The organism is Paenibacillus sp. MMO-177 (genome assembly GCF_037147795.1).
Classification (GTDB): Bacteria; Bacillota; Bacilli; order Paenibacillales; family Paenibacillaceae; genus Pristimantibacillus.
The window spans coordinates 115343-199062 of record NZ_JBBCUR010000008.1; the positions used below are offsets into that span (position 1 = coordinate 115343).

Consider the following 83720-nt stretch of genomic DNA (forward strand, 5'->3'; position numbering starts at 1 on the left):
TCCCCTGTCAAAGGTTTTATAGATTATTGCGATATTGGGTTGGCGTCATGCCGGTATGCTTCTTGAACACCTGGAAAAAGTACTTCTCGTCCTGGTACCCGGATTCGTGGGCGATATCCGAGATCCTTAGGCTTGGATCCCTCAGCAGACCGGACGCGTACTCAATACGAGTACGGTGAAGATACTCGATAAAGCTTGTCTGCAGCTGCTGCTTGAACAAATAACTGATATAGCCCGGCGTAACGTACACCTCCCGGGCAACCGATTCCCGGCTTATATCAAGCCGGAAATGCTCGTGCACATAAGCGAGTATCGACTCGAACAGCTTGTTGCCGTTTTTGCGCGCGGACAGCTGATCCGCGATTTTGAGCGCCGTATCCGTCAGCGTTGCCATAATATGCTCCAGGCCGGAACGGGCCATCATGCGGGGGATTTCAACCAGACCTCTGCCGAATACCTCCATCACGTTGACATTCCGTTCAATGCAATCCCGGTAGAGAGCGAAATAGAGCGCATAGATCGAATTGCTGACATTCTCCTTCGAAGAGCTCTCCGGCTGCAGGGAAGCGAGGAAGTCCTGCAGGCTGCCGCGGATCAACGCTTCCTCCCCTTTTACAATCGCCTGAAGGACGGCCTTCTCTCTCTCCAGCGGATAAGAGGCATGCGTGAAATCCTCCTCCTCCGCCGCTTCGAGATAATCGGTGATCTTTGCGCTGCCCTCGTAAAATTTCGCGTTTAACGCCTTCTCCGCTTCTTGAAACGAAGGGCGGAAATGCAGGATATCCCGGTCAAAGCTGCCAATCCCCACCGAGACGGTAAACTTGAGATAGCCTTCCGCATTATGCTGAACGGCTTCCGCGTATGGCAGGAGCAGCTTTGTGTCGAGCCATTCCTCCGCGTTCATCAGCAGCACCACGTCATCGTTGTGCTCGAAGGCGGCGCAGCGGCATAACGGCGCAAACGTCTCCTCGGCAATATTTTTGAGGGCGTATTTGAACAATTCAATATCTACGCTGCCGTACCTTTGTTGAACGAGATGCAGGTTATCGATTTGCACGATTAACGCGCCGAAAAACGGAAGCGGAAAGGATATATCGCTCAGCTTCAGGTTGCTAAGCAGCCGATCGTACGGAGGATTCTCGGTCAGCGCGAGCCGGCTGAGCGCATATTCCTTGAGGAAAGGGAAGCTTTCCCGGAATCCGCTGCGGAGCCCCTCCAGCTTCTCGCTTTCCAGTCTTTCTTCCGCGATCTCCTCCGTCAGCTTGACAACCAGATCCAGAATTTCCTGCCGGCGGCTTGGCTTAAGCAGATAATGGGCCACGCCGGAAGCCATCGCCTTCTGGGCGTAGGCGAATTCGTCATGCCCGCTCATAATGATGCATTTCACAGCGGGATGCAGCTTTGAGACCTGCTGGATCAGCTCCAAGCCGTCCATTACCGGCATCCGGATATCCGTCAGCAGAATATCGACGTCCGTGCCCTCCATGATCTCAAGCGCCTCCGCGCCATCCCGCGCCTCGCCAACGATCTCGATGCGGTGAGCCGCCCAGTCAATCAGCATTTTTATGCCCGTACGGGCTCTCTCCTCATCATCCACGATAAGCAGTCGATACATGGTCGCCACTTCCCCCCATCGATAGAACCGCAGGTATAAGGAGCTGTACCCGCGTGCCTTGTCCAGGCTTGCTGTCATAGGTCAATTCGAAATCATCCTTGTAATAATGCTTCAGCCGTTCATGAACGTTGCGGACGGCATAACCGCTTGTTTCTTGCGCGACGTTGACGTCGCTTTCCTTCGGCAGCTCGGTCAGCTTGGCCAGCTCCTCTTCCCCCATGCCCGATCCGTTGTCCTCGATAACGAACTTCAGGCGGTCTCCTTCCCGGGTGCCCGTTACCCGCACAAATCCGCCGCCACGCTTCCGTTCGATGCCGTGTACAATGGCGTTCTCGACAAACGGCTGCAGCAGCAGCTTCAGAATGACATACTCGCCAAGTTCGGGAGAGATGTCGACTTCGTATTCGAGAACATCGCGGAAGCGCATTTTCTGCAAGGAAAGATAGAGCTCGAGAAGCTCGCGCTCCTTCGCCACGCTGGTGAAGCTTTTGCCGCGGTTAAGGCTTAAACGGAACAAACGAGACAGATTAATAATCATCTCGCTGATTTTCTCCTGGCCGGCGGATTCCGCCTCCCAGAATATCGTGTCCAGCATGTTGTACAGGAAATGGGGATTAATCTGCGCCTGCAGCGCTTTAAGCTCGGCTTCCTGCTCCCTGAGCCTAAGGACATACGCATCGTCAACAAGCGCCTTGATGCTCTCTACCATACTGTTGTACCCCTGAGTCAAATACCCGATCTCGTCTCCGTATTTGACGTCCACTTTCTCGTCGAATTGACCGTTCTGGAAACGGCGCATCGACAGCAGCAAATTTTTGATAGGAGCGGTCAGGAACGTCGTGAGCAGCAGCATAACCGGAATACTCATGACGAGCCACACCGCGATAAGCAGCATGACGAACTGCTTGATGGAATTCAGCTCTTTGGTAAGCGTGCTGAGCGGTACCGCATAGAGATACTGCCAGCCGTTTTCCCCTTTGCTGTACGTTAACAGCAGGCTCTCTCCGTCCAGCTTCACGACCTTTGACCCCGATTCGGGAATAGCCGTACGAATGGCGTCGAGCTCGGACTGTCCATCCTTGAAAAAAGGTTTTCCCGCCTCCAGCAGCGGCTCGCCGGTCGAATCCAGAATAACGATGCCGTGATCCTTGTCGTATAGATTCGCCAGGTACTGCGCTTTGATGGTCTCTTGGTTCACGCCTACAAATATAAAACCGATGGTATAGCCGTTATTGATGTTCCGGACAATCCGGGTCATCCCGATCTTCTCCTTGCGGTTGTTCTGTATAAACACGTTATCCGAGGTTAAAGGAAACCATAGAGGCGCTCCGCGCAAAGCAGCCGTCTCTTTATAGATCAGATTGGCCTGGATTTCCTGAATGGTGCCCGAACCGCTGCTATCGTCGGTTGCAACCTGGAACAGCGGCGGTCCTTCCTTCCCATACAAGGCGACATAATCGAAATTGCCCGTCAAAAGCATCTGATTCATTAGCGTTGTTGTTGACCCATTGTACAAGGCAGGATCCAGCGTTCCCTCTTGCGGGCGCACCTCCATCTGGAGCGTCGACTGAATATACGGGTCCATGGCAAAGACCGTCACCCAATTCGATATTGCCTTTTGCATCGACTGCATGTTATTTTCCACAACCCGGACAACCCCGAGATTCGTTGAGCTGACCTTGTTTACGATTTGAGTTTTTGAGGTTTGAATCGCATAATACCCAAGCAGAGCGGAAAAAACTGTCATGAGCAGCGCGAACGGAATAATGATTTTGAACTTCAGGCTTAAGTTGAAATAAGCGCGCAGCATGAACGATCACAAGCCTTTTCTTTGCTTTTTTGTTATTCTAATCTTCCTATGCGGCAATCACAATGACTTTGGCAAAGGTTTCGACAAACGTCTACCTTCGTCTTTTTTTCTCTACTGACCAGCCATTATTCCGCTTGTTATGATCGGTGCAGGCAATAGAGATTGCTTACATTCCTAATCACAGATCAGGGGGATTTACGATGAAGAGATATTCCAACTGGGCGCGTGCGTCCATATTGACTCTAGCGGTTGCATCCGTTGCTTCGCTTGCCGCATGCGGCAGCAACAACAGCTCGAATACGGCGGACAGCGCAAGCGGAAACGGCGGCGGCGCCAGCAAGGTAACCCTGCGCTTCTTCTCCAACCTGCCGGACCGCAAATCCGGACAAGGACTTGCGGAACAAACGGTTATCGATAACTACATGAAAGAAAATCCGAACGTCAAGATCGACGTCGAGACGCTTGCGGAAGAGCCTTTCAAGAGCAAGCTCAAGGCTTATATGTCTTCCAACGAACCGCTTGATATTACCATGGTTCACGGCGGGGCCGAGCTTAATACGCTGGTGCAAGCCGGTTACGTAAAAGAGCTGGATCCTAAAGCTTACGAAGGCGAGCAATTCAACTTCCTGCCTGGCGTGTACAAATCGTTTACGTTTGGCGACAAGCTGTACGGCCTGCCGCGCAACAGCGACTATGAAGTGATCTACTACAACAAAAAGCTGTTTGAAGACAACGGCGTAAAGGTGCCAACAACGATGACCGAGCTGCTTGATGCGGCAAAAGCTTTCCGCGACAAAGGCATCGCGCCAATGTCGATCAACGGCAAAGACCTGTGGAGCTTTGGCGAGATGTTCCAGAACGTGGTGCTTCGCTACAGCGGCAACCAGAATCTGATTCTGGACGCCATCGATAAGAAGATCAAATTCGCCGATGACGAGAGCTTCCTGAAAGCCGCTCAATACCTCGCCGACGTGCGCGATGCGAAGATGTTCCAGGATGCCTTCATGACGGCGGATTACGGCGCGTCCCAAAACCTGTTCTCCCAAGGAAAAGCGGCAATGTGGTACATGGGCTCTTGGGAAGCCGGCATGGCAACCAACGAGACATTGCCTGAAGTGTTCCGTCAAAACCTTGGCGTTGTGAAATTCCCTGTTGCCGACGGCGGCAAAGGTACAGCTGACGATCTGCTCGCTTGGAACGGCGGCGGTTATGCCCTCGTAAGCAGCTCGAAGCATCCGGAAGAAGCGAAGAAATTTTTCGACTACCTGATGAGCGCAAACCAATGGGCGAAGACGGCTTGGGATACCGGCGCGGCCGTTCCTGCCCAGAAATATGAACTGACAGGCAGCGAGAGCGAGATTCAGAAGACGTTGACAGATATTTTGGTAAACGCAGCTTCGACATCCGGCGCTTCCGCCATCGACTACGGCACGCCGAAGTTCAAGGATGATTCCCAGAACGCGTTTGGCAAGTTCTTCTCCAGCAAACAAACGCCGGAGGAACTGCTGAACGCGCTCCAGACAGCGGTGGACACCCAATAGACGCATAAAAGGAATCGGATAAGGACAGGGCGCTCCTGTCTTTATCCCTTTCTAAAGGATGGAGAGATTATCATGCATCGAGTGTTTAGAAACAAAACGGCGATTTTTCTATTCGTAGCTCCCGGTATGCTGCTGTTCGCGCTTACCTTCCTGGCCCCGATTCTGGTCAGCGGCTATTATTCCTTTACCGATACGCTCGCTCCGGGAACCAACGTAAAGATGGTTGGTTTCGACAATTACACGAATCTGCTCTTCCATGACGGGAAGTTCTGGCTCGCTCTTCGCAACGCGCTTCTTCTCGGGATCGGCTTTATCGTGCTGCAGCATCCGATTTGTATTTTCTTCGCGATCCTCCTCGACCGTCTTGGAGGCAAAGCCGAGAAGATTTTCCGCACGATCTTTTTTATCCCATGCGTCATCTCGGTTGTCGTTATTTCGAAAATGTGGCTTTCCCTTCTTGATCCAACCTTCGGCATGCTGAACAAGCTGCTGGATCTTGTTGGCCTTGATGCCTTGAAGCATGCTTGGCTTGGCGAGAGCAGCACAGCTCTTGGCTCCATGCTCTTTATTCTGATCTGGGCCGGCTTTGGCTGGGGTCTCCTGTTCTACTACGCAGGCGTTAAAGGAATTTCCGAGGACCTGTACGAGGCTGCGCAGCTCGACGGCGCTTCCGGCTTCCGAATGCATCTGAAAATTACCGTTCCGCTCCTCAAACCGGTTATTGCCGTTCAATTTACGCTTGCCATCATTACCGCATTGAAGCAGATGGAGACCGTGTTCCTGACAACAAACGGCGGACCCGGCGACTCTACGCAATTCCTTGCCGTATACCTGTATAACAAAGCTTTCTCGGCCAGCCAATACGGCTACGCCAACGCGATTTCGATTCTGTTCGTCATTGTATGTCTACTTGCAACTTATTTGAGCAACCGTCTTACTCGCAGCGATGCGACGGACTTCTAGGAGGGCGACACACATGATAGCACGCAAAAAAACGGCAATCTGGATTTTCTTCCTGATCGTCGCCGCAGGACAACTATTTCCTCTCATCTGGCTTGTCGACTTCTCCTTTAATTCGAGTGCCGACTTTTATTCCGATAGCATACTGAAATGGCCTAGCTCGCCGCAGTGGCAAAACTACGTAAATGCCTGGGTGGATGGGAAATTTTTGAAATATTTGTTCAACAGCTTGTTTATCTCCATCGTGACGATCCTGTTGACAGTCGGTTTATCACTGACGCTGTCTTACGCGTTTATCCGCATGCAATGGAAGCTCCGGACCTTGCTGTACACGATTCTGCTTCTTGGCATTATGATTCCTATTCACGCAACCCTGCTGCCAAACTTCGCGATCTTCAAAGAGCTTGGCTTAACGGATTCCTATCTCGGCCTTATTCTTCCTTATACGGCGGTATCCGTTCCTCTTGGAACGTTTATGCTCAGCGGCTTCCTGAGAAGCATCCCGAAAGAACTGGAGGAATCGGCTGTCATGGACGGCTGCAGCATTTACCGTATCGTATTCCAGATCATCGCGCCGCTGCTTAAGCCTGCGCTCGTTACGGTTATCGTTACGACCTTCCTGAACTGCTGGAATGAATTTATTATGGCTTCGACGTTCCTGAGCAAGGATGCGCTTAAGACGCTTCCGTTCTCGGTTATGAACTTTACCGGCCAGTACTCTTCCGATTACGGCTCCCAATTCGCGGTTATGGTGCTGACGTCGATCCCGGCGATTATCATCTACGCGGTGTTTAACGAGCAGATTACGAAAGGCGTAACGGCCGGCGCCGTTAAAGGCTAATAGAAGGAGAATAGTGAAATGACCATGATTCAGAATCCTATTCTGAGGGGCTTTAACCCCGATCCTTCCATTCTTCGGGTGGGAGACGACTATTATATCGCGACTTCAACGTTTGAATGGTATCCCGGCGTACAAATTCACCATTCCAAGGATCTGGTAAATTGGCGTGTCATCGGTTACGCGCTGGACCGCGAGTCGCAGCTTGATCTCAAAGGCATCGAGGCATCGGGCGGCGTATGGGCGCCATGCCTCAGCTACGACGAGGATGCCAAGCTGTTCTATTTGATCTATACCATTATGCGCAGCACAACCGGCAACTTCTTTGATCTGGACAATTACGTCGTCACGGCAAGCAGCATTACGGGTCCATGGTCGGAACGGACGTACCTGAACAGCTCCGGGTTCGATCCTTCCTTGTTCCATGACGACGACGGCCGCAAATGGCTGCTGAATCTCGAATGGGATAACCGCCTTGGTTACGAGCATCCCGGCTCTATCGTCATCCAGGAATATGCTCCGGAGAGCCGCGAGCTGATCGGCACGCCTGTCAGCATCTTCCGCGGGGCAACCGACATGGGCTGTCTGGAGGCACCGCATATCTACAAGCAGAACGGTTACTATTACATGATGGCGGCGGAAGGCGGCACAGGCTTTGGCCACGGCGTCACGATTGCCCGCTCCAAATCCCTGTTTGGCCCTTATGAATCCGATCCATGCAATCCCATCATTACGTCGGCAAAGGAGATTAACCTGAACCGGCGCGGCGTTGACGATTACTTGAAGCCTTATCAGTACAATCCCGATTCCGTTCTGCAAAAGAGCGGACACGGTTCTCTCGTGGAGACGCAGGACGGCGTGCCGTACATTGCGCATCTCACGGCAAGGCCGCTTGCTTCGAATCAGCGAAGCATGCTGGGCCGGGAAACCGCCATCCAGCGCTGCGAATGGACGAAGGACGGCTGGCTCCGCCTTGCATCCGGAGGACAACGTGCTGAGCTTACGGTTCAGCCTCCTCTGCTTGCGCCTGCTCCATGGGAGAAGGAGCCGGCAAGGGAACACTTCGACAGCGGCGAATGGAATGTGCACCTGAACTCCCTTCGTGTGCCGTTGAACGAATCGTGGATAAGCCTGAAAGCACGGCCGGGTTATATGCGGCTAAGAGGCAGAGATTCCTTGTTCTCCCTTCACGAGCAAAGCCTTATCGCCCGCCGCCTGCAATCCGTCCATGCGGTTGCCGAGACCTGCGTAGAATTCGAACCGGACAATTTCCACGAAACCGCTGGACTGACGTTATTTTACGATCAGAACATGTTCTATTACTTAAGAATTTACTATAGCGAAAGCCTGAACGGCAAATGCCTAGGTATTCTGTATGCCGACAACGGCGTTAAGGTAGAGCTGCCGGATTCCCGGATACCGATTGCCGGCTGGGACAAGGTGTATCTGCGCGCTGTAATCGAAGAGGCAGAGCTTCGCTTCTACGGCTCCCCGGACGGCGAGGAATGGACGCAGATTGGTCCCGTACTGGACGCCAGCAAATGCTCGGACGAGTATTCGAAGTTCGGCCACTTCACAGGCGCCTTTGTTGGCGTCTGCTGCCAGGATTCCTGCCGGAAACGGAAATACGCGGATTTCGATTATTTCGAGTATAGAGAAACGGATGGGGAGTAGAGAGTTTAATATAATAGAAGAAGACGCTCAGGAGAATCCTGGCGTCTTCTTCTATTTTTTATTTAGAGGGCTTTCCTTTTTTTCCGTTAGACTTTAAGACTACGTCGTAATTGTAAGGCACGCTGCTCACGGTGCCTTCAGGCGCGGCGTAAGTCGTCATCATAATGATGCGGTCGTACTTGGAGCTGTGAAGCATATCGGCAAGCTCAATTCGGGTGGACTGAGACATATTGATCAGATCCGGCACCCGGATAACCTTTACTTGGTTGCCGCGTTCTTTATCCTTCTGCTTATCGTAATTCTTCATCAAGCCGATGAACTCGACCTGATAATTCACGTATTGGCCAACCGCCTGCTCCAGGCTCTTAAAGCCGGAGGTATCTGACATCGGATCAATGATGGTCCCGTTCAGTTTCAGGTTGGACAGGTACCAGCCTGCTTCGTTGTAGCCCCAGTCCGTCAGGTAACGGAACCCAAGCAGCACCTTCTTCCCGGCATAAGCGGACAGATCAAAGGTCTCCGTCTTCCAGCCTTCGGAGCTGCCCGTGAAGCCTGGTAGATTGGCTGCCGTCTTCGGATAACCCCCTTCGACCAGATCGCTGCGCGTATCCTCGTTGGCTAGCGAGGTCCAGGTCTTTCCACCGTCCTCCGATATTTGCACAACGCCAAAATCCCATTGTTCTTCAATGTTATAGCTGGTATCGAAGCTGAGCTTAGGCGTTGCCTGACCGGTAAGATCCAGTTCCCTGATCAGGAAGTTGTCCGCCTGGTCGCCTTGGTTGCTCCATAGGACCGTCCCTCTCTCGGGATCCTCTACAGGCGTCCAGTTGGTGCGCAGGAAGTCGAGTCCCTGGAAGTACAAATGATCAATTTTCGAATCCGGCTTGAGCACCTTAAAGTCTGTTCCCCATGCAGGAGTAATATTGTCCGCCTTAACCGAAGCAGCAAAGTTGGGAGTTAGATCAATAGAGTTGAATTTGTATGTGGAGGAGTCGCCCTGATACCCGCTGTCGAGTACAACGGCCGTCATGTAGTCGGCATACAAATCGGCGAATGACTTATTAATTCCCGCCTCGGCAAGCGCATCTTCCACGCCGCTTATGCCGGTGTATGGATCATGGAACAACGTTCGGATAAACGATTCTCCGTAATGATCGTAGAGATACAGCTGGAACAGATATGCGTTGCCGTAATCGGCAAGAATCTGGAGATCGGTCTGGTCGCCCCATATAGTAAGAGAGTTGCGGAGATTGGACAAAAATTCGTTCACATGATCCGTGGAGTGGCCGTATCCGACCATGTACTGGGCGAAATCGGACAAGCCTTCATTGATGAAGCTTTCTTCCGCCGGATCGGTATCCCGGTGCAGCAAATGCTGAAACTCATGGGCAAATACGCCTTCATAGAGATAAGGCTTTGCCGCTGTCGGCCCGGTCCTGTTGAGCCAATCCAGACAATCGATCGTCATGACATTGCGGTCGGCAAAATCGCTGATCGTCGGGGAGAAGTAACCGGCGATGTAGCTCGGATAGTTCGGGTTGTAATAGCTTTGGTCCTTAATATTGTCGATCAGAATAACAACGCGGCCGCTGTCATCCTTGTACAAACCTTTATAGCCCTCTTCTCCTTTGCGCTCCGCCGGCGGCGCAAAGTATTCGATTTCTTTCGGATAAATACGGGTTTCGAACTCATTCAGCAAATATTGAACTTGCGCATCCGTAATTTGAGTGGAGCCATTGCGAGGATCACCATTGGGGAACTTAAGATTGTTCGCTACCCATACTTCACCGTTCTTTCCAACAGCACGTAGAGTAAAGTTCGTCAAGTAATATTGACCGTCCACATCGTTGTTCGTCAGCCAAGGCTTGACGGTACCCACATCGGCTTCCGTCAAACCGGCCTCCGCCGCCGACGAGGAGCCTGCATTCTCCGAAGCCGCGCTGCCCGACAGGTTCAGCCGTCCCTCGGCTTCGACGCTTTCCAGCGTGTCGGCCCTAAGCTTCGTGCCTACGTCCAAAACGCTGGGATTTGCGTTATAGCTTGTCTGTTTGGCCGGCGCTGCCGTTGCCGCAGCCGGCGCCAGAAGGCCGCCGACCAGAATAAATGACGATAACAGAGCAAATAGATTGCGCTTTACCACATACATTCCTCCTAAAAAGTTTTGCGAAGCAAAACTTGCTTCGTAAGCATATACTTGCTTACCGATAGGGCTAGCCGCATGAATGGCTATGTCAACTATCATAACAAGAAGGAATATATGCGGAAGTGCCGCAGTTACCAGACATTTCCACGCCAGGATGACCTCAGTCTCACAACCATCGCCCTAGCTTTTGTCAAATTCGGTCGTTTTCCTCTTCGATTAAGCTTTCGTAGAGCCAGCTGACAGATATCCTGCCGCTAATCTCATGTTTCCCCGGATGGATATCCCAGCCCAGCCGGTCTAGCGATTCCCATTGCCTTGAAACGTATTTACCCAGCCGCATAATACCGTCGCTTTCACCCGCTCGTCCAAAGCGGAGGTATACGCGCCGATCAAGCCGCCTCCCGAAAATCCAAACGGGATGCGTTTATTCCAGAAACTCCAACCCCGTATTTCTCAAATCAATGCGGAACTTATAACTGATCTCTGCACGCTTGAACATTTCCGGCCATTTCTCATACTCTGAAGGCTGAAGACGACTGCGGAAGTGATCACCAAAACCAAACACGTCGGCTCCGAGCCGCTGCGTTTTTTCAAACATCGATTTGGCATGAGCGTTCAAATTTGCTTCAAGCTCAGCTACAACCTCGGGGGCGTTCTGCTTCCGGGAACGGGAGCTGTCTATGAGCGTTGTGACAAGCGAGCAATCAATCCGAATGATCGGCTTGCCGTCCTTAAAGGCTGTTTTTAATCGGGTATGGTTATGTACAATTCGAACATCCGATTTGCTCATCAGCTCAACTTCGGAATCGTGAAACCGGTGCGTAAAAATTTCATATATAAGCGACTCGTCCTTGTTTAGCTCTCCTTTGATCTTGTCATGGACAAAAATCGCATTGCCGGTGAGAACAAAAGAGTTCTGCTTGCCCTCGGTTAGTAAAGGAATCAGATTGGCATGGAAAGGATTATACAGTTTGGAATATACCTCCCACAGCATCGTTTTGTTTTTTCTCGGAATCCCCCCCGCGTAATTCTCAAAATACAGCTTGGTATAAATACCCGAGAGCTCACCTGTCGGATTCATGCTCGTAAATATGCGTTCCATATTGCCTCTTATTACAGCCACAACAGCATCCAGAGGAACGGAGCGTTCTCTTATCGCAAACTCCAAATAAGGATCCAGCCCCGTCTTGGCCAAAGACTCATCCAGCAAAATCGCTCGGGTAGAGGAAGGGTCAAGCGCCTTAGGCAGCTTGTATTTTACTTTGCTCATCGCATCCGATACGGTCTGTCCATTCTGGCTAAGCGTAAAAAAATCGTTTTTCCTGTTTTCTTGCGTTGCCTTGGGCAGAGGAAACCGGAACCATACCTTAAGGGAGGAGTCGGAAGACTTTTGCAGACCTATTACGCCAACCAGAAGGCGGTTATCCACGTCTTTGGAGTCCCAGCACCCGGCGGTTATGAGTACAAGCAGGCAGAGCAGAATGATTAGCTTCCATCCAAGCCTTCTTCTCCTCCTCATATTCCTTCATCCTTTCCAGCTCTCCGGCCGTACGCCACGGCAAGCAAGCCGAGCAAAGGAAAAATAAACATGACATAGAGCCTGATTCCGATTGTTATTATGGTAATGCTCTCAATCTCCCTCCAGGAGGTGACAAGCGTTGCTGCCGCATATACGGCCAATAAAGCCCCTGCGTATATGACAGGTCTATTTGCCCGAGGCATTAAAGTGCTAAACATTTCTCCTATGACATGCATCTTCAAGGCCATAATGACCAGAATGTAGAACATCGTGACGGAGACAAAGATAGCCGTCAAATTTTCAAATAAAACCCAATAGTGGGATACCGAATCCATCTTGGAAATGACGGGGACTGTCAGACGTTTACTTAAGTCTCTTCCAAATGTCATTATCGGCAAATAGATATAGCTGGCGATTAAAGGAAGCGTGCACAGAATCGCAATGATATAACTGCCCAAGGCGACTCTTGCCGACTGCCGCGTATAGGGTCCAATAAACGAGGTGATGACGAACCCCATCCATATAAAAGATCCGGCGTAAAAGCCTTTATCATAGAAGAAATCACCGTTTGTTCTTATCCAGGGAGCGCCAAGCGTCCAATGCACATCGCTTAGACCAACAATCAGCAATACAAGCGATAACAGCAAGGTTAGCAGAAAAAAAACTCTGGCTGCTCTTACGATTGGCATCACCCCTGATAATGCCAGTGCGGCAGGAGCAAGAAGCATGCCGTTCAGAAAGGAAATCGGGGTGGTAGGAAGCATGGTCATCGTAATGACCTCAGTATAAGCCCTCAGCATTATAACGAGCGCAGCAAATAAGAACAGAAGAACGGGCAGGCAAATGATGCATGTCAAGACTACGCCTATCGAGGCATGTATGCGTTGCAACAGCTTTTCCCCCTTTAATTGAGTGAGCAGCCGGCTGTATATCCACGAACTAACAATAGCCCCGGCAGCCCAGATCGTTAGGGGAATCCAGTAGGCTCCTTCCGTACTGCGGACGATAAAGCTAGGGTAAATAAAACCAGCCGAGGCACCGGCGTATAACATTTGAATGGCAAGCAGTTCGTACCAGCCTATAGTCGATAGACGCTTCATGAGACGCTCCTTCCGGTGCGATTGGACATTGGTCTAGGGTTAGGTTGTCTTATTTCTTTTGGACCATAAGGAAGTAAGATAGGGATATCCAAACGTTTCGAGACAGCTGAGATAAAACACAAGACAAGTAAAGCAGAAGACGATACCCAGAAGTCCGGCGATCGAGGCCCCCACTACAATGAAATACTTCAAAATTCGCTGAACCAAGCCCATTTGGTAATCGACGACTATAAAGTTCGTAATAGCCGTAGCCGCTACAATAATAATGAGCAGGTTGCTGACGATATTCGCCTGAATAATCGCTTGTCCAAGCACAACGCCCCCAACCATCGTAACGGTTGAGCTAACCGTCTTGGGCAGCCGTAGTCCGGCTTCGGTAATAAAGTCAATCATAACAAGCATAAGCAGCGTCTCTATAAAAACAGGATAAGGCACGCCCTCTCGGCTAGCGGCAGCTGCCAAGCTGATCTCAAGGCGGTTGACGTCCACGTTTATTGAGGTCAACGCCACGTACAAAGCCGGGAGAAACAGATTGATGAACATGGCAAGAAACCGCAGTATAAGAAGAAAATTGGTTACAAACGGATTGACATATTTATCTTCCGGCGAATGCCAAAAATCGGTATAAACCGAAGGGACGCTTAAAGCGAACGGAGATCCGTCTACCATAATAATGGCTTTGCCCTTGAGCAGGTCCATGGAGACGCGGTCGGGCCTTTCGGTTGAGACTGCCATAGGAAATAAATGCAATCGTTTACGGGACATGAGCAGACGCAGAAATTGAACGCTGTCCTGGATAGCTTCCGTCTTCATATCGGATATTCTCTCTTTAAGCTGCGACAACAGGTCCGCGTCAATGGCATCCGTATAATAAAATAGCGCGACACGGGTAAAGCTGGCCGTTCCGACCACAGTCTCCCACAATTTCAGCTTGGAAGAATGAATTTGTTGTCGGATTAAGGCGGTATTCACGTCGAGACTTTCGATAAAAGCATTCATTGGACCTTGAAGAACATTCTCGGTTATTGGAGACCCGATGCCTCTTTGCTGATTCTCCGATAATTGCAGAATCAGGCCCTTCGAAGATCTAGGCTTGCACAGAATGGCATATCCGTTGCAAATGGCCGCCTCGCAGCGTTCGAATTCTCCCTCGGTCAGACCAATTCCGCTATAACGGGTAAGCCGGACTGTTAAATTCCCTCCGTTGCCCTCTCCCAGCAGAAAATCCAGCTTTTGCGAAGAGCATAACGATTGGAAATAGCACAGATACAATTCGTCTTTCTCCACCGTGCCTATTAGTTCCATTTGGAAATCCGTGGAATCCACAAAAGCTTCTTTTAACAGCTCCAGCAAGGGTGCTGAATCAGGGTTTTCGTTCAAACCATAGACGGAAGCAAGAATATCGGGCATAAAGTTTGACCTCCTTGTCTGCACGAGTTGGGTATCAATGTTTTATTATTTCCAATTGCACCCACTACATGTAAAAAAATCATTTAAAGTTGCGACACTTATTTTTCGCTATCCTCCAAAGAACAAAAAGCCACTTCGAGTGAAGTGGCTTAAAAGCTTCCTACCGGTGTCCTGATTATATAAACATTACAGGCCGATAAACATATTCATACTGAAAGGTCCCCAATTCTCGCCGTTAAATCCTGTCGCTCCCTCCAGATTCACAAAGCAAGGAAGAACAACATAAAGCGTGCGGGGAGGAATATTGCTCCTAAACGTCATAAGAAAATGCATACCTGAATTGTCCGCCGGCGTAATCATCGCCATATCCGGCCGGATGGCGTTCGAAGCCGTTAGGGCATCCCCCATATTTACGCTTGCGGCACTATTCGTTCCGGCATTGCTGCGAATCCAATAATTAGATAAACGCACAGCCGAATTGATGTCAGCCCGCCGATCATACGTTAACAGAATTTGATTTGCGGCTGTCTGCCTGGCACTCATTAGCACGGGATGATCGTCCTGACGTTCGAATGGATAGTTGTACACGCCATAACCCCCTTATAAAAGAGTCGATTACCTATACAACTATATGTGCCAACCTCTTAAACATAATTAAAAAAGCTTCCTTCCGCATTTCGGAAGGAAGCTTTCTGTTACATGCTTCGTTTCATCCACACAACGCACTCTACATGCGATGTCCACGGGAACATATCGACCGGCGTGACCTCCACGGTTGTATAGCCGCCGTCTTCGAGCGTGCGCAAGTCGCGCGCCAGCGTGGAAGGATTGCAGCTGACGTATACCACCCGCTCCGGCTGCATCTTCAGAATCGTATCCAGCAGCGCCGGGTCGCAGCCCTTGCGCGGCGGGTCCACGACGATAACGTCGGGGATAATTCCCTCTTCGCGCCAGCGCGGGATGACCACTTCCGCCGGACCTGCCTCGAACGATGCGTTGCCGATGCCGTTCAGCTCCGCATTACGCTTCGCGTCCTCGATCGCCTCCGGCACAATCTCTACGCCGTAGACTCGGCCCGCCTTCCGTGCGAGGAACAGAGAGATTGTTCCGATGCCGCAATAAGCGTCGATAACGGACTCCTTGCCCGTCAGCTGCGCATAATCAACGGCTGTCCGGTAGAGCTCTACCGTCTGCGCCGGGTTCACCTGATAGAAGGAACGCGCCGAGATCGCGAACCGGATACCGTCAAGCTCGTCATAGATAACCTCGCTGCCCCATAACACCCGCGTCTCGTCGCCAAAAATGACATTCGTATCGCGCGTGTTTACGTTCTGCACAATGCTTTTTACTTCCGGCAGCGCCGCGCGAATCCGTTCCACCCATTGCTCGGCTTGCGGCAGCTTGCGTCCGTTCGTCACAAGCACGACCATAATCTCGCCGCTTACAAAGCCTGTCCGCGTCATGACATGACGCAGCAGCCCTTGCCCGGTTTCCTCATTATAGGCGGAAACGCCAAGCTCGCGGCCGATCGCCTTCACAATCCGGACAACCTCATCGTTGCGGTCATGTTGAATATGGCATTCATCCGTATCGATAATGCGATGGCTGCCCTTGGCATAAAAGCCTGCCACCAGCTCGCCGTAGCCCGCCGATGCCCCTACCGGCACTTGCGCCTTATTGCGGTAGCGCCACGGGTCGTTCATCCCTACCGTCGGATGAACGGTAATCCCCCCGGACGCTGACTCTCCTTCGCCTGCAATCCGCAGCTTCCCGATCCGCTCCAGCGCATCCACGACATGCTGCCGCTTCCAGTTCAGCTGCGCAGCATAGTCCATATGCTGCAGCTGGCAACCGCCGCATTTATCGTAAATGCCGCATACCGGCACTACGCGGTCCTCGCTTGCCTCCAGCAGCTCCTGAAGGCGCGCGTAGCCGTATGCTTTTTTGACCTTCATTACTTTCGCCCGCACGCGCTCGCCTGGCAGCGCCCCCTGAATAAACAAGGTATAGCCTTCCGCCCGGCCAACCCCTTCGCCGTCATGTGTCAGACCGATAATATCGACAACAACCTCATCGTTTTTTTGCACCGGCGCATCCACGACAGCCTGTGAAGGAGCTCTTCCCGTTCCCCCGCTCTTCCGGCCGCCAGCCGCCGTTTGTGTATGGCCTTTTCTATTAGAACCCGCATTACGCGTATGATTTCTATTCATCATTGCTCTCCGCTTCCTCATGCTATTATCCCTATAGTGTAATGCATCTGCATAAAGAAATAAACCTCCGACAGCAAGCATAAAGCTTACGGCTAGAGGTTTATTCCAATGGCGATCAGCGATTGCGATAGGATGCCGCACCGTGCTCATCGGCAAAAATCTGCAGATGCGACGGCAGCACCGAGAACGTAAACGGCAGCGTACCGCCGTATTCGCCATCCAGGTTAATCTGCACGTAACTTGGCGAAGTGACCTTCATCTTATTCGTACGGAAATGAATCACATGCGAATCGTTCAGATGTTCGCCCCGGAGCGCCAACGTAGCGATCCGGATAAACTCGGCCAGGTTGCATTTCTTGAGCAGCACGACGTCAAACAGTCCGTCATCGGGCTTCGCCTCCGGCGCCAGCTTCTCGAATCCGCCAACCGAATTGCTGTTGCAGATCAGGAAAAGCATAAATTCCTCGTGGAATTTACCTACCCCTTCCGCCTCAATAACAAGCTCCGTCGGGCTTAAACGGGTCATCTTCTCCAAGCCTTTCAAATAATACGCCAGCTGCCCGATCATCGTCTTCAGCTTAATTGGCACGTCATAGGTCAGCTCGGTCAGCGAGCCGCCCCCCGCGATATTAATGAAATAACGCTCGTTCGCTTGACCGACGTCAATCGGCCGCGTGTAATTCTGGATAATGAGATCGCACGCATATTCCCAATGCTTCGGGATCCCCATCGCGCGGGCGAAGTCATTGGTCGTACCCAGAGGTAAAATGCCAAGTGGCGGCCGGTTCGGCTTATTGGCCATGCCGTTAATAACCTCATAGATGGTCCCGTCGCCGCCTGCCGCGATAATCAGATCGTAATCCCGCTCCGCCGCATCCGCTGCGGCAAGCGTTGCATCTCCCGCTCCAATCGTCGCATGGCAGCTGGTCTCGATTCCCGCTTGATCCAGCTTCTGCAGAATATCCGGGAGACGACGCTTCATCTCTTCTCTTCCCGACGTCGGGTTGTAAATCAATCTTGCACGCTTCATCGATTAACCCACCATTTCTTTCAAAAAACGGTCACTTACCTCTCCTGAAGCCAAGCCGTCATACGCCGCTCCAGCCACCGCTCAATAGCCGGATGAGGCAGCATAGCCTGCCCGTTGTACCGGTAATTCAGACCCTGCAACCGCGTTGGAATGACCGTATTCGTAAAATAACCCTTGCTCAAAAATAGAGGAACGACGATTACCGCTTCATTTGGTCTCTCCTCTTGCAAAGCTCTCAAACGATCCGCCGCCTGATCCGGCAGCAGCATCGCCGTTGCGTAGTGGGCGAAGCCGCCCAGCTTCCGCAGCCGTTCCGCGAGCTGGTTCAAACCGTGCTGCCAGCGTTCGTGGAAAACCTTTTCCTTGCTTCCATGCGCAATAAGCATAACCGTCTCTGTCTCAGGCTTAACGGACAGCGGCTTAATATTCGACAGCAGCAGCTCCGCAATATCGGGATCGTCATCAATCGGCATGCCGTAATGAACCTTGGCGTTAACCGTAAAGGTGCCAAGGTCGCCTTCGAGCTCGGCCACCGGCGGCAGGCCAAACGCCTGCCCAATCTCGTCGACATGCGTGCTGCCGGACGAAAGGAACAAAGGAAGCACGAATAAATCCGTCACTCCCTGCCCTTCTAACGCATCTATCCCATCCTGAATCAAACGGCCTTCAACAATTTCGAGAAAAGAAGAATAGACCGGCACGCCTTGCACGTGCGGAGAAGCTGCCGCGGCAGCTACCGCCTGATCGACCAGCCGAACCCATTCTGCTTCCCTCGAACCATGACTGATCACGAGAATACCTGGCTTCATGGCATTATCTGCCTAAACGCTCTAAAGTCATTTTATACCCATCGTTGCCATAATTCAAACAGCGCTTAACCCGGGAAATCGTCGCCGTGCTGGCGCCTGTCTCCGCCTCGATTTGGTTGTACGTGCTGCCCTTGCCCAGCATGCGCGCAACTTCAAGACGCTGCGACAAAGACTGAATTTCATTTACCGTGCATAGGTCGTCAAAAAAGATATAACATTCCTCAACGGATTTAAGGGTAAGAATCGCTTCGAATAATTGGTCAATTGCTTTATCGTTCAGCTTCTTAAGCTGCATGAATATCCACTCCTTGGGGGCGTGTTAACACGCGCATTTCAGGCATTGTCATTAATGTCTAATGCTCACATTGTAGCTTTTTTAGGGGGTTTTTTCAAGCATTACCGTATTCACGCTTTACAGGACGGAAGAGCAGCCCGTAGGTAAATATCCGCATTATTTATAGAATATCGGGTCATTCGTCCAATCGTCATGTTTGCCTATGCCATAGACTAATACCAAGAATACTTCCCTATACGGCATACGGGACCTGACCTGCGCGCAGGCTACAATCCCCATGTGGAAGCGGACGGAGTAGGGAAGCCATTGTTCCATAAACTTTGAAAAAAGGTTGTGATCCGCGTGACTTACCGGAACTACCCTGGCGGGGGCGGACATCCGAACCCTAACCAGTATCCGCCGCACTCGCCGCACAGCGGCCATCACCGGCGCGGCTATGTCCGTAACCAGAACAGCCAGGGATTCAACAGCTTCCAGAATCCCCTTGGCTTCGGCACGGACGGCGCCCCGATTCCACCTGCGCCTCCTGTCTTTTCGACGGAAGAGACTATTATACAACAAGAGGAAAGCCTGCCTGTGGTTGTGCCGGCTACAGCCGCAGAATTGGTGGAGACGACGGCACCGCCCAAAACCGGCGGCTTTAGCATGCCAAGCTTGACCGAGATCAAAGGCTTTGTTGACCGGATTGGCGGACTGGATGGCATTCTGACCACGGTGGGCAAGGTTCAAAAGGTCGTATCTAGTGTGTCGCAGATGGCTCCTCTCGTCAAGGTCATTCTGGGCTCCTTCAAAAAGGACTCCGGCAGCGACGCGGCGGACGAAGCTATAGAATACGTACCGAAGAAACGCAAACGCCGCAAAAAACCAACAAACTCCGCCGGCCGGCGCCGCAAGCGGAAGCGGCAGCGTTAAGCGGCAACGCCTGATCAACCACTCCGATTGCAGCTTCCGGCTGCAGGCGGGGTGGTTTTTTTATTTGCCCATTTGTCGGTTTATGCTAGATCGGTCCACGCTTCTCCGTGACCTTGGAACTAGCCGCAATGTCGAAAAACCGCTTCTGACATTGGCTGTCAAAATCATTGCCCGATTATGCACGAATAGAGCTACAATTTGAACATAAATTTCATAATTTTGGAACTTTACTCCAAAAGACTCATGAGGATTTTCTCAGCTTCAATTACAATCATTATAACCTTATAACTTTTATAACAGCATATCCGATCTAATCGCTGCAGCCATCGTACCTGACCCTTGTTTGCCCGATATAAGCTCCCCCGAGTTTATATAACCAAATTATTAGGAGGTATGAATAATGACTGTATTACGACTGTCGCGGCCTACACCATTCAAGATTATGACGATTTGCGCTCTCCTCGTGCTTGCCGCCGTCTCCATGCTGTTCACGACGGCAAAAGCGTACTCGCATGGTTATGTGGAAGGACCGGCCAGCCGGGCAGCGCTGTGCAAAAGCGGAGCCAACACCGATTGCGGAGCAATCGTGTATGAGCCGCAAAGCCTGGAAGCCCCTAAAGGTTTCCCTGCAGCAGGACCTGCCGACGGCAAAATCGCAAGCGCAAACGATGCTTTTCCCAAGCTCGATGAGCAATCCGCAACCCGCTGGGCCAAAGTGAATATCTCTTCCGGCACGAATACCTTCACCTGGAAGCTGACTGCCAACCATTCCACAGCTAGCTGGAAGTATTATATTACCAAGCCGACCTGGAACCCCAATGCCGCGCTTACCCGCGATTCCTTCGATTTGACGCCTTTCTGCTCCGTTGCTTATAACGGCGCGCAGCCGCCATTCTCCTACTCGAATACCTGCAACGTTCCCGAGCGAAGCGGCTATCATGTCATCCTTGCGGTGTGGGAGGTTGCCGATACGGCCAATGCTTTCTATAACGTCATCGACGTTAACTTTACCGGTTCGAATCCCGTCGACATAACCGCACCTTCGACCCCAACCTCTCTTACGGCAACCGCTGCGACAGCGACGAGCGTATCCTTGTCCTGGAACGCTTCGACCGATAACGTTGGCGTAACCGGCTATAAGATTTATAGAGGCACTACGCTAGCCGGAACAGCCTCGGGCACCAGCTATACCGTTACCGGCCTCACGCCAAGCACAGCCTACACGTTTACCGTTAAGGCTGTTGATGCCGCAGGCAACGAATCCGCTTCCAGCAATACCCTGAACATTACGACAGCGGCACCTCCGGCCGTTGATACATCGGCACCTACCGCACCGGGAGGACTTCATATCATGGGTACTCCAACCTCCTCCAGCATGATGCTGATGTGGAGCCCGTCTACCGATAACGTAGGAGTTACCGGCTACAAAATCTATAACGGCTCCACGCTAGTTACAACGACCTCCGGCACCGCGACATCCTATACCGTTATCGGACTTGCGGCAAGCACTACCTACAACTTCTCCGTTTATGCCATCGATGCGGCAGGCAACCAATCGTCTGCAAGCACGGTCAGCGGCACAACGGCAGCTTCGACCGGCGCACCTGCCTGGGCGCCAAATACGGCTTATGCCGTAGGAACTCTCGTTACGTATAACGGAGCTACTTATAAATGCCTGCAGGCTCATACCTCCCTCACCGGATGGGAGCCTTCCAACGTACCTGCCCTGTGGCAGCAGCAATGAATAAAATAAAAAGTGCCGGGAACCATTCCCGGCACTTTTTTTATTCTTACATAAACACCGTATCAATGACCCAATACACGCCTGCTGCAAAAAGCGCCGTGATCGGGATTGTAATAAACCATGCGATAACAATCTTCCCGGCAAGCGACCAGCGTACGCTGGAGAAGCGTTTGGCGGAGCCTACGCCGAGAATCGAGGAAGTGATAACATGCGTTGTGCTGACAGGCAGCTCGAGCATCGTTGCCGACAGGATAACGCCCGCCGAGCCTACGTCTGCGGCAAAGCCGTTAATCGGCTCGATCTTGAAGATCTTTGTCCCCATCGTCTTAATTATCTTCCATCCGCCAATGGATGTACCAAGAGCCATCGCAAGCGCGGCAGACATCTTAACCCACAGCGGAACCTCGAAGTGATCCTGGATACCGCCTGCCACGAGCGCAAACGTAATGATACCCATCGCTTTCTGGGCGTCGTTTGTACCATGGGAGAACGACTGGAATGCCGCGGTCAGAATCTGTCCGAACCGGAAGCCCTTGTTCACCTGATGCGGGCTTGTCCTCGCGAAGATGAGCTTTAAGATCCACATGATAATGAAACCGGCCGTGAAAGCAATCAGCGGCGAGAAGATAAGCGCCTTAACGATATCGACAAACCCGTGCGCGTTAATGGCATCAAATCCCGCTCCCGAAGCTACCGCGCCGGCAAGCGAGCCGATCAAGGCATGCGAGGACGACGAAGGAATGCCGAACCACCAGGTAAGCAGATTCCAGGCAATCGCCGAGATTAAGGCCGCGATAACGATCTCTACCCCATTGGACAGATCCGCCGGATTGGCAACGCCGCTGCCGATTTTTTTCGCAACGCCCGTAAACGTGATCGCACCGATAAAATTCATGCACGCCGCCATAATAATGGCAACCCTTGGTTTCAGGGCACGGGTCGATACCGTCGTAGCGATCGCGTTCGCCGTATCGTGGAAACCGTTAATAAAGTCGAAACCGAGCGCAAGTATGACAACCATCCATAATGTGATTGAATCCATTTGAATTGACTCCTACTCTCCGTGTAAGCTTAGCTGTTGCGCATAATGATCGATTCCAGCGTATTCGCTACGTCTTCGCAGTAGTCGGTCGTTTGCTCCAACATTTCGTAAATTTCTTTGCGTTTCATCAGTTCAATTGGGTCAGTCACATTCGTGAACAGGCTCTTGATGCTGACGCGGAGCAGGTCATCCGCCTGGTTCTCCAGCTCGTTAAGCGCAATGTTAGGCTCACGGATCGCCAGCAGCTTTTTGTCGGTAAGGAGATAGATCGCTTTCTTGATCTGGTTTGCAGAACGAAGCAGTATATCGCCAAACAGCGTTATGTACTCGTCTTTTTCCTTAAGATTGTACATCTCAAAGCGCGATGCGCAAGCTTCAATGCCGTCAAGCACATCGTCGAGCGAACTTGTTAAAGCCATTATATCTTCCCGCTCAATGGGGGTAATGAACGTTTTGTTCAGTTCTTTCAGAATCGTATGAACGTACTGGTCGCCTCTGCTCTCATGCTCTTTCATGGTTTTAGCGAACTGAGTGACATCCGACAGGTCCGAAACACCGTTTGCGAAATATTCGATTGCATCAACCAGTGTATCCGCCATTTCCTCAAACGTTTTAAAGAAAATATCCTTTTTCTTAAACATCTTAATCCCCTTTACCCGACTGGATGGTTAGGCGTCATTTCGAAATGAGCCCACAATATCTTAACACAGTTTACTTTATATTTGTTAAGGGAATGTAAAGGATTTATGAAAAGTTTTCGTTTTTGCAAAAAAAATATAAAAAGATGCGTTCCGCATAGGAACGCACCGCAGTTATATCCTGTTTGCGGGCACCCTCTACACCTACTTAGAGTGTGTCCGACTTGTCTTTTTTTTACCCATAAATCACATGCTCAGCGAAAATTGGCGTATTCGGAACGACCTGGAAGAACGTTTTCCCCGGTACGAAAGGCAGCTCGGCGCCGTCCTTCATCAGCCTCACCATATTGTCGCTTGCGCGAACCCATTCGCATTCGACGGCTTTCCCCTTCTGGAACAACAAGGCCGAACCTCCCGCATGCAAATCGACGGAAAGCCGTCCGTAATCATCCAGCGTCTTGTGATTGGCGCCAAGCACAACCACGTTGGCAGCGGTCAGCTGCTCGCCGTTATTCAGATCGGTATGCGGCCCGTCATTGACAAATCGCTTATACAAGCCGCTTGCCGCGTCATATTCATAGGAAACCTTGTAGTCCTTCAGCAGAAATTTGATCTGGATCGAGGACGCTGCTGCGCCCGATGCGGTAGCGCCTTCCTCCGTAAAGGTATAGGCCGGAACCGTTACATCGCTGCGGTACCCTTTCTTCTCGGCGCCTGCCCGAAGCTTATCCAGCTCCGAGTAGAGATTATGGGGAGCCTTGCGGTCCTTGCTCCGCCAGAAATAAGGACCCGCGTTCGAGATTTCGTCCAGATAAGGCTTGTCCTGATGCTGCAAAATATCATAGGCGTCATTGCTGGCCCCCGAATGAGCCAGAATAGCGCCGTAGCTTTCCCCGATATCTATCAAGTACGGACGAATGCTGCGGATCGGCCCGATCGCATCGGTACCTTTGTCCGTGCTTTGGAAGATCGCCACCAGCCGCGTAATGCCGCCCTCCGCGAGCACTTCCCATACCACATCGGCATTGGTAAGTCCGGATTGCGGGCGCGCCGGCTTCAAATTATTAATCATGACCGCAACGGGCCTTGCGGATGTCTCTGCCTCGCGTTTCAGCCCTGTAAGAGGAGCGGTGAAGGCAAGCTCCGGCGTCGGTTCAGCCGATGGCGAAGCTTCTGATTCTTCGGATGCAGTTGGAGCAGGTGTTGCTTCTCCCGTATTTTTGCTTGAACCGCTGCCGCAAGCGGACACGAAAACGAGTAGAATAATCAAGCTGATGAACCATGACTTGCGATAACGACTTCCCATAAGTTCCCCGCCTTTTAGTAGAGAATGATAGCGTTCGAAAAACGATTACTACCATTTAAACATAAAAAGCGGGACATGTCTTCCTAAATACTCCAGTTATGCCATTCCTGCTGCTTCTTATCAAGCCCTTCCAGCCACTCGGAGGTTACGCGGATCGCTTCCTCCTGGTGATGGCGGCTGGAGTAGGTATGATTCGCCTGGAAAATAATCTCCTTGTCGCATAGCCCGTCGCCGCGCGTCCAGAATACCTTCTGGTACAGGAAGCTGTAATCGACCGGAATCAGATCATCGCTCGTGCCGTGAACAAGCAATACTTCTCCGCCAAAGCGTGTCGCCGCCTGAAACGGCTGATGCTGCAGCAGCGATTCGAAGAAGACAGGCTGGAGCGTAAAGCCCGCATAATCCGTACTCCCCTTCTGCACCGCTTCGTCATAGCCTGCGCGCCCGACGATCCGCACAATGTCATTAAACGGATACGCTACCGGCGACCACATAACCAGACGCTTCACGCGTTTATCCCTTACCGCCGTCATAAGCGCAACCGCACCCCCAAGGCTATGGCCAAGGAGAACAATTCGTCTTGGATCCACGCAGTCCATGCCGGCAATATAATCAATAACCGTACGAGTCTGGTCGATCATGCTGTCAAAGCCCAGCGCCCCGTAATCCCCATTGCTCTCGCCGCAGCCGCCGTAATCAAACCGGATCACGTAAGAGCCTTGCGCGGCAAGCGCTCTTGCGGTCTTCACGAACAGCCGGTCGACTCCGACGCGGCTTCCGATAAAACCGTGGCATATAATAATGGCCTGCTTCTTGGCATTGTCCTTCGCATGATCGCTCGGATAATGAAGCGTAGCGGTAAGCTCAAGCTCTTCATGACGCAGCAATAATTGTTTCTCCATAACGATAAGTCCTCCTGCGGTTCCATTCTTATTATCTATAATTCCTACCCGGATACTATGAATTCTGTTGGCTTCATATTATCATCTGTATAAGGATGGTGTCAATACTGTTATTCTGTCCGAAAGTTCGAGCTTCACCAATGAAAAGGCCTTTCGGAGGAATAGTTGTGCGGCTCCAAGCTCAATCTATAATCAGCACACTAATGTCCAACCAAGGAGATGATGATTCCTATGCCGATGTGGATATCCTGGCTAACCGACCATTGGCTGACGGTTTTATTGCTCGCCGGCATCGTGGTTGCCGTGGTATATATCATGCTTGCACGCAGCCTGTTGTTTTATAAGGAGTAGTCAACTTTGTACGCTGCAGCCGAACAGGCCTATGCATTCTCTCATAGGCCTGTTCGCTGCCCGCTGCTTTTGATATGACCTTCCCTCGCTCGCTTTCTTTCCGATCGCATTACTCCTGTCTGCTCACCCGCTTTTCCTGTCGGCGGTTATCTTTCGCCCCTCTTTCCATTTGCTCACTCACCCCGTCTCTTCACCTACTCTCCCTTTTTCACTTTACCTTGTTCTTCGCCCACCTTCCCTTCTCTTTTCCCTTCGACCACCTCCATACGTTCGCTAGTTGCATTAATTTCTGTAATACGGAAGTTCTTTTCCTTATTCTTCGTACATTCGGACCATCTTGAACTTCTTATTTACTTTTTGCATGAACAGCGGAAATGGATTACCGTATTAGGAAAAAAAGGACTTAACGCGAGTGGGGATGACTCCTTCAACGTTGACAAGGAAACCATAGCAGGATATACAGAAATTATTTACCGAACGTTGATTATGCCGTATTTACTCCCAAACAAAAAGAAGCGGTCATGCAGGCGAAGCCTGATGACCGCTTTCTTTTGTTTATCCGACCAAGGTGAAACGCTATTGCCGTCCTTAGGCGGTGGATTGCGTTTCAATCCGGAGCCTTAGCCCTTCAACGCTTTTGCCGCAATATCGGTACGGCTGTGCATGCCGTCGAAATGAATCACGCTTACCGCTTCGTAAGCGCGGGCACGCGCCTCCGCAATGTCGCGGCCGCGGCCTACCACGCCAAGAACGCGTCCGCCGCTGGTTACGATCTTGCCGTCTTTCTCCGCCGTTCCCGCATGGAACACGAGCGCGCCTTGCGCTTCAGCCGCATCAAGGCCGGTAATTTCCCGGCCTTTCGGATACGATGCCGGATAACCTTCCGACGCTACGATAACGCATACCGCCGCTTCTTCGCTCCATTCCAGCTCCAGCTGGTCCAGACGTCCGTTCAGGGAAGCAAGCACAACGTCAACCAGCTCGGTTTTCAGGCGCGGCAGAACAACCTGTGTCTCAGGGTCGCCCATACGCGCGTTGAATTCGATGGTTTTGGGGCCGTCCTTCGTGATCATCAGACCGGCGAACAATACGCCGCGGAACGGACGTCCTTCACTCACCATGGCTTTTGCCGTTGGCTTGATGATGTTCTCGATCGATTCGTCGATGATGGCCTGGTCGATATGCGGCAGCGGCGTGTAGGTGCCCATGCCGCCCGTATTTGGGCCTTTGTCGTTATCGAATACCGGCTTATGGTCCTGCGCCGGCACCATCGCTTTAACCGTCTCACCGTCAACAAATGCAAGGATCGACATCTCTTGGCCTTCCAGGAACTCCTCGATAACGATCTGGTTGCCGGCTTCGCCAAACACCTTGTCGACCATCGCTTCCTTCAGCGCTTTCTCCGCTTCTTCCATGGAGTAAGCAACCGTTACGCCTTTACCTGCAGCAAGGCCGTCCGCCTTGATAACGATTGGAACGGATTGCTCCCGCAAATAAGCAAGAGCCGACTCGTAGTTGGTGAACGTCTCGTATTTCGCTGTAGGAATGTTGTATTTGCGCAGCAGATCCTTCATGAAAATCTTGCTGCCTTCGATTTCGGCTGCCGCTTTGTTCGGACCGTACACCGGAATGTTGTGCGCTTCGAACGCATCGACGATACCCGCCGCAAGCGGATCGTCCGGACCGATAAAGACGAGGTCGATCGCCGCATCCTTCGCAAACTTTACGAGCTCGTCGAACTGGTTAACCGCGATAGGCACGCAGTCCGCAATTTGCGCAATCCCCGCATTGCCCGGTGCGCAAAATACTTCTTTAACCTTCTCGCTTTTCTTCAGCGCCCAGACAATCGCATGCTCACGTCCGCCGCCGCCAACAACTAAAATTCTCATCGCTTCTTTTTACCCCCTGGTCGAATGGATCAAATTATGGCTAAAAGCGAAGCAATCCCGCCGCGCCTCGAAAGAGACGCGGCAAGACGCTCCGCTGTCATCAAATCTTAGTGTTTGAAATGGCGAACGCCCGTCATCACCATGGCGATGTTATGCGCATTCGCTGCCGCGATCGACTCTTCGTCCTTGATCGAACCGCCTGTTTGGATGATGGCGGTAATGCCGTGTTTTGCGGCCAGCTCAACCGTATCGCCCATTGGGAAGAACGCATCGGAAGCGAGTACCGCTCCCGCAGCTTGCTCGCCCGCTTGCTCGATGGCAATACGCGCTGCGCCAACGCGGTTCATTTGACCCGCGCCTACGCCGATGGTCATGTTGTTTTTCGCCAGCAAAATCGCGTTCGATTTCACATGCTTCACAACTTTCCAGCCGAACAGCAATTGTTTAAGCTCTTCTTCCGTCGGCTTGCGGTTCGTAACGAACTGCAGATCCGCTTCGGTCAGGCTGCGAACGTCGCTCTCTTGGACAAGCAAGCCGCCGTCAACCGTTGTCGACAGCCAGTCGGATTTGCGTTCAGCCGCGGAACCGGCCAGCTCGCCCAGCTTCAGAAGACGGATATTTTTCTTCTTCGTCAGCACTTCCAGCGCTTCAGGCGTGAAGTCCGGCGCAATGATGATTTCGAGGAAGATTTGGCTCAGCAGCTCGGCCGTCTCAACGCCGATCGTACGGTTCGCCGCAACGATACCGCCGAAGATGGAAGTAGGGTCAGCCGCGTATGCTTTTTGGTACGCTTCATGGATGTCAGCGCCGATGCCAACGCCGCATGGATTCATATGCTTCACGGCTACGCAGGCCGGCTCGTCGAATTCCTTGACGATCGCAAGTGCCGCGTTCGCGTCGTTAATGTTGTTGTAGGACAATTCTTTGCCGTGCAGCTGCTCAGCCGTTGTGATGTTGCCGACAGGAGCAAGCGGTTTGCTGTAAAACGCCGCTTTCTGATGCGGGTTCTCGCCGTAACGCAGATCCTGCACTTTCTCGTAAGTAACCGTGTAAGACTCAGGCAGCTCTTCGCCGACTTGCTTGGTCAGGTAGTCCGCAATCAGCGCATCGTAGGCAGCTGTGTGGCGGAATACTTTTGCCGTCAGGCGTTTGCGTGTTTCCAGCGTGGTGTCGCCGCCGGCTTTAATCTCTTCAATGACAGCCGCATAATCGTTAGCATCAACAACGACCGTTACGAATGCATGGTTTTTCGCAGCCGAACGAAGCATAGTAGGACCGCCGATATCGATGTTCTCGATTGCGTCCTCATATTCCACGTTAGGGTTTGCGATGGTTTGCTTGAACGGGTACAGGTTAACGACCACAAGGTCGATGTAATCCAGGCCAAGCTCCTGCATAACCTTTTGATGCTCTTCATTGTCGCGGATCGCCAGCAGTCCGCTATGAACCGCAGGGTGAAGAGTTTTAACGCGGCCGTCCAAAATTTCAGGGAAGCCTGTTACGTCGGAAATGCCGATAACCGGAATGCCTTCCTTCTCCAGCAGGTTAAACGTACCGCCCGTCGAGATGATTTGCACGCCTTGAGCTGCCAGCTCACGAGAAAATTCAACAATGCCAGTCTTGTCCGATACACTAATTAACGCTCTACGAATTGCCACGCGAAATTGCCTCCTCAAAATAGGTACTTATATTAATACTTAACCGTAACGATACGATCTTCCAGAGTTACGCGTCCCTCTGCAATGGACTGCACAACCCGGGGTAGCAGCTGCTGCTCGGCTGCGTGAATCCGCTCGCCAAGTGTGTCCTCCGTGTCGCCGTTTTGCACTTCAACAACGCTTTGCGCAATAATCGGTCCGCTGTCCATTCCCCCGTCCACGTAATGAACGGTAACTCCCGTCACCTTCACGCCGTATTCCAGCGCTTGTCCGATTCCGTTTACGCCGGGGAAAGAAGGCAGCAAAGCGGGATGGATATTAATCATGCGGCCGTAATAAGGCTCAACGAGCACGGAAGTAATAATGCGCATGTAACCCGCAAGCACAACCAGCTCAATGCCGCGGCGCTGAAGCTCCGCGAGAATTTCCGTTTCGTAAGCCTGGCGGGACGGATACTCCTTGGGAACAAACAAAAAAGTATCAATCCCTGCCTTGCGAGCCCGTTCAACAACCGGCGCCGCAGGCTTATCACAAACAAGAAGCTCGATGGTTGCATCGAGCCTTTCTTGCTGCACCGCATCGGCCAGGGCCTGGAAGTTCGTTCCTTGCCCTGACGCGAAGACGGCTATTCGGAGTGTTCCCATTAAACGTCCGCTCCCGTGAACGTAACTACGCGGCTGCCTTCCGTTACTGTTCCGATTCGGTATGCTTTTTCGCCAAGCTCAGTCGCCACTTGAAGGGCCTTCTCCGCTTGATCGGCTGGAACCACTACGACTAACCCGATGCCCATATTAAAGGTTGTGAACATATCGCGGTTCGTGATTGCGCCCTTGTCCTGCATAAGCTGGAAGACAGGCAGAATCGGCCACGAACCGTATTCGATATTCACGTTTACGCCTTCCGGTAGAACGCGCGGGATATTCTCGATAAAGCCGCCGCCCGTAATGTGCGCCATACCTTTTACATTTACTTGCTCAATCAGCTTCAAAGCCGATTTCACATAGATGCGGGTTGGCTCGATCAATACGTCGCCAAGAACCTCATCGTTCAGCTCAGGCAGGCGTTGGTCCAGCGCGTAACCGCACTCTTCGAGAAGAAGACGGCGTACCAGCGAGTAGCCGTTGCTGTGGATGCCGCTCGATGCGAATCCGAGAACAACGTCGCCGGGAGCGATTGTTGTGCCGTCGATAATTTTTTTCTTATCCACTACGCCAACCGTAAAGCCGGCAATATCGTACTCGTCGCCTTGGTACATGCCTGGCATTTCGGCCGTTTCGCCGCCGATCAAGGCGCAGCCTGCTTGCACGCAGCCATCGGAGATGCCTTTGACTACCGCTTCGATTTTTTCCGGAACGACTTTACCGCATGCCAGATAATCGAGGAAGAAGAGAGGCTCGGCGCCTTGTACGATAATATCGTTTACGCACATCGCAACCGCGTCAACGCCAATCGTGTCATGCTTATCCATCAAGAACGCCAGCTTCAGCTTCGTGCCAACGCCGTCCGTTCCCGATACGAGCACAGGCTCCTCGTATTTGTCCTTGTTAAGGCCGAACAATCCGCCAAAGCCGCCGAGATCCGTCAGTACCTCCGGGCGGAACGTTTTCTTAACATGCTTCTTCATCCGTTCGACTGCTTCATTGCCGGCCGCAATGTCGACACCGGCTTTTTTGTACGCTTCTGACACACCAGTCAACCCCTTTTTATACTATTAACAGCTGCAGCTCTTATCCGACTCTTCGTTTACCGGCGTTGGATAATCGTTATCGAAGCAAGCGAGACACATGCCGCGGTTGTACGCGCCGTCATTGCCGCCTACCGATTCGATAAAGCCTTCTTGACTAAGGAAAGATAAAGAGTCCGCATTGATCATTTCGCACATTTCCTGCACCGTTCTCGAAGAAGCAACCAGCTCCTTGCGGTCCGGCGTATCGATGCCGTAGTAGCAAGGGTTCTTGAATGGCGGCGATGTAATTCGCACATGCACTTCCGTCGCGCCCGCTTCTCGAAGCATGTTCACGATCCGGCGGGATGTCGTGCCGCGTACGATCGAGTCGTCGATCATCACGACGCGTTTGCCTTCCACGACCTTGCGCACGGCGGACAGCTTCATCTTAACGCCTTGCTCGCGAAGCTCCTGAGAAGGCTGAATAAAGGTACGGCCCGTATATTTGTTCTTGATTAATCCAAGCTCGTATGGAATACCCGTTTGCTCGGCATAACCGATTGCCGCCGAAATACTCGAATCCGGCACGCCCGTTACGATATCCGCATCCACAAAGGACTCCATCGCAAGCTGTTTACCCATCCGCTTACGTGCGGAATGGATGTTGATTGTATTAATATCGCTGTCCGGACGGGCAAAATAGATGTACTCCATTGCGCAGGTTGCCCGGCGTTCCACTTCCGCGTAACGATCCTCGCGCATGCCGTCCGCGTCAAGGTACAGCAGCTCGCCCGGTTGTACGTCGCGGACGTACTCGGCGCCGATCGATTCGAATGCGCAGGATTCGGAAGAAAAGACATATCCGTCACCCAGTTTGCCCATTACGAGCGGACGAAGACCGTTAGGGTCGGAAGCTACCAGCAGCTTGTCGTTGGTCATGATCAGGAACGCAAAGCCCCCGATAATACGCTGCAGCGCATCCTTCGCCGCTTCCTCGAAGCTCTTAGGCGAACGCGCGATCAAGTGGGCAATAACTTCGGTATCGCTGGAAGTCTGGAAGATCGAGCCTTGGCTCTCCAGCTCCTTGCGGATCTCCGGCGCATTAACGATGTTGCCGTTAGTTGCGACTGCCAGATCTCCGTCCCGATAACGGAAAATAAGCGGCTGCGCATTCGCCAGCTTGCTCTCGCCCGCGGTCGAATAACGAACGTGGCCGATAGCGCGATTGCCGGGAAGCGACTCAATCCGCTCTTTATCGAATACTTCCTTCACAAGTCCCATGCCGCGGTGGTAGGCAAAACGGCTGCCGTTCTCCGTATCCACAGCGCAGATTCCCGCGCTCTCTTCGCCGCGGTGCTGCAGGGCGTGAAGGCCGTAATAGCTGAGGGAGGACGCGTTCGGGACGTTAAAGACCCCAAACACGCCGCACTCCTCGCGCAGTTTATCAAAAATATCGTCACGGCCAATGCCTTCGTTATAATGATTTCCCGTCCACAGCTTCAGCTGTTTTATTTCATCAGACATGGAATCGCATCCTTCCAGACCTTCTCCAGTTGTTGTACCGGTGCGTTTACGCCGGATTTGCCGTTTACGTTGATGGTCAGGCTGCTGCCTTTGACAGTGCCGATTGCCGCATTCACTACGCCTTGCTCGTTCAGATGCGCTTGCAATGCCGCTGCTTTCTCAGGCGTTGCCGAAAGCAGAATACGGGATTGCGATTCGCTGAACAATAGGTGATCCGGACGAAGATCCGTTGCTACGTTTACTTCTGCGCCAATGCCGCCGCTAATTGCGGATTCAGCCAGCGCGACCGCCAGACCGCCTTCGGACAGGTCATGCGCCGAAGCAACCAGACCGCCTTGGATCGCTGTCAGAATAGCGTTCAGCGTTGTCTTCTCCGTTGCCAGATCGATTTGCGGCGGACGTCCTGCCGCCGAGCCGTTCAGAGCGTAGAGCAGCTCGCTGCCGCCAAGCTCCGCTTTCGTCTCGCCGACGAGGATAATAACGTCGCCTTCTTTTTTGAAGCCTTGAGTCGTGATGTGATCCACATCATGCACGAGACCAACCATGCCGATTACCGGAGTAGGGTAGATCGCGCCTTTTGCGTTCTCGTTGTACAAGCTGACGTTGCCGCCGATTACCGGCGTATCAAGCACGCGGCAAGCTTCGGACATGCCGTCTGCAGCTTTCTCGATCTGCCAGAATACTTCCGGCTTCTCCGGGCTGCCGAAGTTCAGGTTGTCCGTAATCGCAAGCGGTTCTGCGCCGGAGCACACGATGTTGCGGGCAGCTTCCGCTACGGCGATCTGGCCGCCTACTTCAGGATCAAGATATACGTAACGTCCGTTGCAGTCCGTCGTCATCGCAAGACCTTTGCGGGTGCCGCGAATCGTAACCACTGCCGCGTCGGAGCCTGGTTGAACGGCCGTCGACGTACGAACCATGTAGTCATATTGGTTATATACCCACTCTTTGCTTGCCACAGTCGGCGAAGCGAGTACTTTTTCAAGAGCGCCGGTAAGATCGGTAATTTCTTCGAAAGCAGCTGCATCCACGCTTGCGTTCTCGCGGTAGTAAGCAGGCTCGGAAGATGGCTTGTTGTATACCGGGCACTCGTCAACGAGAGCTTTAACCGGCATGTCGGCAACTTGCTCGCCTTGGTGGAACAGGCGGAGACGGCCGTCGTCGGTAACTTTTCCGACTTTCTTGCAGATAACGCCCCAACGGTCGAAAATTTCTTGCGCTTGAGCTTCATGCTGAGGCTCAACAACGAACAGCATGCGTTCTTGCGATTCCGACAGCATCATTTCGTAAGGCGTCATGCCTGTTTCGCGCTGCGGAACTTCATCCAGGTACAATTCCAGGCCGTTCCCGGCTTTGGAAGCCATCTCTGCGCTCGAGCAAGTGAGGCCCGCTGCGCCCATATCTTGAATACCGAGTACGATGCCGGAGTTGATCAGCTCAAGCGTAGACTCCATAACGAGCTTCTCCATGAACGGATCGCCGACTTGCACCGCGGTACGTTTTTCTTCGGATTCTTCGGACAGCTCAACCGATGCGAATGTTGCACCATGGATGCCGTCGCGGCCCGTTGCCGGACCAACGTAGAATACCGGGTTGCCAACGCCTTTTGCCACGCCGCGCTGGATTTTGTCATGATCGATAAGACCTACGCACATCGCGTTAACGAGCGGGTTGCCTTCGTAGCTCTCATCGAACATCACTTCGCCTGCAACGGTAGGAATACCGATACAGTTGCCGTAGCCGGCGATGCCGCTTACGACGTTCTCGAACAAGTATTTCACGCGGTCATTTTCCAGCTTGCCGAAACGAAGCGAGTTCAGCAGAGCTACCGGACGAGCGCCCATGGAGAAAATGTCGCGGATAATGCCGCCTACGCCTGTTGCAGCGCCTTGGTAAGGCTCAACCGCAGACGGATGGTTATGCGATTCAATTTTGAATACAACCGCTTGGTTGTCGCCGATATCCACGATACCCGCGCCTTCGCCCGGCCCCATCAGGACGCGAGGGCCGGTGATCGGGAATTTCTTCAGGATTGGCTTGGAGTTCTTGTACGCGCAATGCTCGGACCACATAACGCTGAATACGCCGATTTCCGTATAGTTGGGTGTACGGCCGAGAAAACCGCAGATAAGCTCAAATTCGTAATCCGATACACCGAATTGTTGATAGATCTTTTGCTCGACGATTTGTTCAGGCGTCGGTTCCTTAGCCGTTAATTGCTGCGCCATGTTGTTCCCTCCATGCATTCAAAATCGATGTAAACATCCGTTTGCCGTCTTCCGAGCCGAGGATTTGGTCAACCGCGCGCTCCGGGTGAGGCATCATGCCTACGACATTGCCCTTCTTGTTGCTGATGCCCGCAATGTTCTCTACCGAACCGTTCGGGTTCGTGTCGCCCGCGTAACGGAATACGATCTGGTTGTTCGCTTTCAGCTCAGCCAGCGTTGCGTCGTCGCAATAGTAGTTGCCTTCGCCGTGAGCAATCGGAATATCGATAATCTCGCCTTGCGAGTATTGGTTCGTAAACGCTGTGCCGTTGTTCACTACTTCAAGAAGCTGCTGCTGACAACGGAATTTAAGGCCTGTGTTGCGAATCAGTGCGCCTGGCAGAAGGTTAGCTTCGGTCAGGATTTGGAAACCGTTGCAGATGCCAAGGATGAACTTGCCTTGCTCTGCCGCTTTTACAACTTCGTTCATTACCGGAGCGTAACTAGCCATTGCGCCGCAGCGCAGGTAGTCGCCGTAGGAGAAGCCGCCCGGTACAAGAATCGCGTCATAACCGGAAAGGTCAGTCGCCGTATGCCATACATAATCAACCTCTTGGCCGATTGTATCTTCTACCGCTTTGAAGCAGTCAATGTCACAGTTGGAGCCGGGGAATACGAGAACCGCAAACTTCATCGATTATCCCTCCAATTCAAAACGGAAATCTTCGACTACCGTGTTTGCCAGCAGCTTTTCGCACATAACTTTCACGCGTGCTTCCGCTTCCGCGCGGTCGTTCGTGTCGAGCTGAAGCTCCAGGTATTTGCCGATGCGGACTTTATCCACTTCCGCGAAGCCCATCGTGTGCAGCGAGCCTTGAACGGCTTGACCTTGCGGGTCGAGTACATTTTCTTTAATCGTGACGTAGACTTTTGCTTTCATAGTAGGGCCTCCTGAAAATGGTTTTTCCGGTCGTGAGGTGGGACGTGCTGGCAGCCGTTAGTTCGCTCGGTCGCAAGGGTATCTCTCTACGTCGCTGTTGAAATCGGAAAATTTGATTAGAACCGCTCAGCGGTTATTTTCCGAATTTCAAAGGCGAGCGCTATCGCTCTCCGATAGATACCCTTACTCCCTTACTCCCGGCAGCCGGACTTCCAACACCCTCCCGGGTAGTCGTGTGAGCAGCATTGGGGCGTTAGCGCACTATCGTGCTCAACGCCATAAAAACATAAGAACGTACATCGATATATCAATAAACTAACTAATAAATATATTAATTAACTAATATACAGATAAATAATTGCGATCTATCCGAGCGAACGGCCGGTTAAACGGCTGTAAATGTCGAGGTAACGATTAGTTGTTTCGTTTACGACGGATTCGGGAAGAGGAGCCGGTTTGCTGTCTCTATCCCAGTCGGAGCCGAGAAGGTAAGTACGGACCGGTTCTTTGTCCATGCTGTCGATCTCGATATCGTAAGCGTAGTTGTTCTCCGCCCAGAAACGCGAGGAATCCGGGGTAAAGATCTCGTCGATCAGAATGACTTTGCCGTCGATCAGTCCGAATTCGAATTTGCAGTCGGCAAGGATAATGCCATGCTTCGCGCAATATTCGTGAGCGAATTCGTACAGCTTGATGCTGCGGTCGCGAAGCTCTTCAGCGAGCTCGGCGCCAACCATCTCCTGCATCCGCTCGAACGGAATGTCCTCGTCGTGGCCCACGTCGTTTTTCGCTGCCGGCGTAAAGATCGGCTGAGGGAAGCGCTCGTTCTTGCGCATGCCTTCGGGCAGCTCGATGCCGTTGATCGCGGACGTTTGCTGGTATTGTCTCCAGCCGCCGCCGGTGATATAGCCGCGAACGACGCATTCAATATCGATACGCTCCGCTTTTTTCGTCACCATGATCCGGTCCTTCAGAAGCTCGGGCGCCGTCACGATATCCCCAAGCTTCTCGACGTCCGTGTGTACGACATGGTTCGTCTGAATGCCGGCCGTTTGCTCGAACCAGAAAGCGGACAGGCGGTTCAGCACGTTGCCCTTTTGCGGGACAGCCGGATCCAGCACATAGTCGAATGCCGAGATGCGGTCCGTCACGACGATCAGGTAATGCTCGCCAAGATCGTAAAGCTCGCGGACCTTGCCTTTATACAGCAGCGGAGCTTTGATGTAGTCCGCCGCGGTGGATAAAGCTTGCGATTGTGCAGTCATTCTTCCTCGAATCCCCTTTGCCCTTTAATTCAAGCCAAGACGCGTAAAGATGGTATTCACATGCTTCAAGTGCCAAGCCGGATTGAAAGCATCTTCGATCTCTTCCGCCGACAGAAGGCTAGTAATTTCCGGCGTCGATTCGATAATGTCGCGGAATTGGCGCTGTTCTTCCCACGCCTGCATTGCGCGCGGCTGAACCGTATCGTAAGCTTGCTCGCGGCTGAGGCCTTTGTCGATCAGCTTCGTCATCACGCGGCCGGAGAACGGAACTCCAAACGTGCGCTGCATGTTTTTCTTCATATTTTCAGGGAACACGGTCAGGTTCTGAATGATGTTGCCCAGACGGTTCAGCATGTAGTTCAGAAGCATCGTTGCATCCGGCAAAATAACGCGTTCAGCCGAAGAGTGGCTGATGTCGCGCTCATGCCACAGCGGTACGTTCTCGTAAGCGGTCAGCATGTGGCCGCGGATGACGCGGGACAGGCCGGAGATGTTCTCGCAGCCGATTGGGTTGCGTTTGTGCGGCATTGCGGACGAGCCTTTTTGGCCTTTTGCGAAAGCTTCTTCCACTTCGCGGAATTCGCTCTTCTGCAAAGCGCGGATTTCCGTAGCGAATTTATCAAGCGATGTTGCAACAAGCGCAAGCGTCGCCATGTATTCAGCATGACGGTCACGCTGAAGGGTTTGCGTCGAGATTGGAGCCGGGCTGATGCCGAGCTTTTTGCAAACGAACTCTTCCACGAACGGATCGATGTTTGCGTAAGTACCGACAGCACCGGAAATTTTACCGAATTGAACGCCGTTTGCCGCATGCTCGAAGCGCTCGAGATTGCGTTTCATTTCTTCATGCCACAGCGCCATCTTCAGGCCAAACGTGGTTGGCTCGGCATGAACGCCGTGCGTGCGGCCCATCATAGGCGTATCTTTGTATTGGATCGCTTTCTCGCGAAGGATCGAGATGAAACGTTCGATGTCTTTTTTGAGAATCGCGTTTGCTTGAAGAAGCAGGTAGCCGTTCGCCGTATCGACAACGTCAGTCGAAGTCAGGCCGTAATGAACCCATTTACGCTCCGGACCGACCGTCTCGGATACCGCGCGCGTGAACGCGATGACGTCATGGCGGGTTTCCTGCTCGATTTCGTAAATGCGGTCGATATTGAAAGTAGCGGCTTTGCGAAGCGCTTCTACGTCTTCTCTCGGAATAACGCCAAGCTCAACCCAAGCCTCGCAGGAGCAAAGCTCAACCTCGAGCCATGCCTGGAATTTGTTCTGCTCCGTCCAAATTGCTCTCATTTCCGGTCTGCTGTAACGCTCTAACATGTACCGTTCACACCTTCCAAATAGTTGTCTCTTCTATCCAATCAAGCGCCTGCTGCACATCGCCGGCAAGCACGTTTACATGGCCCATTTTACGTTTGAATACGGCATCCTTCTTGCCATACAGATGAACCTTTGGAGCAACTTTTAATCTGGCCGCCGCTTCATCATGCTTCGCCATTCGCGCAAGCAGCGGCTCTACATGCTGTCCAAGGACGTTCACCATAACAACCGGCGTCAGCAGCCCCGTATCGCCCAGCGGCAGGTTGCATACCGCGCGAACATGCTGTTCGAACTGCGAGGTCCGGCAAGCTTCCATCGTATAGTGGCCGCTGTTATGCGGGCGCGGCGCCAGCTCGTTGACGAACAGCTCCCCATCCGCTGTCAGGAACAGCTCTACGGCAATCAGGCCAACTACGCCAAGCCCTTCCGCGATCTTCATCGCCAGCTTCTCCGCTTCCTGCTGAACGCTTTCCGCAATGCGGGCCGGAACGATCGACAGATGCAAAATATTCTCGACATGAATATTTTCCGCAGCGGGGAACGCTTTTATCTCGCCTTGAGGACTTCTTGCGGCAATAACGGATAATTCTTTGTCAAACTTAATGAATTGCTCCAGCACTAGCTCTACGCCGGCACGGCTTAACGTCTCGTACGCTTCTTCAATTTCGTCAAAGCTCCGAATCACCCATTGCCCTTTGCCGTCATATCCGCCCATTGCCGTCTTCAGCACGCATGGAAGTCCAAACTTCTCGGCCGCGGCGCGAAGCTCTTCGCTGCTCCGGATTTCGCTGTACGGGGCAACCCGTACGCCCGCCGCTTCGATCGCGCGCTTCTCGCGTAGCCGGTGCTGCGTCGTATAGAGCAGCTCGCTGCCCTGCGGCACGTACGATTCCGACATAAGCATCGCCGCCACATTGGCATCGACATTCTCGAACTCGTACGTGATGACGTCCGCCCGGCGCGCCAGCTCGCGAGCCGCTTCGCGGTCGTTGTAAGCAGCGACGATCTGTTCCGCTACTTGTCCGCAAGGCGCGTCGGCTGTCGGGTCAAGCGCTACGAAGCGGTAACCCATCGCGCTGCCTGCGAGCGCCATCATCCGGCCAAGCTGTCCGCCGCCCAGCACGCCAATGGTGCTGCCCGGCAAAAGCGTCCGTTTGTTCTCTTCCATCATCATAATGTCTCACTGCTTTCCAGCACTTCCTGCTTGATCCGCTCGCGCCGCGCTTCCACCCGGGCTTGTACTTCAGGATCAAAAGCACCAAGCATTTGAGCGGCCAGCAGTCCGGCGTTTGTGCCGCCGGCATTGCCGATTGCTACCGTCGCAACCGGAATGCCGCCAGGCATTTGCACGATCGACAGAAGCGAATCAAGGCCGCTCAGATTCGAGGATTTGACTGGCACGCCGATTACCGGCAGAATCGTCTTCGCAGCAACCATGCCCGGCAAATGCGCGGCACCGCCGGCACCCGCAATGATGACTTTAAGACCGCGTTCTGCAGCCGATTCCGCGTATTCGAACATTAAATCCGGTGTCCGGTGAGCGGAAACGACTTTTTTCTCGTAAGGAATTTGCAGCTCTTCTAACACGTCGCAGGCAAGTTTCATTGTATCCCAATCCGACTTGCTGCCCATGATGACGCCTACTTTCGCAGACATGCGTTCAAACCTTCCTTCATCTATAAATTGTGTATATCCCGCGAAACGTAAAAATCCCGCGCCGCAACCATACTTTCTATGGATGCTGCCGGGACCCGAGCAGATGGCAACAGTTGTCTTTACTTCAATCACTAGAATTTCGCAAGTGCAAAGACAGCATAAGGCTGCCCTGTTAAAGGGGCAACCTGTCTATTTGTTCCATCAACTCGTAGTCCGAAAAATATGGTTTTCGGGTAGATACTTTCGGGCCTTTTTCCCGAGGATATACGAGATCTTTCAACCTATTTACGGATCATTCGACGAATGTTCCGCCTTAACCTATTTCAGTTTATCCAATCCCCCTATGTCTGTCAATGAAAAGCGTATAAAATACGAACATTAAAATAATTTAGTTCAAATAAAGTTCGTTTTTGTCTTAAATTGCAAGGATTCCCCTTACCTTTTTCTGCCGTTATCAATTTATTTGACTTGGTTTTAAGTTGGGGGAGCTGCCGAATAGAATAGTAGAGGAAGAATCCGAATCATTAAAGGAGGCGAGAGGCGATGTTGGTCTATACCGTCAAAAGGCAGGATACCGTGCAGAGTCTGGCGCAGCTGTACAGCTTATCCCCCGAAGCTATCCTTGCCGCCAATGGCATGCAGGCAACCGAGCCTCTCGTCGCCGGACAAACGCTCATTATCCCCATTGAGGCTGACAGCCATCAGGTTATTCCGGGAGAAACCTTATGGACGATCTCGCAAAAATACGGTATCACCTTACAAGAGCTGGCCAGAGTTAACCATATCGCCAATCCCGCCCTTATTCTTCCCGGCATGCGGCTCCGCATTCCGAATCCGCGGAAGATGACTATTGAAGCGAACGGCTATGCCGAGCCTGCCGTCTCGGCTGCGGGCATTACCGCCAGCGCGGCTGCGGCGGCCCGACATCTGACCTGCCTTAGCCCCTTCAGTTATCAGGTTAGGCCCGACGGCTCGCTTAGCGCTTTGAATGATTTGCCGACTATTCAGGAAGCCTACCGCGGGCGGGCGGCACCCATGATGGTTATTACGAATTTTGACGGCTATGCGTTCAGCCCAAGCCTGGTCCATTTTATTTTGACGAACGAAGCCGTGAAGGAACGTTTGATCCATGGGATCCTATACGTCATGCGAGTGAATAAATATTGGGCTCTTAATGTAGATTTCGCTTTTATTCCGGCTGCCGACCGCAAGCTGTATCATCAGTTCCTGGAACGGCTTGCCGGCTCTCTTCATGCCATCGGATGCCTCGTCTCCTCTACCCTGCCGCCGGTCAATTCCCCTGATCAGGACGGACAGCTCTTCGAAGGACAGGATTACGCCGAGCACGGCCGGATTATGGATTTTGTTATCCTTATGACTTACGAATGGGGATGGGCGGGCGGACCGCCGATGGCGGTTGCTCCAAAGAATGAAGTGGCCAAAGTGCTGAACTACGCGATATCGCTGATCCCGTCCAGAAAAATCATGCTAGGGATGCCGCTCTACGGTTACGATTGGACACTCCCTTATATCCCGGGTCAGGATTGGGCGATGTCCATCGGTTCGGGCAATGCGGTACGAAGAGCTGCCAGGTATGGCGCGGCTATTCAGTACGATCCAATTTCGGAATCGCCTTATTACGGCTACAGGGATGAGTATGGACGCGACCATCAGGTCTGGTACGAGGATGCGAGGAGCGTGCAGGCGAAGCTTGATTTGGTCAAATGCTATCATCTGCGAGGGGTAAGCGCCTGGGTGCTTGATGTTCCGTTTCCTGCGTTCTGGCAGGTACTTGAGCACAACTTTCATGTATATAAGCCTGTGAAGTAAGTGACGGTAAATGCGTGCAAACTGCCTGATCCGCCTCAGACCCGCCCCGTCCTGGATATCCCTTAACGATGCCGCACATCGTAAAGATGGTCAAAATGCCTTATAACGGAAGCCTTAACGATGCGGCGCATCGTTAAGGCGTTCAGCGATAATGCAAAAACAAACCGGCCGTGCAGAATTAATCTGCACGGCCGCCTTTTATATTCACCTATTGGTGCGCAGCTTGGCGTTTAACCAAACCTTATTTCGATTGGGTAGCGGCAAGCTGAGCTTTCGCTTGACCTTCGGAAGATTCATTTACTACGGTAGCCGGTTCTTCATGCGGTTTTACCTTGCGGATGAAGAAGGCCAACGCGAGTGCCGCAACAGCAAACCAAGTTGCTACAACGAACGAGTGGTTGATACCCACAATCATCGCTTCTTGCGTTACATGCCCCATAGCAACCTTGTCATTAGGATCAATGCCTTGCGATACAATCATGCTCTTCGCTTCGGATGCCGTTTTGTTCGTCATCAGCGTAACGAGGAATGCCGTACCTAACGCGCCTGCTACGTTGCGAAGCGTTTGCGACATCGCCGAGCCATGGGCGTTCAGACGCTGCGGCAGCTGGTTCATGCCCGCAGTCTGAATCGGCATCATCAGCATGGACATACCGAACATCCGCAGGGTATACATCGTAATCAGGAAGCCGTAAGTCGTATGATCCGTCAGTTGACTGAATTCATAAGACGAGTAGACGGTAATAATAAGACCGGCAACCGCCAGCCAGCGCGCACCGACTTTATCGAAGATCATGCCGGTGATTGGCGACATAATCCCCATGAGGATTGCACCCGGCAGCAGAAGCAAACCGGATTTAAGCGGCGTAAAGCCCATAATATTTTGCAAATAAATTGGCAGTAGAATCATACCCGAGAACATCGCCATCGTAATGATTACGTTAATGACAGTCGTCAGGGAGTACATATTGTACTTGAACACGCGCATTTCGAGAATCGGTTTCTTAACAACAAGCTGATACCATACAAAGGAAATCAAGGCAACAACCCCGATGATCAAGCTTGTGTACACGGTTGCGTTGTTCCAGCCGTCCGTACCCGCATCGCTAAAGCCGTACAGCAGGCCGCCAAATCCGAGAGTAGACAAAACAACGGCGAGAAGATCCAGCTTGGATTTGGCTGTCTTAGTGACATTCTTCATCGAAATGGCGCCGTAAACCAGACCAAACAGCGACAGCGGCAATACAATGTAGAACAATACGCGCCAGTCATAATGCTCAACAATCCAGCCCGACAGCGTTGGACCAACAGCCGGTGCGAAGATCATCGCGATCCCCATCATGCCCATTGCCTTGCCGCGTTGCTCAATCGGGAAAATCGTCAGGAAGATGATGGACATCAGCGGCATCAGAATACCTGCGCCCGCTGCCTGAATAATACGTCCTGTAAGCAGGGTTTCAAAGTTTGGCGCCAAGGCGCTGACGATGGTACCTGCCGTAAATAAACTTGTTGCGACGACGAATAATGACCTTGTTGAAAACCGGCTGATCAAATAAGCACTAATTGGAATAAGGACGCCATTGACAAGCAAATAACCGGTGGACAGCCATTGTACCGTATTCGCGCTGACCTTCAGGTCAGTCATGATACTCGGAAGCGCAACGTTAAGGAGCGTCTGGCTCAACAGCGCTACGAAGGCTGCGATAAGCACCGATGCGACGATCGGGCCTCTTTTTAATGCCGCTACAGCATTACTCATAGGGTCTTTCTCTCCTCTTTCTATGTTTGTGTGATTCAAGCTAAATGCTATTTGTTATCCATATTCGCAAGCAGCTGGGTAAAAATTCTCCTCAGATGCTGAATATCTTCTTCAGGCAATACATTGAAAAAGGAGGAAAATGTCTCTTTCTGCGACTCGAGTATGTCGTCAACGACCTCCTTGCCCTTAGCCGTTAATTCAATGTATACGACCCTGCGGTCGTCATTTGCCCTCTCGCGGCTGATCAAATCTTCCGCCACCAGCTTATCGGCGATACCCGTAATAGCACCGGGGGTCAGTCCGAGAATATCGGCAAGTTCGGAAACCTTGAGGGAGCCCGATGTATGGAGGGTAAACAGCAGCTTGAACTGGGTATAGTTCATGCCCGTCATGGTTTTCCGGCTCCATTCGTTGTTTACGTTTTTCAGGAACGTCTTGAATTGTCCCATAAAACCAATCAGCTCTTCATTGGCATTCGTCATTGCCTCTCTCCTTTCCCGCCGATTGCTTGAACCGATAATCCATTAGCATTCAATATTTTAATACTAAATAAATTATTGGCAAAGCATTTACTAATATATATCTTTTTCATGAATCAGTCAATCCGTCCATGCAAAATTATTTTTCCAGCTTGGCTTCATCCATATTGGCCGTCAGCTTCGAGAAAATTCTTCTCAAATGCTGAATATCTTCTTCCGGAAGTCCGTCGAAAAAAGAAGAAAAAATTTCTTCGTGACACTCCATCACCCGGTTTACGAGCTGATCGCCTGCTTGAGTCAAAGCGATCATGACCACTCTCCGGTCATCCGTTGTCCGTTCGCGGCTGATCAAGCCTTCCGCCAGCAGCTTGTCGGCAATTCCTGTGATAGCGCCGGATGTCAATCCAAGCAAATCGGCAAGCTCCGATACTTTCAGGGGACCGGATGAATGAAGCGTGTATAACAGCTTGAACTGCGTCGCGTTCATGCCGACCATCGTCTTCCTGCTCCACTCGTTCGTGACATTCTTCAGAAACAACCGGAACTGGCCAATAAGATTAATCAGCTCTTCGCTGGCATTTGTCATTCCCTCACTCCTTTCAGGTTAGTGCAGTATATTGCCCAAAGCTATTTCATTAACTCTAAATATTTTATCACTAAATTAATTATAAATAAAGTATTCGCGTTGAAAAATTTGTTACGTCTTGTCCGTGTTTATATTTCCCAATTGGGCAACAAAAAAAGCGCCCTTGCGGGCGCCTTGGTTTTCTTAAGATTAAGATTCAAGCCAGGTTGTTTTTTCCGACGCCGGCGTACGCTTTGGTTCCGGCGGAGTCATATCCGGGTAACCCATGTAAACCAGCGCCACGATCTGCTCGTTCTGAGCCAGACCAAACGTATCGTTCATAAGCGGATGGTACATCGGGTCGCCGGAACGCCAGATTGCGCCCAACCCGTTCGCGTGCGCGGCAAGCAGCAAATTCTGAACTGCTGTATGCGATGCGGCAATTTCCTCTACCAGCGTGGCCCGCGGATCAGCGGACGGCGAGCAGACAACCGCAATCACAACCGGCGAACGGTAGGCTTTGACGCGCTCCTTGCGGAGACGCTCTTCCAGCTCGGGGCTTTCCCCTGCCCCAAGCGTTGCAAGCGCCACGCGCGCATAACCTTCGCCAAGCTTGGCGCGGCCGTCGCCCGTCATCACGATAAATCTCCAAGGCTGCGTATTATGGTGGCTTGGCGCCCAGGTTGCGGCTTCCAGCACCTTCTCAATTAGATTACGATCAACCGGATCTTGCTTGACGCGCCCAATGGAGCGTCTCGTTCGAATCGCTTCTTCCATATTCATGGTTTCTCCCCCAATCGTTTATTCAAGTGAAAACCGCTGCGCCGTCCTTAGGAGGAGCAGCTTACGTTTCGCGGATGAAATATAAGCATAGTATAGAGTAAACTTATACTTCCTTATATTTTAAAGTAGTTGACGTACTCGCCATACCCTTCCTTCTCCAGATCCGCTACCGGGATAAACCGGAGCGAAGCGGAGTTAATGCAGTAGCGAAGTCCGTTTGGTCCCGGACCGTCGTCAAATACATGGCCCAGATGGGAATCGCCTTCTTTGCTGCGCACCTCGGTGCGAACCATGAAGTGGCTGGTATCGAGCACCTCGGTAATCGCCGCTTCCTTCACAGGCTTGGTAAAGCTAGGCCAGCCGCATCCGGAATCGTATTTCTCGCGGGAGGTGAAGAGCGGCTCGCCCGAGACGATGTCGACATACAGGCCCTCTTCCTTGTGATCCCAAAACTCGCCCGTGAAAGGACGCTCCGTCGCATTGTTCTGCGTTACTTCATATTGCAGCGGAGTAAGGCGGGAGCGGAGCTCGCCTTCGTCTTTCTTAACCGTCCAATGCTTATTGATGAAAGCATCGCGGCCGGAGCCTTTGCGGTACATTTTATAACGGAACGGATTCGTCCGGTGATACCCTTGATGATAGTCTTCCGCCGGGTAAAACTCCTTAGCCGGCTCAATGGCTGTGACAATCGGCTTGTCGAATCTGCCGCTTGCCGCCAAAGCCGCCTTGGAAGCCTCCGCCTTCTGGCGCTGCTCTTCATTATAATAGAAGATAGCCGTCCGGTAGGATTCCCCGCGGTCATGGAATTGGCCGCCCGCATCGGTCGGATCAATCTGATGCCAGAACACGTCCAGCAGCTTCTCATAGGAATAAATCGACGGATCAAACGTAATATGAACAACTTCCGCATGTCCGGTTGTTTCGGAACACACTTCTTCGTACGTTGGATTTGCTTTATGGCCTCCGGAATAACCCGATACAACGGACAAAATACCCGGTGTTTCTTCAAACGGCGATACCATGCACCAGAAGCATCCTCCGGCGAACATGGCTTGTTCTACAGCTGCGGTCATGTTTCGATTACCTCCTAAAAAGAATTGCGAAGCAATTCTTGCTTCGTAAGCATACGCTTAATGAATTTTCACCCGAATTGCAAATTTTTAAAGCCAATTGTGATAATTCATGCTTCGAAAGCGTGAACTACGCGTAATTGTTATTATTATACCTTATCCTTCAATTCCCACAAAATGATTGGCTCTTTCCCTAGCAATCTTTGTTACAATGTAGTGACAGCCTTAACCTTGGGCATCGTTCGTTCGTCTAACATGATAGACTAGCTTAAATGCTGTTTTTGCAGTCCGTTCACTTCCCCATTAACGGAAAACGAGGTGAACGCCCATGAGCAATACCGCTTTAGAAACAAATGCTTCTTACGAAACGAAATCTCGCAAGGCTACCAAGCAGCGCGCTTTCGTCATCTTTGTATGTGTATGGGTTATTCTGATTGCCGCCGGCATTACCGGTGCGAAGCTATACAGCGAACATGTCCGGAAGCAGATTGCTGCCGACGTGGCACGCCAGACAGCCGCGCAAATTGCCGAGATGCAAAAGCAATACGATGACCGGATTGCCAAAGTGGAAACCGGCTATAAAGAAGAGCTGTCGCAATTGGAATCCAAGGTAGAGGCCCTCAACGAGCTGCTCACCTTCACGAAGGATAATGCTGATGTCAAAACCGATAACAGCAATAAGCTTTACACGCAATTAAACGAAGTGAAAAAGAAGCTGAACGAACTGCAAAAAAATCTGGATGTGCTCAAATGACGTTATCCATCCGAGCACTGAACCGAACGATGCTGCTGGCCTGCACACCGTTTGTCGCGATGCTGTTATGGCTTATGGTCACGAATATTTCCATCGTCCTTCCGGACAACCTTATCCCGGAGGCTAACACTCAGCAAGAAACTGCCGAAGACCATGCGAAATCTGTCGCCAGCGGACTCGACCAGGCCCATCAGACGGCTGCAGCGACAAGCGCCTCCATCAAAAAGCAGCTAAAGCTGTATAACCAGACAAACGCCGATATGAAACAGATCGTCAATACGGCAACCGCCCAGGCTAACCGCCCGTTAGTGATTTACGACAGGATCATTACCGGACGGCTTGGATCACCTTCGGGGACGATCAGCTCGGACAAGCTGACCGCGCAATTATTCTACATAAGAGCCGACAACTTCCAAAGCTATGCGCTGAAGATCAAGCTCAAATCAGGTGACGCGATGAAAATGGTACTCGGCAACGATAAGGTAGGCGGTGCCGAAACAACGCTGGCTGCCGTACAGCGTTACGGCGCCGTGGCCGGCGTGAATGCCGGCGGCTTTGCCGATGGCGGTGGCAAGCGGTACCCGCTCAGCACAACCATTCTGAACGGCGACTATGTAGAAGGCTTCGAGCCAACCCGTGCCGATCTGTTCTTTGTTGGCCTAAACGCCAGCAACAAGCTCGTTGGCGGCAAATTTACAAGCAAGCAGCAGCTGGATAACCTAAACGTCAAATTTGGCGCGTCGTTTGTTCCCGTGCTTCTGAAGAACGGTAATCCTACAACGATACCAAGCAAGTGGCAGAGCAGTCCAACGCGTGCGCCCCGCACCGTTATTGCAAACTACAAGGACGGGCAGCTGCTTATCCTCGTAGCGGACGGCCGCAACGAAGGCGGGAGCTCCGGCGCAACGCTGGCCGAGATGCAAATTCTGCTGCAGCGGTTCGGCGCCGTTGACGGCTACAACCTGGACGGCGGCGGCTCCTCGTCGCTGATCTGGAACGGACGCGTTATTAACAAGCCTTCCGACGGGCAGCTTAGAAAGCTCCCCACGCACTTTTTATTTTTTAAATAATTAGAGGCAAACAAAGAAGTCCGGGTTCAATAAAGCCTGGACTTCTTTGTTTGTCGGCATTTTGTTGTCGGCAACTGCCATTTAAACGCAATAAACTAGAGACCGCTCTTACAATGATGAGGGTGGTCTCTTTTTGCCCCCCCGCAGCCTAGCAAATGGATGCAATAATGAGCCTAGACTCATTATTTATGAGGCTTTCCGCTCTATAGTGCTCCGCAGCAGGACAACCGCTGGACAACAGTAAGGCCAAGCATCACTATTTATGAGGCTCACCGTGCGAATAAGGCGGAGAAGCTCATTAATCCAGCTTTCCGCCTGGGTACAGTACTTTTTACGGCAGATAGCTTCACTATTAATGAACTTTCCCGCCGCTTGCTTTATAGAGCAAGGCGTATAACGTTGCCACCCCTTGACGCCGTTTCGCTCCGGGCAGCAGAAAACAAAAAAGCAGCGCCGGTCCAGCGCTGCTTTTTTGTTTCTTCTATATATAATACTATTCGGTTCCCATGATCACGTAGCGGCCAATGATAAGAATAGCCAGGATCCACATGAGCCAGTGAACTTTGTATTTGCCTTTGTTCGATACGTTCGCGACTGTCGCCAGAACAACGTACGATACGATACCAAACGAGATACCGTTAGCGATGCTGTAAGTGAACGGCATAAGCGCCAGCGTCAGGAACGAAGGAATCGCGTATACCATATCGGAGAAGTCGATTTCCTTCACCGATTGAAGCATCAATACGCCAACGATGATCAATGCTGCGTTAGTTGCAGCCGCAGGAACCAGTGCAACGACCGGCGACAGGAAGATTGCGAGCAAGAAGCATACGCCTGTAGTGATCGAAGTCAGACCTGTACGTCCGCCTTGCGCAACGCCAGCCGAGCTTTCCACGAAAGCCGTTACCGTGCTTGTGCCAAGCAGCGCTCCGCCGCTTACGGCCACGGCGTCAACAAACATCGCTTTACCAACGCGTTTTTTGCCTTCAACCGGATCTTTCATAAAGCCTGCACGGTTCGCTGTACCAACCAGCGTTCCGAATGTATCAAACAGTTCAACGAATGTGAATGTCAGGACGACCGTTACGATACCAACTTCGAATACGCCAGGGAAGTCGAAGTGACCGATGTTCATCGTGGAGAAGTCAGGCACCCACGTTTGATTCGTAAAGGTTTTCTTGAAATCAACTTGACCAAGGATGATCGAAAGCACGGTAGTGCCGAGGATCCCCCACAGAATGGCGCCCGGTACTCGCATAACCATCAGAATACCGATAATGAACAGGGCAACTACGGTCATAATAACCGTTTCGTTTGCGAAGCTGCCGATATGGATAACCGTTTCCGAACCGGAAACATCCGTATAAGCATTTGCTTTAATATCGCCAAAGGCTGTTACGGCAACCGTCATCAGGCCGCTGCCTTTCAAGCCTACAATGGTAATAAACAAACCGATACCAACCGTAATCGCATGCTTCAAGCTGTCCGGTACGGCCGTAATCAGCATTTGACGGATTTGCGTCAGCGTCAGGATGATAAAGATAATACCCGAAATAAATACCGCTGTCAGACCCATAGCAACCGAGATTGGCTTGTCAGTAGCCTGCGAAGCAATAACGGTTGAAGCGAAGTAAGCGTTAAGGCCCATGCCAGGCGCCAAAGCGACCGGGAAGTTAACGAACAAGCCCATTGCAATCGTGAAAATGCCTGCCGCAATTGCCGTTGCCAGGAATACTGCCGTCCAGTCGAGACCCGTTGGCGTCAGGATGATCGGATTGACTGCCAGGATGTAAGCCATCGTCATGAAGGTAGTCAGACCCGCCATAATTTCCGTTCTGAAGTTTGTACCATGTTCCTTGAACTTAAAGAACCGTTCCATTTTCCCATTAACCCCCCAAAAATGTGTACAAGCAACAAAGCCTAGGAAAGATGCGCAAATACGCATTTATCTCCTAGGCTCTGCAAAAAGGGGAAAAGTATACCGCGGACCGAGTCAATGTCATTCCATTAAAATGGAATAACAATGCGCGGCAACTCTTCCACTGTTTCGTAGCCTGATCATTTACGGTGATCGAGTAGAGACTCTCAAGCCAATTCTTGAGATTATACGAAAAGTTATTATTAAATTAGTTGTTATCCGTAAATTAATATAATAAGTAACCTGCAGCTTGTCAATGAATTTTTACGAACGTTCGTCTCAATTTAAAAAGCTAACATTCGTCTTTTACCGAAATACTGGTAGTTCATTCGTCCCGGTTCTGGCATAAAGTTACATCCATGAGCGATTGATGGGGTGTGATGGACAATTGTGCAAACAAAAAAGCCGCAGGAATGCGGCTTTTGAATGATCGTTTAAGCTTTAAAAAAACTTGGCAGGTACTTCTTGTTCGCTTCCAGCATTTCGCCAAGCAGGATTTTGGCGACGGAAACGCTTGGCACCAGGGGATGATGCGCCATGGCCTGGAGCGCAACCCCGCGGTCTCCCGTAACCGCGGCTTCGATGGTAAGCGATTCGTAAGTTTTTACCGCGTGAAGCAGACCCTTGATCTGCTCCGGAACCCGCTGCAGCGGCAATGGAATCGGACCTTGCGCGGTCACCACGCAGTTCACCTCGATGCTCGCATCCTGCGGCAGGAAATCGATGATTCCGCCATTGCGGACGTTCAGCGTCTGGATGTCTCTGCGGTCCGTGTAGAGGGAGTGCATCAAATTTACAGCCGCTTCGGAATAAAAGGCTCCGCCCCGCTTCTCCAGCTGCTTCGGCTTTTCCTTCAGATTTACGTCTTTGTACAGCTCGAACAGCTCTTCCTCCACCCGGCTGACGACATCGGCACGCGTGCCGTCTTTCTCCATAGACTCCTTCATCTCGGCGTACATCGTATCGGTCATGTAGAAGTATCGCAGATAATACGTCGGAAGCGCGCCAAGCGAGCTCAGGAAATCCGGATCCCAATCAAAGGCGGTAACATTCGTAGCGGAGTAGTCTTTTCCCCCGCCAATCATCTCCGGCAGTTTGTCTTCGCCGTTCACGTAGGCGGACGTAATCCAGTGCAGATGGTTGATGCCCGCAAACTCCGGCAGCACTTCGCGCTCCGAGACGCCGTATTGCTTGGCGAGATACTTCTGGAAGTTGATCGGCGAGTTGCATAGCCCGACCGTTTTCACCTTGCTGTGCTTCAGCACCGCTTCCGTCACAATACCGGCCGGATTCGTAAAGTTCAGCATCCACGCATTAGGCGCAAGCTCCTCGATATCCCGGCAAATATCCAATATAACCGGGACCGTCCGAAGCGCCTTGAACATCCCGCCCGGACCTGTCGTCTCCTGGCCGATAACGCCATGCTTGATCGGAATATGCTCATCCCGGCGTCTTGCTTCCAGAAGACCGACGCGCATCTGCGTTGTCACAAAGTCCGCTCCGGCGATCGCTTCGCGGCGGTTCAAGGTCAAGCGCACATCAATGGGCACGCCTGCCTGCTCCACCATCCGCTGCGCCAGCTTTCCGACAATCTCCAGCTTGTGGCGCCCCTCTTCAATATCAACAAGCCACAGCTCGCGAATCGGCATTTCCTCATAGCGTTTAATAAAGCCTTCAACGAGCTCCGGCGTATAAGAGGAGCCTCCTCCAATTACGGCTACCTTTAGTCCTTGTTTGGTTATAGTCATGAGATAGTCTCCTTAAAAGAATGATCCACCCAAACGGCCGTAAAGGCTGTTCGTGATGATTCTTGCTTCGTAAGCATTGGCTCAAGGTGAAACGGCTTCGCCGTCCTTAGGCGAGGCAGCGCGTTTCAATCAGGAGAATTCTAAGAATTTAAAAAGTGATCCGGCGCAATGCCGCATCCGTCTCCGCCGAAATCGTAATGCCGCTGCTGTCCATCGCGCTCATTAACGCTCCAATGACCGGATCGATAGTGAGCTTTACGATGCTTGCATGCGGGGCCGTGGCCGCAACCGATGCTTTGATTGCGTCAACCATATGCGGGGAGCTGCCTTTGGCGAGTACGCTTCCGGTTAAGACCACATCAAAGCTGTCCTGCTCCATGCCAAGCCTTCGAATCAAGGCATTAACGGCATTCCCGTGCTCATGTCCGGCCCCTTCGAGGATCCGGATGGCCACCTTGTCGCCTAGAGAGGCCGCTTCAAACATCGTTAGCGACAGCGACTTTGCTGGACGAACTCCGTTATCGAGCGCATCCTCGTACATCTCCCGGACGGAGGAATACCCCATCTGCCGGGGTACCAGCTCCGTCAGAATGGTTGGGAGCTCCCGTCCCTCCCAGCTACGCACCGCCGAGCGAAAAGCATGAATCGCCAGATCCGTGCCGGAGCCTTGGCCGTCTCCGAACAAATAGCCGAACCCGCCGTACTGCAGCTCTTCGCCCTTGGCATTACGCGCCGCGGCGTTAAAGCCCGTGCCGCTTATAATCACCGCGCCATAGGATTGATGAGTACCCGCACGCATGCCAATCATCGTATCGCAAGCAATGTCGTAACGTGGGAAATTCAGAGATGCGATCATCGGACGGAGAATCGCGTAATCCGGTTCGCGGTCCGCTCCGGCAAGGCCGAAATAGGCAAAGTCGACTTCCTCTTTGGCAACGCCTGCCTGACGAAGCGCCTCCGAACAAGCCCGGTCAATTTCTGTTCTTGCCGCTTCAAAGGCCGTCTGATGATTGCCGTTGCCGCCGCTGCCTCTGCCTAGCACGCGGCCGTTCTCATCCGCAAGCAAAGCATGCGTCTTGCTGCCGCCGGCATCTATTCCAAGAAACAACATCGTAGCCACGCCCCTTACCGCTTTATAAAAGATATATATAGAGAATAAAAGAAAAGAACACCGCTCTTCTACTGACAAAGAACGATGTTCTGATACAATCTTACTGTTTTTGAGATTAGCGATGGGGCCGTAGCTCCGACGGAAGCTTCCCGATATGCTGCTTGAACAGCCTGTTGAAATTCGATAAATTGCGAAATCCGGTAGATTCCGCGATTTCGATAATTTTCTTGTCCGAGGACTCCAGCAGACGAACCGCCGCGGACAGCCTCAGCTGAATCAGATAGTCCATCGGCGAAGTGCCAACCGTCTGGACGAATAAGGCGCTGAAGCGAGACGGACTAAGATGCGCGGCTGTTGCCAGTTCTTTTAACGTCCAGGGGTAGGCAATATCCGCCTCTATGGTGTTTAGCGTTAAGCGTACCGTATCCATTCCCCGGATATGGGACGAACGGCGCTCCTGTTTCTTGGCGAAGTAACGATTGACAAACGCCATAAACTGCACGAGCTGCGACCGGATCACCGCTTCGTAATGCGGCTCCCTGCCGGTAAATTCGCTGCGCATTTCCTCTATCGCCGCACCTAGCCGAGGCAGCATCGGATGACCGCGGTCAAGCAGGTTATCGAATCGCATTCCGATCTCGCGGAAGGGGATCAGAAGCTCGGTATCATAACGCTGCTCCAAGGCAAAATACGCCGGGTCAAACATAATGATCGTCATGACCAGCCCTTCATTCTCGAAGGCACGATGCAGATCATTCGAGTTGATGAGGAGAATATCCCCTTCCCGGAAGTCATACCTCGCACCGTTAATCAGATAGTAGCCGCTTCCCCGGCTAATATAATTAATCTCCAGAGCCGTATGCCAATGCAGCCGCTGAAACAGCGGGCTGACGCCTTCCGACTGCGAGATGACAATGGGAAAAGCCGGCGGCAGCTCAATCAAATCGCGAGAGACGGTAGGGATCGGCTTCATGGCAGTGCCTCCTGGGAGAGTAGTTACAAGTAGTATATTTTACATTCAACTAACATAACAACTCCATCGCCTAACACCCCCTTGATGGTAGGCTTGTACACTTGATCATGCCCCTGCTTCATCTTTGGGCAACACATTTGCAGACTGGTGGTGTAATAACGTTTTGAAATTCAACAAACAAGCTCGAATCGTATTCCCTATGGTTCTCTCGGTAAGTATCCTGTCTACAGGTCTTATTGCACCCATTCCTAAAGCAGCGGCCGCCGATACGGGTGCCACGCAAGCGCAAGGCCAGTGGCTGACCGGCGAATTCCACGCCCATACCATTGAATCCGACGATGCCCAAAGCTCGCTCGAATCGGTGCTTGATCACGGCCTGACAACCTACGGCCTCGATTTTATCATGCTGGCTGATCATTTGCGCTCCTCTAAAAGAGACGATACCGGCGCCGATATTCCCGGCGGTCCGATTCCGTTATCGAAAGGGCTGCTCCAATATCAGGTTCCAAAAATAAAAGCTTTGCAGGATGCAGGCAAATATGCCGGCAAGACGATATTTTCCGGCTTCGAATGGGATATTCCTTCGCATGAACACGGCTCCGTTGGCATTCTCACGGATGAACCGGGCTCCGAAGCGGCGCTGAAAGCCGCGAATCAATTCGAATACCTGTTCACGAACCGCGATGCAGCCTGGTTTAACCCTGCCGATGTTCTGCAGTGGGAGGCCGCGGATGACCGGGCCTACAGTACGCATACGGATAGCCTGACCGCAATTAATTGGCTGAAACGCAACTACCCGGAGACCAGCTACATGATCGTCAACCACCCTTCACGCGGCGTAGGCAAATACAAGATTTCGGACTTCCGCGACTGCCGCTCCGGACATCGCGTTTGGCTTCGAGGGCATGCTCGGCAATCAAATGGAGCCGGACCGCGGCGGCTATAACTCGGCGTACGATCCCGCTAATCCAACGGCTAACAATAACTATAAGAACCGTTCCTACGGCGGTGTCGATTACATGGTAGCGAAGGTTGGAGGAGTCTGGGACTCCCTGCTTGGCGAAGGCCGCAAATTCTGGAATTTCGCGAATTCGGACTACCATTTCAAAACCATCGATACCAACTCTAGCGGCTACTGGCCGGGCGAATACGCTAAAAACTATATATGGAGCGAAGGAAAATCCACGCAGGATATTCTGAACGGCATGCGCTCGGGCAAATCGTTCTCCGTCTTTGGCGACCTGATTAACGCCTTGGACTTCCGCCTTGCGGACGGCGGCGCAAACGCAGAAATGGGCGAAACCCTGCAGGCAACCGAAGGGGATAAGCTTACGCTGACGATTAAGTTCAAAAGCCCCGAGACGAATAACTACGAGAATCCGGTCAACAGCGGACAGTCCGGCAGCATGAAGCCGGCAGTTGATCATATCGACCTGATTGCAGGCGATGTGACCGGCCCGGCGGAGAAAGGAACTCCGGCCTACGACAAGGATACGAATGATTCCACCCGAGTCGTTGCCACTTTCACCAGCGAGGACTGGACAACGGACGCAAACGGCTACAACGTCATCACTTACGACCTGCCGAAAGCAAGCAAGGATCAGTATTTCCGTCTGAGAGGCACAAATCTTGGAATGAACGTGCCGGGCGAGACGTTGGACGGCAATCCGCTGATCGATCCAAAAACAACAACCGCCGATGCTACAGCCCGATTCAACGAGATTAACAACCGTAACTATCAGGATCTGTGGTTCTATTCGAATCCAATCTTCGTGGATACGACCGCGTACAGCGATGAACAATCGGTTAAGGATACGCTCGACAAGCTGACGCTTGGCAATACGGATGCGGTTACCGGGAATATCACCCTCCCTTCCGTAGGAGAGCATGGCGCAGCCATTGCCTGGGAAGAAACGGCTGACCAAGCAAACGCAGTCGCCATAGAAAATGGCATCGCCAAAGTGAGCCGTCCTGCCGCGGGTCAGCCTGACGCGTCGGTTACGCTCAAAGCGACCGCTTCGCGCGGCTATTCGTCAGATTCCAAAACCTTTGCCATTACGATTAAAGCGATGCCTTCGACTTCGACTCCGGGAGGCGGCGGAAATCCTTCACCGGGCAACACGCCGGCAACATCCGTTTCCGTTAACATTGATCCGGCCAAAGGCGCGGAAGGCAGCTTGAAAGACGTGATCTCCTTCAAGATACCGGCTGGGGCCGTATCTGCAAGCGGAACAATCGGCGCGCAGGTTCTCTCCTCGGAGCAGCAGCCGCCGCTTGGTCAATTGAAGGCGGTGAGCCCAATCATAGAGATGATAAGCAATGCCGGTACAACGTTTGGCAAGCCGGTTGAATTGACCTTTAACTACGCGATGAATGCGGCTGCACCAAATAGCCAGCCCGCAGTGTACTACTATAACGAAAAGCTGAAGAAGTGGATTTTCCTCGGCGGCCAAGCTAACGGAACGACCATTACGGTCGACGTTAAGCATTTCACGAAATTCGGCGTATTCGGCTACGTGCCTCAAACCTTCCCGGATCTTAACGCATCGTGGTCCAAGCCTTACGCCGACCGCTTGATCGGCATGAAAGTGATCACCGGTTATGAAGACGGAACGTTTCGTCCGGACCAGCCGGTCACGCGCGCAGAATGGGTAAAGCTGCTGGTAGACTCGCTTAGTATGCCTGCCGCATCCGGTTCAACCCGCTTCGCCGATGACAGCCTGATTCCGTCTTGGGCCAAAGCGCAAGTGAAAGCGGCTGCCGATGCCGGCTATGTGACCGGCTTCGATACGAAAGACGGCTCCGTCTTTAACGCCTCGCAGCGGATCACGCGCGCGGAAATCGCGGTAATCGCCGCTCGCGTTCTGAAGGCTGGCGGCATCGCTCCGTCCGGCGCCGGCAAGGCCTTCAACGATGCAAAGGCTATCCCGGCCTGGGCTTTAGATGCCATAAGTCAAACGACAGCCGCTGGTATCGTGAGCGGTTATCCGGACGGCAGCTTCCGTCCGGATGATACCCTGACACGCGCCGAAGCGGTGAAAGTCGCTTATGCCTTGCTTGATGCTCTAAATATTTAACAAAAAAACTCCCTTCCGGCCGCGATATAGCAGCTTGAAGGGAGTTTTCTGGCTCTTATGAGCGCTTTCTAACGTACTTCCGGGTACGGTCGTCTTCGATGACGCCTTGCCAGTTCATGCCGAAGCCAAAATCATACGCATGCTGCTCGGCATCGACATGGCACACCATATCATGAGGCACATCCTCGAACTGCTCTTCTACCGTCCTCATATTCGCCGGCAGCTGTAGCGGCAGTAAGCCAGACGGCTCCGCTTGACCGGACAGCAGCTCCAGCATCGCCTTGTCGCTGGAACCGAAGTGAACAAGAATCGCATCGGCGGAACTCTCGAACTCTTCCATTACGGTTGGATTGACGAGGAACAACGTGACGATAACCGGCTTTTCTCCCATCCTGCGCTTCGTTTCCAGCACAAGATCCAGATCGGACTCGTTATGCGTCGTTACGGATTTCCCTTTGTACGAACGGTTTAGCACATCCCGTTCCCTGGCATCCCCAGCTAGACTTGTTTCGCGCGCGTGTTCCGCCGTATACGGCCGGTATTGCAGGCTGATCGGCACGTAGCCGTTGCCGCCGGCAGCCGCATCCTCCCCGCTGTAACCCAATCCCGCTCTCGCTCCGCGAATCGCCACGATGGCAACATCCGCATCGGCCGGATCCTCAACGATTTCGAAATGTTCTTCGGCGAGCGCAAGATCGATCGGAGATTCATTGCGTTCAGGAATCGTGAACCCGACGAAATGCTTCTCCGGCGCCGTATATCGGCTTGGGATATACACGCGGCTGCGGGGCTTAAGCGGCAGCACCTGATCTTTATTTTTCACCATGACTACCGATTTGAGCTGCGCTTCGTGGCCTGCGCTAACGAAAGGCTCGCTTGCGACAAGCTTCTCGCTTTGCTCCGCGTCGAGGTAAGGATTCTCGAACAGGCCAACGCGGAAAATATTCTTCAGCAGGCGTACCGCCGACTTCTCGAAGCGCTCCCGCATATACTCCTCTCCATGTTCATGAGCGCCCATCCGGTAGGCTTCCAGTACGGGCAGCGAGTCGTTATTGCCGCCGAACTGGTCGACGCCGGCCATAAGAAGCTTGTAATGGCGTTCAGCGACGGAAAGTCCTTCTACGCCCCACGATTTTCCTCCAAACATGGATTCGATAGCTGCACCCTCGTCGGCCGTAATGTTCCAGTCCGTGCAGACAACGCCGTCATAGCCGTATTTCTCGCGAAGCAGGTCGGTAATGAGATACTTATTGTACGAATTGCCTACGTTCTCGCCATATACGTCATCCCGTCCGTGTGAAATCGTATAATAAGGCATTACAGCGGATGCTTCGCCGGTCTTGCCCTCCAGCTTAAAGGCTCCGTTCACAAACGGCTCGAGATGCTCCTCAAAGTTATTGCCAGGATAGACGGCATATTTGCCAAATCCGAAATGCGCATCCCTTCCGCCTTCTCCCGAACCGCCGCCAGGCCAATGCTTCACCATCGCATTGACGCTGCCCGAACCCCAGCCGTCTGCCGTCTCGGCATCCGATGTCTGGAACCCGTCCACGTAGGCCCTTGCCATATCCGTCGACAGAAGAGGATCCTCGCCAAACGTGCCGCTGAACCGGAACCAGCGCGGATCCGTCGCAATATCGATTTGCGGCGACAATGCCGTCGTGATGCCAAGCGCGCGATACTCCCGGGAAGCAACTTCCCCGAACTGCCTGACGACGCTAGGGTCGAAGGTTGAGGCGAGCCCCAGCGTCTCCGGCCATTTCGAGATGCGGCTTCCCGCTCCGCCGGTAAACTCCGCGCCCATATCGATGCCGTGACGGGGATCCGAGCTGATGTTTACCGGGATACCCAAGCTTTCGGCTTCCGCAAACGCCTGCATCTGGTTGCTCCATAGCGCACCATCACGATTGCTGCTAATCGCCATGACGAGAACATGCCGTACGGAATCCTGCGCGAGAAAGGCTGCCTGCTGGTCGCTAAGCGTCCATGCCTTTACACCCGCTTCCTCGAATGGCTTGCCGCCGTAGGTTCCCGTAAAAAATCCGCCGCTTGGAGAAGGCACGTTCTGATGGCTGCTGTACAGCATAAGTCCGGCAATCTGCTCAATCGTCATCCTGGAGGCAAGATCCCGCGCCCGTTCTTCGGCAGGCAGCCTCCAATCCTCGTACGGATGCAATTGTCCGTCCTTGCTTAAATCCTTAAACTTAAGACCGTCCTGTTCGATGATCGTTACGCCGGAAGCCGGACAATACCCCAGCGTTGGACCGCCTTCATTGGTTACATACTGAATATTTGCCTGTTCAAGCGTTGCAGCGATCGGGTTCTTCATTCGGGTGGACCTCCTAGCCGTTTGATGCAGCCCATGCATCCAGCTGCTTTTGCTTTTCCGCGATAATTTTATCGATACCCGCTGCTTTTAACTGATCGATAAACTTCGGCAGCTGGGTCTCCGGATCAACCGTTCCCGTTTCAAGAGCGACCTTGTATTGATTCGTAACGTTGGTTACCGCTGCGATTTCCGATTTCACGGCATCGGCATTAAAGATAAAGCCCATTGCTTTTGATTTCGTAGCGTTCTTGTTGAAATCCATTAACTGATTCCACAGATCTGGGCTGTCTCCATTCCAGATATAGGAAAGCGACTGATTGCCGAACATCCATCCGAGTTGAAGATTGTAACCCGAATTCGTAGCGTCTACACCCTGCGGGAAATCGATTATGTTATCCGATACTTTCGTGTAATGCTTCCCTTCAATCCCGTAGTCAAACAGATTGATGAGATCCTTGTCCGTATACAGCAGATTAAGCAGCATCATAGCCCGCGAAGGATCTGCGGAGTTTCTTGCTACACTCCACATAATGGAGGTGATATCACTCGTCGTTGAAACCGCCGGTTTGAAGTGTATCGATACCATCTCTCTAGCCGTATTTCTGGATTCCTGCGTTTCAATACCCGGCTTCATATGGGAAATGAACGAGAATGCTTTACCCGCTTTCACCATGTTGTATTGCGTTTCCGTGCTTGTCGCCGCATCCTTCGCAATGTAGCCGGCCAAATACCATCTTCTTACCGTATTCAGCATTTCTTTATATTCCGGCGCTTCGTACATGTCAACAAGCTTCAAGTTATTGTCATGACCGGGAAGGACGCCGAACCCGTCGCTTAAGGTGTCAAACTCGCTTCGCACGTAAATGTCGATAATCGACTGGCCGTATTTTACCGTTGGAACAACGCCAGGTTCATTGTCCTTAATCGTTTTGAAAATCGCATCCAAATCGTCAAGCGATTTAATCGAAGTCGTATCGATGTTATATTTGTCTACCAAATCCTTGCGCATTGTTATGCCGAAATCCGCCGCCAAATCCCTGATGCTCGGAACGGCATAAATTTTGCCGTCGATCTTCGTTGCGTTCAGGAAGCCCGGATCAAGGTTGTCCAGCGCTTCCTTAATGCCATGGCCTTCATTCTCCAAGTAATCGTTAAGCTCCAGGAACTGGCCTTTCGCTACATCCTGGCTGTAGGTTCCGAGGCCGCTCAGGATCAAGTCTACTTGCTCTTTGCCCGACATCATTAACGTTCTTTGCTGTGTCCATGCCCCCCAGCCGATCGGAACAAGCTTAACCGTTGCGTTGATTTTCTCTTTCGTAATTTTGTTGATCTCGTCGGAGACAAGCTGCAAATCCTTAGGCTCCCCCGCGGCCGGAAAAACCATGACCAGCTTCACCGGCTTCAGCGCTTCCTTTCCGCCTCCATTCGAGCTGCTTGCTTCCGTGCCTGAACCGCCGTCAGCTGTGCCGCCGTTTCCGCCGTTGTTGCCTCCGCCGCTGCAGGCGCCGAGTGCCGTAACGGACAATGTTAGTGCTAAAGCCAAACTTACGGAACGCATCTTTTTCATCCCATTGACCTCCCAAAAATATTCATCTGTAAGCGATTACATGGATTAGGATAACGGAAACCGATGAACCGGGCTTTCATATTTCCGTCCGGCTGCTTTCAAATTTCAGGGCGAGCCGTTATCCTTTTACGGCTCCGACCGTCAGGCCTTTCGCAAAATATTTCTGGAAGAACGGATAAGCAACAAGCAGCGGAACAACTCCGATCACCGCCATTGCCATCCGCATCGAGGCGAGCGGTATTCTGGCCGACAGACTGCTGGCCTGATTGCCTGATTGCGTTGAAGATTGCAGGTATTGAATATCCAGCAGGATCCGGTTAAGCAGGTTCTGCAAGCTGTAATACTTGCTGTCCGTTAAATAAATGAGGCCGTTAAACCAGTCGTTCCAGTACAGAATGACATAGAACAGGCCAACCGTAGCCAGCACCGGAGTCGAGAGCGGCAGCACAATCCGGTAGAAGATTTTCCATTCCTTCGCCCCGTCGATATAGGCCGATTCGATAATCGCCGTTGGGATGGAGGTCGCAAAAAAGGTGCGCATCAGAATAATGAAAAAGCCGTTCATCAGCAAACCGGGGATAATCAAGGCAAGAAGCGTATTTTTAAAATCAAAGTAGTTCGTGTACAGCAGGTACGTAGGCACAAGCCCTCCGTTAAACAGCATGGTGAAAAAGACGTAAAACGCGAGAGAATTGCGGAATGGCATCTCTATTCGCGAGAGCGGGTACGCCACCATGGCGGTAAGCGACAAGCCGGCTGCCGTGCCAATTACCGTCGTAAGAATCGTAATGCCGTAAGCTCTAGCAATCTCGGAAGACGTATTCCATAAATATTGATAGGCCGAGAAGCTGATTTTATCCGGGAAAAAAGCATAACCGCTGCGGACAAGCTCCATATCGTCGGTCAAGGAGGAAGAAAACAGCAGCCAAATCGGCATCAGGCAGAACAGCGTAAAGACAAGCATGACGAGGTTGAGGAGCCATTGATAAACTCTAGCAGATGATTGCATGAAAACTTCCCCTTTCTAGAACAAAGCGTTGTCCTTGTTGAATTTGCGCACGACCGCATTGGAAACGATGACGAGGATAAAGCCAACCAGAGCCTGATAGAGACCGGCAGCCGACGACATTCCGATATCCCCCAGGTTAATCAAAGCGCGGTATACGTACGTATCGATTGTATTGGTTACCGGCATAAGCGAGCCCGTATTCAGCGGTACCTGATAGAACAAGCCGAAGTCGGAATAGAAGATCCGGCCGATGGCCAGCAGCGTCATGATCGTGATGACCGGCAGTACAAGCGGGAAGGTGATTCTAACGACTTGCTGCCATCTATTCGCTCCGTCGATCGTAGCCGCTTCGTAGTATTCCTGGTCAATGCCGATGATTGCCGCCAAATAGATAATGCACAAATTGCCGACGCCCTTCCATACGTTAACGATGGTCAGAATCCAAGGCCAATACTTCGTCTCGGAGTACCAGGAGATCGGCTCCATGCCGAGCATGGGAAGCAGGGTTTTGTTCATAAAGCCGTTCTCGACATCCAGGAAGCCAAGCACCAAGTAGCCCACGATAACCATGGAGATCAGATACGGCAGCAAAATAAGCGTCTGATACGTTCTGGATAAAAAGCGCTTGCGGATCTCGTTAAGCATAATGGCGAGAGCAAACGCGATCGTCGTGTTCAGCAGGATAAACACAATGTTGTACAGCAGCGTATTCCTTGTGATGACATAAGCGTCTTTCGTCTTGAACAGATATTCGAAGTTTTTAAATCCGATCCAATCGCTTCCCAATATTCCTTTTGCAAAGTTGATGTCTTTGAAGGCGATCACGATGCCAAACATCGGCAAATAGTTGTTAATGAACAGATACAGCAGACCTGGCAGCGCCATCAGAATGAGGGCCCGGTATTTCATAATCCTCTTCAGCTTCACTGCGAAAGCCGAACGCTTCTTTGTCCGCATCGAGACCTGCTCCACGGCAGCAATTGACGTTTTAGTATTGGCATTCACGGACTTGACCACCTCTTTTTAGGATGATTGTTCTTCATAGCTTCATAGTAGCCTAAGGAATGCTGCCCGGGCTTCCAAGAATCCGTCATCCTGTTTTCGAGTTTCCGACATGAGGCAAGTCTACTTGCAGACCTTGATTGCCGGCTGCTTCACCCTCCGATACTCCTGGGGCGTCATCAATACTTCCTTCTTGAACAGCGTGGAGAAATAAGAGAAATTGCAGAACCCTACCGCAAGGGCAACGTTGCTGATGGTCGTATCCGATTTGGCCAGCAGCTCTTTGGCAAGCTTGATCCGCTCGGTCAAAATATAATCGGATACGGATAAGCCCGTCTCCTTCTTGAACAGCTTCACGATATAATCCGGGCTTAGCCCGACATAATCGGCAATATATTGCCTCGACAGCTCCTGATCGAGATTCAGGGCAATATATCGTTTGATCTTCTCGATAATCGTCTCGCTCGCATCAACCTTGTTTATATGATCAAGAGTCGCCTCAAGCATCCCTTTCACCCAATTCTGCAAATCGTTTACGCTTCGGGTAGCGGTGAGCGCCCGCGCAGGCGTCAAATAGTCCGGGAAGATCTCATCCGCGCGCATTCCGTGCTGCTGCAGCGCATAAAACATCATCTGCAAAAAGTTTTGATAGAAGCGCTGAAGTCCCTTCACGCCTAGGTTATCGATCCGCTTCCAAGCATCCAGATAACGCTGCGCCTCATCGATGACCTGCTTCATTTTCCCTTGCTTGATGAGCTCCGACCAAACGGGGATGGGAGGCAAAGGAATCTGGTGGCATTCGTCCTTGATTTGACCGTCATAGAAGATAACGCGGTCCACGATATTGACCTGGCTTTTCTTAAAAGCCATCAATTGCTCGATCATATTCCGCACTTCATGCACCGGTACGGGCTTCCCGAAATAACAGGAAAGATGGCAGCCCAAATATTCATTGCAGCCTTTAATAAAAGCGATGCAGCGGCTATGAATTTCATTTCGGAAGCGTTCATTGTCCTCCGGCTTTTCCGAGGGGAAAACAATCATGAAATACTCCGGACTGATTCGGACGATTTGGGCATAGGGAGAGCGCAGCACGACAATCTCCTCCATGGCGTTGCGAAGCGCGTATTCCATTAGCTGCGCATCGCGGATGGACAACGGCTTCTCCCAATGCGAGATTGGAATCAAGACAGGCAGAAATTCCATCGATCCGGTATAAGGCAGCTTCTGCTTACGGATAACCTCCATCATTTTATCCCTGCTCGAGGGGATCGCCTGATTCAGCACATCCTGCCAGAACCTCTCCGCCTCTCTGCCGGCCGCTTCCCTCTCATCCCTGATTTTCTTGATCAGCCTCGACATGACAAGCTTCAATTCGTCCGGGGGCACGGGCTTTAATAAATACTCAAAACTGCCAAGCTGCAGCGCTTTTTTGGCATACCCAAAATCGGCATGGCACGTAATAAAAACACATTCCGTCTGCGGATAATGCTCTTTCACCCATTCGTAAAGCTCAAGTCCGTTCCCCTGCGGCATCTCAATATCGCAAATCATAATATCAAAGGGCTGCTCCATGAATTTCTCCTTGGCCTGCCTCGCATTGCTCGCTATCGTGACGGAGGTAACCCTGACGCTATTCCAATTCATGCTTGCTTTAATGCCATTCGCAATGATCGCTTCATCATCCACAATCAATAACCGGTACATAGCGTTTACCCCGTTTCTTTGTACAGTGGCAAAATCATATCGATAACGGCTCCCCGATCGTTCGAGAACGTGATTTCCGCCTCCGAACGATACAGAAGACGCAATCTGCGCCGGACATTCCAGATTCCGATATGCTCTCCGCCCTCATTCGTCAGATTCATTCCTTCTCTCAGCTTGCTTAAGGTTTCCTCGGAAAAGCCGCAGCCCGTGTCCCGGATCCGGATATGCAGCTTCTCTGCCTCCGTCTCTCCGGTTGTCCCGATTGCTATATCAATATGGGTCGGCTCATCCGTATTTACCGCATGTTTGATGGTATTCTCGGCAAAGCTCTGGATAATCAAAGGCGGAATAACGCAATTCTGCAATCCATCCTCGGCAGTAACGGTGTACGAAAGGCTGCCCGGGAACCGGAAACCCTGAATCTTCAGGTAATGCTCGGTCAGACTAAGCTCATCCCGCAGCAGCGCGTAATCGGTCTGGCTGCGAAACATTAACCGGAAGTAACGAATAAGCGACAGAGAAAGCTCCTGAATCAAGTCGTACTTTTTTTCCTGGGCCATATAGTAGACGACATTCAGGCTGTTCAAGAAGAAATGCGGGTTGATTTGCAGCTGAAGCTGTTTAAGCTCCGCGCGCTGGCTGTTCAATTGCTCTTCGTAAACGTCGATCTTTAATTGCTGGAGCTCACCCACCATGCTGTTGAAGGTTTTATTCATCAGCTCGAATTCATTGGAGGTTGGCCGGTCGGGTATTCTCGCCTCCAGGTAGCCTTCCTTGATTTTGCGCATCGCGGTAACAATCCGGCGAATGGGCAGCAGCACCACTCTGCGAAGGAAGTAGATCGAGGCAAGCAGGATTAGAATGGAGCCCGTAGCCATGAACCAAATAACCCGCTGCAAGTAAGGCAGCCGCTCCAGAATCGTATGATCGGGAACCACTGCCGCCAGACTGAAATCCCCGATGCTTGAATTTTTTCCAATGACCAGATATTGCTGTTTGTTGCCGGTAAGACGGTAGTCGTCCGACCGAAAGGCCAGATCGATCCCATGCCCATTAATGAAGGCCTTGTCCTGTACGGCAGCATGGTTCCCATCCACGAGCAGCGCCCTTCCCTCGTCTCCCAGATCAAGAAGATCAAGCGGGCCCATGACCTCGGAAGCGTTCACTCCGGCCCCGATATACAAGCCGCCGATTTTTTGAATGTGGAGAAGATAATCCTGCTGCTGCATAGGAAGTACAGCCCAACGATCGTAAGAAACGTTGGCGTTCTTCGAAGCCTGGGTTCCGCGCACGAGCCCGATAATCGCCTTTTGGATCGGCTCATTATTCGAATCGGCAGACCCCCCTACCTTAGGCGCGAACAGCAAATCATCGTTTACGGGCGAATAAACGAAAAAGTAATCGAGCCCTTTATAATAAATCGTGTTGTCTCTCAATTTGCTGAACAGCCAAATCCGCTCGAGATTGTACCGGTCCGCATCCGATTTGGAGGAGTTCTCGAGATGAATTAATCCGGATTCCTCGGCGGCGAATTTAAGCAGGAACTGGTCGATATCGTCCAGCTTATTGTCGATGATCCCCATATACAGATTGAGCATATTGCTATTTGACTGCGCAACCTGATTGCGGACAACATCCATCGAATAGAAATTGTTATAGATCAGAAAAGAAACCATCGGAGCAATAATAAGGAAGATTCCGGCTATAAGCTTAATGTGCAGCGAATTAAACACGGTCCGGTCGAATGGTTTCAAGCGGCATCCATCCCCTTGCGCCTCTGAAGTATAAGCATGTAATCCCTAGCAAAAAACAAAGGAACCTTCCCGTGTAATGGAAGGTTCCAGGAACGGGAGGTTGATTAGAACTCTACAACTTTTCCTGTTTCAGCCGATTTATAAATCGCTTCTAAGATTTGCGTCACCACGTAAGCCTGTTCGGGCTTCACAAGCGGTTCCGTGTCATTCAGAATGCACTCCAGCCATTGTCTAGCTTCCTTCACGCCATCCTCTTCGGCTCCGGGGCCGAAATAGGCGATGCCCCCGCTGACGGACGGCTTTGTTTCCACCAGCTGCCCATGCTTCACGCTGTTGAAGATGACATCCGACTTGCCCATGACAGAGCTTGCTCTCATCTCAGCTCCGCCCTCCGTACCGCAAAGCGTTGTCATCGCTTCTCTCGAATCCGTTGTATTTAACGCCCAGGCCGACTCCAAGAAAATGGTGGCGCCGTTCTCCATCTTAATAAAGCCGAACGCCGAATCCTCGACCTTATAGCTTTCCGGGTCCCAAGGACCAAGCATATTGCCTTCGTATTTATCCGCCATCTTATGGAACACGGAGCCGGATACGGATACGGGCTTATAGTTGTCCATGAACCATAACGCCAAATCCAGCGCATGAGTGCCTAAATCGATCAATGGCCCGCCGCCCTGCTGCTCCTTGTCTAGAAATACGCCCCACGTCGGAACCCCGCGTCTGCGGACGGCATGCGCTTTGGCCACATAGATATCGCCAAGCTCGCCTTCGCGGCAAGCCTTATAAAGCGCCTGGGAGTCGTTGCGGAACCGGTTCTGATAACCGATCGTCAGCTTCTTGCCCGTTCGCTTCGCGGCATCGACCATTTTCTTCGCCTCGATGGAATTAATCGCCATCGGCTTCTCGCACATCACATGTTTGCCGGCTTCAAGAGCATCCACGCTAATATAGGAGTGCTGCAGGTTAGGCGTGAGCACATGCACAACATCGATGGAGTTATCCTTCAGCAGCTCTTTGTAGTCGGTATAAACCTTGGCGTCCTCCCCGCCAAAGTCCTTGGCTGCTTTTTGCGCACGCTCTTCCACGATATCGCAGAACGCGACCATTTCTCCCAAATGCGGCAGCTTGGCCAGCGACGGCATATGTTTTTGAACGGCGATACCGCCGCAGCCGATAATGCCGATTCTTAATTTTTGGTTTGTCATCTCGCATCCACCTCCTGTTTTTATATGTACTTTCTTATAATCTCTAAATCTTGGCGGATGCTGGAAAACTTATCGGCTGACTCTCCCTCGTTCTCCACCAAGGCATACTGTACATGTCCCATCGAACGGATCTGCTCATAAACGCCTGCGAAATCAAATCGGCCGGTGCCAAGATCAACAAAATCCTGTGGGCCTACGTATTTCTGATAAGCCTCGAACGGGCTCTGCATATTGTCGCCTTCCCGCTCTGCCGCCTCCAATATATTAAGCTGGCCCTTAAGCTCGTGAGCCAAATCCTTCTGGTGAATGATATCGCAGCGGTCTCCAAGCTTGGTCATAACTTGAACGGGATCGAGCCCCGCGCGCATCACCCACGCCAAATCCACTTCGAATTTCAGATAAGCGGGATCCGTATTTTCCAGCAGGACATCAAACAGCGTTTCGTTGCCGATGGACTTGAATTCATGAGCATGGTTGTGAAGATAGAACCGGAAGCCGTTATCCTTCATTTTTTTGCCGATTTGGTTCATTTGCTCCGCGGCTCTAAGCGTATCTTCCCGATTGGAAATCCATACGGAAGGCAGCACGATACGTTCGCAGCCGATCCCGCCGTAATACCTCATCAGGCTGTCCCAATCATTCGAATTCAGATCTTCCCCCGGCTTTGCCCCTTCGTGAACCGCAATGGCGTTAAGCCCAAGCTCCCGGCATTTGTCCCGCAGCGATTCCATCGGAATCTCGTCGATATAACGCGTGAAGGATTTCATGTTGAAGCCGATCAGCTCGATATTCTCATACCCTGCTTCGGCAACCTTTCGCAAAGTGCCGAAGTAATCCTCGCCAAGCTCCCTGTACACCGAAAAAATATTAATGCCCGCTTTCATCGTCATTTTCTGGCCTGCCTCCTTCATCGTGATCGATGATTTATCGTTCATCTGTATCATAACGAACTGGAGCTAAACTCTCTTTCGCGTAACCGACATCATTCTTTTGAATTTCCGCACAACGCTTATTAGAGTTGATTGAGCTGTGCCAGAAGTCCGTCCAGCATCTCGTCCGTAAAAGCGCCCTGGCTGAAAGAGACCATCGCCCGCAGCGGCATGTATTTCATCATCTCGGCAAACATCTCGCCCGTGCCTTCGCCCATCGCGTCTTTCATTGAATCGCTGTCCATCGTAACGCCCATGCCCGACTGGAAGCTCTGAACGAGCCCTTGCACAACCGGTGCCCGGTCCGGGTCGCTCATCAGATCGGCAAGCAGCGTGCTGCGGTCGACTTTTGTTTTTACTTTAACGGTAGATTCGACTGTAAGAGTATCGCTCAGCGCAATATCCTCGGAGGAACGTCCGATCAGGATTTCATATTGGCCGGATTCCACATGCCAGTCTCTTAGCAATACGTTGTAATAAGCGAAGGAGCGTTTGTCCAGCGTCAACGTTACCGCCCTTGCCTCGCCTGGCTGCAAGTCGACCTTGGCGAACCCTTTCAGCTCTTTCGTTGGACGCATAACGGTGCTCTCCACATCCCGCACGTACAGCTGCACGATTTCTTTACCCGCCCGGGTGCCGGTATTCTGCACGGTTACCTGTACCTCCAAGGTATCCGTGTCCCGCATGTCCTTACGGCTCAGTAAGAGGTTGGAATAAGCAAACGTCGTATAACTAAGCCCATGTCCAAACGGGAACAGCGGCTTTACCTGCTTCGTGTCGTAATAGCGGTACCCGACAAAGATTCCCTCGCGGTATTCGACGCGGTTGCCTTCGCCAGGGAAGAACAGAAACGAAGGGTTGTCGCTGAGCTTCACCGGGAACGTCTCGGCCAGCTTGCCGCTTGGATTTACGATGCCGAACAACACATCCGCAATCGCGCCGCCAACGGCTTGGCCGCCCAGATACGCTTCAAGCACCGATCCCGCCTGGCCAATCCAAGGCATCTCGACCGGGGAACCGCCCAGCAGAACGACCACCACGTTGCTTTGCACGGCGGCAATCGCCTCAATAAGCTGATTCTGATTGGCGGGCATCCGCAGGTGCTTGCGATCGTAACCCTCGGATTCGTAACGGTCCGGCAATCCCGCAAAGATGATAGCGGCATCGGCGCCCTTGGCAGCTTCGATCGCCTGTTCCAGCAAGCTCTCGTCGGTATCGTCACTATCCGCATGATAGCCTTGCGCGTACGCAACGGAAGCGGCATCACCCGCAAGCTTTTGAATTTCCTCAAACGGCACATCGATCTGCGTAGGTTTAATATGGGAGCTGCCGCCGCCCTGATATCTTGGCTTTTGCGCGAATGCGCCAATAACGGCCAATTTATGATTTTGCTGCAGCGGGAGCAGATTTCGTTCGTTCTTCAGCAGTACCATCGTTTCCCCGGCAACCTTCCGGGCAAGCGCATGATGCTCCGCACGGTCGTAATCGGCTTCAGGCTTCCTGTTGTCCACGCTCTTGAAAATAAGACTCAAAATCCGTTCAACCGCGCGGTCGAGCACCTCTTCGGACAGATGGCCGCTTTGGACAGCATCTACAATTTTTCGGTCGTTGACGCCGCCGCTTGACGGCATCTCCAGCTCTTGGCCGGCAGCGAGGCCGTCCACGCGGTTATTGTTCGCTCCCCAGTCCGTCACGACAAGGCCTTCATGGCCCCATTCGCCTTTAAGAATATCGGTAAGCAGGTAAGGATTCTCGGAAGCATACGTGCCGTTCACCTTGTTATAAGCGCTCATGACCGTCCATGGCTGAGCCTTGCGTACCGCGCCTTCGAAGCTGGCCAGATAAATTTCGCGCAGCGTGCGCTCATCCACTACCGCATCGACGCCCATCCGGCGGTGCTCCTGATTGTTAACGGCAAAATGCTTCAGCGAAGTGCCCACGCCTTGGCTCTGAACGCCGTTAATGTGGCTGGCCGCAATCTCGGAGGATAGATAAGGGTCTTCGGAAAAATATTCGAAGTTGCGTCCGCAAAGCGGCGAACGTTTAATATTGGCTCCGGGTCCAAGCAAGACGGCGACATCCTCCGCTTGGCACTCCTCGCCAAGCGCCTCGCCGACTTTTCCAATCAGCTCGCGGTCCCAGGAGCTTGCCATCCCGGCGGCAGAAGGGAAGCAGGTCGCAGGCACGCTCTCGAAAATGCCAAGATGATCCGTTCCGCCCTGCTGCTTGCGCAGCCCGTGCGGCCCGTCCGTCACCATAATGCTCGGGATGCCCAAACGCTCCACGCCTTTGAGCCGCCAAAAATCAAGACCCGAGCACATTCCTGCTTTCTCTTCCAGAGTCATTTCGGCTAGTAGTGCCTGAATATCGCGCTTCATCTGAAATCCCCCTTAAAAACATCTTCACAATTCTCGCCTTCATTTTCTCATGAATGCGCTTACTTTTATGGTATAATAGTCAGAAAAATTGTACAGTTCTGAGGTGGGAATAACATGGAGAATGCCGTTTATTCACGAGATCTTTCTCATTTATGCAAGCTGATTCAGGAGAGCTGCCGCCTTCCCGTTTTTTACACCCAGAACAATCAGCTTTCCATAGATGCTGCCGCCGCGGCAAGCATTCCGTTAAGTCCGTTATTTCCCGATCCGGAGGGTCTGGTTCAATCGCTTCTCGCGCCGGATACGGAATTCCCTTCGATTCGCACGACCAACTTTTGGGAGCAGTTCATCATTATCCCCGTCAAGCGTGAAAGCACAAGCAAAGCATTTATTATAGTCGGCCCCTCCATGGAGGAGCTTCCGGCAGAGGAGCATAGGGCCAAGCAGCTGAACGATTATCAAATCTCCTACCGGGAAAAGTCTGACTGGACCGCTTATTGGGAAAGCTTGCCCAAAGTCAATCGGATGCGGCTGCTCCATATCTGCGTGCTGACCAACCTACTTGTTAATCAAGAGGCGCTCGAAATTACCGACGTGCTTCAGTACTGCTTCAAATACACGCAGCCAAAAGCATTCAAAAGAGATGTCGAACGGACCATGTCCGCCCACAGGGAGTCGCTCACTTTTCACCAAAGCTTGATAGAGGAAAAAAAGTTTTTTAATTTTATCCGGGTTGGAGATCCGGCAGGACTAATGAACAAATTAGCGGAGTTTTCCTATGGCGGCGCCGGCGTGTTATCCAAACGCAGTCCTATCCGCAGTCTAAAAAACCTTGCGATTTGCGGCATCGCGCTTGGGATGCGGGCAGCGATCGAAGGAGGTCTGTACGAGGAACAGGCTTACATGCTGAGCGATTTGTACATTCAGCAAATTGAGGAGCTTCATGACATCCAGACGGTGAGGGCCGCCATGGAAGGCGCGCTGCTGGATTTTGCGGAGAGGGTCCAGCAATGCCGGAGTCACGTCCTTTCCAAGCCCGTAAAGGCTTGCCGGGAATACATCTACACCCATCTCTACGAAGAGATTACGGTAGACAAGCTGGCGGCCGTATCGGGGCTGAATAGCGGCTACTTAATGCATCTGTTCAAAAAGGAGACCGGCCAAACCATCGCTTGCTATATTCAAAAAGAGAGAATCGAGGAGGCCAAAAAGCTGCTCCAAATGACTGGAGATAACATCTCGTCCATTGGGTCCCGCTTGGGCTTTTACGACCAGGCGCATTTCATCAAAGTGTTTAAGAAACACGCGGGAACGACGCCGAAGCATTATCGGGCTACGTTGTAGAAAAAGAAGGGCTGTCCTCTCAGCCGTTGGCTTTGGGGCAGCCCCTTTCCAATCCGCATTGTTATACGAACACGCAAATTACTTTTTATCTAGAGACTGACTGGCCAGCCATGTCATAAGCGTTGTTTTTTTCCCGTTTATTTTTTCGGCAACCTGATTGTTATACACGTAAATCCATGACCAGTGTCCGTCATATTCGAACGGCGTACCGTCCGCTTTTTTGTATAAGCCGGAAGTATCGATTACACGATCGAACAAGGAGAAGTGAACATCTTTGGCTCCAGCCTCGACTAATCTTTTATAGGTCGGAACAACGTAATCCTGGACCGGAACGGTCTTATCCGTTTTTGCCGCTATGAACCAGATCGGGAGGTTTTTCATGCTTTGAATATCCGCATCCGTAATGAGCGAATCCTTAAGCGCCTCGCATGTCGGAAAAGCCGCTGCAAAGTATTTGGAATAGTCACGGATCATCAGCATGGTCATATACCCGCCGTTAGAATCTCCGCCAATATAAATCCGGCTTGGATCGATGTCTTTGTTCGTGCTGACATAATCTTTAATGAGTTTCATTAGCGCATCTTCATATTTGGAAGTGCCGTCTCCGAACCCATTGTTGCCATCCATCCAATAGGTTGGCGTTTGAGGGGCCAATACGTAAGCACCGCCGAAATAGGATTGAATCTGCTCGGAAGCAAAGTTAACGGCTTTGTTGCCGGCAATGGCAAGCGTCGGATCCGTGCCGCCTTCTCCCATGCCATGGAGCCAAATAATCAAAGGGTTCTTCTTCTTGTCTTTCACCGGCGAATAATGAGCATAAGTTAATTGAACACCGTCATAGGAAGCTTTGCCCGTCGAGAAATCGTCCACGAGCACTCTTACTTCGCCTGCTAAGGTATCCATTACTAATCCGGAAACTTTCCCTGACGGCGTAACGATGTCCTTTTGCTGAGTAATCGTATACTTGCTTTCAATCCAATCATTAAGATAGGTGCTCATACTGAAATTCATGGCCGATCCTAACGTTACTGTCGGGCCGATCTCCATTTCGAGCACAACGTATTTCCCTTCTTTTACTGCGGCCTTTCCATCCTTATCCGCGACATAAGCTTTTGTTACTTTACGGTCCCCTTCTTCCAAAAACGGCTTTTCCAGCCGGAAATCGCTTCTGACCACATGCACTTTGAACGTATCCGCCGCTATGGATTTTACCGGGATCGGCTTGCCTACATCGACAATAACCTTCGTTATCGCAGGCCCCCAATCCTTGATTTCCGTCACTGTCCGGTATGATCCCGGCTCCGCCTTCGCTTCCGCAGCCAGGGTTCCCGTGCCAAACGAAAGGGTCGTACAAACTGCCAAGGTACATAAAAGTGTCGTTCTTCCGCGTTTTTTCATTGCCATTAACATGCTTACTACCTCCTGGTCTTCTGTCAGATTTGAAAACCTTCACAAATAGAAAGCGCTTACTTATATTATTTTAAAAAAAGATTAGCTTATAATCCCATCTTTTATTATCTTGTCTATGGTCAAATCCTGACTTTTGCAGCTTCTCTTTTTTCTATATTGATAGGGCGTTTCATGGAAGAACGCTTTAAACACCCTGATATAGGACTTTTCATTCGGGAAGCCATGGTTTAATGCAATCCGGAGGATGGGGTAATCCGTATTCATGAGATCGGCATACGACTTTTCAAGACGGACAGCCTGAATATAATGCAATACGGTCATTCCTGTGTGTTTATGAAAAAATCGGGACAGATATTCAGCAGATAAATGAAACCGGGTGGAGAGATGGTCAATCGTTAGATTCTGACGATAATTTTCTTTGATATACCCCGCGATCATGGACAACCGCTCCAAATATTTCTGCGTTGTAATTTTACCGTTGTTCGTTTTTTGAATTTTAAAGTTTTTTAATAGGATATAAATTAACTCGTAGGACAAACCGGTTACTTTAATATAAGCCAAAGGATCAACCTCAATCTTCTCGTAAGCGTCCACGATAAACAGGTAACTGACCATCGGTTTTTACCATTTCATATTTGTATTCCATCCCATAACCTCCAGCGTAAATTAGGCGCGTACAATGGATATAACATCCTCATTCGTAATATATGATAAAGGTTTGCAACTGAAAATTCGAACAAGAAACTGACTATTTTATAGCACAAGGCTGACTTTTTCGGAAGCCTTGCCGGTGAGGATAAAAAAAATGACCCCTGTTCAATACAGAGGTCATCATTATTAAATCCTATTCCCACTCGATCGTAGCCGGTGGCTTCGAAGTTACGTCGTAAACGATACGGTTAACGTTGTCCACTTCGTTAACGATACGAACGGAGATTTTCTCGAGAACATCCCAAGGGATACGCGCCCAGTCGGCTGTCATGCCGTCAATGGACGTTACCGCGCGGATGCCGACCGTGTACGAATACGTACGCGCGTCACCCATAACGCCAACGGACTTCATGCCAGGCAGAGCTGTGAAGTACTGCCAGATCTCGCGGTCAAGACCTGCTTTTGCGATCTCGTCACGCAGAATCGCATCGGATTCGCGAACGATGTGCAGCTTGTCTTCTGTTACCTCGCCAAGAACACGGATCGCAAGACCCGGACCTGGGAACGGCTGACGGTGCACGATTTCGTCTGGAAGACCGCATTCTGCGCCTACTTTACGAACCTCGTCCTTGAACAATGTCTTAAGAGGCTCAACGAGTTGGAATTTCATATCTTCAGGCAGTCCGCCCACGTTATGATGCGACTTGATCGTCTGCGCCGTAGCCGTACCGCTCTCGACGATATCGGTATACAGCGTGCCTTGTGCGAGGAAATCGAACTCGCCAAGCTTAGCCGACTCTTCGTCGAACACGTAGATGAACTCGTTACCGATAATTTTACGCTTTTGCTCAGGGTCGGTAACGCCTTTCAGCTTGCCAAGGAAGCGCTCGCTTGCGTCGATCTTCACAACTTTCATATCGAACTTGCCGACGAACGTCTCCATTACGCTCTCAGCCTCGTCTTTACGCAGCATACCGTGATCGATGAACATGCATGTCAATTGATCTCCGATCGCTTTGTGAATCAGCATAGCAACAACCGAAGAATCTACGCCGCCGGACAGACCGCACAGCACTTTTTTATCGCCAACTTGGTTGCGGATATCACGAATCGTATCTTCAATAAACGATTCCATCGTCCAGTTGCCTTCGCAGCCGCAGACGTTGTACAGGAAGTTGCGAATCATTTCGTTGCCATATACAGAGTGACGAACCTCTGGATGGAATTGCACCGCAAAGAATTTACGGTCAGGATGGCTCATAGCAGCGATTGGAGCATGCTCGGTGCTTGCGTCGACGCGGAAGCCCGCAGGCGGCTCGACTACAAGATCGCTATGGCTCATCCATACCGTTTGACGCGCGTCCAGGCCATGTGCCAGGTGGCTGCCTTCCGCAAAGTCCACTTCAGCTTTGCCGTACTCGCGCTTGCCTGCGCGCTCTACTTTGCCTTCGAGCTGATGCGACATCATTTGCATGCCGTAGCAGATACCAAAGATTGGCACGCCCAAATCGTAGATAGCCGGATCTACGAGCGGGGAATTTTCTTCATAAACGCTTGCCGGTCCTCCCGAGAATACGATACCTTTCGGCTGCAGTTCACGGATCCGTTCTACCGACGTGTTAAATGGCAGCAGTTCGCTGTATACGCCCAAATCGCGGATGCGGCGTGCGATCAGCTGATTGTACTGTCCCCCAAAGTCGAGTACAATGATAATTTCATTCTTGTTCATTACCGAGCCTCCCTCAATTAATGTAGTAATTATATATATAGCCCTTTGGACGAGTCAAGGTAGGGGAGCATGGCAAAACCCGATTTATGTCGACATTTCGGTGGCATTATGGCAAATGAATGTCAGATCCTCGCCAACGCCACCCGCGGAATGCTGTAGAATGATACTTCCGTTCCTGGTCAGCAAAAAATTGCTTTTGTACTTCTCGCGCAGCTCTGCCGGCTTCAGCGACCTTTCCTTGCGGACGGCATCCTCCGGTCCGCCTACCAGCTCGGGTGTATCGTCTTCATTCTGTATTTGAATGGGCATCTCTTCCTCTGAATACGCATTAGGCTCAGTCTGTGCATTCCCGCCCTGCTCCTTCTCGTGATGGGTTGCGCATCCCGCAGCTGCAGAAATAAGCAAAATGCCGATAAAGAAAGCCGCAAGTAATCGAATCAATGGAAAATCCCCCTTCTATACGCAGTCATGTTGCATATTTCCATATTATTAGCATGGCAACTGGCGGGGAGAGTATGCATATCGGTGGGAAAGTGTCTGGCAAGTACACAGTTCAGTCGGCTTAAGGCCCCTCAGGGACCTTAAACACTCGAGTAGCTGCTTCTTTTGCGGTGTTAAGGTCCCTGAGGGGCCTTAACTGTTCTAAACATGCTCATTGGGCTGCCCCATGGCGCGGTTCAACCAAAAAAGCCCGTCCCCGGTTACTCTCGGGGGACGGGCTTTGATTTATTCGGCGGCTTGCACGGCGGCCGCCGGAACGGCTTTGCGGGGCTTGCCGAGCAGCGCGTTCATCGCGGAGGCAAGCTCCTCCGGCGACGGGGCGGTCCATTCGCCCCGCTGCCCGAACCGGGCGGCATCGTCCCAGGCGATGAACCGCCGGAGCGCTTCGGCGCGCGCGCCGGGCATCGACGCCGACACGGCGTCCGCGTACTCGCGTGCGGTATGATGCGGCGGCCGCGCCATCATGCGGCGGCCGAGCAGGACCCACGCCGCGGCGGATACCGCGGCGAACTGCTCTTGCGCGGCGGCGCGGCCAACGCCATGCGCCGCGGCGTACCGGCGCAGCGCGAGCGCGAGGCGCAGCCGCCTGCGCTGCGCCGCTGCCGCAAGGCCGGCCGCGAAGAGCAGCGCGGCCGCGCCTGCGGCGGCCAGCGCGGCGGGCGAAGCCGCCGCCGCGCCATGGGCGGCGCTCCGCGCCGCCTGCGCGAGGGCATCCGCCCCTCGCGCTACGGCCGAGGCGGCGTGATTCACCGCCGCCTCAAACCGCGCCAGCATGCCGTCCGTTCCGGCACCGGCATGACCTGGCGCCCCCGCATCATCGGCAGCTCCGCCAGCCGATGAAGCCCCATCGGACGCCGATGTCCCGGCGTCCGCTCCCGCTGGCCCCATGCCGCCGGCAAAGCCCGGCGTCGGGTCGAACGGCACCCAGCCGGCACCCGGGAAGTACACCTCTACCCAAGCGTGCGCATCCTTCCCGCGCACGTTGTAGAGGGTCCCCGCTGTGCTCGCAGCGTCCGCTCCCGCCGTTGATACCGGCGTGCCGGATACAAAGCCTTTTACCCATCTCGCCGGAATCCCTTCCTCTCGGAGCAGCACGACCATCGCGCTGGAGAAATGCACGCAATAACCGCGCTCCTGCTCAAACAGGAAGTAGTCAACAAAGTCCGCTCCCTTTGGCGGAACCGCGCTGTCCAGTGAATACGTATAATTGTTCCTCAAATATTGCTCGACCGCTTTCACCTGATCGTAACGGTCGGTCCCTGCATCTCCGACAATCTTGTCCGCCAGCGTCTTCAAGCGGCCTGGCAAAGAATCCGGCAGCTGCAAATAATCCGACAGATCCGTCTCTTCGGTTTGCGTAATCGCCGCGGTTTCTCCCGCAAGGGCGGAGCTGTCAGCCTCCCGCAACAATGAGGTATCCGTAACCGGAAGCCGGCTCTCGACGGTATACCGCTCCACCTGCGCTTGCTTATCCGCCGAATACAGAGCGCCAGCCTGCTGGTCCTCCACATACGTGCTTAATTGACGGTTGGGATCAATTGCCGAGAGACTTAGAACGCGTCCTCCATTCCCGGCGAAAAACAGCGGCAATCCCTGCGAAGTGGAAGGCTCGGTCATAATGACCGTCTGCCGGATGGTACGGTTATCCCCGGAACCGCTGATCGCAAGCTCGGACAGCTTATTTCCGTATTCCACCGGATGCAGCACCTTGCCGCTCCAGCTGCTGTCCCAGCCGCGTCCGTTATAGACGGCTTTGGATTCACCTCTCCAATAGGTCCGAACCGGCGAAAAACCGCTGAATACCACCGTATCGTCTTGGGTTAGGGAAGCCCCAAGCTCCCTGTCGTCGAAGCCATACCCGGTCATGCCGCGGCCTTGCCCCGCGTTGCCCATAGCCGCCTGCATGGCCGCTGAATAATTCTCCTCGCCAAGCTCCACCATTGCCTGTTCGAGCCGATTAGCCGCGTTTACGGTCCATGCCGAAGGCTCCGTCTGCCTCGGCTGCCCGCTGGATAACAGCATTCCGACGCCTACGCATAAAAGCACCAGAAATTCGCCGGCAGCCAGCCATTTCGGATGGAGCTGACGGTCGAACTCGCTGCCGCCGCCCTGCATCCGCCTTACTCTGGCCATCGTTACGACGGCGCCTAACAGCAGGCCTTCCGCGGTTGCGCGAAGCAAGCCGTTAAACACGTCGATTCCGACCCAGGTATGAAGAATCAGCAGGTAAGAGACCGTGATCGCCGTCAGTCCCAGGGCAACCTGCCTCAGCCAGACAAGCGCCTGCAGCGCGGGAGCCAGCATGGCCCAGCCTACGAAAAGCAGCAGCGTCCTCAGCTCGCTCGTCATCGTCCACATGCCGTAGGTGAACAGCTCTTTAATATCTCCGGCCAGCATGCCTGGGTAATTCACCAGCCACTGCAGCGCGCTTTCGTCATTTCCTTTAAATAGCAGCATGATCGTCATGACGCATAAGACGCTGTTCATCAAGAGCGACATATACCAGGCCGGGCGAAAAAGCCCCATAACCATCACGCAGCCGACCACCGTCAGCAGCGGGCCTATCTGATAGACATCCGCCCATTCCTTGTAATGGAGCCATGGGAGGAGCCATTCGGCCAATAGGCCAAATAATAAGACGGTCGTCAGTAACCGGAAGCCAAGCGACCCGTTATCGGGAGAGGAGTCTCGCATGCTGGCCGCCTCCTTCCGCCGTTTGCGTCGGACGGTTCATCTTGTCCGGATAAGCGAGCCAGTTGACGGACAACCCCGCCTCTTCCAGAAGGCGCTGCTGCTCGCGCATCGCAAACGTGAGAACCGATTGCTTCGTGACGACATGCAGACAAATTCTGCATTTCTGATCGGCGGCATATGCGGCAAGCTGAATCCAGCTTTGGCCGCTTTTCCAGTCGGCGGTATAGACATGGATTGCTCCGCCGGGCTTTAGACCGCCAAGCTCTGTCCGGAGGCAGTCAACGGAGACCGCCGCCTTCGTGAGCTTCAGCTTCGCAAGCCGTTCCAGCAGCAGGTCTACCTGGTGACCGGCTTGGCCGCCCCGCTTCTGCTTCTCTTTTGTCCCTGTACCGGCTTCCCCTGCAAGGAGCCGGACATCGCATCCGTCCGCCGCCGCGCGTTTAATCCCTCTTGCCAGCCATGCAAGAGAAGCGTCAAATAACCGCCCGTCATGATTAAATGCAGCGCTATGCGAGTCCGCGATCATAATAATCTCGGCCGGCTGCTCGAGCAGATGCTGCTTCGTGAACATCCCACGCCCTTTTGCCGCAGCCCGCCAATTAATATGCCGCATCGAGTCCCCGTCCCGGTACGGTCTGCTGTCCGGTCCAATTCCGGCTTGCTGCAGCAGCTTGTTGGCGGTGATGTCGCTGATCTCTCCGCCGTCGCTTGTAAAAGCAGCCGATGAATCGCCCGATACCTGCTCCGCCATAGCTCCGTGCAGTTGCTCTGCCTGGCGCCCCAACTGCTCCGGAAGCGACGGGACGGCTACTAAGGTGCCCGGACATTCCAGCTTTTTGTGAAAAGCCGTAAGTCCAAGCCAATCGCCAACCGTTACGGTCACTTGGCCGAATTGATGCTCTCCGCGCCTGACGGCAAGAACGGAATAGCTGATCTCCATCTCTTTGCGTAGCAAAGGCGCCGCAAGGTAACGATAGTCCAAGCGCGTCTTTTTTGCCGTGCTGGTATTGACCATTCCGTCGTGTACGGCTATCCATACAAATGGCACAATGGAAGAGCGCTTCAACGTCAGCCGTATAACCGCCTCGTCGCCGTCCTTGATTTTGGGTTCAAGAATAACCCGGCTGACCGTAAGGCCAAAGGTCGAGAGCAGCGGCATAACAATAGATAACAACGGAAGCAGGCTCAGCACAATCAGCATAAAAGTCTCCACCGCCCCGCCCCGGGCAAGCATGCCGGCCAGACTCATCAGCCAGCCGGCCGATATAAGGAGCCAGGCTCCCCAACGGGTACGGTAAACCGAAGGACGGGCAGACTGCACCGGCTCTTCCAAAACCGCTTCCTGCGCTCCGGCTGCCGGCTTCGTTTTTTTAAGGGCAGATGGAGGGAATCCTTGTCCCAGCTGTCCTTTGGCCGCTTCCGCCATCATGACATTCGAGTCGTTTCCCTGCCTCTTCATTTCTGCCTCCCTGCTGCTTGACCAGGGGCAATGGACGCGGGCAACGGCGTGCTTCTCATAATTCGGATTAACGTTTCGGATACCTGTCTTCCCCCGGCGCTTACGCCGTTCAGCCGGTGTGCCAGCACAGCCTCACCGGTTGCAAACAGATCGTCCGGCAGCACGTATCTTCTTCCCTCTACGTAAGCTCTAGCCTGGGCCGCGCGCAGCCAGTCGCGTCCCGCGCGCGGACTTAATCCCAGCTCCAGCTCCGGAGCGCGTCTAGTCGCATCCGTCACCTTGGCCATATATTCGAGCAGTCCGGGATGGACATGCGCCTGCCGCACCTCGCGCTGCATCCGCAGCCATTCCTCCAGCATCAGAACCGGACGCAGCTGATGAGACTCCAGCCTCGAGCCGGACGCATACTGCTCCAGCATTTTCGCTTCGTTCTCCATAGACGGGTAGCCAATGGACAACCGCATCATGAAACGGTCCAGCTGCGCTTCCGGCAGCGTATTGGTCCCTTCATAACTTAACGGGTTCTGCGTCGCAATAAGCACAAACGGCTCCGGCAGCTTGCGGGTCTCCCCTTCCACGCTGATTCTCCGTTCTTCCATCGCTTCGAGCAGCGCAGATTGCGTTCGCGGCGAAGTCCGGTTAATCTCGTCCGCCAGAACAATGTTGGCCATAATCGGCCCCGGCCGGTATACCAGCTCGCTGATCCGGCTGTCCCAGACCGCTCCGCCGATAACGTCCGCAGGCAGCATATCCGAGGTGAACTGAATCCGCTTGAACTCTCCGCCAAGCACGCGGGCAAAAGAGCCCGCCAGCATCGTTTTCCCGACGCCAGGCACATCCTCAAGCAGCACATGGCCGCCAGCCAGCATAGCCGTCAGCAGCTGAGTAACCGTTTCTCTTTTTCCTAGCAAAACCTGATCTACTCTATGAATAAGCCTTTGCAGCAGCACCTGCGGCGGCTCGGGCCAAGACTGCGCTTCCGCTCTTCCCTGCAAGCCTTCGAATTTCGGCACGATCATCTCTATCATCGACCTCCTGAAAAATAGCTTCTCTATCTTTCAGTATCGCCACGCGCCTCTCTATTTAGACCTGCTAGACGGAAGACGGTTCAACCCAAATCTCTCTTTTGTCCGTTGTTACCGTAATTCTGCTTATCCCAAAATGAAACCGCTGAAGCGTCTCTCTTAACGGCACCATGATCCGGCTTGGCATTGACGTTCCGCTGCCCCCTACCTCCGCTGCCGTCCAGCTTACGTTTTGATTATTCACCATCGCTTCGGCAACCCCGTTTGCCATGTCGAGACGGATAATGCCGTGAAGCCCTAAAGCCAGCTGTCGAAGAGGAACATCAATGGTGCCGTTCAACATTGTGTAATCCTGCGGGGCAAAAGGAATGTCTTCCCCGCCGGCATGAATGATTAAGCTTTGGGTATTTTGCTCTGGCAGGTTCGTTCTCGTCCGGGCCGTATATTGTACGAGGGTCTGCATCTCAGCAGCCGTTACATTTGGTCGCTTCCATTTAAGCGACGGCGCGAGACGGAACTGAATCGGCTTGACCTGATCGGTTAGGACCGCGAACTGATACCCTTTCTTTTTGAAGAAATCGATCACCTCCGGCAGCGCCTTTACCGACTCCTCGTGGATAGAGCTGTCATGCATCAGCACAACTACCTTGCTGGATAGCCTGGAGCCTTTAACGGTGTTTATGATCTCTTTGGCCGGAACACCAATCCGCGCCGAGTCGCCGCTGTCCACGTTCCAGTCGTTGACGATGTAGCCGGCCTTGGCAAGAGCGTCGTAATATCCTTGGTCAAAGTTGCCAAACGTCCCTCCCGGCGCGCGCAGCAGATTCGTGCGTATACCCGTAACTCTATAGATTTCATCGTCGGTATCCATAACCTGCTTGGCGAAAACGGAGAAGCTGCCGTACAGCTCTTTATAGACATGATCGTACGTATGATTGCCGATGGCATGGCCTTCCTGCACGACCTGCCTCGCGATATCCGGATACTGCTTCACTTCCTCGCCCAGCATAAAAAAGGTTCCCTTCACGCCCTCCCGCTTCAGGATCGCAAGAACCTCCTTTGTCTTCTCGCTTGGGCCATCGTCAAACGTCAAATAGACGATTGGCTTGGCCGCCGCCGTCTTTGCTTCCTCCGCGCTATAACTAACCAGCCGGTCCGCTAGAATCGGATAGCCCGCGCCTTCTTCCTGATGCTCGACGGGTTCTTCCGCGGAGCTACCGGCAGCCGCAGCCACCTCGCTCGCCAGCCCCGCATGCGCCAGCTCGCTTGCTGCCTCCCCCTGGTAATTCGTTACCGGATCGGCTCCCAGCAGCCCCAACCATAATACAACCAAACATAATCCCGTCTGCACCAGCAATCGCATTTCATTTGCCACCCTTCTCTACTCTCGTAAGTAATAATCCATTCCATAGAGTATATGAGCGGCAAATCTAGCAAATGCCCCGTTAAACATTAATTTCGCATATCGTTTTGCCTTACGCCTAACTTAACAACCCCTTCTTTACGTTCTACCCACAGCCTGCTATTCCGACTCTCGCACCCGTCACCATCCACTCCAACCGCCTGCAGCAGGCTTTTTGCCTGCTATTCCGCCTCCACCCCCATCTCCATCCGCTCCGACCGCCTGCAGCAGGCATTTTCCCTGCTACTTCGCCTCCCGCACCAGCCTCCGACGGCTCACATCCGCTGCAGCACGGTTTTTTCCTCTTATTCGCTCCCTTTCAACTCTCGCCATTCCACCACATCCGCTGCAGCACGGTTTTTTCCTCTTATTTGCTCCCTTTCACCTCTCGCCATTCCACCACACTCACTGCAGCACGGTTTTTTCCTCTTATTCGCTCCCTTTCAACTCTCGCCATTCCACCACATCCGCTGCAGCACGGTTTTTTCCTCTTATTTGCTCCCTTTCACCTCTC

Annotated in this window: 65 protein-coding genes and 2 riboswitches; of the genes, 12 read left to right on the forward strand and 53 right to left on the reverse strand. The window is 52.4% G+C overall.

Annotated features, from left to right (window positions below; all coding sequences use genetic code 11):
* Positions 1-16 precede the first annotated feature (16 nt).
* Positions 17-1615: a response regulator gene (locus WFK81_RS23315; RefSeq protein ID WP_336788905.1), complete on the reverse strand. Its 1599-nt coding sequence runs from the start codon at positions 1613-1615 to the stop codon at positions 17-19.
* Positions 1590-3425 (reverse strand): cache domain-containing sensor histidine kinase, encoded by a 1836-nt coding sequence (locus tag WFK81_RS23320; RefSeq protein ID WP_336788907.1) that lies wholly within the window; start codon positions 3423-3425, stop codon positions 1590-1592. The genes WFK81_RS23315 and WFK81_RS23320 overlap by 26 nt, the downstream gene beginning before the upstream one ends.
* Before the next feature lie 200 nt (positions 3426-3625).
* Here WFK81_RS23320 and WFK81_RS23325 point away from each other — a divergent pair, with 200 nt between their 5' ends.
* From WFK81_RS23325 to WFK81_RS23340, 4 genes are all read left to right on the forward strand, one after another.
* Complete coding sequence (locus tag WFK81_RS23325; protein WP_336788909.1) at positions 3626-4966, forward strand: ABC transporter substrate-binding protein; 1341 nt, start codon at positions 3626-3628, stop codon at positions 4964-4966.
* 72 nt (positions 4967-5038) lie between these two features.
* Positions 5039-5929 carry a carbohydrate ABC transporter permease gene (locus WFK81_RS23330; RefSeq protein WP_336788911.1) on the forward strand — a complete coding sequence of 297 codons (891 nt, stop codon included), beginning with the start codon at positions 5039-5041 and terminating at the stop codon, positions 5927-5929.
* Positions 5930-5942: 13 nt separating this feature from the next.
* Positions 5943-6767 carry a carbohydrate ABC transporter permease gene (locus WFK81_RS23335; RefSeq protein ID WP_336776394.1) on the forward strand — a complete coding sequence of 275 codons (825 nt, stop codon included), beginning with the start codon at positions 5943-5945 and terminating at the stop codon, positions 6765-6767.
* 18 nt (positions 6768-6785) lie between these two features.
* Complete coding sequence (locus WFK81_RS23340) at positions 6786-8438, forward strand: glycoside hydrolase family 43 protein (RefSeq protein WP_336788913.1); 1653 nt, start codon at positions 6786-6788, stop codon at positions 8436-8438.
* A 58-nt stretch (positions 8439-8496) separates the two neighbouring features.
* Here the strand turns inward: WFK81_RS23340 and WFK81_RS23345 are convergent, their stop codons facing one another.
* The 9 genes from WFK81_RS23345 to WFK81_RS23385 form a co-directional block, all read right to left on the reverse strand.
* Positions 8497-10578 (reverse strand): choice-of-anchor J domain-containing protein, encoded by a 2082-nt coding sequence (locus WFK81_RS23345; protein WP_336788915.1) that lies wholly within the window; start codon positions 10576-10578, stop codon positions 8497-8499.
* Between the two features lie 427 nt (positions 10579-11005).
* Positions 11006-12100 carry a Ger(x)C family spore germination protein gene (locus WFK81_RS23350; RefSeq protein ID WP_336788917.1) on the reverse strand — a complete coding sequence of 365 codons (1095 nt, stop codon included), beginning with the start codon at positions 12098-12100 and terminating at the stop codon, positions 11006-11008.
* Positions 12097-13200 carry a GerAB/ArcD/ProY family transporter gene (locus WFK81_RS23355; protein WP_336788919.1) on the reverse strand — a complete coding sequence of 368 codons (1104 nt, stop codon included), beginning with the start codon at positions 13198-13200 and terminating at the stop codon, positions 12097-12099. The genes WFK81_RS23350 and WFK81_RS23355 overlap by 4 nt, the downstream gene beginning before the upstream one ends.
* 39 nt (positions 13201-13239) lie before the next feature.
* Positions 13240-14610, reverse strand: a complete 1371-nt coding sequence (locus tag WFK81_RS23360; RefSeq protein WP_336788920.1) for a spore germination protein — start codon at positions 14608-14610, stop codon at positions 13240-13242.
* Between the two features lie 186 nt (positions 14611-14796).
* A complete protein-coding gene (locus WFK81_RS23365) occupies positions 14797-15198 on the reverse strand; it encodes a hypothetical protein (protein WP_336788921.1) in 402 nt (133 codons plus the stop codon).
* A gap of 107 nt (positions 15199-15305) precedes the next feature.
* Positions 15306-16823, reverse strand: a complete 1518-nt coding sequence (gene rlmD, locus WFK81_RS23370; protein ID WP_442956090.1) for a 23S rRNA (uracil(1939)-C(5))-methyltransferase RlmD — start codon at positions 16821-16823, stop codon at positions 15306-15308.
* Between the two features lie 112 nt (positions 16824-16935).
* Positions 16936-17850, reverse strand: a complete 915-nt coding sequence (locus WFK81_RS23375) for a diacylglycerol kinase (protein ID WP_336788922.1) — start codon at positions 17848-17850, stop codon at positions 16936-16938.
* A 35-nt stretch (positions 17851-17885) separates the two neighbouring features.
* The gene (locus WFK81_RS23380; RefSeq protein ID WP_336788924.1) at positions 17886-18659 is read right to left on the reverse strand and encodes a sirohydrochlorin chelatase; all 774 of its coding nucleotides are present in this window, start codon (positions 18657-18659) and stop codon (positions 17886-17888) included.
* Positions 18660-18663: 4 nt separating this feature from the next.
* Complete coding sequence (locus tag WFK81_RS23385; RefSeq protein WP_015842506.1) at positions 18664-18954, reverse strand: YerC/YecD family TrpR-related protein; 291 nt, start codon at positions 18952-18954, stop codon at positions 18664-18666.
* Positions 18955-19287: 333 nt separating this feature from the next.
* Here WFK81_RS23385 and WFK81_RS23390 point away from each other — a divergent pair, with 333 nt between their 5' ends.
* Positions 19288-19866: a hypothetical protein gene (locus WFK81_RS23390; protein ID WP_336788925.1), complete on the forward strand. Its 579-nt coding sequence runs from the start codon at positions 19288-19290 to the stop codon at positions 19864-19866.
* A 400-nt stretch (positions 19867-20266) separates the two neighbouring features.
* The gene (locus WFK81_RS23395; protein ID WP_336788926.1) at positions 20267-21610 is read left to right on the forward strand and encodes a lytic polysaccharide monooxygenase; all 1344 of its coding nucleotides are present in this window, start codon (positions 20267-20269) and stop codon (positions 21608-21610) included.
* A gap of 46 nt (positions 21611-21656) precedes the next feature.
* Here the strand turns inward: WFK81_RS23395 and WFK81_RS23400 are convergent, their stop codons facing one another.
* The 16 genes from WFK81_RS23400 to purE form a co-directional block, all read right to left on the reverse strand.
* The gene (locus WFK81_RS23400) at positions 21657-22652 is read right to left on the reverse strand and encodes an inorganic phosphate transporter (protein WP_116394148.1); all 996 of its coding nucleotides are present in this window, start codon (positions 22650-22652) and stop codon (positions 21657-21659) included.
* 29 nt (positions 22653-22681) lie between these two features.
* Positions 22682-23293: a DUF47 domain-containing protein gene (locus WFK81_RS23405; protein WP_336788928.1), complete on the reverse strand. Its 612-nt coding sequence runs from the start codon at positions 23291-23293 to the stop codon at positions 22682-22684.
* Between the two features lie 232 nt (positions 23294-23525).
* On the reverse strand, positions 23526-24596 hold the full coding sequence (locus tag WFK81_RS23410; protein ID WP_336788929.1) for a DUF3048 domain-containing protein: 1071 nt from the start codon (positions 24594-24596) through the stop codon (positions 23526-23528).
* Positions 24597-24679: 83 nt separating this feature from the next.
* Positions 24680-25498, reverse strand: a complete 819-nt coding sequence (locus WFK81_RS23415) for an alpha/beta hydrolase (RefSeq protein ID WP_336788930.1) — start codon at positions 25496-25498, stop codon at positions 24680-24682.
* Between the two features lie 971 nt (positions 25499-26469).
* Positions 26470-27738, reverse strand: a complete 1269-nt coding sequence (purD, locus tag WFK81_RS23420; RefSeq protein WP_336788931.1) for a phosphoribosylamine--glycine ligase — start codon at positions 27736-27738, stop codon at positions 26470-26472.
* Between the two features lie 107 nt (positions 27739-27845).
* Positions 27846-29396 (reverse strand): bifunctional phosphoribosylaminoimidazolecarboxamide formyltransferase/IMP cyclohydrolase, encoded by a 1551-nt coding sequence (gene purH, locus WFK81_RS23425; RefSeq protein WP_336788933.1) that lies wholly within the window; start codon positions 29394-29396, stop codon positions 27846-27848.
* A 32-nt stretch (positions 29397-29428) separates the two neighbouring features.
* Positions 29429-30040: a phosphoribosylglycinamide formyltransferase gene (gene purN, locus WFK81_RS23430; protein WP_336788934.1), complete on the reverse strand. Its 612-nt coding sequence runs from the start codon at positions 30038-30040 to the stop codon at positions 29429-29431.
* Positions 30040-31083, reverse strand: a complete 1044-nt coding sequence (gene purM / locus WFK81_RS23435) for a phosphoribosylformylglycinamidine cyclo-ligase (RefSeq protein WP_127496239.1) — start codon at positions 31081-31083, stop codon at positions 30040-30042. Before purM ends, purN begins: the two co-directional genes overlap by 1 nt.
* A gap of 24 nt (positions 31084-31107) precedes the next feature.
* Positions 31108-32586: an amidophosphoribosyltransferase gene (gene purF / locus WFK81_RS23440; RefSeq protein WP_336788936.1), complete on the reverse strand. Its 1479-nt coding sequence runs from the start codon at positions 32584-32586 to the stop codon at positions 31108-31110.
* Entirely contained in the window at positions 32571-34814 is a 2244-nt protein-coding gene (gene purL / locus WFK81_RS23445; RefSeq protein ID WP_336788938.1) for a phosphoribosylformylglycinamidine synthase subunit PurL, read from the reverse strand. The genes purF and purL overlap by 16 nt, the downstream gene beginning before the upstream one ends.
* Positions 34792-35487, reverse strand: a complete 696-nt coding sequence (gene purQ / locus WFK81_RS23450; RefSeq protein WP_015842491.1) for a phosphoribosylformylglycinamidine synthase subunit PurQ — start codon at positions 35485-35487, stop codon at positions 34792-34794. Before purQ ends, purL begins: the two co-directional genes overlap by 23 nt.
* A 3-nt stretch (positions 35488-35490) precedes the next feature.
* Positions 35491-35733: a phosphoribosylformylglycinamidine synthase subunit PurS gene (purS, locus tag WFK81_RS23455; RefSeq protein ID WP_015842490.1), complete on the reverse strand. Its 243-nt coding sequence runs from the start codon at positions 35731-35733 to the stop codon at positions 35491-35493.
* A 365-nt stretch (positions 35734-36098) separates the two neighbouring features.
* A complete protein-coding gene (locus WFK81_RS23460; RefSeq protein ID WP_336788939.1) occupies positions 36099-36998 on the reverse strand; it encodes a phosphoribosylaminoimidazolesuccinocarboxamide synthase in 900 nt (299 codons plus the stop codon).
* A 24-nt stretch (positions 36999-37022) separates the two neighbouring features.
* Positions 37023-38318, reverse strand: a complete 1296-nt coding sequence (gene purB / locus WFK81_RS23465; protein WP_132310158.1) for an adenylosuccinate lyase — start codon at positions 38316-38318, stop codon at positions 37023-37025.
* A 7-nt stretch (positions 38319-38325) separates the two neighbouring features.
* The gene (gene purK, locus WFK81_RS23470; RefSeq protein WP_336788940.1) at positions 38326-39492 is read right to left on the reverse strand and encodes a 5-(carboxyamino)imidazole ribonucleotide synthase; all 1167 of its coding nucleotides are present in this window, start codon (positions 39490-39492) and stop codon (positions 38326-38328) included.
* The gene (gene purE, locus WFK81_RS23475) at positions 39489-39974 is read right to left on the reverse strand and encodes a 5-(carboxyamino)imidazole ribonucleotide mutase (RefSeq protein ID WP_336776147.1); all 486 of its coding nucleotides are present in this window, start codon (positions 39972-39974) and stop codon (positions 39489-39491) included. Before purE ends, purK begins: the two co-directional genes overlap by 4 nt.
* Positions 39975-40163: 189 nt before the next feature.
* Positions 40164-40264, reverse strand: a riboswitch (purine riboswitch).
* 253 nt (positions 40265-40517) lie between these two features.
* On the opposite strand from purE, the gene WFK81_RS23480 reads away from it, so the two are divergent.
* On the forward strand, positions 40518-41804 hold the full coding sequence (locus WFK81_RS23480) for a LysM peptidoglycan-binding domain-containing protein (protein ID WP_336788941.1): 1287 nt from the start codon (positions 40518-40520) through the stop codon (positions 41802-41804).
* A 241-nt stretch (positions 41805-42045) separates the two neighbouring features.
* On the opposite strand, the gene WFK81_RS23485 is transcribed toward WFK81_RS23480, so the two are convergent.
* The 5 genes from WFK81_RS23485 to msrB all read right to left on the reverse strand — a co-directional run bounded on the left by WFK81_RS23485 (position 42046) and on the right by msrB (position 46463).
* Positions 42046-43563 (reverse strand): DHA2 family efflux MFS transporter permease subunit, encoded by a 1518-nt coding sequence (locus tag WFK81_RS23485; RefSeq protein WP_336788942.1) that lies wholly within the window; start codon positions 43561-43563, stop codon positions 42046-42048.
* Positions 43564-43610: 47 nt separating this feature from the next.
* Positions 43611-44045 (reverse strand): MarR family winged helix-turn-helix transcriptional regulator, encoded by a 435-nt coding sequence (locus WFK81_RS23490; protein ID WP_336788944.1) that lies wholly within the window; start codon positions 44043-44045, stop codon positions 43611-43613.
* Positions 44046-44181: 136 nt separating this feature from the next.
* Positions 44182-44628 (reverse strand): MarR family winged helix-turn-helix transcriptional regulator, encoded by a 447-nt coding sequence (locus WFK81_RS23495; protein ID WP_336788946.1) that lies wholly within the window; start codon positions 44626-44628, stop codon positions 44182-44184.
* A gap of 189 nt (positions 44629-44817) precedes the next feature.
* Positions 44818-45390: a nitroreductase family protein gene (locus WFK81_RS23500; protein WP_336788948.1), complete on the reverse strand. Its 573-nt coding sequence runs from the start codon at positions 45388-45390 to the stop codon at positions 44818-44820.
* A gap of 113 nt (positions 45391-45503) precedes the next feature.
* Positions 45504-46463 carry a peptide-methionine (R)-S-oxide reductase MsrB gene (gene msrB / locus WFK81_RS23505; RefSeq protein WP_336788950.1) on the reverse strand — a complete coding sequence of 320 codons (960 nt, stop codon included), beginning with the start codon at positions 46461-46463 and terminating at the stop codon, positions 45504-45506.
* 325 nt (positions 46464-46788) lie between these two features.
* Between msrB and WFK81_RS23510 the strand changes: the two genes are divergently transcribed.
* Complete coding sequence (locus tag WFK81_RS23510) at positions 46789-47214, forward strand: hypothetical protein (RefSeq protein ID WP_336788952.1); 426 nt, start codon at positions 46789-46791, stop codon at positions 47212-47214.
* Positions 47211-48284, forward strand: coding sequence for a phosphodiester glycosidase family protein (locus WFK81_RS23515; RefSeq protein ID WP_336788953.1), 1074 nt, complete (start codon positions 47211-47213; stop codon positions 48282-48284). The genes WFK81_RS23510 and WFK81_RS23515 overlap by 4 nt, the downstream gene beginning before the upstream one ends.
* Positions 48285-48777: 493 nt before the next feature.
* Here WFK81_RS23515 and WFK81_RS23520 read toward each other — a convergent pair whose 3' ends face one another.
* The 4 genes from WFK81_RS23520 to WFK81_RS23535 all read right to left on the reverse strand — a co-directional run bounded on the left by WFK81_RS23520 (position 48778) and on the right by WFK81_RS23535 (position 54034).
* A complete protein-coding gene (locus WFK81_RS23520; RefSeq protein WP_336788955.1) occupies positions 48778-50163 on the reverse strand; it encodes an NCS2 family permease in 1386 nt (461 codons plus the stop codon).
* Positions 50164-50314: 151 nt separating this feature from the next.
* Positions 50315-50415, reverse strand: a riboswitch (purine riboswitch).
* Between the two features lie 221 nt (positions 50416-50636).
* Positions 50637-51950, reverse strand: a complete 1314-nt coding sequence (locus tag WFK81_RS23525) for a 6-phospho-beta-glucosidase (RefSeq protein WP_336788957.1) — start codon at positions 51948-51950, stop codon at positions 50637-50639.
* Positions 51951-52098: 148 nt separating this feature from the next.
* On the reverse strand, positions 52099-53061 hold the full coding sequence (locus WFK81_RS23530; RefSeq protein WP_336788959.1) for an N-acetylglucosamine kinase: 963 nt from the start codon (positions 53059-53061) through the stop codon (positions 52099-52101).
* 115 nt (positions 53062-53176) lie between these two features.
* Positions 53177-54034: an AraC family transcriptional regulator gene (locus tag WFK81_RS23535; protein WP_336788960.1), complete on the reverse strand. Its 858-nt coding sequence runs from the start codon at positions 54032-54034 to the stop codon at positions 53177-53179.
* A 163-nt stretch (positions 54035-54197) separates the two neighbouring features.
* On the opposite strand from WFK81_RS23535, the gene WFK81_RS23540 reads away from it, so the two are divergent.
* Both WFK81_RS23540 and WFK81_RS23545 read left to right on the forward strand, forming a co-directional pair.
* On the forward strand, positions 54198-54980 hold the full coding sequence (locus WFK81_RS23540) for a hypothetical protein (protein WP_336788962.1): 783 nt from the start codon (positions 54198-54200) through the stop codon (positions 54978-54980).
* Complete coding sequence (locus tag WFK81_RS23545; protein ID WP_336788964.1) at positions 54940-57111, forward strand: S-layer homology domain-containing protein; 2172 nt, start codon at positions 54940-54942, stop codon at positions 57109-57111. Before WFK81_RS23540 ends, WFK81_RS23545 begins: the two co-directional genes overlap by 41 nt.
* A 55-nt stretch (positions 57112-57166) precedes the next feature.
* Here the strand turns inward: WFK81_RS23545 and WFK81_RS23550 are convergent, their stop codons facing one another.
* The 9 genes from WFK81_RS23550 to WFK81_RS23590 all read right to left on the reverse strand — a co-directional run bounded on the left by WFK81_RS23550 (position 57167) and on the right by WFK81_RS23590 (position 70991).
* Entirely contained in the window at positions 57167-59440 is a 2274-nt protein-coding gene (locus tag WFK81_RS23550) for a glycoside hydrolase family 3 protein (protein WP_336788966.1), read from the reverse strand.
* Positions 59441-59453: 13 nt separating this feature from the next.
* The gene (locus WFK81_RS23555; protein ID WP_336788968.1) at positions 59454-61007 is read right to left on the reverse strand and encodes an ABC transporter substrate-binding protein; all 1554 of its coding nucleotides are present in this window, start codon (positions 61005-61007) and stop codon (positions 59454-59456) included.
* 118 nt (positions 61008-61125) lie between these two features.
* Positions 61126-62016 (reverse strand): carbohydrate ABC transporter permease, encoded by an 891-nt coding sequence (locus WFK81_RS23560; RefSeq protein ID WP_336788970.1) that lies wholly within the window; start codon positions 62014-62016, stop codon positions 61126-61128.
* Between the two features lie 15 nt (positions 62017-62031).
* A complete protein-coding gene (locus WFK81_RS23565; RefSeq protein ID WP_336789002.1) occupies positions 62032-62973 on the reverse strand; it encodes an ABC transporter permease in 942 nt (313 codons plus the stop codon).
* Between the two features lie 168 nt (positions 62974-63141).
* Positions 63142-64725, reverse strand: a complete 1584-nt coding sequence (locus WFK81_RS23570) for a response regulator transcription factor (RefSeq protein WP_336788971.1) — start codon at positions 64723-64725, stop codon at positions 63142-63144.
* Between the two features lie 5 nt (positions 64726-64730).
* Positions 64731-66479 carry a sensor histidine kinase gene (locus tag WFK81_RS23575; protein ID WP_336788973.1) on the reverse strand — a complete coding sequence of 583 codons (1749 nt, stop codon included), beginning with the start codon at positions 66477-66479 and terminating at the stop codon, positions 64731-64733.
* Between the two features lie 104 nt (positions 66480-66583).
* Positions 66584-67684 carry a Gfo/Idh/MocA family protein gene (locus WFK81_RS23580; RefSeq protein WP_336788975.1) on the reverse strand — a complete coding sequence of 367 codons (1101 nt, stop codon included), beginning with the start codon at positions 67682-67684 and terminating at the stop codon, positions 66584-66586.
* 20 nt (positions 67685-67704) lie between these two features.
* Complete coding sequence (locus WFK81_RS23585) at positions 67705-68619, reverse strand: sugar phosphate isomerase/epimerase family protein (RefSeq protein WP_336788977.1); 915 nt, start codon at positions 68617-68619, stop codon at positions 67705-67707.
* Between the two features lie 77 nt (positions 68620-68696).
* On the reverse strand, positions 68697-70991 hold the full coding sequence (locus WFK81_RS23590) for a beta-glucosidase (protein ID WP_336788979.1): 2295 nt from the start codon (positions 70989-70991) through the stop codon (positions 68697-68699).
* A gap of 114 nt (positions 70992-71105) precedes the next feature.
* On the opposite strand from WFK81_RS23590, the gene WFK81_RS23595 reads away from it, so the two are divergent.
* On the forward strand, positions 71106-72335 hold the full coding sequence (locus WFK81_RS23595; protein ID WP_336788981.1) for a helix-turn-helix domain-containing protein: 1230 nt from the start codon (positions 71106-71108) through the stop codon (positions 72333-72335).
* Between the two features lie 78 nt (positions 72336-72413).
* Here the strand turns inward: WFK81_RS23595 and WFK81_RS23600 are convergent, their stop codons facing one another.
* From WFK81_RS23600 to WFK81_RS23635, 8 genes are all read right to left on the reverse strand, one after another.
* Complete coding sequence (locus WFK81_RS23600) at positions 72414-73745, reverse strand: prolyl oligopeptidase family serine peptidase (protein WP_336788982.1); 1332 nt, start codon at positions 73743-73745, stop codon at positions 72414-72416.
* Positions 73746-73826: 81 nt separating this feature from the next.
* A complete protein-coding gene (locus tag WFK81_RS23605) occupies positions 73827-74339 on the reverse strand; it encodes a helix-turn-helix transcriptional regulator (RefSeq protein ID WP_336788984.1) in 513 nt (170 codons plus the stop codon).
* 250 nt (positions 74340-74589) lie between these two features.
* The gene (gene guaA / locus WFK81_RS23610) at positions 74590-76125 is read right to left on the reverse strand and encodes a glutamine-hydrolyzing GMP synthase (protein WP_336788985.1); all 1536 of its coding nucleotides are present in this window, start codon (positions 76123-76125) and stop codon (positions 74590-74592) included.
* 84 nt (positions 76126-76209) lie between these two features.
* Positions 76210-76566, reverse strand: coding sequence for a hypothetical protein (locus WFK81_RS23615; protein WP_336788986.1), 357 nt, complete (start codon positions 76564-76566; stop codon positions 76210-76212).
* Between the two features lie 285 nt (positions 76567-76851).
* Positions 76852-79320, reverse strand: coding sequence for a DUF4129 domain-containing transglutaminase family protein (locus WFK81_RS23620; protein ID WP_336788988.1), 2469 nt, complete (start codon positions 79318-79320; stop codon positions 76852-76854).
* Positions 79298-80779 (reverse strand): DUF58 domain-containing protein, encoded by a 1482-nt coding sequence (locus tag WFK81_RS23625; protein WP_336788990.1) that lies wholly within the window; start codon positions 80777-80779, stop codon positions 79298-79300. The genes WFK81_RS23620 and WFK81_RS23625 overlap by 23 nt, the downstream gene beginning before the upstream one ends.
* Positions 80776-81798: an AAA family ATPase gene (locus tag WFK81_RS23630; RefSeq protein ID WP_336788992.1), complete on the reverse strand. Its 1023-nt coding sequence runs from the start codon at positions 81796-81798 to the stop codon at positions 80776-80778. The genes WFK81_RS23625 and WFK81_RS23630 overlap by 4 nt, the downstream gene beginning before the upstream one ends.
* Before the next feature lie 73 nt (positions 81799-81871).
* Positions 81872-83167 (reverse strand): polysaccharide deacetylase family protein, encoded by a 1296-nt coding sequence (locus WFK81_RS23635; RefSeq protein WP_336788994.1) that lies wholly within the window; start codon positions 83165-83167, stop codon positions 81872-81874.
* Positions 83168-83720 lie beyond the last annotated feature (553 nt).

Coding starts and splice junctions, on each gene's coding strand:
- WFK81_RS23550 (WP_336788966.1), bottom strand. CDS start 59,440: ATGAAGAACCCGATCGCTGCAACGCTTGAACAGGCAAATATTCAGTAT.
- WFK81_RS23585 (WP_336788977.1), bottom strand. CDS start 68,619: ATGAACGATAAATCATCGATCACGATGAAGGAGGCAGGCCAGAAAATG.
- WFK81_RS23495 (WP_336788946.1), bottom strand. CDS start 44,628: ATGACAAATGCCAGCGAAGAGCTGATTAATCTTATTGGCCAGTTCCGG.
- WFK81_RS23325 (WP_336788909.1), top strand. CDS start 3,626: ATGAAGAGATATTCCAACTGGGCGCGTGCGTCCATATTGACTCTAGCG.
- WFK81_RS23320 (WP_336788907.1), bottom strand. CDS start 3,425: ATGCTGCGCGCTTATTTCAACTTAAGCCTGAAGTTCAAAATCATTATT.
- WFK81_RS23545 (WP_336788964.1), top strand. CDS start 54,940: ATGCTCGGCAATCAAATGGAGCCGGACCGCGGCGGCTATAACTCGGCG.
- WFK81_RS23530 (WP_336788959.1), bottom strand. CDS start 53,061: ATGTTGTTTCTTGGAATAGATGCCGGCGGCAGCAAGACGCATGCTTTG.
- WFK81_RS23620 (WP_336788988.1), bottom strand. CDS start 79,320: ATGCGAGACTCCTCTCCCGATAACGGGTCGCTTGGCTTCCGGTTACTG.
- WFK81_RS23340 (WP_336788913.1), top strand. CDS start 6,786: ATGACCATGATTCAGAATCCTATTCTGAGGGGCTTTAACCCCGATCCT.
- purF (WP_336788936.1), bottom strand. CDS start 32,586: ATGTCTGATGAAATAAAACAGCTGAAGCTGTGGACGGGAAATCATTAT.
- WFK81_RS23330 (WP_336788911.1), top strand. CDS start 5,039: ATGCATCGAGTGTTTAGAAACAAAACGGCGATTTTTCTATTCGTAGCT.
- WFK81_RS23350 (WP_336788917.1), bottom strand. CDS start 12,100: ATGAGGAGGAGAAGAAGGCTTGGATGGAAGCTAATCATTCTGCTCTGC.
- WFK81_RS23565 (WP_336789002.1), bottom strand. CDS start 62,973: ATGCGGACAAAGAAGCGTTCGGCTTTCGCAGTGAAGCTGAAGAGGATT.
- WFK81_RS23625 (WP_336788990.1), bottom strand. CDS start 80,779: ATGAAGAGGCAGGGAAACGACTCGAATGTCATGATGGCGGAAGCGGCC.
- purB (WP_132310158.1), bottom strand. CDS start 38,318: ATGTTAGAGCGTTACAGCAGACCGGAAATGAGAGCAATTTGGACGGAG.
- purK (WP_336788940.1), bottom strand. CDS start 39,492: ATGATGATGGAAGAGAACAAACGGACGCTTTTGCCGGGCAGCACCATT.
- WFK81_RS23490 (WP_336788944.1), bottom strand. CDS start 44,045: ATGACGAATGCCAATGAAGAGCTGATTGGTTTTATGGGACAATTCAAG.
- WFK81_RS23480 (WP_336788941.1), top strand. CDS start 40,518: ATGTTGGTCTATACCGTCAAAAGGCAGGATACCGTGCAGAGTCTGGCG.
- purN (WP_336788934.1), bottom strand. CDS start 30,040: ATGGGAACACTCCGAATAGCCGTCTTCGCGTCAGGGCAAGGAACGAAC.
- WFK81_RS23635 (WP_336788994.1), bottom strand. CDS start 83,167: ATGCGATTGCTGGTGCAGACGGGATTATGTTTGGTTGTATTATGGTTG.
- WFK81_RS23510 (WP_336788952.1), top strand. CDS start 46,789: ATGAGCAATACCGCTTTAGAAACAAATGCTTCTTACGAAACGAAATCT.
- WFK81_RS23355 (WP_336788919.1), bottom strand. CDS start 13,200: ATGAAGCGTCTATCGACTATAGGCTGGTACGAACTGCTTGCCATTCAA.
- guaA (WP_336788985.1), bottom strand. CDS start 76,125: ATGAACAAGAATGAAATTATCATTGTACTCGACTTTGGGGGACAGTAC.
- WFK81_RS23535 (WP_336788960.1), bottom strand. CDS start 54,034: ATGAAGCCGATCCCTACCGTCTCTCGCGATTTGATTGAGCTGCCGCCG.
- WFK81_RS23335 (WP_336776394.1), top strand. CDS start 5,943: ATGATAGCACGCAAAAAAACGGCAATCTGGATTTTCTTCCTGATCGTC.
- WFK81_RS23375 (WP_336788922.1), bottom strand. CDS start 17,850: ATGAAGCGTGCAAGATTGATTTACAACCCGACGTCGGGAAGAGAAGAG.
- WFK81_RS23395 (WP_336788926.1), top strand. CDS start 20,267: ATGACTGTATTACGACTGTCGCGGCCTACACCATTCAAGATTATGACG.
- purQ (WP_015842491.1), bottom strand. CDS start 35,487: ATGAAGTTTGCGGTTCTCGTATTCCCCGGCTCCAACTGTGACATTGAC.
- WFK81_RS23405 (WP_336788928.1), bottom strand. CDS start 23,293: ATGTTTAAGAAAAAGGATATTTTCTTTAAAACGTTTGAGGAAATGGCG.
- WFK81_RS23630 (WP_336788992.1), bottom strand. CDS start 81,798: ATGATCGTGCCGAAATTCGAAGGCTTGCAGGGAAGAGCGGAAGCGCAG.
- WFK81_RS23595 (WP_336788981.1), top strand. CDS start 71,106: ATGGAGAATGCCGTTTATTCACGAGATCTTTCTCATTTATGCAAGCTG.
- WFK81_RS23515 (WP_336788953.1), top strand. CDS start 47,211: ATGACGTTATCCATCCGAGCACTGAACCGAACGATGCTGCTGGCCTGC.
- msrB (WP_336788950.1), bottom strand. CDS start 46,463: ATGACCGCAGCTGTAGAACAAGCCATGTTCGCCGGAGGATGCTTCTGG.
- WFK81_RS23410 (WP_336788929.1), bottom strand. CDS start 24,596: ATGGGAAGTCGTTATCGCAAGTCATGGTTCATCAGCTTGATTATTCTA.
- WFK81_RS23580 (WP_336788975.1), bottom strand. CDS start 67,684: ATGACAAACCAAAAATTAAGAATCGGCATTATCGGCTGCGGCGGTATC.
- WFK81_RS23525 (WP_336788957.1), bottom strand. CDS start 51,950: ATGACTATAACCAAACAAGGACTAAAGGTAGCCGTAATTGGAGGAGGC.
- WFK81_RS23590 (WP_336788979.1), bottom strand. CDS start 70,991: ATGAAGCGCGATATTCAGGCACTACTAGCCGAAATGACTCTGGAAGAG.
- WFK81_RS23360 (WP_336788920.1), bottom strand. CDS start 14,610: ATGCCCGATATTCTTGCTTCCGTCTATGGTTTGAACGAAAACCCTGAT.
- WFK81_RS23500 (WP_336788948.1), bottom strand. CDS start 45,390: ATGAATATGGAAGAAGCGATTCGAACGAGACGCTCCATTGGGCGCGTC.
- WFK81_RS23555 (WP_336788968.1), bottom strand. CDS start 61,007: ATGAAAAAGATGCGTTCCGTAAGTTTGGCTTTAGCACTAACATTGTCC.
- WFK81_RS23460 (WP_336788939.1), bottom strand. CDS start 36,998: ATGACTGCACAATCGCAAGCTTTATCCACCGCGGCGGACTACATCAAA.
- WFK81_RS23380 (WP_336788924.1), bottom strand. CDS start 18,659: ATGAAGCCAGGTATTCTCGTGATCAGTCATGGTTCGAGGGAAGCAGAA.
- purL (WP_336788938.1), bottom strand. CDS start 34,814: ATGGCGCAGCAATTAACGGCTAAGGAACCGACGCCTGAACAAATCGTC.
- WFK81_RS23520 (WP_336788955.1), bottom strand. CDS start 50,163: ATGGAACGGTTCTTTAAGTTCAAGGAACATGGTACAAACTTCAGAACG.
- purD (WP_336788931.1), bottom strand. CDS start 27,738: ATGAGAATTTTAGTTGTTGGCGGCGGCGGACGTGAGCATGCGATTGTC.
- WFK81_RS23600 (WP_336788982.1), bottom strand. CDS start 73,745: ATGTTAATGGCAATGAAAAAACGCGGAAGAACGACACTTTTATGTACC.
- WFK81_RS23485 (WP_336788942.1), bottom strand. CDS start 43,563: ATGAGTAATGCTGTAGCGGCATTAAAAAGAGGCCCGATCGTCGCATCG.
- purS (WP_015842490.1), bottom strand. CDS start 35,733: ATGAAAGCAAAAGTCTACGTCACGATTAAAGAAAATGTACTCGACCCG.
- WFK81_RS23400 (WP_116394148.1), bottom strand. CDS start 22,652: ATGGATTCAATCACATTATGGATGGTTGTCATACTTGCGCTCGGTTTC.
- WFK81_RS23560 (WP_336788970.1), bottom strand. CDS start 62,016: ATGCAATCATCTGCTAGAGTTTATCAATGGCTCCTCAACCTCGTCATG.
- WFK81_RS23385 (WP_015842506.1), bottom strand. CDS start 18,954: ATGCAGCTTAAGAAGCTGAACGATAAAGCAATTGACCAATTATTCGAA.
- WFK81_RS23315 (WP_336788905.1), bottom strand. CDS start 1,615: ATGTATCGACTGCTTATCGTGGATGATGAGGAGAGAGCCCGTACGGGC.
- WFK81_RS23570 (WP_336788971.1), bottom strand. CDS start 64,725: ATGTACCGGTTATTGATTGTGGATGATGAAGCGATCATTGCGAATGGC.
- WFK81_RS23415 (WP_336788930.1), bottom strand. CDS start 25,498: ATGGAGAAACAATTATTGCTGCGTCATGAAGAGCTTGAGCTTACCGCT.
- rlmD (WP_442956090.1), bottom strand. CDS start 16,823: ATGATGAATAGAAATCATACGCGTAATGCGGGTTCTAATAGAAAAGGC.
- purE (WP_336776147.1), bottom strand. CDS start 39,974: ATGTCTGCGAAAGTAGGCGTCATCATGGGCAGCAAGTCGGATTGGGAT.